Source organism: Bacillus sp. IS1, assembly GCF_032461585.1.
Classification (GTDB): Bacteria; Bacillota; Bacilli; order Bacillales; family Bacillaceae; genus Bacillus; species Bacillus velezensis.
This window is the reverse complement of sequence record NZ_JAWCWR010000002.1, coordinates 346027-461369: the sequence shown is the minus strand read 5'-3', so window position 1 is coordinate 461369 and position 115343 is coordinate 346027. Positions and strand designations below refer to the sequence as shown.

124 protein-coding genes and 1 pseudogene (1 of these 125 running past the window's edge) are annotated in these 115343 nt (G+C 47.0%); 32 read left to right on the top strand and 93 right to left on the bottom strand.

The annotated features are described in order from the left end of the window. A protein-coding gene (locus RUW00_RS10420) for an MFS transporter (protein WP_014419077.1) crosses the window boundary here: on the top strand, positions 1–948 show its 3' portion. Its footprint begins 249 nt before the window's first position; the window shows 948 of its 1197 coding nt (coding positions 250–1197); its start codon lies off the left edge, out of view; the stop codon is at positions 946–948. 35 nt (positions 949–983) lie between these two features. On the opposite strand, the gene RUW00_RS10415 is transcribed toward RUW00_RS10420, so the two are convergent. The 3 genes from RUW00_RS10415 to RUW00_RS10405 all read right to left on the bottom strand — a co-directional run bounded on the left by RUW00_RS10415 (position 984) and on the right by RUW00_RS10405 (position 4528). Next, a complete protein-coding gene (locus RUW00_RS10415) occupies positions 984–2438 on the bottom strand; it encodes an NCS1 family nucleobase:cation symporter-1 (RefSeq protein ID WP_280144682.1) in 1455 nt (484 codons plus the stop codon). 162 nt (positions 2439–2600) lie between these two features. After that, positions 2601–3965, bottom strand: coding sequence for an MFS transporter (locus RUW00_RS10410; protein WP_280144683.1), 1365 nt, complete (start codon positions 3963–3965; stop codon positions 2601–2603). Beyond that, the gene (locus tag RUW00_RS10405) at positions 3962–4528 is read right to left on the bottom strand and encodes an isochorismatase family protein (protein ID WP_012118644.1); all 567 of its coding nucleotides are present in this window, start codon (positions 4526–4528) and stop codon (positions 3962–3964) included. Before RUW00_RS10405 ends, RUW00_RS10410 begins: the two co-directional genes overlap by 4 nt. Positions 4529–4781: 253 nt before the next feature. Here RUW00_RS10405 and RUW00_RS10400 point away from each other — a divergent pair, with 253 nt between their 5' ends. Both RUW00_RS10400 and RUW00_RS10395 read left to right on the top strand, forming a co-directional pair. Further along, positions 4782–5993 carry an ammonium transporter gene (locus tag RUW00_RS10400; protein WP_003151223.1) on the top strand — a complete coding sequence of 404 codons (1212 nt, stop codon included), beginning with the start codon at positions 4782–4784 and terminating at the stop codon, positions 5991–5993. A gap of 17 nt (positions 5994–6010) precedes the next feature. Beyond that, positions 6011–6361, top strand: coding sequence for a P-II family nitrogen regulator (locus tag RUW00_RS10395; protein WP_014419080.1), 351 nt, complete (start codon positions 6011–6013; stop codon positions 6359–6361). 52 nt (positions 6362–6413) lie between these two features. On the opposite strand, the gene ftsW is transcribed toward RUW00_RS10395, so the two are convergent. Then, entirely contained in the window at positions 6414–7568 is a 1155-nt protein-coding gene (gene ftsW / locus RUW00_RS10390; RefSeq protein ID WP_022553910.1) for a putative lipid II flippase FtsW, read from the bottom strand. A gap of 164 nt (positions 7569–7732) precedes the next feature. Here ftsW and RUW00_RS10385 point away from each other — a divergent pair, with 164 nt between their 5' ends. Further along, positions 7733–8308, top strand: coding sequence for an undecaprenyl-diphosphatase (locus RUW00_RS10385; RefSeq protein WP_012118646.1), 576 nt, complete (start codon positions 7733–7735; stop codon positions 8306–8308). 17 nt (positions 8309–8325) lie between these two features. Here RUW00_RS10385 and RUW00_RS10380 read toward each other — a convergent pair whose 3' ends face one another. Then, a complete protein-coding gene (locus tag RUW00_RS10380; RefSeq protein WP_121984246.1) occupies positions 8326–8748 on the bottom strand; it encodes a VanZ family protein in 423 nt (140 codons plus the stop codon). A gap of 91 nt (positions 8749–8839) precedes the next feature. Then, positions 8840–9709, bottom strand: a complete 870-nt coding sequence (gene spoIIQ, locus RUW00_RS10375) for a stage II sporulation protein SpoIIQ (protein ID WP_014419084.1) — start codon at positions 9707–9709, stop codon at positions 8840–8842. 138 nt (positions 9710–9847) lie between these two features. Here spoIIQ and RUW00_RS10370 point away from each other — a divergent pair, with 138 nt between their 5' ends. Then, positions 9848–10339, top strand: coding sequence for a GNAT family N-acetyltransferase (locus RUW00_RS10370; RefSeq protein ID WP_087920810.1), 492 nt, complete (start codon positions 9848–9850; stop codon positions 10337–10339). After that, positions 10336–10785 (top strand): DUF5362 family protein, encoded by a 450-nt coding sequence (locus tag RUW00_RS10365; RefSeq protein WP_007407573.1) that lies wholly within the window; start codon positions 10336–10338, stop codon positions 10783–10785. Before RUW00_RS10370 ends, RUW00_RS10365 begins: the two co-directional genes overlap by 4 nt. 31 nt (positions 10786–10816) lie before the next feature. On the opposite strand, the gene RUW00_RS10360 is transcribed toward RUW00_RS10365, so the two are convergent. Beyond that, positions 10817–11254 carry a DUF5392 family protein gene (locus RUW00_RS10360; RefSeq protein WP_014419085.1) on the bottom strand — a complete coding sequence of 146 codons (438 nt, stop codon included), beginning with the start codon at positions 11252–11254 and terminating at the stop codon, positions 10817–10819. 220 nt (positions 11255–11474) lie between these two features. Between RUW00_RS10360 and cls (RUW00_RS10355) the strand changes: the two genes are divergently transcribed. The 3 genes from cls (RUW00_RS10355) (at position 11475) to xynA (ending at position 14529) form a co-directional block, all read left to right on the top strand. Further along, positions 11475–12923: a cardiolipin synthase gene (gene cls, locus RUW00_RS10355; protein ID WP_007407575.1), complete on the top strand. Its 1449-nt coding sequence runs from the start codon at positions 11475–11477 to the stop codon at positions 12921–12923. 135 nt (positions 12924–13058) lie between these two features. Next, entirely contained in the window at positions 13059–13445 is a 387-nt protein-coding gene (locus tag RUW00_RS10350; protein WP_022553912.1) for a DUF5362 family protein, read from the top strand. 442 nt (positions 13446–13887) lie between these two features. Then, complete coding sequence (gene xynA / locus RUW00_RS10345; RefSeq protein WP_007407578.1) at positions 13888–14529, top strand: endo-1,4-beta-xylanase XynA; 642 nt, start codon at positions 13888–13890, stop codon at positions 14527–14529. A gap of 330 nt (positions 14530–14859) precedes the next feature. Here the strand turns inward: xynA and RUW00_RS10340 are convergent, their stop codons facing one another. From RUW00_RS10340 to RUW00_RS10265, 16 genes are all read right to left on the bottom strand, one after another. After that, complete coding sequence (locus RUW00_RS10340; protein WP_014419089.1) at positions 14860–15264, bottom strand: Rrf2 family transcriptional regulator; 405 nt, start codon at positions 15262–15264, stop codon at positions 14860–14862. Between the two features lie 141 nt (positions 15265–15405). Further along, positions 15406–17115 (bottom strand): urease subunit alpha, encoded by a 1710-nt coding sequence (gene ureC / locus RUW00_RS10335; protein WP_249684994.1) that lies wholly within the window; start codon positions 17113–17115, stop codon positions 15406–15408. After that, on the bottom strand, positions 17112–17486 hold the full coding sequence (ureB, locus tag RUW00_RS10330; RefSeq protein ID WP_280144685.1) for an urease subunit beta: 375 nt from the start codon (positions 17484–17486) through the stop codon (positions 17112–17114). The genes ureC and ureB overlap by 4 nt, the downstream gene beginning before the upstream one ends. Then, positions 17483–17800: an urease subunit gamma gene (ureA, locus tag RUW00_RS10325; protein ID WP_003151198.1), complete on the bottom strand. Its 318-nt coding sequence runs from the start codon at positions 17798–17800 to the stop codon at positions 17483–17485. Before ureA ends, ureB begins: the two co-directional genes overlap by 4 nt. A gap of 353 nt (positions 17801–18153) precedes the next feature. Beyond that, entirely contained in the window at positions 18154–18342 is a 189-nt protein-coding gene (locus RUW00_RS10320; protein ID WP_015418407.1) for a CsbD family protein, read from the bottom strand. A gap of 74 nt (positions 18343–18416) precedes the next feature. Further along, on the bottom strand, positions 18417–18896 hold the full coding sequence (locus RUW00_RS10315) for a hypothetical protein (protein ID WP_007407583.1): 480 nt from the start codon (positions 18894–18896) through the stop codon (positions 18417–18419). 121 nt (positions 18897–19017) lie between these two features. After that, a complete protein-coding gene (locus RUW00_RS10310) occupies positions 19018–20148 on the bottom strand; it encodes a response regulator aspartate phosphatase (RefSeq protein WP_017418744.1) in 1131 nt (376 codons plus the stop codon). A gap of 190 nt (positions 20149–20338) precedes the next feature. Beyond that, the gene (moaA, locus tag RUW00_RS10305) at positions 20339–21364 is read right to left on the bottom strand and encodes a GTP 3',8-cyclase MoaA (protein ID WP_012118655.1); all 1026 of its coding nucleotides are present in this window, start codon (positions 21362–21364) and stop codon (positions 20339–20341) included. Positions 21365–21381: 17 nt separating this feature from the next. Next, positions 21382–22170 (bottom strand): formate dehydrogenase accessory sulfurtransferase FdhD, encoded by a 789-nt coding sequence (gene fdhD, locus RUW00_RS10300; protein ID WP_014419095.1) that lies wholly within the window; start codon positions 22168–22170, stop codon positions 21382–21384. A gap of 94 nt (positions 22171–22264) precedes the next feature. After that, positions 22265–22429 carry a hypothetical protein gene (locus RUW00_RS10295; protein WP_007407587.1) on the bottom strand — a complete coding sequence of 55 codons (165 nt, stop codon included), beginning with the start codon at positions 22427–22429 and terminating at the stop codon, positions 22265–22267. A gap of 85 nt (positions 22430–22514) precedes the next feature. Further along, the gene (locus tag RUW00_RS10290; protein ID WP_017418741.1) at positions 22515–23195 is read right to left on the bottom strand and encodes a VWA domain-containing protein; all 681 of its coding nucleotides are present in this window, start codon (positions 23193–23195) and stop codon (positions 22515–22517) included. 309 nt (positions 23196–23504) lie between these two features. After that, on the bottom strand, positions 23505–24191 hold the full coding sequence (locus RUW00_RS10285; protein ID WP_007407590.1) for a VWA domain-containing protein: 687 nt from the start codon (positions 24189–24191) through the stop codon (positions 23505–23507). A gap of 265 nt (positions 24192–24456) precedes the next feature. Next, positions 24457–25488, bottom strand: a complete 1032-nt coding sequence (spoIID, locus tag RUW00_RS10280; RefSeq protein WP_017418739.1) for a stage II sporulation protein D — start codon at positions 25486–25488, stop codon at positions 24457–24459. A gap of 199 nt (positions 25489–25687) precedes the next feature. Continuing rightward, positions 25688–26998, bottom strand: a complete 1311-nt coding sequence (murA, locus tag RUW00_RS10275; RefSeq protein ID WP_029972866.1) for a UDP-N-acetylglucosamine 1-carboxyvinyltransferase — start codon at positions 26996–26998, stop codon at positions 25688–25690. Positions 26999–27031: 33 nt separating this feature from the next. Beyond that, positions 27032–27772: a YwmB family TATA-box binding protein gene (locus RUW00_RS10270; RefSeq protein ID WP_061861620.1), complete on the bottom strand. Its 741-nt coding sequence runs from the start codon at positions 27770–27772 to the stop codon at positions 27032–27034. Between the two features lie 141 nt (positions 27773–27913). After that, entirely contained in the window at positions 27914–28144 is a 231-nt protein-coding gene (locus tag RUW00_RS10265) for a DUF1146 family protein (RefSeq protein WP_007614366.1), read from the bottom strand. Positions 28145–28316: 172 nt separating this feature from the next. Between RUW00_RS10265 and RUW00_RS10260 the strand changes: the two genes are divergently transcribed. Then, positions 28317–28787: a hypothetical protein gene (locus RUW00_RS10260; protein ID WP_014419098.1), complete on the top strand. Its 471-nt coding sequence runs from the start codon at positions 28317–28319 to the stop codon at positions 28785–28787. 44 nt (positions 28788–28831) lie between these two features. On the opposite strand, the gene RUW00_RS10255 is transcribed toward RUW00_RS10260, so the two are convergent. The 18 genes from RUW00_RS10255 to spoIIR form a co-directional block, all read right to left on the bottom strand. Then, positions 28832–29230, bottom strand: a complete 399-nt coding sequence (locus RUW00_RS10255) for a F0F1 ATP synthase subunit epsilon (RefSeq protein ID WP_003151176.1) — start codon at positions 29228–29230, stop codon at positions 28832–28834. Between the two features lie 23 nt (positions 29231–29253). Continuing rightward, positions 29254–30675 (bottom strand): F0F1 ATP synthase subunit beta, encoded by a 1422-nt coding sequence (atpD, locus tag RUW00_RS10250; RefSeq protein ID WP_280144686.1) that lies wholly within the window; start codon positions 30673–30675, stop codon positions 29254–29256. Between the two features lie 25 nt (positions 30676–30700). Beyond that, complete coding sequence (atpG, locus tag RUW00_RS10245; RefSeq protein WP_003151172.1) at positions 30701–31564, bottom strand: ATP synthase F1 subunit gamma; 864 nt, start codon at positions 31562–31564, stop codon at positions 30701–30703. Between the two features lie 75 nt (positions 31565–31639). After that, complete coding sequence (atpA, locus tag RUW00_RS10240) at positions 31640–33148, bottom strand: F0F1 ATP synthase subunit alpha (RefSeq protein ID WP_017418736.1); 1509 nt, start codon at positions 33146–33148, stop codon at positions 31640–31642. 16 nt (positions 33149–33164) lie between these two features. Then, positions 33165–33710, bottom strand: a complete 546-nt coding sequence (locus RUW00_RS10235; protein WP_003151169.1) for a F0F1 ATP synthase subunit delta — start codon at positions 33708–33710, stop codon at positions 33165–33167. Then, positions 33707–34219: a F0F1 ATP synthase subunit B gene (gene atpF, locus RUW00_RS10230; RefSeq protein ID WP_003151168.1), complete on the bottom strand. Its 513-nt coding sequence runs from the start codon at positions 34217–34219 to the stop codon at positions 33707–33709. The genes RUW00_RS10235 and atpF overlap by 4 nt, the downstream gene beginning before the upstream one ends. Positions 34220–34361: 142 nt before the next feature. Then, the gene (gene atpE / locus RUW00_RS10225; RefSeq protein ID WP_003151167.1) at positions 34362–34574 is read right to left on the bottom strand and encodes a F0F1 ATP synthase subunit C; all 213 of its coding nucleotides are present in this window, start codon (positions 34572–34574) and stop codon (positions 34362–34364) included. A gap of 45 nt (positions 34575–34619) precedes the next feature. Then, positions 34620–35354: a F0F1 ATP synthase subunit A gene (gene atpB, locus RUW00_RS10220; protein WP_014419099.1), complete on the bottom strand. Its 735-nt coding sequence runs from the start codon at positions 35352–35354 to the stop codon at positions 34620–34622. Positions 35355–35361: 7 nt separating this feature from the next. Next, on the bottom strand, positions 35362–35745 hold the full coding sequence (gene atpI / locus RUW00_RS10215) for an ATP synthase subunit I (RefSeq protein ID WP_003151155.1): 384 nt from the start codon (positions 35743–35745) through the stop codon (positions 35362–35364). A gap of 418 nt (positions 35746–36163) precedes the next feature. Continuing rightward, positions 36164–36793 carry a uracil phosphoribosyltransferase gene (upp, locus tag RUW00_RS10210; RefSeq protein WP_014419100.1) on the bottom strand — a complete coding sequence of 210 codons (630 nt, stop codon included), beginning with the start codon at positions 36791–36793 and terminating at the stop codon, positions 36164–36166. A 134-nt stretch (positions 36794–36927) separates the two neighbouring features. Further along, entirely contained in the window at positions 36928–38175 is a 1248-nt protein-coding gene (gene glyA / locus RUW00_RS10205) for a serine hydroxymethyltransferase (RefSeq protein WP_014419101.1), read from the bottom strand. A 147-nt stretch (positions 38176–38322) separates the two neighbouring features. Further along, positions 38323–38865: a TIGR01440 family protein gene (locus RUW00_RS10200; RefSeq protein WP_280144687.1), complete on the bottom strand. Its 543-nt coding sequence runs from the start codon at positions 38863–38865 to the stop codon at positions 38323–38325. A gap of 13 nt (positions 38866–38878) precedes the next feature. Continuing rightward, on the bottom strand, positions 38879–39328 hold the full coding sequence (rpiB, locus tag RUW00_RS10195) for a ribose 5-phosphate isomerase B (protein WP_021494811.1): 450 nt from the start codon (positions 39326–39328) through the stop codon (positions 38879–38881). 133 nt (positions 39329–39461) lie between these two features. Beyond that, on the bottom strand, positions 39462–39917 hold the full coding sequence (locus tag RUW00_RS10190) for a low molecular weight protein arginine phosphatase (protein ID WP_003151148.1): 456 nt from the start codon (positions 39915–39917) through the stop codon (positions 39462–39464). Between the two features lie 72 nt (positions 39918–39989). Beyond that, entirely contained in the window at positions 39990–40547 is a 558-nt protein-coding gene (locus tag RUW00_RS10185) for a manganese efflux pump MntP (protein ID WP_022553919.1), read from the bottom strand. Positions 40548–40615: 68 nt separating this feature from the next. Then, entirely contained in the window at positions 40616–41656 is a 1041-nt protein-coding gene (locus RUW00_RS10180; protein ID WP_280144688.1) for an L-threonylcarbamoyladenylate synthase, read from the bottom strand. Between the two features lie 156 nt (positions 41657–41812). Next, entirely contained in the window at positions 41813–42256 is a 444-nt protein-coding gene (locus RUW00_RS10175; protein ID WP_007614382.1) for a GNAT family N-acetyltransferase, read from the bottom strand. Positions 42257–42326: 70 nt separating this feature from the next. Further along, positions 42327–43007: a stage II sporulation protein R gene (gene spoIIR, locus RUW00_RS10170; protein WP_014419106.1), complete on the bottom strand. Its 681-nt coding sequence runs from the start codon at positions 43005–43007 to the stop codon at positions 42327–42329. Between the two features lie 160 nt (positions 43008–43167). Between spoIIR and RUW00_RS10165 the strand changes: the two genes are divergently transcribed. Continuing rightward, entirely contained in the window at positions 43168–43542 is a 375-nt protein-coding gene (locus RUW00_RS10165) for a UPF0715 family protein (protein ID WP_003151143.1), read from the top strand. On the opposite strand, the gene RUW00_RS10160 is transcribed toward RUW00_RS10165, so the two are convergent. The 3 genes from RUW00_RS10160 to prfA all read right to left on the bottom strand — a co-directional run bounded on the left by RUW00_RS10160 (position 43529) and on the right by prfA (position 45810). Next, positions 43529–43807, bottom strand: a complete 279-nt coding sequence (locus tag RUW00_RS10160; protein WP_029325732.1) for a DUF5316 family protein — start codon at positions 43805–43807, stop codon at positions 43529–43531. The two genes, RUW00_RS10165 and RUW00_RS10160, sit on opposite strands and share 14 nt — an antisense overlap. A gap of 70 nt (positions 43808–43877) precedes the next feature. Continuing rightward, positions 43878–44738 (bottom strand): peptide chain release factor N(5)-glutamine methyltransferase, encoded by an 861-nt coding sequence (prmC, locus tag RUW00_RS10155; protein WP_015240760.1) that lies wholly within the window; start codon positions 44736–44738, stop codon positions 43878–43880. 1 nt (position 44739) lies between these two features. Continuing rightward, positions 44740–45810: a peptide chain release factor 1 gene (prfA, locus tag RUW00_RS10150; RefSeq protein ID WP_003151139.1), complete on the bottom strand. Its 1071-nt coding sequence runs from the start codon at positions 45808–45810 to the stop codon at positions 44740–44742. 111 nt (positions 45811–45921) lie between these two features. Here prfA and gloA2 point away from each other — a divergent pair, with 111 nt between their 5' ends. Further along, positions 45922–46305, top strand: coding sequence for an SMU1112c/YaeR family gloxylase I-like metalloprotein (gloA2, locus tag RUW00_RS10145; protein ID WP_280144689.1), 384 nt, complete (start codon positions 45922–45924; stop codon positions 46303–46305). A gap of 110 nt (positions 46306–46415) precedes the next feature. Continuing rightward, on the top strand, positions 46416–46979 hold the full coding sequence (gene racA / locus RUW00_RS10140; RefSeq protein ID WP_021494805.1) for a chromosome-anchoring protein RacA: 564 nt from the start codon (positions 46416–46418) through the stop codon (positions 46977–46979). Between the two features lie 33 nt (positions 46980–47012). Here racA and RUW00_RS10135 read toward each other — a convergent pair whose 3' ends face one another. From RUW00_RS10135 to spo0F, 11 genes and pseudogenes are all read right to left on the bottom strand, one after another. Then, on the bottom strand, positions 47013–47969 hold the full coding sequence (locus RUW00_RS10135; RefSeq protein ID WP_007407608.1) for an AEC family transporter: 957 nt from the start codon (positions 47967–47969) through the stop codon (positions 47013–47015). Between the two features lie 86 nt (positions 47970–48055). Next, complete coding sequence (gene malS / locus RUW00_RS10130; protein WP_007407609.1) at positions 48056–49753, bottom strand: oxaloacetate-decarboxylating malate dehydrogenase; 1698 nt, start codon at positions 49751–49753, stop codon at positions 48056–48058. 276 nt (positions 49754–50029) lie between these two features. After that, a complete protein-coding gene (locus RUW00_RS10125; RefSeq protein WP_014419111.1) occupies positions 50030–50620 on the bottom strand; it encodes a thymidine kinase in 591 nt (196 codons plus the stop codon). Positions 50621–50704: 84 nt separating this feature from the next. Beyond that, positions 50705–50905 (bottom strand): 50S ribosomal protein L31, encoded by a 201-nt coding sequence (gene rpmE, locus RUW00_RS10120; protein WP_003151132.1) that lies wholly within the window; start codon positions 50903–50905, stop codon positions 50705–50707. Positions 50906–51026: 121 nt separating this feature from the next. Continuing rightward, a complete protein-coding gene (gene rho / locus RUW00_RS10115; RefSeq protein ID WP_003151107.1) occupies positions 51027–52313 on the bottom strand; it encodes a transcription termination factor Rho in 1287 nt (428 codons plus the stop codon). After that, positions 52310–52518: pseudogene (locus RUW00_RS22995) on the bottom strand (hypothetical protein). The gene rho and the pseudogene RUW00_RS22995 overlap by 4 nt, the downstream one beginning before the upstream one ends. A gap of 201 nt (positions 52519–52719) precedes the next feature. Further along, positions 52720–53685 (bottom strand): class II fructose-bisphosphatase, encoded by a 966-nt coding sequence (gene glpX, locus RUW00_RS10105; protein WP_003151105.1) that lies wholly within the window; start codon positions 53683–53685, stop codon positions 52720–52722. A gap of 33 nt (positions 53686–53718) precedes the next feature. Then, entirely contained in the window at positions 53719–55008 is a 1290-nt protein-coding gene (locus RUW00_RS10100; RefSeq protein WP_007407612.1) for a UDP-N-acetylglucosamine 1-carboxyvinyltransferase, read from the bottom strand. A 308-nt stretch (positions 55009–55316) separates the two neighbouring features. Then, the gene (gene fsa, locus RUW00_RS10095) at positions 55317–55955 is read right to left on the bottom strand and encodes a fructose-6-phosphate aldolase (RefSeq protein ID WP_003151103.1); all 639 of its coding nucleotides are present in this window, start codon (positions 55953–55955) and stop codon (positions 55317–55319) included. A 118-nt stretch (positions 55956–56073) separates the two neighbouring features. Next, entirely contained in the window at positions 56074–56931 is an 858-nt protein-coding gene (locus RUW00_RS10090) for a class II fructose-bisphosphate aldolase (protein WP_003151102.1), read from the bottom strand. A 175-nt stretch (positions 56932–57106) separates the two neighbouring features. Next, complete coding sequence (gene spo0F / locus RUW00_RS10085; protein WP_012118670.1) at positions 57107–57481, bottom strand: sporulation initiation phosphotransferase Spo0F; 375 nt, start codon at positions 57479–57481, stop codon at positions 57107–57109. A 164-nt stretch (positions 57482–57645) separates the two neighbouring features. Here spo0F and RUW00_RS10080 point away from each other — a divergent pair, with 164 nt between their 5' ends. Beyond that, positions 57646–58167: a DUF2529 domain-containing protein gene (locus tag RUW00_RS10080; RefSeq protein ID WP_007407614.1), complete on the top strand. Its 522-nt coding sequence runs from the start codon at positions 57646–57648 to the stop codon at positions 58165–58167. Between the two features lie 47 nt (positions 58168–58214). Here RUW00_RS10080 and pyrG read toward each other — a convergent pair whose 3' ends face one another. The 3 genes from pyrG to RUW00_RS10065 form a co-directional block, all read right to left on the bottom strand. Next, positions 58215–59822, bottom strand: coding sequence for a glutamine hydrolyzing CTP synthase (gene pyrG / locus RUW00_RS10075; protein WP_003151098.1), 1608 nt, complete (start codon positions 59820–59822; stop codon positions 58215–58217). 240 nt (positions 59823–60062) lie between these two features. Continuing rightward, positions 60063–60590 (bottom strand): DNA-directed RNA polymerase subunit delta, encoded by a 528-nt coding sequence (gene rpoE, locus RUW00_RS10070; protein WP_280144690.1) that lies wholly within the window; start codon positions 60588–60590, stop codon positions 60063–60065. Between the two features lie 227 nt (positions 60591–60817). Then, positions 60818–62926 (bottom strand): (Fe-S)-binding protein, encoded by a 2109-nt coding sequence (locus RUW00_RS10065; protein WP_315956605.1) that lies wholly within the window; start codon positions 62924–62926, stop codon positions 60818–60820. A gap of 138 nt (positions 62927–63064) precedes the next feature. Here RUW00_RS10065 and cls (RUW00_RS10060) point away from each other — a divergent pair, with 138 nt between their 5' ends. The 3 genes from cls (RUW00_RS10060) (at position 63065) to RUW00_RS10050 (ending at position 65580) form a co-directional block, all read left to right on the top strand. Next, entirely contained in the window at positions 63065–64264 is a 1200-nt protein-coding gene (gene cls / locus RUW00_RS10060; protein WP_315956604.1) for a cardiolipin synthase, read from the top strand. A 12-nt stretch (positions 64265–64276) separates the two neighbouring features. Further along, positions 64277–65239, top strand: a complete 963-nt coding sequence (uvsE, locus tag RUW00_RS10055) for a UV DNA damage repair endonuclease UvsE (RefSeq protein WP_315956603.1) — start codon at positions 64277–64279, stop codon at positions 65237–65239. A gap of 68 nt (positions 65240–65307) precedes the next feature. Next, positions 65308–65580, top strand: coding sequence for a hypothetical protein (locus tag RUW00_RS10050; RefSeq protein ID WP_003151087.1), 273 nt, complete (start codon positions 65308–65310; stop codon positions 65578–65580). Between the two features lie 66 nt (positions 65581–65646). Here RUW00_RS10050 and RUW00_RS10045 read toward each other — a convergent pair whose 3' ends face one another. From RUW00_RS10045 to RUW00_RS10010, 8 genes are all read right to left on the bottom strand, one after another. Then, entirely contained in the window at positions 65647–67374 is a 1728-nt protein-coding gene (locus tag RUW00_RS10045; protein ID WP_280144692.1) for an ABC transporter ATP-binding protein, read from the bottom strand. Between the two features lie 80 nt (positions 67375–67454). Then, entirely contained in the window at positions 67455–68957 is a 1503-nt protein-coding gene (gene cls / locus RUW00_RS10040) for a cardiolipin synthase (protein WP_280144693.1), read from the bottom strand. Positions 68958–69052: 95 nt separating this feature from the next. After that, complete coding sequence (locus RUW00_RS10035; RefSeq protein WP_160216622.1) at positions 69053–69682, bottom strand: YitT family protein; 630 nt, start codon at positions 69680–69682, stop codon at positions 69053–69055. A gap of 139 nt (positions 69683–69821) precedes the next feature. Further along, on the bottom strand, positions 69822–70493 hold the full coding sequence (narI, locus tag RUW00_RS10030; RefSeq protein ID WP_280144694.1) for a respiratory nitrate reductase subunit gamma: 672 nt from the start codon (positions 70491–70493) through the stop codon (positions 69822–69824). Then, complete coding sequence (gene narJ, locus RUW00_RS10025) at positions 70490–71044, bottom strand: nitrate reductase molybdenum cofactor assembly chaperone (protein WP_280144695.1); 555 nt, start codon at positions 71042–71044, stop codon at positions 70490–70492. The genes narI and narJ overlap by 4 nt, the downstream gene beginning before the upstream one ends. A 25-nt stretch (positions 71045–71069) precedes the next feature. Then, positions 71070–72533: a nitrate reductase subunit beta gene (narH, locus tag RUW00_RS10020; RefSeq protein ID WP_280144696.1), complete on the bottom strand. Its 1464-nt coding sequence runs from the start codon at positions 72531–72533 to the stop codon at positions 71070–71072. After that, positions 72523–76209 carry a nitrate reductase subunit alpha gene (locus RUW00_RS10015; protein ID WP_280144697.1) on the bottom strand — a complete coding sequence of 1229 codons (3687 nt, stop codon included), beginning with the start codon at positions 76207–76209 and terminating at the stop codon, positions 72523–72525. Before RUW00_RS10015 ends, narH begins: the two co-directional genes overlap by 11 nt. Before the next feature lie 176 nt (positions 76210–76385). Then, the gene (locus tag RUW00_RS10010) at positions 76386–76862 is read right to left on the bottom strand and encodes a cyclic nucleotide-binding domain-containing protein (RefSeq protein WP_280144698.1); all 477 of its coding nucleotides are present in this window, start codon (positions 76860–76862) and stop codon (positions 76386–76388) included. Between the two features lie 142 nt (positions 76863–77004). On the opposite strand from RUW00_RS10010, the gene RUW00_RS10005 reads away from it, so the two are divergent. Beyond that, the gene (locus RUW00_RS10005) at positions 77005–77724 is read left to right on the top strand and encodes a YwiC-like family protein (protein WP_182072085.1); all 720 of its coding nucleotides are present in this window, start codon (positions 77005–77007) and stop codon (positions 77722–77724) included. 30 nt (positions 77725–77754) lie between these two features. Here the strand turns inward: RUW00_RS10005 and RUW00_RS10000 are convergent, their stop codons facing one another. The 4 genes from RUW00_RS10000 to RUW00_RS09985 all read right to left on the bottom strand — a co-directional run bounded on the left by RUW00_RS10000 (position 77755) and on the right by RUW00_RS09985 (position 81988). Further along, positions 77755–78471 carry a fumarate/nitrate reduction transcriptional regulator Fnr gene (locus RUW00_RS10000; protein WP_007407631.1) on the bottom strand — a complete coding sequence of 239 codons (717 nt, stop codon included), beginning with the start codon at positions 78469–78471 and terminating at the stop codon, positions 77755–77757. A 97-nt stretch (positions 78472–78568) separates the two neighbouring features. Then, a complete protein-coding gene (narK, locus tag RUW00_RS09995) occupies positions 78569–79759 on the bottom strand; it encodes a nitrate transporter NarK (protein ID WP_280144699.1) in 1191 nt (396 codons plus the stop codon). Between the two features lie 133 nt (positions 79760–79892). Next, on the bottom strand, positions 79893–81563 hold the full coding sequence (gene argS / locus RUW00_RS09990; RefSeq protein ID WP_014419127.1) for an arginine--tRNA ligase: 1671 nt from the start codon (positions 81561–81563) through the stop codon (positions 79893–79895). Further along, on the bottom strand, positions 81560–81988 hold the full coding sequence (locus tag RUW00_RS09985; RefSeq protein ID WP_014419128.1) for a YwiB family protein: 429 nt from the start codon (positions 81986–81988) through the stop codon (positions 81560–81562). The genes argS and RUW00_RS09985 overlap by 4 nt, the downstream gene beginning before the upstream one ends. 291 nt (positions 81989–82279) lie before the next feature. Between RUW00_RS09985 and RUW00_RS09980 the strand changes: the two genes are divergently transcribed. Both RUW00_RS09980 and RUW00_RS09975 read left to right on the top strand, forming a co-directional pair. Continuing rightward, positions 82280–83425, top strand: a complete 1146-nt coding sequence (locus RUW00_RS09980; RefSeq protein WP_280144700.1) for a response regulator aspartate phosphatase — start codon at positions 82280–82282, stop codon at positions 83423–83425. Continuing rightward, positions 83409–83528, top strand: a complete 120-nt coding sequence (locus RUW00_RS09975; protein WP_129091332.1) for a PhrC/PhrF family phosphatase-inhibitory pheromone — start codon at positions 83409–83411, stop codon at positions 83526–83528. Before RUW00_RS09980 ends, RUW00_RS09975 begins: the two co-directional genes overlap by 17 nt. A 122-nt stretch (positions 83529–83650) precedes the next feature. On the opposite strand, the gene speB is transcribed toward RUW00_RS09975, so the two are convergent. Together speB and speE are read right to left on the bottom strand one after the other, a co-directional pair. Then, a complete protein-coding gene (speB, locus tag RUW00_RS09970) occupies positions 83651–84523 on the bottom strand; it encodes an agmatinase (RefSeq protein ID WP_280144701.1) in 873 nt (290 codons plus the stop codon). Between the two features lie 58 nt (positions 84524–84581). Beyond that, positions 84582–85412, bottom strand: coding sequence for a spermidine synthase (gene speE, locus RUW00_RS09965; RefSeq protein WP_003151052.1), 831 nt, complete (start codon positions 85410–85412; stop codon positions 84582–84584). Positions 85413–85611: 199 nt separating this feature from the next. On the opposite strand from speE, the gene RUW00_RS09960 reads away from it, so the two are divergent. Further along, positions 85612–87684, top strand: coding sequence for a transglycosylase domain-containing protein (locus tag RUW00_RS09960; RefSeq protein WP_280144702.1), 2073 nt, complete (start codon positions 85612–85614; stop codon positions 87682–87684). A 24-nt stretch (positions 87685–87708) separates the two neighbouring features. Here RUW00_RS09960 and RUW00_RS09955 read toward each other — a convergent pair whose 3' ends face one another. The 3 genes from RUW00_RS09955 to RUW00_RS09945 all read right to left on the bottom strand — a co-directional run bounded on the left by RUW00_RS09955 (position 87709) and on the right by RUW00_RS09945 (position 89474). After that, positions 87709–88140: a hypothetical protein gene (locus tag RUW00_RS09955; RefSeq protein WP_280144703.1), complete on the bottom strand. Its 432-nt coding sequence runs from the start codon at positions 88138–88140 to the stop codon at positions 87709–87711. Between the two features lie 143 nt (positions 88141–88283). After that, positions 88284–88802: a YwhD family protein gene (locus RUW00_RS09950; protein WP_007407649.1), complete on the bottom strand. Its 519-nt coding sequence runs from the start codon at positions 88800–88802 to the stop codon at positions 88284–88286. 12 nt (positions 88803–88814) lie between these two features. Beyond that, positions 88815–89474 carry a site-2 protease family protein gene (locus tag RUW00_RS09945; protein ID WP_003151043.1) on the bottom strand — a complete coding sequence of 220 codons (660 nt, stop codon included), beginning with the start codon at positions 89472–89474 and terminating at the stop codon, positions 88815–88817. A 105-nt stretch (positions 89475–89579) separates the two neighbouring features. On the opposite strand from RUW00_RS09945, the gene RUW00_RS09940 reads away from it, so the two are divergent. Next, positions 89580–89768, top strand: a complete 189-nt coding sequence (locus RUW00_RS09940; RefSeq protein WP_003151042.1) for a 2-hydroxymuconate tautomerase — start codon at positions 89580–89582, stop codon at positions 89766–89768. Between the two features lie 37 nt (positions 89769–89805). Here the strand turns inward: RUW00_RS09940 and RUW00_RS09935 are convergent, their stop codons facing one another. Continuing rightward, on the bottom strand, positions 89806–90225 hold the full coding sequence (locus tag RUW00_RS09935) for a MarR family winged helix-turn-helix transcriptional regulator (protein WP_007407650.1): 420 nt from the start codon (positions 90223–90225) through the stop codon (positions 89806–89808). A gap of 368 nt (positions 90226–90593) precedes the next feature. Here RUW00_RS09935 and RUW00_RS09930 point away from each other — a divergent pair, with 368 nt between their 5' ends. After that, a complete protein-coding gene (locus RUW00_RS09930) occupies positions 90594–91988 on the top strand; it encodes an amino acid permease (protein WP_050496158.1) in 1395 nt (464 codons plus the stop codon). 64 nt (positions 91989–92052) lie between these two features. Here the strand turns inward: RUW00_RS09930 and RUW00_RS09925 are convergent, their stop codons facing one another. The 3 genes from RUW00_RS09925 to RUW00_RS09915 form a co-directional block, all read right to left on the bottom strand. After that, positions 92053–92553: a YwgA family protein gene (locus RUW00_RS09925; RefSeq protein ID WP_007407653.1), complete on the bottom strand. Its 501-nt coding sequence runs from the start codon at positions 92551–92553 to the stop codon at positions 92053–92055. 39 nt (positions 92554–92592) lie between these two features. Next, entirely contained in the window at positions 92593–93894 is a 1302-nt protein-coding gene (locus tag RUW00_RS09920; RefSeq protein ID WP_129091326.1) for an HD domain-containing protein, read from the bottom strand. A 159-nt stretch (positions 93895–94053) separates the two neighbouring features. Further along, positions 94054–94278 carry a YuzB family protein gene (locus RUW00_RS09915; RefSeq protein WP_003151034.1) on the bottom strand — a complete coding sequence of 75 codons (225 nt, stop codon included), beginning with the start codon at positions 94276–94278 and terminating at the stop codon, positions 94054–94056. A gap of 202 nt (positions 94279–94480) precedes the next feature. Here RUW00_RS09915 and RUW00_RS09910 point away from each other — a divergent pair, with 202 nt between their 5' ends. The 5 genes from RUW00_RS09910 to RUW00_RS09890 all read left to right on the top strand — a co-directional run bounded on the left by RUW00_RS09910 (position 94481) and on the right by RUW00_RS09890 (position 98352). Further along, positions 94481–95254 carry an RsfA family transcriptional regulator gene (locus tag RUW00_RS09910; protein WP_012118695.1) on the top strand — a complete coding sequence of 258 codons (774 nt, stop codon included), beginning with the start codon at positions 94481–94483 and terminating at the stop codon, positions 95252–95254. A gap of 260 nt (positions 95255–95514) precedes the next feature. After that, positions 95515–95829: a PadR family transcriptional regulator gene (locus tag RUW00_RS09905; protein WP_026092292.1), complete on the top strand. Its 315-nt coding sequence runs from the start codon at positions 95515–95517 to the stop codon at positions 95827–95829. Continuing rightward, a complete protein-coding gene (locus tag RUW00_RS09900; protein ID WP_022553942.1) occupies positions 95830–96384 on the top strand; it encodes an HAAS signaling domain-containing protein in 555 nt (184 codons plus the stop codon). A gap of 97 nt (positions 96385–96481) precedes the next feature. Further along, complete coding sequence (locus RUW00_RS09895; RefSeq protein ID WP_280144704.1) at positions 96482–97402, top strand: ATP-binding cassette domain-containing protein; 921 nt, start codon at positions 96482–96484, stop codon at positions 97400–97402. Continuing rightward, a complete protein-coding gene (locus tag RUW00_RS09890) occupies positions 97399–98352 on the top strand; it encodes an ABC transporter permease (RefSeq protein ID WP_280144705.1) in 954 nt (317 codons plus the stop codon). Before RUW00_RS09895 ends, RUW00_RS09890 begins: the two co-directional genes overlap by 4 nt. Here the strand turns inward: RUW00_RS09890 and RUW00_RS09885 are convergent. From RUW00_RS09885 to cysL, 6 genes are all read right to left on the bottom strand, one after another. Beyond that, positions 98342–99178 (bottom strand): hypothetical protein, encoded by an 837-nt coding sequence (locus RUW00_RS09885; protein WP_280144706.1) that lies wholly within the window; start codon positions 99176–99178, stop codon positions 98342–98344. The two genes, RUW00_RS09890 and RUW00_RS09885, sit on opposite strands and share 11 nt — an antisense overlap. Next, entirely contained in the window at positions 99169–99966 is a 798-nt protein-coding gene (locus RUW00_RS09880; RefSeq protein WP_280144707.1) for a hypothetical protein, read from the bottom strand. The genes RUW00_RS09885 and RUW00_RS09880 overlap by 10 nt, the downstream gene beginning before the upstream one ends. Beyond that, positions 99935–100858 (bottom strand): DUF6895 family protein, encoded by a 924-nt coding sequence (locus tag RUW00_RS09875; RefSeq protein WP_095060299.1) that lies wholly within the window; start codon positions 100856–100858, stop codon positions 99935–99937. Before RUW00_RS09875 ends, RUW00_RS09880 begins: the two co-directional genes overlap by 32 nt. A 48-nt stretch (positions 100859–100906) precedes the next feature. Then, positions 100907–101086 carry a hypothetical protein gene (locus RUW00_RS09870; protein ID WP_003151018.1) on the bottom strand — a complete coding sequence of 60 codons (180 nt, stop codon included), beginning with the start codon at positions 101084–101086 and terminating at the stop codon, positions 100907–100909. A 152-nt stretch (positions 101087–101238) separates the two neighbouring features. Further along, positions 101239–102102 (bottom strand): octanoyl-[GcvH]:protein N-octanoyltransferase, encoded by an 864-nt coding sequence (gene lipL, locus RUW00_RS09865; RefSeq protein WP_280144708.1) that lies wholly within the window; start codon positions 102100–102102, stop codon positions 101239–101241. 46 nt (positions 102103–102148) lie between these two features. After that, on the bottom strand, positions 102149–103048 hold the full coding sequence (gene cysL / locus RUW00_RS09860; protein ID WP_095271023.1) for a cysJI operon transcriptional regulator CysL: 900 nt from the start codon (positions 103046–103048) through the stop codon (positions 102149–102151). Positions 103049–103163: 115 nt separating this feature from the next. Between cysL and RUW00_RS09855 the strand changes: the two genes are divergently transcribed. Next, positions 103164–104141, top strand: a complete 978-nt coding sequence (locus tag RUW00_RS09855) for a YeiH family protein (protein WP_280144709.1) — start codon at positions 103164–103166, stop codon at positions 104139–104141. A gap of 36 nt (positions 104142–104177) precedes the next feature. Here RUW00_RS09855 and pta read toward each other — a convergent pair whose 3' ends face one another. Beyond that, complete coding sequence (gene pta / locus RUW00_RS09850) at positions 104178–105149, bottom strand: phosphate acetyltransferase (RefSeq protein ID WP_003151012.1); 972 nt, start codon at positions 105147–105149, stop codon at positions 104178–104180. A gap of 256 nt (positions 105150–105405) precedes the next feature. Between pta and hemQ the strand changes: the two genes are divergently transcribed. The 3 genes from hemQ (at position 105406) to bacG (ending at position 107935) form a co-directional block, all read left to right on the top strand. Further along, complete coding sequence (gene hemQ / locus RUW00_RS09845) at positions 105406–106170, top strand: hydrogen peroxide-dependent heme synthase (RefSeq protein WP_003151011.1); 765 nt, start codon at positions 105406–105408, stop codon at positions 106168–106170. Positions 106171–106334: 164 nt separating this feature from the next. Beyond that, on the top strand, positions 106335–106532 hold the full coding sequence (locus RUW00_RS09840; RefSeq protein ID WP_101562525.1) for a helix-turn-helix transcriptional regulator: 198 nt from the start codon (positions 106335–106337) through the stop codon (positions 106530–106532). Positions 106533–107155: 623 nt separating this feature from the next. Next, positions 107156–107935, top strand: a complete 780-nt coding sequence (bacG, locus tag RUW00_RS09835; RefSeq protein WP_007407669.1) for an NADPH-dependent reductase BacG — start codon at positions 107156–107158, stop codon at positions 107933–107935. Between the two features lie 16 nt (positions 107936–107951). Here bacG and RUW00_RS09830 read toward each other — a convergent pair whose 3' ends face one another. The 7 genes from RUW00_RS09830 to RUW00_RS09800 all read right to left on the bottom strand — a co-directional run bounded on the left by RUW00_RS09830 (position 107952) and on the right by RUW00_RS09800 (position 115250). Continuing rightward, positions 107952–109151 (bottom strand): transaminase BacF, encoded by a 1200-nt coding sequence (locus RUW00_RS09830; RefSeq protein ID WP_280144710.1) that lies wholly within the window; start codon positions 109149–109151, stop codon positions 107952–107954. A 12-nt stretch (positions 109152–109163) separates the two neighbouring features. Next, positions 109164–110345 (bottom strand): bacilysin exporter BacE, encoded by a 1182-nt coding sequence (bacE, locus tag RUW00_RS09825; protein ID WP_007407671.1) that lies wholly within the window; start codon positions 110343–110345, stop codon positions 109164–109166. Continuing rightward, complete coding sequence (gene bacD, locus RUW00_RS09820) at positions 110342–111760, bottom strand: alanine--anticapsin ligase (RefSeq protein WP_014419149.1); 1419 nt, start codon at positions 111758–111760, stop codon at positions 110342–110344. Before bacD ends, bacE begins: the two co-directional genes overlap by 4 nt. Before the next feature lie 17 nt (positions 111761–111777). Next, entirely contained in the window at positions 111778–112539 is a 762-nt protein-coding gene (gene bacC, locus RUW00_RS09815) for a dihydroanticapsin 7-dehydrogenase (RefSeq protein WP_267543482.1), read from the bottom strand. Beyond that, positions 112536–113246 carry a 3-((4R)-4-hydroxycyclohexa-1,5-dien-1-yl)-2-oxopropanoate isomerase gene (bacB, locus tag RUW00_RS09810; RefSeq protein WP_003151000.1) on the bottom strand — a complete coding sequence of 237 codons (711 nt, stop codon included), beginning with the start codon at positions 113244–113246 and terminating at the stop codon, positions 112536–112538. Before bacB ends, bacC begins: the two co-directional genes overlap by 4 nt. Then, positions 113236–113850: a bacilysin biosynthesis protein BacA gene (locus tag RUW00_RS09805; RefSeq protein WP_014721966.1), complete on the bottom strand. Its 615-nt coding sequence runs from the start codon at positions 113848–113850 to the stop codon at positions 113236–113238. Before RUW00_RS09805 ends, bacB begins: the two co-directional genes overlap by 11 nt. A gap of 161 nt (positions 113851–114011) precedes the next feature. Then, on the bottom strand, positions 114012–115250 hold the full coding sequence (locus RUW00_RS09800; RefSeq protein ID WP_151140106.1) for an MFS transporter: 1239 nt from the start codon (positions 115248–115250) through the stop codon (positions 114012–114014). Positions 115251–115343 lie beyond the last annotated feature (93 nt).

The window sequence follows — 115343 nt, the reverse complement described above, 5'->3', positions numbered from 1 at the left end:
GCGCTGTTCGCCCTGTCTTCTTATCTGTATTTGCCGATACACAATTTCTATCTGCTGCTCGGACTGCGTTTTTTCCAAGGCATCTGGTTCAGCATTTTAACGACGGTCACGGGCGCAATTGCCGCTGACATTATTCCCGCCAAGCGGCGCGGCGAGGGGCTCGGTTATTTCGCGATGTCTATGAACCTTGCCATGGCGATCGGTCCTTTTCTCGGGCTGAGCCTTGTGAAAGTCATTTCGTTCCCGGTTTTCTTTACGATTTTTGCCGTATTTGTTTCTTTAGGCTTGTTAATTGCTTTTATGATTCGTGTGCCGGATCAAAACAACAGCGGAACGACAGTCTTCCGTTTTTCTTTCTCCGACATGTTTGAAAAAGGCGCGCTTAAAATCGCGATTGTCGGGTTGTCCATTTCTTTCTGTTATTCAAGTGTGACTTCATATTTATCCGTTTATGCAAAGACGATCCACCTGTTGGATGTCAGCGGCTATTTCTTCGTCTGTTTCGCAGTGACGATGATGGCCGCCCGTCCTTTCACAGGAAAGCTGTTTGACAGAGTGGGGCCGGGAATCGTCATCTATCCGTCGATTATCGTGTTCTCCGCGGGGCTTTGCATGCTGGCGATGACAAACAGCGCCCTCATGCTTCTCTTGTCCGGTGCCGTAATCGGTCTCGGATACGGCTCTATCGTACCGTGTATGCAGACGCTGGCGATTCAGAACTCGCCCGGACACCGTTCAGGCTTTGCGACGGCTACCTTCTTCACTTTCTTTGACAGCGGGATTGCCGGCGGGTCCTATGTATTCGGCCTCTTCGTCGCTTCCGCCGGATTCCATTCGATTTATCTGGCAGCGGGGCTGTTCGTCCTGATTGCATTGCTCCTGTATGGCTGGAGCCAGAAAAAAAGAACGCCGCTTGAAGCGGACGGAAACGTTTCAATCGCAGACTGATATGACAAAAAGCCGGGGGCAGCCCCCGGCTTTTTTTATTCGGCCGCTCTTTCCCGCACGACTCGTCCCGCCGCTTTTACATAAGGAGGATGAATATACATAAGCGCCGTATAACCGAGACATGACAAAATGACACCCGCAAACCAGGAAATATCATAGATGCCGGCGAACGCCGGGACGTACATCCCGATTAAAGAAATAAACGCGCCGAGAAAAGTCGCGGCAAAGGCCCGGTAATTATAGCCTTTGTAATAAGTATACTGTCCGGTTTCCGAATAAAGGTCTTCAACTGAGAGCTGCCTTTTTCTGATGATAAAATAATCAGCCATCATCACCCCGGCCACCGGTCCGAGCATCCCGCCGATGAGTCCGAGAAACGCATAAACATTCGTGGCGCTCTCCATCAGCTTCCACGGTATTGTGAACAGGGCCAAAACGGCGGTCAAATACCCTCCCCTCCTGAATGTAATATACTTCGGCAGGACATTCGCCAAGTCATAGGCCGGTGACACGATGTTTGCCGCCACGTTAACCGAGACGGCGGCGATGCAAAGTGTGATGACCGAAAGAGCGATAACAAAAGGATTATCAAACCGGGCCAAAATCTCCACCACATCCCAAATCGGTTCTCCGAATGCTACCTGTGATCCGGATGTCACTGTAATGCTCGCAAACGCGAACAGCGCAAACGTTCCCGGCAGGCCGTAAAACTGGCCGCGAATCTGTTCTTTTTGCGACGCGGCGAACCGGGTGAAGTCAGGGATATTCAGAATCAGCGTCGCCCATATTCCGATAATACCCGTCACTCCGGCGGCAAACGGCCAAAACGTTTCAGAAAATGTATGGAACTTTCCCGGCTGTGAGTAAATCGGTCCGAGCCCGCCGGCAATATCTATCGCCCACCAGACCATGCCGCCGAAGACGAGATAAACAAGCGGACCCGCCCACACTTCAAATTTTTTGATTGATTCCATGCCGTGCCGCAGCACAAGCAGATGAATGCCCCAAAAGAAAATGAACGACAGAAAACCCGGCAGATGAAGCCCGAATATATTCCAATCTCCGCCGAGACTCCCCCAGCCCGGCCATATATTCAAAAGCAGAATGTGCAAAGCCGTGCTTCCGGCAAATGTTTGAATTCCGAGCCACATGATGGCTGTAAACGCCCTGAGAAGCGCCGGAATGTTAGCCCCGTATATTCCGTAAGAAGCCCTGATAATGACCGGAAAAGGCAGGCCGTATTTCGTTCCGGCATGGCCGTTCAAGGCCAAAGCGGCGAACAAAATGAGTGACGCCGTCACGATAATGGCGAGCACCTGCCACGGAGAAAGACCGATCGCAATGAGCCCGCCCACAGTCGCGTAGGTCGGGATATTATGAATACAACCCATCCAGATGGATGCAAAATTCACCGCTTTCCATGTCCGTTCGCTGTCTTCTAAAGGCAGTAAATCTTTGTTGCTTAGCCGATCACTCGTTGTTTTTTTCATTTTCTCCCTCCCGCATGTACGTTTTCCTTACATCACATGTGAAAAAATATAACTGAAAATTCCGTAAATAACATTGGTCGCTGTCGACAATAATCGTTTTAATTTTTGAGCACATTACACAAAAAAAGAGACGGGGAGAGCCCGTCTCTTTTTTTGCGCCTGTTAAGAGGCTTTTTTGAGGAGAACCGAAAACCGGAATGCCATCAAAAGGCTTACAGCGCCGACAACGATAAGAATCGTGCCGAGCATATGAAAATGGCCGGCGGTAATTTCTTTTCCGAAAAGAATGCCCAAAATGACAGAAGACAAAATCGAACCGAGATACCGGCAGGTCTGAAACAGGCCGGACGTTGTTCCGACCATGTCGGCGGGGCTCGTTTTCAGCATGGCCGCCTGAAACGTGACATTTCCGAAGCCGTAGCCGACACCCAGCACGGACAGGATCAGCCCTTTTCCTATCATAGGCGCCTGAAGAAAGAAAAACGTTAACAGCACCGCTCCGATCGCGGTCAGGCAGGTTCCGGCAACAATCGGCTGAAGAAGCCCTTTCTTATCTATCCATTTTCCGGTCAGAGGCGACACCAGAATACTCATGCCCGACATAAACAGCATAATCAATCCGCTTGTCTGAACGGACAAATGCATTTCATCCTGAAAATAGCTCGGAAGCCCGAAAAAGATGCAGTAAAAGAATATATTCAGCAAAATAAATTGAATATACACCGACGATAGTTTCCGATGCGTTTTAAACAGCCTGACATCAATAAACGGCTTCTCTGTTTTCAGCTCGCGCCAGATAAACAGCCCGACAAACAAAAGCCCGAATACACCTTCTGTATAATGAGGCTTCGTACTGAAGGACAATAAAAACGACAGGAGAAGGATGATCGCCCCGGCAAACAGGAGTATCCCGATCGTATCAAGCTGGCGAATCACGCCTTTCAAGCCGCCGATCTCGCGTTTTTCATCTTTCGGAAACATATACATTCCGAGAAAAAAGCTGAGAATGATAAACGGCAGATTGACGAAAAAGATTGCCGGCCACCCTCCCCAAACGATCAGAAAACCGCCGAGAGTCGGACCGAGCGCCGTCATGGCAGATGCAAAGATTGACAGGACGGCCAGCGCCGAAGCCTGCTTCTCCCGTATATTTGAACGGATCAATCCGACGCCGGACGGATATATCGCACTGCTACCGATCGATTGAAAAAGCCGCATGATCAGCAAAGTCATGAAAGTCGGCGCAAACGGCGCGCCGACCGCCGAGACAGCAACAAGCAGAAGCCCGATCAAAAACAGCTTCTTCCTGCCGAGCATATCACCGAGCTTCCCGGTAACAGGCTGCGCCACCGCGCTGGCAAGATAAAAGGACGATATCAGCCAGGACACCGTTGTAAACGACAGGTGAAATTCATGCTGAATACTGTGAAGCGCAAGAGAAATCATCGACGAGTTCAATGGGTTCAGCATCGTCCCCGAAGCCACGGCCGTCAAAAACAGGACGCGGCTTTTTTTGGAGATTGTCATTTTGTCTGTGCGATAAATTCTTCCGTCGTCCGGCTTCTGCCGATTTTCGGGAAGATAAACTTGAGTGTCGCTTCGTGCTGTTCATCGCTGAATGTCGCCATCGCGTCAGTTACGAAAACTTGCTGATACCCGAGCTGAAAAGCTTCTCGCGCCGTGCTTTCCACACCGATGTTTGTCGCAATCCCGCATAACACAATTGTGTCGATTCCCCGTCTTCTGAGCTGAAGGTCCAGGTCCGTGCCGAAAAACGCGCCCCACTGCCGTTTTGTTACCGTATAATCGTTTTCTTTCACTCCGATGTCAGGCACAAATTCAGCCCAATCCGCCGGCGGAGCCGAATGGCCCGCCGCCTCTTCATCCGTCAGCGGCTTCAGCGCATCCGCTCCGTCATGAAAATCCACGTTCACAAAGCTGATAAATCCGCCTTTTTCCCGGAACACATCAATTAATTTTTTCGCGTTCGGCACAACGGTACCGCTTTTATCAATCGGCACAATGCCTTTTTGTAAATCAATAAGGACCAAAGCCGTTTTTTCAAATTGCAGATTTAATGATGTTGTCATAATGATTCCTCCTGATGCAGTTAGTGTTTCTCACCCCGTTTATTTTACTCTTTCCCGGACAGGATTTCTTCCGCCATGCTCCGGCGCTATTTTTATGGATATAAAGTCGCACGACACCCATTTGAAAAAGCAACATTATGAACGCAAAAAAACCATGTTAGATAACCTTACATGAAAATGTTTTATCGTTCTTTTTTCTCTATAATAATGAATTAATCACAATTACATTCTGAATGAGACGGAGGAATACAACATGCAGATGGGCGATACAGTATTTATGTTCTTTTGCGCTTTACTCGTGTGGCTGATGACCCCCGGGCTGGCTTTGTTTTACGGCGGAATGGTAAAAAGCAAAAACGTGCTCAGCACGGCGATGCATAGTTTTTCTTCTCTCGCCATCGTATCCGTCGTTTGGGTTTTGTACGGATATTCACTTGCTTTTGCCCCCGGCAATACATGGCTTGGCGGGATTGAATGGGCGGGGCTGAAAGGGGTCGGCTTTGAACCCGGAAGTTACAGTGATACGATCCCGCATTCCTTGTTCATGATGTTCCAAATGACGTTTGCCGTACTGACAACGGCCATTATTTCAGGAGCATTTGCTGAACGCATGAGATTCAGTGCTTTTCTTGTATTTTCCTTTTTGTGGGCTTCCCTTGTATATACGCCCGTTGCGCACTGGGTATGGGGCGGCGGCTGGATCGGCCAAATGGGCGCTCTTGACTTCGCAGGCGGAAACGTCGTCCACATTTCTTCCGGAGTCGCCGGGCTTGTGCTGGCGATTGTGCTCGGGAAACGCAAAGACGGCACGGCGGCTTCCCCTCACAATTTAATTTATACGTTCTTGGGCGGAGCGCTCATCTGGTTCGGATGGTTCGGCTTCAATGTCGGCAGCGCCCTCACGCTTGACAGTATCGCGATGTTCGCCTTCATTAACACAAACACCGCGGCTGCAGCCGGAATTATCGGCTGGATTTTAATCGAATGGATGCTGAACAAAAAACCGACCATGCTGGGTGCTGTATCAGGCGCTATCGCCGGGCTTGTCGCCATTACGCCGGCTGCCGGGTTCGTTACGCCGTTCTCTTCCATCGTAATCGGTTTCATCGGCGGACTTGTCTGCTTTTGGGGCGTTTATTGGCTCAAAAAGACTTTCGGTTATGATGATGCGCTTGACGCTTTCGGGCTGCATGGAATCGGGGGGACATGGGGCGGCATCGCGACCGGTTTATTCGCCACCACTTCCGTCAATGACGGCGGGGCAAACGGGCTGTTTTACGGCGATCCGGGACTGCTCTGGAAGCAGATTGCGGCCATTGCGGCGACCTATGTATTTGTATTTATTGTCACTTTCGTTATCATTAAAATTGTAGGTCTGTTCATTCCCCTGCGCGCCAGTGAAGAAGAAGAGTCACTCGGGCTTGATTTAACGATGCACGGGGAAAAAGCATATCAGGACTTATAAAGTGAGGAGTGGCTTAGATGAGCGGTCAAATGTTCAAGGTAGAAATCGTTACGCGTCCGGCTAAGTTTGAAACATTGAAACAGGAACTCGGTAAAATCGGAGTCACATCGCTGACCTTCTCCAACGTACACGGCTGCGGCCTTCAAAAAGCCCACACCGAACTGTACCGCGGAGTCAAAATTGAAAGCAATGTGTATGAACGGCTGAAAGTGGAAATCGTTGTCAGCAAGGTTCCCGTTGATCAAGTGGTGGAAACGGCGAAAAAAGTGCTGAAAACGGGAGAGCCCGGCGACGGCAAAATATTCGTCTATGAAATCGGAAACACGATTAATATCCGCACCGGAGAAGAAGGACCAGAAGCTTTATAAACAGATAGAACGCCCGGAAACAGAAATGTCCCGGGCGTTTTTTCTGGCTTCATTAAAAAGAAGAAACCTTTTTTTCATGCGGGACAGGCCGCTTATGCCGTACGGGTTGTTTTTTCGCATAAGTACTGATATTGACCAGTATGCCGCACAAAAACAGCGTCATAATCAATGAAGAACCGCCGTAGCTGATAAACGGAAGCGGCACACCGGTAACCGGGAGGAGTCCGCTCATCGCTCCCAAATTCAATACAACCTGAAACATTAATTGAAACGTAATTCCGATGGCAAGAAGCTTCCCGAACGGGTCATCAGCCCGCACGGCCGTTTTTACGCCGAGAAGCATTAACGCAAAATATAATCCCAAAACGATCAGAACACCGAATATCCCCAGCTCTTCGCTGATCACGGCCATAATGAAATCAGTATGCGCCTCAGGCAGATAGTTCATTTTTTCAACACTGTTTCCAAGCCCTCTTCCGAAAAACCCGCCTCCGGAAATAGCAAAATAGGATTGAATCAGCTGATAGCCGTCCCCGTTCGTGTCACCAAACGGATTGGTAAAGGAAACGAGGCGCTTCACACGATAGGAAGCGGAAAATGCGAGATAAACAACCCCGGACACCGCCGTCGCGCCGAGCACGAACAGATGGCGCTTTTTCAAGCCGGCACATAATAAAATCGACCCGCACGCCGCCAGGATTAAGGAAGCCGTCCCTAAATCAGGCTCCGCCAATGTCAGCAGAAAAGCGGTCCCCAAAATCACTAAAGGCGGCAGAACCCCTTTCACAAATTGATGAATGTACGGCTGCTTTTTCGTATAAATCGAAGCGAAATACAAAATCATGGCGATCTTCGCCAATTCAGACGGCTGTACAACAAGCGGGCCCGCTCCCAGCCACCTGCGGGAAAAATTCCGCTCCAGCCCGATTCCCGGTATCAATACGAGCAGCAGCAATACCAGCGAACCGACCACAAACAGCGGTACAAGCCGCGCATACCGCTTATACGGCAGACAGGCGGCAAATAGAAATAAGCATAATCCGATCAGTAAAGAGGTACTTTGTTTATGGAAGAAATAGGATGGATCTCCGTACCGCTGAGACCCCATCACATCACTGGCGCTGTACACCATTAACAAGCCGAATCCGCAAAGCAGCATAATGACAAACACAAGCGGCAGATCGGCGTTTTTCAAACGTTTCAGCAACGGACAAAACTCCTTCGGCTATTCTTTTCCCGCATACTTGACGCACAGTAATACAGTCACGTTTCATTCTGTTTACTTTTTTATGATTATTTTTAATACCAATTGTGTCTCATAGAAAAAAGCATTACACTGTTCATATAAAATAAAGATAAAAGGTGATATTTGTGAATTACGAACTATTTAAAGCGATCAATGGTTTGTCGCACCATAGTGCCATTCTCGACTCTATCATGGTATTTATTACGGAATACGCCATTTACGCCTACGCCCTTTTCCTGCTTGCCATGTGGCTGTTTGGAAGCACAAAAGGCAGACAAAACGCCCTGTACGCGGGCTTCACGGGTGTTGCGGCGCTTATCGTCAACTACCTCATCACGAAGGTCTATATCGAGCCGCGCCCCTTTGTCGAGCATACGGTTCATACGCTGATCCCTCATGCCGCGGATGCTTCATTTCCGAGTGACCATACGACAGGCGCTTTGGCGATTTCAATTGCGATTCTGTTCCGCAACAAAAAACTCGGCTGGCCGCTTGTGATTTTCGGCCTTTTGACCGGCTTCTCAAGAATTTGGGTCGGCCACCATTATCCGATCGATGTGCTCGGAAGCATTATCGTTTCCCTCATTGTCGGATTCCTGCTGTTCAGATTTTCAAATGTGCTTCGTCCGATTGTCGATCTGATCGTGCGAATCTATGAAAGTATCGTTCATAAAAGCAAATCGACAAACCATAATATATAAAAAAAAGCCGGCGTCTGTCACAGACTGCCGGTTTTTGTATGTTTGGCTGTATGCTTTTTCCTTTGTAAAGCACAGAATGCGGCAATGCCGAGACTGTCAATCAGCACATCGCAGAGGCATCCGTTTCTGCCGAAAAAGAGCTGGACGATTTCTGTCAGGAAAGCGGCGGCCAATGCATACAGCACCGCCCTCTTCATGCGCCTGCTCTCTCTGAAAAACAAATAGGCGAGCACAAAAAATGAAAACGCGTGCCCGAGCTTTTGAATCGCCGCTTCCGGTATTGCGAGCTCCGCCATATCGAACACAAAGAAACCGGACACATCCGGATGGGGCGTGAAACGGAAGGACACCGTCTGCGACACAACCATATCGTGAAAGCTTTCAGTCAAAGCAGAAACGAAAACAAAGACGAGCCACCCGGCCGCCAGACATTTATTCATTCAGCATCTCCTTCGTTTTCTACTAGTATAAAGGCACATGCGGCAATATGAAAAGCGCCTATCAGAGCTGATAGGCGCTTTGGGATCAAGATTACTTGCCCGAATCTTTCATTGAGCCGTCATCTTTACCATCTGTCTTGTCTTTTGTACCGTCCTCTTTGTCACCCGGTTTTTCTTCGGTTTCTTTTTTAGGCGTCACATCTTTTTTCTCGGAAGACTGCTGAATTGACCCTTCCGTTTCTTCTGTCAAAGCGTTTTTCTCTTCAGCCGCCGCTTTTTCAATAGATGTTACCGGCTTGTCCATAAAATTGAGCGGGTTCATCGCTACGCCGTCCTTGCGGATTTCAAAGTGCACGTGATTTCCGCTTTCTTCACTGTAAAGGTTTTTTCCGGATTTACCGATGACCTGGTTCTGCTTTACTTTGTCGCCCTGATCCACGCTGACTTCAGATAAAGACTGATAGACAGTAGACAGGCCGTCTGAGTGTTCAATTTCAACCACATACCCCAGTACCGGGTCTTTAGCAGCTTTAACAACCGTACCGCTCAGAGAAGCAGAAACATCAAATGATTTTCCGTCTTTCTCAGCTAAGTCAATTCCTTTACTGAGGCTGTACGTGTTATTATAGTTAACAAGTGCTGCTTCTTTCTCTTTTTTTGCGGCATCAGTTTCATAAAACTTTTTCACAACAGAAACATTTTCAGAATGAGCAGCCGGCATTGCGACGTTTTCCATTGACTTGCCTACTTCGACGGCATCGTCTTTGCCGCTGTCATACGCGGAGTTTCCGCCGTTGTTCGTCAGATTGTCCTTCACATCATTCGAAACGGATTGATACCAAAGGACAGCTGTTAAAATGACGGCCGCACTGACTAAGTAGATTGCAGGGAATATCCAGCGTTTGCGAAAAAACCGCTGAAGTTTTTTGACTTGAGAAGTTTTCTTTTCTTCCTCTCTCATTTGTTCATCACCTCAGCAACATTCTGAACACTTTTCTGAAAATATATACACATCCATAAAAAACTTTTTTGGAAATAGTATGTGCAGATTGCACTTATTTATGTAATGAAATGTGAAGGGAGATCCCGGAATATGAATTTGACCCTGCGCAAAGCCGTATTGGAGGATTTAGATGCGGTGGTGGCCATTTACAACTCGACGATTGCCTCACGAATGGTAACGGCTGATACGGAAGAAGTGACGCCCGCAGACCGGATGGATTGGTTTCTGCGGCACACGGACCGGCGCCCGCTGATGGTCGCGGAAGATGAAACCGGCAAAGTGGCGGCCTGGATCAGCTTTGAAACGTTTTACGGCCGTCCGGCCTATGACAAAACGGCGGAGATCAGCATCTATCTGCATCAGGATTGCCGCGGCAAAGGAGCAGGAAGCTTTCTGCTGAAAGAAGCCCTGGCACTCGCTCCGGCAATCGGCATCCGCAGCCTGATGGCTTTTATCTTCGGACATAATGTGCCGAGCATTAAGCTGTTTGAAAAATTCGGTTTTACCGAATGGGGCGTATTCCCGGGTATCGCCGAAATGGACGGAAAACGATATGACTTGAACATTTTAGGGAGAGAACTGTCATGATCACCATAGATAAAGACAAAGACGAAAACCAGCCGCTCAATAAAAAAGCCCGTTCCCTTGCCGACATCGCCAAATGGGGAAAGATCACCGCCGTGTTTCTGATCATCACGGGCTCTCTTTCCGCTCTGTCAGCCATTGTGACGCTGCTCGGAGCCATTCCGGGGGTTCTGCTCATCATTTCCGGCGTCATGCTGATGCGCTCGGCAAAAGCGGCGGCCGCCCTTCAGGAAGGACTAGAAGAAAACGCGGAAGAAAATATGCTTGCACATTACGCGTCATTTATCAAAATGCAGTTTTTTTACGCGGCTTCCAGTGTGGTATTGGGCATTCTCGCTTTTATTTTAGTCGTCATCTTCGCTGTCATCGGAATTATCGCTTATCACAGCACTGATACGTATGACACGCCTGATTCATATTACTATGAGAACGACCCGGTGTTTGAATGACAAAAAGAGCTGATCGCGCGTCAGCTCTTTTTTAATAAAGCATTTCTTTTTTCCGGTCTTCTTCCGTTAAAAATTCAATAAAGCTCTTCATCGCAGACGGCTCCTCGGCAATCAGCCGGGTATAGGCGCTTTTCCGTTCTTCGGACAGAATATCGCTTTTTCTGATTCTGTTCAGCATATAAAGGCGGATCGTTTTTTGCACCTGTTTCCGCTGATAGCCGGCTTCCTTAAACAATGCAAGACCCAAGGCCGCCAGGAGGGCAAAAATGCCGGCCGACACGAGAGCTCCTCTCCCGGAAGGGGCCTGAATCAAAAGCGATGCCAGATGAAACAGACTAAAAGCGGCGAGCGGGAAAGCAAGAAAACGGTAAATGATGCTTTTTTTCATCAGCGGCGCAATGGCGATTTGTATTTTCTGAATTTCTTTTTTTATGAATCCCGGCAATTGTTCCGCATGCTCCAGCTTCATGCCCTCTCCCCTTTGCTGTCATTTTTGTCTTCTTTTTCATATATGCATATTTTACCGCACCCGGAACTTTCTTTGAAAGAAAACTGCATTCATCTTTGATTCCGGCTCTTTATTCTTTCAAAATGTCAATGTTATAATTTGAAATGGGAATCAGATTGCTGCACTTGTCGGAATACTAATGGGCACAGTCTTGATAAATATGATATAGCGGGGTTGCAAAGTGAGCATTTCATTTATTTTATTCGGATTTTTTTTCGTTTTAAATATACTTTTGGCCGTCATCATGATTTTCAAAGAAAGACGCGATGCCAGCGCTTCATGGGCTTGGCTTTTGGTTCTTTTTTTTATTCCCATTTTAGGGTTTATTTTATACCTGTTATTCGGCCATAACCTGAGACGCAAGCATCTGTTCCAATGGGAGGACCGTAAAAAAATCGGGATTGAAAAGCTGCTGAAGTCTCAGCTGAAAGATCTGAAGTCGAGGCAATTCCAATTTAACAACAGAGCGACTGTGGATAATAAAGACCTCATCTATATGCTTGTCATGAACAACCACGCAGTCTTTACAGAGGATAATTCGGTGGAGATTTTGACGGACGGGCGCGATAAGTTCAAACGCTTAATGAAGGACATTTCCAACGCAAAAGATCACATTCACCTTCAATACTATATTTATAAAGGTGATGAACTGGGAAAAAAATTGCGCGATGCCTTAGTGAAAAAAGCACGGGAAGGCGTAAAAGTCAGAGTGTTATATGATGAACTCGGTTCAAGATCACTCAGAAAAAAATTCTTCAAACCGCTGCGGGACGCCGGCGGCCATGTGGAAGTCTTTTTTCCTTCCAGGCTTCGTCCGATTAATTTGCGGCTCAATTATCGGAATCACCGCAAGCTCGTCATCATTGACGGCGAAACCGGCTATGTCGGCGGCTTTAACGTCGGAGATGAATATCTCGGCCTGAATCCGAAATTCGGCTACTGGCGCGATACGCACCTCAGGCTTCAAGGCACGGCGGTACACGCCATTCAGACACGGTTTATCCTCGATTGGAACCAAGCCTCCCATCATCATACGCTCACATACGTTCCGAATCATTTTCCGGAATGCGAGCCGAAGGGCAATGTCGGGATGCAAATTGTCACGAGCGGACCGGACTCAGAATGGGAACAAATTAAAAACGGCTATATCAAGATGATCTCAACGGCCAAACGGTCGATCCTGATTCAGACGCCTTACTTTATTCCTGACTCAAGTCTTTTAGATGCCCTCAGGATCGCCTGTCTGTCAGGCATCGACGTCAAAATCATGATTCCGAACAAGCCGGATCACGCTTTCGTTTACTGGGCGACTTTATCTTACATCGGCGATCTTTTAAAAGCCGGAGCCTCAGTCTACATTTACGATAACGGCTTTATTCATGCAAAAACGATTGTCGTCGATGATGAGACGGCTTCCGTCGGTACGGCGAATATCGACGTCAGAAGCTTCAGACTTAATTTTGAAGTCAACGCCTTTATTTATGACGTCACCATCGCGAAAAAACTCATTTCTTCATTTAAAGAAGATCTGCTCGTCTCCAGAAAATATACGTATGAAGAATATCAGGAGCGTTCGCTGCGGATCCGCATTAAAGAATCGATTTCAAGACTTCTGTCGCCGATTTTGTAATTCCCGGGGTGTTTCTCGGGAATTTTCTGATATAAAAACGGACACGGCACGAAAAAACACATTTTATATTCAAAAGAATGACCGAATAGTGTATAAATGAAAAGTGAGTATTTTTTTGTAAAGGAGTGCCATAGTTTGAAACCTGAATCAGTGAATCGTTCGCTTATTTCTATTTCGAAGTGGGGAAAAGCGACAGGTATTTTATTTATTATTATAGGCGCGTTTGCGGCGCTTTCGGGCGCGTTTTTCTTTTTAATCGGAGCCATTCCCGGCGTTTTGCAGATCATTGCCGGCATTTTTCTGATGCGCTCGGCAAATGAAGCGGGACAGATGGCGGAGCAGTTCAATGAACTGACAGAGGAACATATGCTGGAGAATTATGCAAAGTTCGTGAAAATGCAGGGGATCTACCTGATTGTGACGGTCGGCTTGTCCGTTCTCGGCATCGTTCTTTTCGTTATCCTCATGACGCTCGGCATCGTGGACGACGCGTTTAATAATATTGATGCCAATACATATTAAAAAGAAAATCCCGGCGCATCCGCCCGGGATTTTTTCTTATTCCGCTTCTTCGGTAACGGTAAAGTTTTTCTGCTTTGGATTTTCCAATAACGCTGTCTGCAGATATTTTTTCGGACATTCCGGCTTCAGCTCAAAAAAGTTTTTTCAAATAAAACTTTTCCTCAGAGTTTCAACTGAAATCACTCAATTGTTCGACTGTTCCTGATCAGGTTTAGAAGCAAGAATTGTGATTCTGCAAAATAAGGATAAAAGCCATGGCGGAACAAGACCGCTTATAATACATTTTTTGGGTCTTTGTAATTAAATTACAATTGTTCTTAATATTCACTCATGTATTCATGCTATTATATTGAAAGGAACGATCAAAAGCGTTGGCGTTCGTTAAATATTTACGAGTGCTGCCTCATGTCAAAGTCAGAAAAAATAGTATAGGAGGTAACATATGTTTAAGTTTAAAAAGAAATTCTTAGTTGGATTAACGGCAGCTTTCATGAGTATCAGCATGTTTTCGGCAACCGCCTCTGCAGCCGGCACAGATTACTGGCAAAATTGGACTGATGGGGGCGGAACAGTCAACGCAGTCAATGGATCTGGCGGGAATTACAGTGTTAATTGGTCTAATACCGGAAATTTCGTTGTTGGTAAAGGCTGGACTACAGGCTCGCCATTTAGAACAATAAACTATAATGCCGGAGTCTGGGCGCCGAATGGCAATGGATATTTGACTTTATATGGCTGGACGAGAGCACCTCTCATCGAATATTATGTAGTGGATTCATGGGGTACTTACAGACCTACCGGAACGTATAAAGGTACTGTAAAGAGTGATGGAGGTACATATGACATATATACAACGACACGTTATAACGCACCTTCCATTGATGGCGATAACACTACTTTTACGCAGTACTGGAGTGTTCGCCAGTCGAAGAGACCAACCGGAAGCAACGCTGCAATCACTTTCAGCAATCATGTTAACGCATGGAAGAGCCATGGAATGAATCTGGGCAGTAATTGGGCTTATCAAGTCTTAGCGACAGAAGGATATAAAAGCAGCGGAAGTTCTAATGTAACAGTGTGGTAACAGCTCATCTTTAATTAGGGGCAGCTAACGGGCTGCTGATCGTTCCTAGAGGCATTTTATAATGATTGTTAAGAGGCGAACGGTTTTGGCATTGCTGGAGGCAGGATATCATTTTTTGTTTAACTTGCTCACAGCTGACACCTTCACATAAGCCTTAAGCAAAATAAAAATATCCCGGTAACCGCCTCCTTTAGTTTCGGAGGATTTTTTCATTAAACAGATCGCAATCCCGCATCCAGGCTTGTCTGAATATGGAGCCAATACCGTGATTTCCTCATTACCTCTTGTAACCATTTTTGTTACACCGATAGCGGGATGAACCATCTCTTTTTAACAAAAGAGATGATTCATTACATCATAAAGGGACTTGCTCGCAAGTTCATTCTCCATTGCCCGCTGTACGCTTCCGAACGTCTCATCGAGCGCGCGCTGCATATTTTTGCCGACCGGACAGTCGGGGTTCGGATTGTCGTGAACCGCAAAAAGCTCTTCCTTATTCTGCACAGCCCTGTAAACCTCTAAGAGGGTGATCTCCGACGGATCTTTTTTCAGGCTGGCTCCCGGAACACCCGCCCGGGATGTCAGAATACCCGCTTTTTTCAGCTGGCTGATCGTTCTCCGCACGACGACGGGATTGGTGTTTACGCTGCCCGCAATCATGTCCGATGACGCCCGTTCATCCGTTGAGATCAGCGATAGAATGTGAATGGCCACAGCAAGACGGCTGTTAATCATGTTTTTCACCACCATTGTAACCGTAATAGTTACATTTCATTTGTTTGTCAACTACTAATATACACTAAAACGGGCGGCAGGATGAAATCAAGTTGGCAATAGAGGTGTAAACAGGCCGGCGGGAAACCGGCCGGAGAGGGATTAAAATAAGAAATAACGCTGTCCGAGCGGAACATAGCTGACAGGCTGGCATGCCAGCTCTTCTCCGTCGGCGAACACCTGATAGGTTTTTGGATCGACTTGTATATTCGGCATCGCGTCATTCAGCTTCATGTCGAGCTTACTCAGCTTACGGATATTCCGTACGGGAGAAATCATTTTTTCAAGGCCGAGCTTTTCCGGCACACTGTTTGCGATACCGGCCTGGGACATAAATGTAATAGAGGTATTTCGGTTTGCTTTACCGTATGATGCGTACATCTGCCGCATAAACACGGGCTCAGGCGTCGGAATGGAAGCATTCGGATCTCCCATTTGAGCGCGGGCGATCATGCCGCCTTTGAGCACAAGTTCAGGTTTGACACCGAAGAAAACCGGGTCCCATAGTACAAGGTCGGCGAGCTTTCCTTTTTCAACGGAACCGACTTCATGGCTCAGGCCGTGAGTGACGGCCGGGTTGATCGTGTATTTGGCGATATAGCGTTTGGCGCGCACATTGTCATTGCCGTTTTCTCCTGATAGAGCGCCGCGCTGCTTTTTCATTTTATCGGCCACCTGCCATGTCCGGATAATCACTTCTCCCACCCTGCCCATCGCCTGCGAGTCAGATGACGTCATGCTGATCGCGCCGATATCGTGCAGAATATCCTCCGCCGCAATGGTGGCCGCTCTGATGCGTGAATGACTGAACGCCACGTCTTCAGGCACTTTTGAATCTAAATGATGGCAGACCATCATCATATCAAGATGCTCGTCCATCGTGTTGACGGTATACGGAATCGTCGGCGTCGTAGAGGACGGCAGGATATTGGCGTAAGATGCGAGTTTCATAATATCCGGTGCGTGGCCTCCGCCGGCTCCCTCTATGTGATATGTATGGATAACCCGGTCGCCGATCGCATCAAGCGTATTTTCTAAAAAGCCCGCTTCATTTATCGTGTCTGTATGGATCGCCACCTGAATGTCCGCCTCATCCGCCGCTTCCATGCAAGCTTTAATTGCGCTTGGCGTTGATCCCCAATCTTCATGCAGCTTCAGTCCGATCGCGCCTGCTTCCACCTGCTCGATCAGCGGCGCTTTATCGGATGCATTCCCTTTTCCTAAGAAACCGACGTTGATCGGAAACTCCTCGGCCGCTTCCAGCATTCTCGACATGTACCATGCACCGGATGTACAAGTCGTCGCTTTACTTCCCGTCGCAGGACCCGTTCCGCCGCCGAGAAGCGTGGTCACGCCTGAAGAAAGCGCGACTTCCATCTGCTGCGGGCAGATAAAGTGGATATGCGTATCCACCCCGCCGGCCGTTATGATTTTCCCTTCGCCGGAAATGACTTCTGTTCCGGCACCGATAATCATGTGCGGGTCCACCCCATCCATAATATCAGGGTTGCCGCTTTTCCCGACGCCGACAATCCGGCCGTCCTTCACCCCGATATCCGCCTTGACGATTCCGGTATAATCCAGGATGACGGCGTTTGTAATAACCAGATCAAGCGCTCCGTCTTTCCCGGTGATACGCCCGTTCTGCCCCATGCCGTCCCGGATTGTTTTCCCTCCGCCGAAAATCATTTCTTCACCGTAATTCGTGAAATCTTTTTCGACTTCAATCCATAAATCCGTATCTCCGAGTCTGACTTTGTCTCCCGTTGTCGGTCCGAACAGTTCTGCGTATTGCTCACGTGACATTTTCATCGGATCGCCTCCTCCATCCATCCGGCTTTTTTAAGATTTGACAGAGTCTTCTCTTTTCCCCGCTCATCCATATACGTATCGGCCATGCCGTTGAGACCTCTGACCGTTTTTCGCCCTCCGATTTCCACGAGCGTGACGGTTTTCTCTTCTCCCGGTTCAAAACGGACAGATGTGCCTGACGGGATATCAAGGCGCATGCCGATTGCTTTGTCCCGATTGAAGGAAAGGGCGCCGTTGGCTTCGGCAAAATGAAAATGCGATCCTACCTGCACTGACCGCGTTCCGTTATTGGTGACTGATACCTCCAGCGTCTCCCGGCCTTCGTTAATGGTGATGGTCCCCTTTGCGACTTGAATCGCTCCCGGCTTCATGACTTCACCTCCGCTTTGATCGGCTGATGAACGGTGACAAGCTTAACCCCGTCCGGGAACGTCGCTTCCACCTGAATGCTGTCCAGCATTTCCGCAACGCCTTCCATAACGTCTTTTTCCGTCAATACATTGCGGCCGGATTCCATCAGCTCAGCAACGCTCTTTCCGTCTCTCGCGCCTTCCATCAGATAACAGGTCAAATATGCAGCGGCTTCGGGATAATTCAGCAGAACGCCGCGCGCCTTCCGCTGCTTAGCGAGCTCTCCCGCCGTAAAAATAAGCAATTTTTCTTGTTCAACCGGTGTCAGTTTCATCTGTATTCCCCCTCAGTGATAGTCAAACACAATCCGCATGGTCATACCGAAACGATGCAGGCGGCCGTCACCCCCTTCACCTCATGAAATGTTAAGTGATAAAAGTTATTCGACGGTGAACGGCCCGATTCCTTTTGCAGAAATTACCGATTTCTCATTTTTTTCTTCAACAAACGTTTAATTAAATGTGAAGAAAGGTTACATTCTATGTGAATATTATAAAGAAATCACCGGTGAATTTATAGAATATTTAAAAATTTAGTGAATATTAACCAAATGAACTGGAATTTTTGTCATTTCTCATAACAAAAAGCCCAAAATATTTTGGGCTTTTGCTGTGTTTCACTATCAAATTAATCATCACTGAGTTTATCTTTCGTTTTACCGACACCCTTTTGCAGGCTGCCTTTCGCTTTGTCTTTTTTACCTTCCGCTTTTAAGTCGGACTTGTCTGCCATGTCTCCTGCTTTGTCCTTTGCTTCCCCTTTCATTTTGTTCATGCCGCCTTTTACTTTGTCTTTTAAACCGTTATCTTGACTCATGATCTCTTCAGCTCCTTTTTTGTTCTGTGTACTTGTTTTCTTCCCTTTCAGCCTGAACACAAACATTTCAACTCTCAATTATTGATTTCACAGCGTTCCCCGTAGCGGAGCACTTTGTAAACAGCCAATCCGTCTGACAGCTTATTATCCCCGTATTGCACCGGCAGAAGGGCAAAGAAAACATAATAAGTTGAAAAATAGACAAATTGGTAAAAAAATAAGTTTGGCTCAAGGACATCTTTTATGATCAGCAGATTTATTAAAAAGATAGAAGCGAGATTAAACAGACAGCCTCCGGAATAGACGAGCGCGCTCGTCAGACGGTTATCTATCCGCAATTCGCCGAACTTGCAGAAAGAATCTATGAAGTAGATACGCCGAACCTGAATCGGCCCTACTTTTAAAAGACGTTTCCCCATTCCGATATCCAATGATGCCTTGCCTCCGAACAGCATGGCCATAAAGCTGTGTCCCGACACATGGATGACAGACACCATCGGCAGAATGATGAGAAATGATACGAAAAACTTTATCATATCATTGAATCCGAACAACAAATCCCTCCTTCCCATCGTACTTTTTTCTCTCTTTTGCGATTTTTCCGTTTTTTTCTATGGTCAAACGTTATGATGTGCATAAAAAAATAACCATCTGCTGATCAGATGGTTAAGAAAATTATATATCGTATAAACACTGTTCTTTTTGAATGTTTTCTCTCATGCGAATCGCTTTTTCATAAAAATACGCCGCTTCTTTATATTGCCCATGTCCGCTTGTGTAAATGGCGGCCTCCAAGGCGAAATCTTCAATATACACATACAGCGATTTTTCATTCATATAGTCAAACACTTCATGGATTAAATCCATATTGAGTGACTCCAAATAAAGCGCTTGTAAAAACTTATACTTCTCTAAACTGAATCGGTCGCCCCGTTCTTTCGCGATCATGACCCCTCTTTCATAATAGGTAAGGGCCGCTTGGTCATCATGCAGCCTGAAAAGGGTGTGCGTTAAGCTGAACAGCGCCTTCGGAAGCTGTTCAAGCTGATGCTCTTCAAAAACGGGAACCGCTTTTCTAAAGTACCGGGCCGCTTCATCCAGATCGCGCTTTTCAGAATAACAATTCCCCAGATTGTAAAGCGAAGACCCGATCAGGCGGGGCTGTCCTTCAAGCAAAGAAAGGCGGAGGGCTTCGTCTAAATGCTCAAGCGCTTTGTCGTAGTTTTTGCAGTCGATGTAGTTTCCTGAGATGACGAAATGGCATTGAATTCTCCGCACTCTGTAGAAATCGTGTTTCATATACGTATCCAGCGCCTGAATCCCGTGATTCATGGAAAAATGAGTCTGCTTCATGACATAAAACACTTCAGACATCTTGAAATGGAATTCCGCCCTCTCTATATCATCCTCGACAAATGAAAGGAGTTTTTCCGCTTTCCGGTAAAAAGAAATAGCCGCAACATAGTTATTGTGATCGAATTCATACATCCCTCTGAACAAATGGAAATAATACTCAGACAGTCCCGATATGCTGTCCGTGCTTTCGATCGTCTTTTGCAGCTCGCTGTACTGAATCTGTGATTGTTCGGTGCATTCCGGCTTGACGTAATCAAGCATAATATGATGGCGGTAGCTGATCAGCTGATAATATAACAGCAGCAGCTGGTCTTCCTCCATACGTTGTATATCCTCATCAATTTCCTCTTTCAGCTTTATGGCATCAGCCGCTTGAAACGCTAAAATGTGCTTGTACCATTTGTTGATCTTAACTCCAACTTGAGATGACGGAATCTCGTATGCGGTCATGCCCCTTTCACAACCTTTTCTAATTTCTATTGGTTATATTTTAACATATTGTATGGCTTTGGAATTGCATAACTTGATTGTCCTGCATCAAAATTCCTATCATATATTTCGGCTGTTACCGGTATTTTTTGAACAGACCGCTCTCATAATGTGAATAAAAAAGCCTGCCCTGGTCCGGGCAAGCTTTTCTTCATCCGCCTATATAAGACATTTCCACTTTCTTTTTCCCATCCGTTTTAGAAAGCGCGCGGTCAATTGAATACTGATCCGTGCGATTTCTCCAGACAGAAGCGATGGATTCCGTCAATTCGTCATCGGTCAGACCGCCGCGCACGAGTTTCCGAACATCATAGCCGCTTGACGCAAACAGGCACGTAAACAGCTCGCCTCTCGCCGACAGGCGCGCTCTGTTGCAAGAGGCGCAGAATGCATCCGATACGGAGGAAATTACGCCGATTTCGCCGGAACCGTCAAGATAGCGGAACCTGGAAGCGACCTCTCCTTTATAATTCGCTTCTATCGGCTCCGTCGGCATGTGCTGGTTGATCAGATCAATAATCTCGGCCTTCGTGATCACGTCTTTTTTATTCCATTGATTCGTATTGCCGACATCCATAAATTCAATAAACCGGAGAATATGACCCTTTTCTTTAAAATAGCGGGCCATCGGCAGGATATCTTTTTCATTGACGCCCTTTTGAACAACCATGTTGATTTTCACACCGAGTCCGGCCGCTTTTGCCGCCTCAATGCCCTCAAGCACCTTGTTCACCGAAACCCCGCGGCCGTTAATGGCCTTAAACCGCTCATCCTCTAAAGAATCGAGGCTGACTGTCACGCGATGCAGCCCCGCCTGCTTCAGTTTTTCCGCATACACGGGAAGCAGAGAGCCGTTTGTCGTCATCGCGATATCTTTAAGTCCGGGGATACGCGCAAGTTTTTTGATCAATTCAGGCATATCTTTTCTCATGAGCGGCTCTCCGCCCGTCAGCCTGATTTTTTCAACCCCGAAGCGGCCGACAAACAGCTTCGCAAGCCGCTCAAGCTCCTCGAAGGAGAGCAATTCCGTCTTTTGTAAAAATGGATAATCCGGTCCGAATAATTCGGCTGGCATACAGTACGTGCATCTGAAGTTGCAGCGGTCGGTTACAGAGATACGAAGATCCCTGAGCGGCCTTTCCCTTTTGTCTGTCACCCGGCGCGTTTCTGTATTCATAAGCCCAAGACCCCTTTCTATTGTTCAACCCGTTCAGGATGTGTGTATACGTTAAATGATCCGTTTCTGACAAAACCTATCGCGGTTATGTTCAGCTCTTCCGCCATTTGCAGCGCGAGCTCCGTCGGGGCCGATTTTGAAATGACAATCGACACCCCGATTTTTGCGGCTTTTAATAAAACCTCTGAGGAAATCCGGCCGCTGAAGACGATCAGCTTGTCACGGACCGGCATTCCGTTTTTCAAACAGCAGCCGTACAGCTTATCCAGCGCGTTGTGGCGCCCGATGTCCGTCCTCATGAAGAGCAGCTTATCCGTATCGCACAGCGCCGCATTATGGACACCGCCCGTTTCCCGGAAGGTGCCGCTCCCGCTTTGCATCTCCTTCATCAGGCGAAGGCACGTCTCAGGAGTTATGGTGATACGGCTGACGGCGGTTTTGGCCGTTTTCACATCCTGCTGAAAGTAAAAATGGCGGCCTTTCCCGCAGCATGAACCGATGACCCTCTTCGTATAGTCTTTTTGCTCAAGCACTCCGGGATTCGTCAATTCCACATATGCAAACCCGAGACTTTCATCTATAGTAAAGCTTTTGATTTCTTTTTCAAAACGAATGACGCCTTCTGATGCGAGAAATCCGATGACGAGTTCCTCTAAATGGTCAGGCGTGCAGACGAGCGTAACAAATTCCTGCCCGTTCACCATGACGGTCAGCGGATACTCTGAAACCATCCGATCTGCCGTCTTTGTTAATACCCCTTTTTCATAGCGGTATATGTCTCTTACCGCTGTTGTTTTTTCATCCACTGTTTTCCCCTCCGCAGTATCCTTCTCTTTTATTCTTCCACAATCCCTGTATTTTGTCGAATTTGCGGTTTAAAAAAAGAGCCCTCTTAGGACTCTATGTTTCATTGCGATGATGTCTGCTCAGAATGGTGAATAAAATAACTGCGGCGATAATGGCCAATATACTGACGAATATGAAGGCGGCAAGCTTCAGAAAAATTCCCATCAGAACAAAAACGACTGCCGCCAGCACTAATATAATGCCTGCTCCTTTTAACAACAGCGTTCATCTCCTTTTATCCGTATCATTCCCGCGGTTCCGTTTTCTAAACAAAAAAGACGCCGCGCGGGCGTCCTTTTTTAACCTATTCTTTTGCTAAATCCTTTGCAGCGTCTTCCCAAGCCTGTTTGAACTCGTCCGCGCTGTCAGCTGAGACATATGTGCCGCCTCCCGCTTCCGCCGCTTTTTCAAGGCTTTCGCTTCCTTTCATGCCGAAGTTGAAGCCGATGATATTGACGACCGTGTTGACATTCGCTTTACGGAGCTTTTGAATTTCGGCCTGAGGATTCCCGCCGCATGTTTCTTCACCGTCTGTGATCAGATATACGACGTTTTTCCCCGCGGCGCCGGCCCGCTCAAATTCTTCACGCGTATCAGAAAGCGCTTTCGCAATCGGTGTCCAGCCGGTCGGTTTAATCTTGCTGAGTGATTGCTCAAATGGAGTCACGGCGTACGGCTGAAGGCCGTATAACGTTTCTGTCGCATTACATGATACGGCTTTGCCTGAGTTTTTATTATTGCCCTTATGCCCGAATACCCGAAGCATCAGATTCGTGTCTTCAGGAAGAACTTCCGCAAAAGAAGTGACAGACTCTTTCGCAACATCTATTTTACGCTCTCCCCCTGTTTTTTGTATCATGCTTCCGCTTGCATCAAACAGCACGGCAACGTTTGTTTCTTCGTGCTTTTTCTCAGCTGCAAAAACAGGTGATCCGAGTGAAAGCGTCAAAAGTCCGACAATCCCCGCAGTGAACATTTTTTTCATTTCCTTCATTCCTCTCCGTTTGTTTTTGGCCGATGGGCCCCCGGCTCTTCTCTATGCTAGATGACGAGTATGCAAAAAGATATAGGGCGGGATTCCTTTTGTATAAGCGGCGGTACGCCGTTAAAAATGAACAGAATTATGCGCATCATCCTAAAAAGATTGGATAAATGATGACAGATTTAATGCCTTTTTCGCCCTTTTTGTAATATAAGTCCGGAATCTGATTCTTTTTACAGTTTTCTCTTCACCTTTTCTTGAAATTTTTGTTAAATAAAAATAAAAAAAAGGGCCGATAAACGGCACCTTTTCTTATTCCGCTAATGAACTCGCTGCCATTGTAAAGATGCGGTTCATATCCTTTTGGCTGTGAGCTTCGTAATATTTTCCTCCGCCCGCTTTGGCAATCTCGTGAAGCTGGCCGTTGAAGCCTTCCTTAAAGTCAAAGCCGATCACGTTGACTTTAATATGCTGTTTGCGAAGTTCTTTCGCTGTCTTAACAGGATCTCCTCCGCATGTCTCCTCGCCGTCCGTCAACAGGAAAACGGATTTACTGCCAAGTTTGTGCAAACCGGTAAAGGAAGCCTTCGCATCCTCTAATGCTTTTGCAATCGGTGTCCAGCCCGTAGGTCCGATTCCGTTAAGAGAGTTAAGGAAGCTCTGTCTGTCAAACCTTTGGAATCCGTACACACCGCGAATGGATTCACAAGATTGAACCTTTCCGGAGTTTTTATTATTGCCTTCCGAACCGAAAACCGTCATTCTGACCTGTGATTTAGATTTAATTTGATCCGCAAAACGGACAATTTCTTCTTTTGCCATGTTGTATTTAGAAACACCGTCAATCCGTTTTGCCATACTGCCGCTCGCATCAAGTAAAATGGCGGTATTGTTTTTAAATGAAAGAGTCTTCTCGTTTGCATTCTCGGCAGCAAAAGCAGGAGATGCAGCAGTCAGCATCAATCCGAGCATGAGTATGAGTGAAAATGTTTTTTTCATTGCTTTTTCCCCTTTTCAATAGATTTACGTTCAACGCCGAACAATATTTATCGTAAATGAGATGAAAAGGGAAATAAATAGGACGGCGTTCCTCATTATTTTTGCGTATATTCACATAGAAGCGGCATTTTTATCAGTGATTTACACCCGGCGCTCAGCCTTCAATCGACATTTGTCAGCCTTTAGGCTTTCGTTATATGAGTCTGTTGGTTGCTTTACCGTTTATGGAATAGTTTTCAAAAAAAACAGACGCTCATGAAAGCGTCTATTTTTTCGCCATATATTTGTTTAAAAATGAATCTGCTTCGGAAATGTCCACTCCCTGATAATAATGCTTGACGATGTCCGCCACGGATTTCCCCTGCTGCGCCATGTAATTGGCACCGTACTGGCTCATGCCGACGCCGTGGCCGAATCCTTTTGTCGTAATGGTGATGCTGCCGCCGTTTCGTTTCCATTCAAAGTCGGCAGAACGGAGTCCGAGTTTTTCCCGGATGTCTCTTCCCTTCAGCTTTTTGCCGTTTATGACGGCCGTCGCCACTTGATGGCCCGGCGTTCTGGCTGTAATCTGTCCCACTGTGTTTTGTCCCGAGAGCTGTACGCCGAGCTTTTGCTGAAACTCCGGCACACTGAAGGTCTGGGTGGCGAGATATTTCGGCGATTGTTTATCCCACGGACTTTTCACGCTCTTTAAATAAGGAATGGCGCTTGTCCAATAGGCTTCCGCATTTTCCGTATACCCGTTGCTCGTAGAGAAGAAAGATGCCTCAATCGGCTTGTTATCGTACGTTAAAATCTTTCCTTGCGTGCCGGCGACCGCGTTTGTGATTTTCTTGAGGTTGTGTGCGTACTTAGAACCCCATTCTTTTTTCAGCTGGCTTTTGCTTTGATAGACTTGGAACATTTGCGTATCATCCACCAGTGATCCTTTCGGCGCCTGAACGGCTGAGTCAGCGACCATCAGTCTGACGATGAATGTCCGGGCGGCGAGCGCCTGGGCTTTTAAGGCCTCCGGTTTAAAGTTTGCGGGCATTTCGGAAGCCACGACACCGACCACGTACTCTTCAAGCGGAATGTTTTCTACAGAATGATTGGATGTCCGATAAACCGGAATGGATACAGGTGATTCTTTCAATGTTTCTGCTCCTTTTGTTTCTCGTGTGGTGTGTGCTGTTTTGTGTCCGGGCTCTCTGTTTACGGCTGCGCCTTTTTCTGCCTGAAACGGAAGGACGAGAATGGTGGGGACTAGAAGAATAAGTATACACAGCCCGGATAGTAGAAATACAATCGGTTTCATATATCAGCTGCCTCCTGCTTGGGATTCGACTCTACTTCATCTTATGGGCAGGGACAAGCTAATATGACTTCCTTTTGGACAGAATCTTTATTCCATTTTTCACGCGAAAAACGTATTCTTTTTTGGAAATCAGAGCATAATAATGATGATAAACCATAAAAAAACAGTATGCCAGATTGACATACTGTTTTTACAGCCATTATGCGTTTAGGTCAGTTACGACTTCTTTGCTTTCTTGTTCAGCGGCCGTTTCATCAACGACACGCTCGATGTCAGCGCCGAGAGCCGCAAGTTTTTGATGGAAATTCACATAACCGCGATCCAAGTGCTTCAGTTCCGTGACGCGTGTATGACCTTCAGCCACTAATCCCGCAAGAATCAGCGCCGCGCCCGCACGCAGGTCCGTAGCGGCAACTTCTGCGCCTTGCAGCTGTACAGGACCGTTAATGATCACAGAACGACCTTCAATTTTAATGTCGCCATTCATCCGGCGGAATTCTTCAGCATGCATAAAACGGTTTTCAAACACAGTTTCAGTAATCATGCTTGTTCCGCTCGCACGGAGAAGCAGCGCCATCATTTGCGACTGCATATCAGTCGGGAATCCTGGGTGAGGCATCGTTTTAATGTCGATCGGCTTCAGCTGGGCAGGACCGATGACACGAAGGCCTTCTCCTTCATCCGTAATTTTGACTCCCATTTCTTCCATCTTCGCAATTAAAGACGTAAGATGCTCAGGAACCGCACCTTTGACTAATACATTTCCTTCCGTGATAGCCGCAGCCACCATGAAAGTACCCGCTTCAATACGGTCAGGAATGATGTTGTGTCTTACGCCGCGAAGCTTCTCGACACCTTCAATTTTAATGGTGCCTGTGCCGGCTCCGCGGATTTTTCCGCCCATCGCATTGATATAGTTCGCTAAGTCAACGATTTCAGGCTCTTTTGCCACGTTTTCAAGCGTTGTTGTTCCTTCAGCTAAAGCAGCTGCCATAATCAAGTTTTCTGTCGCACCCACACTTGGGAAATCTAAATAGATTTTTGCGCCCTGCAGACGGCCTTCCACTTCTGCTTCAATAAAGCCGTTGCCTACTTTGATTTTTGCACCCATTGCTTCAAAGCCTTTTAAATGCTGATCAATCGGTCTTGAGCCGATTGCGCAGCCGCCTGGAAGCGCTACTCTTGAATGACCCGTACGGGCTAACAGAGGGCCCATAACAAGCACTGACGCGCGCATTTTACGCACATATTCAAAAGGTGCTTCTGTTTCTAAAGCGTAAGAAGCGTTTACGGTAACTTCATTATTCTCAAAATGCACATCTGCTCCTAAATGACGCAACACTTCGTTGATTGTATATACATCGGAGAGCGTAGGTACATCACATATTACGCTTTTTTCTTCACTTGCTAATAAAGATGCAGCGATAACTGGTAAAACGGCATTTTTTGCTCCTTCAACTTTCACTGTGCCGTTTAACTTCTGACCGCCGCGGACGATGATTTTTTCCAAGGTATTCCCCTCCGCGTCCCTATATTCTCTATATTAATATTCAGTCGTCACGATTGGTGTGCCAACCGTAACGGTATGTTTTTCGCCCATTCCCGCACTTCTAAGCGCAACTTGCACATTCATCTTATGTTTCGATGTCATGATGTAATCTGTCCACTTATATGTAAATGCAGAAACAGAAACGAAATGAGGCTCAACTACATGTTCAACTGGACTTGCTTCAAATTCTTTCATGAGCTGTTCTGCTTTTTTTTGCAAAACAATACTCATATTATCATTTAAATGACCCTTTAGACAAGTAAAAATAAATACTTTATTTTGAAATATGTCATGTGCCTGCCGTTCAAACTGTTCATATGTATCATTCCAGTTTTCCGGTTGCTCCGGGCTCATTTGCTCATATAATAAATACGAAGTTGGGTTCTGGTTTTTGAGGGTAGTGACGAGCTGCAGTTTAAAAGTTGTGTGATTTTTTTTGTCAGAATACGTGCCGACGGCCTTTACGATTTTATCTTCCCGCGCGGTTTTCCAGTGATATTGCGGATACTGCGTCTTCAGTTCTTTTACCTTGTCATCAAATTCACTCAGTGACAGGTTCAGATTTTCTTTCGCATGAAGCGTCCATTCATCTACAGTGACCTGCTGCCGCTCCATTCCTTCGGCAATCTGGGCAAGCGGAGACAGCTCACTTGCATGAATGGAATGAAATACCGCTATTAAGGCGCTTAAAAAAACAAAAAATAAGATGATGCGGCCTGCTCTTTTTTTCTTCATACCGATCTCTCCCCCTTACTCCCATTTTTGCCGGAGCCGGGGAAAGCGATACATGGAAAACTTCGTCAAAACTCGCCAAGCGGGTGAAGAAAAATTGGTTGCTCACCCAGCGATTCCCTTCATTTCAACAGACGAAACATCTTAAAATAAGTATGGAAGCTGTTTCGAATAGGTAAGATAATCTAAAAAGAAGTCAGCGACTGCCGTACCGATCGCAATGGTAAGAAGAATGATCAGCAGCCTCGCCTGCACTATTTTTCCTTTTCGGATCAGCGGATCAAAGTTGACGGCCTGAAGCGCCCACCATGTCACCGCAATGCATACCAGGTGAACCAGGATGCTGATTGCGGCCTGCTGCCCCAATACATTCACAAATCCCATCTCCTTTCATTTTTTCCGCCCCTCATATCCTCTCTTATTATATAAGAAGAAGAGAGAAAGATGATCATTTTTACATCAGAATTTTTATCCAAAATTAGGGGCAATCCCCGCTTAAATGTCCGTTCTCCGGCATGATATACTTTTTTGGAAAGGAGATGGGAATATGAATCATTCCTTTTTTCATCCGGAAAAGCAGTATGGAGAAACACTTCCCGTATTTGACCACGAGTGGGAAGCGATAGCATTCTACTATGATTATAGACAGTCTCAAACAGAGGAACTGAAAGAATTATGTCAGTTTTTCAACATTTCTCTTGATTATTCACGCGGCAGCCTGCTGGAAGTGGAAGCTCTTTACTTCCGCAGCATAAAAGAGCTGCTTTTGGCGGATTGGAACCTGCCGATTGACGAATTTGAGAAAATGCTCAGTGTGTATGTCATCGATTGCGCCATCCGACACCATGACGATGCCGAATGGGTCGTCAAACCTTATCCGTATACGGACGGCGCCTATACGACGGGTGTGCGGAGAGGAAACAAAACGTGGCACACCGACAACTGCTGCGAACATTTATATCTGCAAAAAGAAGAGGATCATCCGCTTATCGGCGTCTATGAATCTCTTATGCGTTAATATAGAAAAAGAATCCTTCTCAGACAGCCGAGAAGGATTCTTTTTTAGTTTCCTGCAACATCCAATCTGTTTACAGCCCGCTGTAGCGCAAGCTCAGCCCGACGAATGTCAGTATCATCTGATCGTTTGTTCAAACGGTCTTCCGCCCGCTTTTTCGCAGCAAGGGCGCGCTCTTTATCAATGCTTTCCGCTGTTTCAGCGGCTTGTGCAAGGATAGTGACCTGATCAGGACGGACTTCTAAAAATCCGCCGCTGACAGCCGCCAATTCGGTCTGCCCGTCTTTTTTAAGGCGGACAGCGCCGATTTTAAGCGGAGCCACGGTCGGAATATGGCCAGGCAAGATACCGAGATCACCGCTCTCGGCTCTTACACTTACCATTTCAATATCAGCATCATATACTGGGCCGTCGGGAGTAACGATATTGACTTTAACGGTCTTCATGCTTTTACCCTCCTAGGACCAGATTAAACTTCTACACCCATCTCTTTTGCATTCTCAATGACTTCTTCAATGCGTCCCACAAGACGGAATGCATCTTCCGGAAGATGGTCATATTTACCGGAAAGGATTTCTTTAAAGCCTCGTACCGTTTCTTTAACAGGCACGTAAGAACCCTTTTGTCCCGTAAACTGCTCAGCTACGTGGAAGTTTTGAGAAAGGAAGAACTGGATACGGCGGGCGCGGTGAACGACAAGCTTGTCTTCTTCACCTAATTCGTCCATACCGAGAATCGCGATAATATCCTGAAGTTCTTTGTAACGCTGAAGCGTTGACTGGACTTCACGCGCCACCGCATAATGCTCTTCTCCGACAATTTCCGGAGCAAGCGCGCGGGAAGTGGAAGCCAGCGGATCAACCGCAGGGTAGATACCCATTTCAGTTAATTTACGCTCAAGGTTAGTCGTTGCATCCAAGTGAGCGAACGTTGTCGCCGGAGCCGGGTCAGTGTAGTCATCGGCAGGCACGTAGATCGCCTGGATAGATGTAACTGAACCAACGTTTGTAGACGTAATACGCTCTTGAAGCTGACCCATTTCTGTCGCAAGCGTCGGCTGATAACCAACCGCAGAAGGCATACGGCCGAGAAGCGCGGAAACCTCTGAACCCGCTTGTGTGAAACGGAAAATGTTATCGATAAAGAACAGTACGTCCTGTCCTTGTTTATCACGGAAATGCTCAGCCATTGTAAGACCTGTCAGTGCTACACGCATACGTGCGCCCGGCGGCTCGTTCATTTGTCCGAAGACCATGGCTGTTTTCTTGATAACGCCTGAATCGCTCATTTCGTAGAAAAGGTCGTTCCCTTCACGAGTACGCTCTCCTACACCGGCGAATACGGAAATACCGCCGTGCTCTTGCGCGATGTTGTTGATTAATTCCTGGATTAATACGGTTTTACCTACGCCGGCGCCGCCGAACAAACCGATTTTACCGCCCTTAATGTAAGGAGCAAGCAAATCAACAACTTTAATACCTGTTTCAAGAATTTCAACTTCTGTTGAAAGCTGATCGAATGAAGGAGCTGATCTGTGGATCGGGTCCTTTTGAGCATCCGCAGGCAGCGGTTCATTTAAATCAATTTTATCTCCCAGTACGTTAAATACGCGTCCGAGAGTCACATCACCGACAGGAACAGAAATCGGCGCACCTGTATCAACAGCTTCCATTCCGCGCTGAATTCCGTCCGTAGATGCCATGGCAATTGTACGGACTGTATCATCGCCTAAATGAAGAGCAACCTCTAGCGTTAGGTCGATGCCTACTTCATTTTCGCCTGTAGCTGGCTGTGAAACTTTAATCGCATTATAAATCGCAGGTAAGTGGCCGTCCTCGAAACGTACGTCGACAACCGGTCCAAGCACCTGACTTACGCGTCCTTTCTTCATCGCTATCCCTCCTGACAAAATCTTTCTATTCTAAAGCGGCTGCACCGCCGACAATTTCGGTAATTTCTTGTGTAATCGCCGCTTGACGCGCGCGGTTATATGATAGCGAAAGTGAATCAATGAGTTCTTTCGCATTATCAGTCGCATTTTTCATTGCTGTCATTCTCGCAGCGTGTTCACTTGCTTTACTGTCAAGAAGCGCGCCGTAAATTAAGCTTTCCGCATATTGAGGAAGCAGCACTTCGAGCACCTCTTCTTCATCCGGTTCGAACTCGTAAGAAGCCGTGCGCTTCCCGCCGCTCGTTCCGAAATCCGTTAAAGGCAGCACTTTTTTCTCCGTCACTTCCTGTGAAATCGCACTGACGAAATGGTTATACACCAAATGCAGTTCATCAAAAGCGCCGTCGATAAACATTTGAACCGTCTGACGGGTCAAATCTTTAATCTGAGCAAAAGTGACCTCGTCGCCAAGCCCCACTAACTCAGACAAAATCGGCATTTCCCGTTTTTTGAAGAAATCGCGGCCGACTCTGCCGATTGCAATCACCGTGTATTCATCTTTAGACTGATGGCGTTCTTGAATGGTGCGGTAAGCGTTTCGCAAAACCGAACTGTTAAACGCACCCGCAAGCCCGCGGTCAGACGTAATGACGAGATACGCCGTCTTTTTCACTTCTCTTGAGACAAGCATCGGGTGTTTCGCGTTTTTCGCGCCTTTTCCGACGTTAAACACAACCTCCTGGATCTTATCCATATACGGAGCAAATGACTTCGCGTTGGTTTCCGCACGGTTCAGCTTCGCAGCGGATACCATCTGCATGGCTTTTGTAATCTGGCTTGTTTTTTTCGTTGACGTGATCCTTGACTTAATATCGCGTAATGAGGCCAAAGATTTCACCACCTTTATTCTTCATTTGCGTAAAAAGAGAGAAAAAGAGAACCTTTTTCTCTCATCTTCTAAGGGTTAGTTGCTTGGTGCAAATGTGCGTTTGAAGCCTTCGATTGCAGCTTTGAAGTCTTCATCAGCAGGAAGGTTTCCTGTTTTCGCAATGCCGTCAAGCAGATCTTTATGGTTTTGATCAAGGTACATGTAGTACTCTTCTTCAAAACGTCTGATATCCGCAACCGGAATATCATCAAGATATCCTTTTGTCAGCGCATAAAGAATGGCTACCTGTTTTTCAACCGGAAGCGGTTTATTCAAGTCTTGCTTCAGCACTTCAACTGTACGCGCACCGCGGTTCAGTTTCGCCTGAGTCGCCTGGTCAAGATCAGATCCGAATTGGGCGAACGCTTCAAGTTCACGGTATGAAGCCAGGTCAAGACGCAATGTTCCCGCTACCTTTTTCATCGCTTTGATTTGGGCTGATCCGCCGACACGGGATACGGATAATCCGGCATTGATCGCAGGACGCACGCCTGAGAAGAATAGGTCGGATTGAAGGAAAATCTGTCCGTCAGTAATGGAAATGACGTTTGTCGGGATATAAGCGGAGATATCTCCTGCTTGTGTTTCGACGAACGGCAGCGCCGTAATTGATCCTGCGCCTTTTGCGTCACTCAGTTTGGCTGCGCGCTCAAGCAGACGGGAGTGAAGATAGAATACATCCCCAGGGAATGCTTCACGGCCCGGCGGACGGCGAAGAAGCAATGACAGCTCACGGTAAGCGGCCGCTTGTTTGGATAAATCATCATATACGACGAGAACGTGCTTGCCGTTGTACATGAATTCTTCACCCATTGTCACCCCTGCATACGGTGCAAGGTACAGAAGCGGAGCCGGCTGTGAAGCGGACGCTGTCACGACAATCGTGTAATCAAGCGCGCCATGCTTACGAAGTGTTTCCACTACGCCGCGCACTGTAGATTCTTTTTGACCGATCGCTACGTACACACAGATCATGTCTTGATCTTTTTGGTTTAAGATTGTATCAATCGCAACAGATGTTTTACCTGTCTGACGGTCCCCGATAATCAGCTCACGCTGTCCGCGGCCGATCGGAATTAACGCGTCGATCGCTTTGATACCCGTTTGCAGCGGCTCATGTACTGATTTACGGTCCATTACGCCTGGAGCCGGGCTTTCGATCGGACGTGTTTTGCTTGTCAGAATCGGACCCAGTCCGTCTACCGGCTGTCCGAGCGGGTTGACGATACGTCCGATTAATTCTTCACCTACAGGAACTTCCATGATGCGGCCCGTTCTTTTGACCTCATCACCTTCACGGATATCTCTGTAAGGTCCTAAGATAACGATACCTACGTTGGATTCTTCAAGGTTTTGAGCCATACCCAAAACGCCGTTTGAAAACTCAACAAGTTCACCGGCCATACAATTGTCAAGGCCGTGCACACGCGCAATACCGTCTCCGACTTGGATGACTGTACCTACGTCATGAACTTCAATTTCAGATTGGTAATTTTGAATTTGCTGCTTTATCAGCGTGCTAATCTCTTCAGCTTTGATGCTCACTTAGGTTTCACCCCTTCTATCGATTTCCTCCGGCAAGTTGACGTTCCATGCGCTCAAGCTTTCCGCTCACGCTTCCGTCATAAATCCGGTTTCCAATGCGGACTTTAATGCCGCCTATTAAATCCGTCTGCACTTCATTTCTGATTCTGAGCGAAGCGATTCCGGCTTTCTTTGCAAACACTTGAGACAATGATAACATTTCCGCTTCTGACAGCGGTTTTACTGAATAAACAACCGCGTCCTCTGTCTGACGGGCCTGATTGGCAAGTTTGATAAACTCGTCTGTGAGATCAGGCACAATCGAAGACCGGCGGCGGTCAATCAGAAGAAAAATCGTATGCAGCACAGACTCAGACAGTGCGCCGAACGATTGCTGAATCAGCTCTTTTTTCTTAGCGGCCGATACCTTCGGATGGCTTAACACTTCCTGTAATCCGGCTTCGTTCCGGAACACTTCTTTTAGTACGGTAAGCTCTTCTTCGATTTCATTGATTTGAGAAGTCTCAACGGCAATGTCGAAAAGCGCTGACGCGTATCGTTTAGAGACAGCAGATCCACTCATCGGCTTTCTCCTACCTCTTTAAGATAGTCCTGAATCAGTTGTTCCTGGGCTTGTTCATCAAGCTCTTTTTCAATCACTTTCGATGCGATTAAGACAGAAAGTGATGCGACTTGCTCGCGAAGTGCGGAAACCGCTTGTTCTTTTTCTTTGACAATTTCGGTTCTCGCCGCTTCTTTCAATCTTTCAGACTCGGCACGTGCAGCCTGAATAATGTCTTCCTTCTGCTTTTCACCCAGTTTTTTCGCATTTTCAATGAGTGATTGTGATTCCTGTTTCGCTTCTTTTAAAAGAACGCGCTGCTCTTCAATCAGCTTCTGCGCTTCTTTATTTCTTTCTTCAGCGGACGTAATTTCGCCGGCGATATGATCTTCACGCTGTTTCATTATATTTAATAGCGGTCCAAGAGCGAATTTCTTGAGAAGCGCTAATAAAACTAACATAGCTAACAATTGGAATAGGATATCTCCGCCGTTAAACGACAGTCCTAATTCAAGAGGTAATTGAGACATCTACTACGGCAACTCCCTTCTGCAGGTTTTCTCTGCTGATAAAAAGCCGTTTCGGTACGGCCTGCTTATCAGACATAAAGCAATGGCGAAGGTTCTCTTAGAGTGATCTTCGCCATTTTTAGTTCATATAAGGCTTTTTTGCTTAGCCAAAGAACGCTAAGAACGCGATAACGACAGCGATAATCGGAAGGGCCTCAACCAATGCGATACCCATGAACATAAGAGTTCTAAGTTCTTTTCCTGCTTCCGGCTGACGGGCGATTCCCTCTACCGTACGTGAAACGATCAGACCGTTACCAATACCTGCACCAAGTGCACCTAAACCGATTGCAATTGCAGCTGCTATTAAATTCATGAAAAAGTTCCTCCTTTAAAATGTTATCCGAATGGATATATGATTTTAATGATCATGACTGATTTTGTGTGACATGTACACCATCGTCAGCATCGTAAAGATAAATGCCTGGATGGTACCGATGAACAAGCTGAACGCCTGCCATGCAAGCATCGGAAGAATGGCTCCGACTGTGCCGACCAAACCGAGAAAGAAGCTGTTTGAGTAGAAATTCGTCGCCAGATTCGCAAGCAGGCCAAGAAGAATTTCCCCGGCGAAAATGTTACCGTAAAGACGAAGTCCGAGTGTCAGCGTATTCGCAAACTCCTCAATGATCTTCATCGGGAACATAAGCGGAACCGGTCTGAGGTAATCCTTAGAGTATTCCTTCAAACCTTTCATCTTCACGCCGTAATAGTGCGTTAACGACACAACCATAACGGCTAGAGTCAGAGTAATAGCCGGATCGGCCGTCGGTGATTTCCACCAAAGCTCGTGTCCGACCGTTACAGAAAACGGCAGCCCCAGCATATTTGATACAAATATGTACATCAGCAAGGTTACACCAAGCGCCAAGAAGTTAGCCCCTGTTTTTAAATCCATTGTACTGCCTATAATATTGCGGACAAAATCAACAATCCATTCCATGAAGTTCTGGGCTTTTCCCGGACGGATAGACAGCGTTCTCGTAGTGAGAATCGCAATCAGCAGCACAATCACACTTGCCACAGTAATCATCAGAATGTTTGTCAGATTAAAAGTAAGACCAAACAAATCAATAGTTCTGTAATCGTGATTCAATGGGTTTTCACCTCTCTTCCATTGATGAACGTTTGAGCTGAATAATGGAATCTATCATAATGACGGGATAAATTGTCATTAATCCAATAATCACACTTGCCACACTGACTTTATCGGGATATTTAAAGGCGACAGCCATCGCAAGTATCGCATTGCACCAACGCGCTGCGCTCCCGAGTGATCGTATGGACTTTCCTTTCGCCACGGCCTTGTCAAAAGCATTCATTCTTCTGGTCAAGAGCCACAAATTAAACAAACTGAAAACAGTTCCCAAAAAGAGGCCTAAAAAAACAGTTTTATACGCCGTAAGACCATATCCCAGCAAATAGATTGCTAAGATCACAAATACATATCTTCGTTGTCTGCTGAATGTAAGATTGGGATCGTCCATCAACTATCTGTCTCCTGATGAAAATGTAATATAATTCCTGGATACGGCAAAACATGCGGTTAACCCTTGCAGAAGGCCTTTTTTGTCCGCAAAACGGCCTGTTCGAAAAAACCACTCATCCTCCTGATGCCACGGGATGCTGTTTCATTCGCTTAGATAAATCCTCATATAACGGGTTTTTTTGGAGGATTTAAAATGAGGATGGATACTAGAAATGAAAGGAATGAAAACCTTCTCATAATACCCTCGTTTAGCATACAATAGCCCCTAACATGTGTCAATCTGTTTAAAGTTAAAAAACTTTTTATACCGGAAGCATACACAGAATGTTCACAAATTCACCTATAAATGTATGAACTCTGCCCATTCAGCAAATATCTGGATAAAAAAAGAAAACCCCTGAATGAGGTTTTCCGATTTATTTGGTTCCGTACAGTCTGTCACCCGCGTCACCGAGGCCCGGAACGATATAGCCTTTTTCATTCAGTTTTTCATCAAGGGCGGCGATATAAATATCAACGTCAGAATGATGTTTCATCAGCTCTTCCACGCCTTCCGGAGCCGCTACAAGACACATAAAACGAATGTTTCTCGCGCCGCGCTTTTTCAGGCTGTTTATCGCTTCCACCGCAGAGCCTCCCGTAGCAAGCATCGGATCCACGACAATAAATTCGCGTTCTTCTACATCAGAAGGAAGCTTGACATAGTATTCCACCGGTTTTAAGGTTTCCGGATCACGGTATAATCCGACATGTCCCACTTTAGCGGCCGGGATTAATTTCAGCATGCCGTCAACCATTCCGAGACCCGCTCTCAGGATCGGCACGATACCGAGTTTCTTCCCTGAAATCACTTTGGATGTCGCTGTTTGAACAGGTGTTTTCACTTCCACTTCTTTAAGAGGAAGATCACGTGTAATTTCAAACGCCATCAGTGATGCAACTTCGTCCACCAGGTCTCTGAAATCCTTTGTGCCTGTATTTTCATTCCGAATATATGTCAGCTTATGCTGGATTAAAGGATGATCAAATACGTAAACCTTTCCCATACTGTGTTCAGCTCCTTTTTTGTTGTCCGAGTGACTTTTTCACACTTCTATTGATTCTACAGAAAAAGACAAACAGTTTCAAGAAAATCATAAAAAAACCCGCCGGATTAAGGTTCCGGCGGGTTTCTTCCTTATTAATAGTCCAGTTCTTTATATAAAGGAAACTTTTCAGTCAAGGCAGATACGCGCTGTCTCGCTTCTTCAAGTTTTGCTTCGTCTTCATGATTTTTCAGCGCGAGGCCGATGATGGCGCCGACTTCTTCAAGCGCGTCACCGTCAAATCCGCGGCTTGTCACAGCTGCCGTACCGAGACGGATTCCGCTTGTGACGAACGGTTTTTCCGGGTCGTAAGGGATCGCGTTTTTATTAGATGTAATGCCGATTTCATCAAGAACGTGTTCAGCGACTTTTCCGGTCAGACCGAGAGAACGGAGGTCGACAAGCACAAGGTGGTTATCCGTTCCGCCTGATACGAGCTGAATGCCCTCTTTGTTCAGAGACTCAGCCAGGCGCTTCGCGTTCGAGATGACGTTTTGCGCATATGTTTTGAACTCATCTTCAAGCACTTCTCCGAAAGAAACGGCTTTGGCCGCGATGACATGCATAAGCGGTCCGCCTTGGATTCCCGGGAAAATGGATTTATCAATCTTTTTGCCGAACTCTTCACGGCAAAGGATCATTCCTCCGCGGGGTCCGCGAAGTGTTTTGTGAGTCGTTGTCGTTACAAAGTCAGCGTAAGGAACCGGATTCGGATGAAGACCGGCTGCGACAAGACCCGCGATATGCGCCATGTCGACCATGAAGTAAGCGCCGACTTCATCAGCGATTTCACGGAATTTTTTAAAGTCGATCGTGCGGGGGTACGCGCTCGCTCCGGCAACGATGAGTTTCGGCTTATGCGCCAGCGCTTTTTCACGCACATCTTCATAATCTATATATTGCGTGTCTTTATCGACACCGTATTCTACAAAGTTGTATTGAACGCCGCTGAAATTAACCGGGCTTCCGTGTGTTAAGTGGCCGCCGTGGGAGAGGTTCATCCCGAGCACCGTGTCGCCGTGCTCTAAAATCGTGAAGTAAACAGCCATGTTCGCCTGAGCGCCTGAGTGCGGCTGAACGTTTACATGCTCAGCTCCGAAAATCTCTTTCGCGCGGTCGCGGGCGATGTCCTCGACGACATCAACATGCTCACAGCCGCCGTAGTAGCGTTTGCCGGGGTAGCCTTCAGCATATTTGTTTGTTAAAACGGAGCCTTGTGCTTCCATTACCGCTTCCGTCACGAAGTTTTCAGAAGCAATTAATTCGATCTTAGTCTGTTGACGCTTACGCTCATCTTTGATGGCGTTAAACACTTGTTTGTCTTGTACAGGTAAATGTTTCATCAGCGAGATCCTCTCCTATCAGTTTCCTGTTCTTTATTTTTACCACCCTTATTGTACATGGTTTTTCAGGTGAATGTAACAGCTTATTTAAAAAAATCACAAAATTTAATTAGAAAACACGAACATTATATAGGAAAAGTATTTTCATCATTCGCATTCATAAACGGCGCGAATTCCGCCTATCAGCTTCGGTCTTGTCCGGGCCATCGTCACATGTGCTTCTCCAAGCTCACGGCTTGAAATCCGGACAGGGACGGCAACGGGTTTCAGATGCATGCCGATGAACGTATCGCCGATGTCAATCCCGGCGTCAGCCTGAATCGATTCGGCGAGCACGGGAGAACGCATCTGCCGGTATGCATAAGAGGCCATCGCTCCGCCCGCTTTCGGGACGGGGACGGCTGAAACAATGGGGAGCCTGAACCGCTCGGCCGTTTCCGCTTCAATGACAAGCGCCCTGTTTAAATGCTCGCAGCATTGAAAAGCAAGATGCACACCCGTTTTTTCCTTAAACCGGTTAAGTCCGCCGTATATCAATTCAGCCCAATCCCCGCTTCCGGCGGTGCCGATCCGGCTTCCGGCGGCTTCACTTGTACTGCACCCGATCACCAGCAGACTGCCGTCCGTCAGTCCTGCCTGCTCTTGAAACTCAATCAGCATGTCCGTCCATTTTTGCTTCATCTCTTCCATTGTCCAGCACCTCTTACAGATTTTTTTCTTCGTAATCTGCGATTTTGCCGATCCGCCGTTCGTGGCGGCCGCCCGTAAATTCAGTCGTCAGCCAGACTTTTGCGATTTCGCGCGCCAGCCCCGGGCCGATGACGCGTTCGCCCATCGCAAGAACATTCGTGTCATTGTGTTCACGTGTCGCTTTTGCGCTGAAGGTGTCATGGGCAAGCGCACAGCGTATGCCCTTTACCTTATTTGCGGAGATGCTCATGCCGATGCCTGTGCCGCAAATTAAAATTCCCCTGTCAGCTTCGCCGTTCACCACTTTTTCCGCTACCGGAAAAGCGTAGTCTGAATAATCGACAGAGCCGTCGCCGCATTCACAGCCCATATCAATGTATTCAATCTGCAATTCATCCAAAAGACTTTTTATTTCTTCGCGGATATGGACGCCGCCGTGATCTGACGCAATAGCTACTTTCATTCATTTACCTCCTAGGTGTGGCTGGGCGAAGACAGCCCAGTGTGCTTGTCCTTTTTATTACGAAATCCGTTGATTTCATTCTACTCTTTCACATTCGTTTTGCAAATGACCTGTTTGCAGATTTTCTGACAGATTACTTGCTTTTTCCGTCAAGCAATTGATCAGCCAAAAGGGTCAGCAGCTCCTCCAGTTCGTCCCGCGTCTGTTTATAAACATCAAGCGGACCGCCGAACGGATCAGAGATATCGCCGTTTTCCCCCGTTACGTATTCTTTAATGGTAAAGACTTTGCCCTGACTGTTTTGATATCGGCCTTCAATCAGCTGTTTGTGCTGTTCAGTCATCGCCAGCACCAGATCAGCCGTCTCGATATGTTCTTCCGATAAGGGAGATGAACTGTGATTGAGAGCGATCCGTTTTTCAAACAGCGCTTCTACGGCATGGGCCGACGCTTTTCCGTGCGGAGACGCGAATACGCCGGCCGAGCTTACGCTGACATCCAGCCCTTTCGTTTCTGCAATGGATTTAAAAAGAGCCTCAGCCATAGGACTGCGGCACGTATTGCCTGTACATACAAAGATTATTTTCATGTCCGTCACCTCTTACTGCCTATTATAAATGAAGAAAAAAGAAACGGCATCTTCGTTTCTTTTTTACGTATCTTATATCGGTAAAAGCAGTTTCAGCCCGAATCCGATCAAAATGGCTCCGCCAAGCGCTTCGCTGTAGGAGCCGAGCCACGACTGCACCTTTCTTCCCGCCAAAAGGCCCGCCCATGTTAAAACGGTGCTGAAAACCCCGAACAGCGTAACGGCCAGAAACGGATTGGAGCCGTTCATCCCGAGACTGAGCCCGACAGAAAAGCTGTCCAGACTGACACCGATCGCAAACAGCAACAGTCCCGAGCCTGCCGGAGATATGAGCGGCCCGTCTGATTGTTTAAACGCGGCAATGATCATCTGCACCCCTAAAATGAAGAGAAGAGATCCGCCGATGTAAACGGCGAGCATCCCCAGAAAACCGGACAGCAGATGCCCGGCCGCCATTCCCGTAAGCGGCATCATGACATGAAACAGCCCGATGACAACCCCTATATGAAAAATCTGTTTTTTCTTCAGCTGAATCATTCCCATCCCGAGCCCGACGGAAAAGGCATCCGTCCCCAAAGCAAATGCCATGATGCTTAAGGAGACAAGTTCCCCGATGAATAGATTCGACATGAAATAAAAACCCCCTTGGACGTGCCCGCTTGTTTAGCTTATGCATGTCCGATAAGGGGTAGAACAAGTTAATGGATAACGGTGCCGCCTGCGGCTTTCATCAGCCTGTTCATAATGGCGAGCCCCACTCCGGTATCCGGAAAGGACTCAGAAATAATCATGTCCACTTCCGCTTCATCAAAGCTGCGGAGCGCATCGTATAAGGCGGACGCCACTGTTTCAAGGTCGGCGCGTCTGCCGCAGACCTTGATATAATCAGCCTGGTAACTATCGGCGTTCTCTTCTGTTGTCAGAATGCCGATTCGTTTCCCCCGGCTTTTATATGTGTCTGCCAGTTCTTGAATTCTCCGGGCGCCGCCGTCGGCAATAGCCATCGGCGCAGAAGGCGCGTAATGTGTATATTTCATACCGGGAGAAATAGGAACCTCATCTTCTTCGGTCAGCCCTTTATCCACAAGAACCGGACCGGCGGCGGATTCAATCTGCTCTTTTGTCACGCCGCCCGGACGAAGCAGCACGGGCTGTTTCCCCGTACAGGACAGAACGGTTGATTCCACTCCGATTCCCGTCGCGCCGCCGTCCACAATACCGGCAATGCGTCCGTTTAAATCATGAGCTACATGCTCGGCCTTCGTCGGGCTCGGTTTTCCTGATAAATTGGCGCTCGGCGCGGCGATCGGCAGTCCGGCCGAGCTGATGAGGGCTAATGCTACCGGATGATCAGGCATTCTGACCGCTACCGTTTCAAGTCCCGCGGTGACACGGGGTGACAGCACACCGGGCTTACACGGCAGGACAAGGGTCAGTGCTCCCGGCCAGAATAGCTTCATAAGCTTTTTCGCCGTCTCAGGAATATGGCTGATAAAACGATCAAGCTGGCTGATATGGGATATATGCACAATCAGCGGATTATCGCTCGGCCTTCCTTTCGCCTCATATATTTTCGTTACGGCTTCCGTATTTTCAGCGTTAGCGCCCAGTCCGTAAACGGTTTCTGTCGGAAAAGCCACAACCTCATTCTGCCGGAGCAATTCCGCGGCTTGTGTAATCTGGGGATCGGTTGTGGATAATTCTGCGGAACAATCCACAAACCATCTTCTTGTTTTCATGTATAACCAAACTCCTTATTTTAAAGCGGTAAAACTTTATTTTCTCTCGTGTATTCCTTTTGAAAGTATAAAAGATGTCCTTTAATAAAACAAGTGTTATCCACAAACTGTGGACAACACTTTTTAATAAGTGGATAACCTTGTGTATAAGTTAGATCAGGCAGAGGTTTTCACCATTAAAAACGAACCTTCTGTGCATAACGAATTGCGGAAATGTTCGGACGTATACAGTTCATCAGGCGCATCGGCGCACGCTTCAAATCCCATCACATTCAGAAACTCAGCAGATGAGGGCTGATTGGCGACTAAGTAGACATCTTGAATCTCATGTTTTTTGCACAGCACATCCATACTTTGAAACAGTGTAACGATATGGCTTTGATTCAGCCTGTCCGACATGACGAGTGAACGGAGAAGCCCTTTTCCGCCGCTGAATTTTTCGATCCCGAGACAGGCGGCAATCTTTTTTTCACTGTCTTCCAGCACGATAAAACGGCTGATCTGCTGATCGATTTCCGCATGTGCCGTATCAGCCTTTTTCAAAAAGGCCTCCAGCGCCTCCGTATCTTGATCTCTTGCCACTCTTAGCTGATAAAACATATATTTCCCTCCGTTTCGATCAACTCTTTCTTCCAATCTATGAATCGAATCCGGATTTATGCCTTTTGCTTCAGGAAAATAGATCTGAAATCCAATCGACGAGGAAAAACTTCACTTCCGTATCATCGTCATCTTTCTTTTCTTTCTTCGCTTTATCAGCCTTTGCTTTTACGTCATCCAGCACTTTTTTAGTCTGTTTCTGCGTTTCTTCCTGCTTCTGTCCGCCGTCTTCCTGATCTTTCACCGCTTCGCCGTTTGAGAAATCAAGGAAGCACAGCGGCGGAAACAAGACGCACCACCAGTTGGCGCCCTCGCCATTGCCGAGTGTAATTAAAATCGCTTCATATTTTCCGGCCGGATAGACCATATTGCCGTACAGCTTTGTCGGAAACGAGATTTTATTGAATTGAACTGAAACGGATTGATGCGCACCCTTTTCTTTCATCGTTTGTTTGGCGATTTCTTTAATTTCAGGAAGCTTCGAACGAATGAGCCGCCGCGCTTCTTCAATGGAAGTGATATCTTTCACCCAGTCCGTGATTTGCTTGTTTACAGCATCTCTGATCTGGCGCTTGAGCTTTTGATCCTCATCGTTATCACTGTTGGCCAAAATCCTGAGCCGGATCGCTTCATCCGGTATGACGACGGGCTCATCGGCTGATGCCCGCGCTGTTTCTTCTTTTGTCAAACCCGCAAGCGCTCCTGATAATAAAAGAAAAATATATATGCAGATCATCATTGTCTGTTTCATCGGTCCTCACCGTTCCTCTCCGTGCTTTTTTTATCTAGTCCCATTATGGACATGACGGAAAAGGTTTAAACCGGCGGGAAGAAAAAAATCTAGCAAGCTGATAATCTGCATTGACAGATTCAAAATATGGTACGATATTATTTTGATAGGAGGTTTTCAGATGAAATATAATTACACCGTGCTGCTGTCGGCGGCATGTATGTCTGTCATTTATTCTATTTTGTATGTTCATCAATTCATTATCGCGGCTTTCATTTCGATGGCGTTTTATTTTTTGTTTCCTTATTTGATTTTTGCGCTGCCGCTTCAATACTTTCTGAATAAAAAGCCGAAGAGATTTCATCCGCTGTATTTTCTTTATTATTTAGGGGTGTCATTCATTGCGAACGGGATCATCTTCGGTCTTTTGCAGCCGTCAGGCCAATCTCTGTTTTCTAATTCAGCCTTTTATATCTTTGCGGTTTTAACAGCCGTCGTCTATTGGGTGTGGGATTCCGTATTGCTGCAAAGACAAAATCCGGCTACAGAAGCGTAATCAGCAGACAGCCGGCTGAAGGGAGAGCGGCGCAAAAGAAAACGGCGGCCATCTTTAAACGGGCGTGCCGTCCTTCTTCTGTTTCAGAATGATAATTGGCCCGCTGCTCCGCTCCGCTTACGGCCAACCCGGAAACGATGATCGCTGTGACGATAAGTACAGCCGTAACGGCGCCGAAAATGATGTCAAAACCAAACGGCAGAACAAACCCCGCCGCATAAGCTGCGGCGGCGAGTATACATCCGAAGGCGAACGCTTTTTTCAAGGCTGATGCCCCTTTCATTTTCTTTCCATTGTAACAAAAGCCCGCCGTGTGCGTCACCGGCGGGCTTTTGTTATGATGTGATGACCGCGGATACGGTTCTGTCTTTTCCGTTGATGTCCTGTACGACTTCCACTTCCGCATTCGGAAAGGAATGACGGAACAGGTCTTTCACCGCTTTCCCCTGATTATATCCGATTTCAAAGACGACAAGCGCTTTATCTTTCATGACAAGAGGCAGCTCCTCCATAAACCGCTTGTAGAATTTCAAACCGTCACCGCCGTCCGTAAGAGCATGAAGCGGCTCATGGAAACGGACGATATCCGACAAATCCGCCATTTCTTCTTCAGAAATATACGGCGGATTGGAAACAATAATATCCGCTTTTTTTCCTGATGAAATAAAAGGAGTTAACAGATCTCCCTGCAAAAAACACACGTCCGCTCCGAGGTTTTGCGCATTTCTTTCCGCCACCTGCAGCGCTTCTTTTGAAATATCCGAAGCCGATACTGAAAAATGTCCGCATTCAAGCGCGAGCGTCACCGCAATGGCTCCGCTCCCCGTACCGATATCAATGACGTTCAGGCGTTCTGCCTCGGAAAATGCCCGCTTCTGTCTGTCCAGCAGATGAAAGACGACTTCTTCCGTTTCCGGACGCGGAATGAGAACATCGTCATTCACAAAAAATTCCCTGCCGTAAAACTGTTCTTTCCCGATAATATATTGAATCGGAATACCTTCCTTATGCATCTCCACGTGCCGTCTGAATCGATAAAGCTCGTCCTCGCCGACGGGCTCCTGCAGACTTGCGAGAAGTTTGCTCCGATCCATTCCGGTATCATTTAACAGCAGCAGCTCGGCCGCGTTTTTTTCTCTTCCCGCTTCGGTTAAATAAGAAGAAGCCCAGCTTAGGGCTTCAAAAACGGTCTTCATCTTAATTTTCCGCCTGCTGGAGCTTGCTTGACTGGTCTTCTACGATTAACGCTTCAACCACTTCATCAAGCTTGCCTTCCAGGATTTGATCCAGCTTTTGAATCGTCAGGCCGATGCGGTGATCCGTCACACGGTTTTGCGGGAAATTGTATGTGCGGATACGCTCGGAACGGTCGCCTGAACCGACGGCTGATTTGCGGGTCTGATCATATTCAGCCTGAGCTTCCTGCTGGAATTTGTCATAGATTCTGGCGCGGAGCACCTTCATCGCTTTTTCTTTGTTTTTAATCTGAGATTTTTCATCCTGACAGGATACGACGACACCGGTCGGTAAATGCGTCAGGCGTACGGCTGACATCGTCGTGTTTACGCTTTGTCCGCCCGGTCCGCTTGATGCGAATGTATCGACGCGGATGTCTTTTTCGTGGATGTCCACTTCTACTTCTTCCGCTTCAGGAAGACACGCCACCGTCGCCGTGGATGTATGAATACGGCCGCCTGATTCCGTTTCCGGAACACGCTGTACGCGGTGCGCGCCATTTTCATACTTCAGCTTGGAGTATGCGCCTTTTCCCGTAATCATAAAGATGATTTCTTTGTAACCGCCCGTTCCGGTCACGTTTGCTTCCATGACTTCAGTCTTCCAGCCTTGGATTTCGGCGTAACGGGAGTACATTCTGTAGAGATTTCCCGCAAACAGCGCGGCTTCTTCTCCTCCCGCTGCTCCGCGGATCTCCATGATTACGTTTTTGTCATCGTTCGGGTCTTTCGGGATGAGGAGCACTTTCAAACGCTCTGATAAGGTTTCCGTCTCTCCCTGCAGTTCGGAGATTTCTTCCTTCACCATTTCTCTCATATCGGCATCAAGCTTTTCCTCAAGCATCGCTTTCGCATCGGCAAGCTGTTCTGATGCGTCTCTGTATTGTCTATAGACTTCAACGGTTTCTTGTATATCAGATTGCTCTTTCGAATATTCTCTAAGCTTTTTCGGATCGTTGACCACTTCCGGATCACTTAAAAGCTCATTTAATTTTTCGTATCGTTGTTCAATTGACTGTAAACGGTCTAACACGGTCTTCACCTCTGTTTTCCTGTGCGTAACATTCTCATTATAGTATAGGGCTTATCGCCAGTCAAAAGCAATTCGCCTCTGTTATACTGAAGCAAAAAAGGAGGGGCGGATATGCTGAAATCCATCCACCATATAGCAATCATATGCTCTGATTATGAAAAGTCGAAAGCTTTTTACACCGAGATTCTCGGTTTCGGCATTATAAAAGAAACATACCGAAAGGATCGCGGATCTTATAAACTTGATCTTGCGCTGGACGGCGCGTACGCGATTGAATTGTTTTCCTTTCCCGATCCGCCCGAACGGCCGACCAGACCGGAAGCCGTGGGTCTCCGGCATCTCGCTTTCACCGTAAACGATCTTGAAGCAGCCGTCAGGGAGTTAAAGGAAAAGGGCGTCGGCACAGAACCGATCAGAACCGATCCGCTGACGGGGAAACGGTTTACCTTCTTCTTCGATCCCGACAAGCTTCCGCTTGAATTGTATGAAGCGTAACGTTTTTTGAAGAAATGCCGCTTTCTTTGGCGAATTCCTTCTTGTTTTGTCTAACATGAAGGGAACGCCGCCTCATGGTCGAATACCTAGCAAAAAGGAGGTATGTGATCATGAATACAAACATGGCCGCGAAAGAGCTCGGTGTCTCCGCAAAAACGGTGCAAAGGTGGGTCAAGCAGCTGAATCTTCCGGCTGAACGGAATGAGCTCGGACATTATTCCTTTACACCTGAGGATCTTGATGTGCTGAAATCGGTCAAACGGCAAATTTCTGAAGGCACTGCCCTTCTGGATGTTCAAGTGCCCCGGCAGCCGAAAAAACGGACGGGCTTCATTTTGCAGCGTCCGAAAATCAATGGCGGCGCTGAACAAAGATTGGCAGAGCTGGAGCGCAAACTGGACATTCTCACGAAAGAGAAACAAGGAGAGAACCATCTGCTTTCAAGGATAGAGGAGCTTGAACGCCAGCTGAAACAAAAGGCGGATGAAGGGGTGTCTTATCAGCTTCTTCAGCACAGACGGGAAATTGACGACCTCAATTCCGAATTGCAGACATTGGCCTCCCGCATCCAGGAACTTGCCCAGACAGCTCCCCTCTCAGAAACAGCCGCTTCTTCAGAACATAAGAAACCCAGAAAAAAAACGAGATTTTCGCCTTTTAAATTTCAATTCTAACTAAAAAAGCTCCCTGAAACAGGGAGCTTTTCATTATGCAGTCAGCGCAATGATGATCGGCAGTGAGATTAGAGATAAAATCGCACTGATTACAAACGCGGACGCAGTTTCTTCCTCTTGTTTTTCGAAACGTGTGGCAATCATCGCCGCTACCGCAGATCCAGGGAATGCAACGAGCAATACCGCTTTAGTGATCTGGTCAGCCGGAAGTCCGACTGCAAGAGCGATCAAGTACATCAGCGCAGGCTGAACGGCAACTTTTAACAAAGCGATACCGAAAGCCGGCAGACTGAGCTTAATGTTGCGGATACCGACAGTTACACCGACGGCGAAGAGCGCAACACCTGATGTTGTGCTTCCGAGCTGATCAAGCATTTTTTCTCCCAAGCCAGGGAGTGTTACACCGCAGAGTACCAGAATGATACTGATAAGCGGTGCAGCCGCAAGCGGTTCGGAAAGACCGTGAAGAATAGACTTACCAGTCATTTTCCAGAAGTTCTCATTTTCAGTGTCTTTTTTCTTAGATGACTCACCGACAGTAGCGATAATGATCGCAAGCGGGTCAAGGATGGCGTTAACCACGATACCCGTAACGGCGATAGGAATCGCTACTTCGCTTGCTCCGAATAAGCTTCCTAGTACGGGAATACCCATAAAAGCAAATGTCGGCTGTGCAGAGTTTAAAGAAAATACAGATGAATTCGTTAAATCATACTTGAAGATAAATTTGCAAACCAACAGAATGACGATAAAGAATCCGACAATCCCAATGATCAAAGCGACCATCAAAGGAACCTGTGATAAAAACGCACTTCTTGAAGTGGTTAAAATACTTGCGATAAAATGCGCCGGAAGCGCGTACTTCGTAACTAAGGTGCTTACCCCTTTTGCTGACTTCGCGTCATAACTTCCGAAGCGACCTGCGAACCATCCCAGCACGATCACGAAAAAGATCGGCGCCAGGAGGATTAAAATATCTAAGAAGCTCAAAATGTTCTCCTCCAAATCCTTAATGTCCGTATACTTTAGCCTTTACATAAAAGCTTTCCCTCGGACTGTAAAATTAATCGTAAAAATTATTTAGCGACAACTTGCTTATATTGCGGTTTCCACATTGCATCAAGAACGGCTTGTTCTACATTTTCAGGAATGCGGTTTGCCACGCCTTCTTTAATGGCAGTTTCCGCTACGGCGATCGCAACTTTAATTGAAACTTCTTGTAAGTCGCTCATGCTCGGCAGAAGGCCTGCACCCGGTGTTTCAAAATCAACGCTTTCTGCGATTGCGTCAGCAGTTGCCGCAAACATTGCAGGAGTAATCACTTTCGCTTCTACAACGATTGAACCGAGACCAAGTCCAGGGAACGCGAATGCGTTGTTAGATTGTCCGATTTCATGAGAAACGCCATTGTACTCTACATTGTCAAACGGGCTTCCTGTCGCCACAAGCACTTTGCCGTCAGTCCATTTGAAAAGATCGCTAGGAACGGCTTCAGCAAGCGGTGTCGGGTTAGACATCGGCATGATGACCGGACGCTCAACGTGTTTTGCCATTTCTTTGACGATTTCTTCACTGAACGCGCCGCTTTGGCCTGATGTACCGATTAAGATTGTCGGTTTCGCTTGACGGATCACTTCAATGAAAGGAATTTGTCCATTTTCATCGCGTTTCCAATCTTTAATTTCTTCAGCTGTGCGCAGGTACGGCTCTTGGAAATCAAGGATGTTTTCCATACCTTCTATTAACAAGCCTCTGTAGTCCATTGTGTAGAACGCTTTGTTGGCTTCTTCTTCAGAAAGACCGGCAAGCACCATAGTGTCGCGGATTTGGTCAGCGATTCCGATTCCGGCAGATCCCGCACCGAAGACAACCACACGCTGGTCTTTAATAGACGCGCCTGTTTTCTTCATAGCCGCAAGCACACCTGCAAGCGTAATCGCACCTGTTCCTTGAATGTCATCGTTGAATGTAAGAATTTCATGGTTGTATTTCTTCATGATATTGCGCGCGTTTTTGTTTCCAAGGTCTTCCCAGTGAAGAAGAGCTTTAGGGAAATATTTAAGCGCAGCTTTTACATAAGCGTCAACGAAAGCTTCGTAACGTTCGCCTTGGATACGTTCATGGCGGTTACCGATGTATAAAGGATCGTTCAGAAGTTTTTCATTGTTCGTACCGACGTCAAGAACGACAGGAATGACGCGGCTTGGGTCAATACCGGCAGCAGCTGTGTATACCGCTAATTTACCGATGGCGATGTTGATACCGCCTACACCCCAGTCACCGATTCCGAGGATGCTTTCTGAGTCTGTCGCAACGATCAGATCAATATCTCCGGCAGTGGCATGAAGGTTTTCAAATGCCTCTTCGATTCCTTCCACGTTGTCGATAGAAAGGTAAATTCCTTGAGGTCTTCTGTACTCATGACTGTATTCTTGAATCGCTTCACCGACAGTCGGTGTGTAAACAACCGGCAGCATTTCACGAAGATGGTTTTGAAGCAATTTAAAGAAAAGAACTTCGTTACGGTTTTGCAAATCATTCAAATATACGTTTTGGCGAAGGCGGTCCGGCTGAGCTTGAAACTGCTCGTATGCGCGTTTTGCCTGCTCATCAAGAGACAGAATTGTCGGAGGAAGCAGCCCGTCTAATCCAAGGCTTTTTCTTTCTTCTGCTGAAAACGCAACACCTTTATTTAAAGTAGGGATAGATAGAACTTCTTTTCCTCTTAAAGTAGTTTCTAAGTTGCCTTCCTTCGTTACTTTAATATTATTCAAGAAAATCTCCTTCTTTCTTCAAATAGTTAACAAAGTTAAGTAATTACCCGTTTTGGCTAGTGTGATCGCGATCTGCTATATCTTTTTTTGACAATTATTCGAACAATGTCTCATAACTATTTACATTACTTAGTCATTTTATGCCTGTAAAAATGAAAATTCAAGAGATGAAAATTACTTAATTTTTTCATACTCTTTTTTAAGTTATTTAACTACAATTTTTGAAAAAACGTCAAAAAAACACCGGATTTTTTACCGATGTTTTCATGAAAAGGGTTATTTATCAGACTGTTTTTTCGGCACTTCGTGATGATGTCTGCATCTCGCTTCGTATGACTCCGACGCGCCGACTAAAATGACCGGATCATCATAGGAAGCGGGCTTCCCGTCAATCAAACGCTGCGTACGGCTTGCCGGCGACCCGCACACGGAGCAGACCGCCTGCAGCTTCGTCACCGATTCGGCAACCGCCATCAGATTCGGCACCACGCCGAACGGCTCTCCCCGGAAATCCATATCAAGTCCGGCCGCGATGACACGATAGCCTTTATCCGCAAGCGAGGATAAGTCGCCGATGATCGATTCGCCGAAAAACTGCACCTCATCTACCGCGATGACGTCCGTGCTTTCACTGATATGATCCCATATTTCAGCCGAAGACGAGATGACGTGGCTTGTCATGGATGTGCCGTTGTGAGAAACGACGGCCTCCTCACTGTAGCGATTATCAATAGCAGGTTTGAACACCTTGACCTCCTGCTTCGCATATGTCGCTCTTTTCACTCTGCGGATCAGCTCTTCTGATTTCCCAGAGAACATGCTGCCGCATATCAGCTCAAGCCATCCGCTTTGCTTCATTATGTACATAGGCTATCCGCTCCCCTTTTTTTCCTGTTTATGGACATAAAAAACAGGCAAGAAGCAATTCTTGCCTGCCTGTAAAATCTATTATTACTTAAGACCGTATTTTTTGTTAAAGCGATCAACACGACCATCAGCAGAAGCGAATTTTTGACGTCCAGTGTAGAATGGGTGGCATTCAGAGCAAATCTCAACGCGTACCTCTTCTTTTACTGAGCCTGTTTCAAATTCATTTCCGCAAGCGCATTTAACTGTTGCTTTTTTGAAATTAGGATGAATTCCTGCTTTCATTGTATCCATCTCCTTCCGCCCTGAATCCCGTGTGGAAACAGAGTTATTATTCCGGAGTAATCCGGAACGCATATGAGAGAATTATATCAGTCATTTACTGCATTTGCAAATACATTTTTTATCAGCGGCGGGCTGATGATGAAAGGTTTGCCTGCTTCCATTCTTGGTTGATCAGATCGAAGAATTCTTGATTCGTTTTTGTTTTTTTCATTTTTCTCATAAACTTCTCTGCGAAGTCCGGAGAATCAGACATCGATTTGCGGATCGCCCATAGACGGTCAAGATGCTCTTTCGGCACGAGCAGCTCTTCCTTCCGTGTGCCGGAGCGGCGGATATCGATCGCCGGGAAAATCCGTCTTTCCGCAAGAGAACGGTCAAGGTGAAGCTCCATGTTGCCCGTTCCTTTAAACTCTTCATAGATGACGTCATCCATCCGGGAGCCCGTGTCTACGAGCGCAGTCGCCAAAATGGTCAGGCTGCCGCCCTCTTCAATGTTTCGCGCGGCACCGAAAAAGCGCTTCGGACGATGGAACGCAGCCGGGTCAATCCCGCCGGAAAGCGTACGTCCGCTTGGCGGGATAACGAGGTTGTAGGCCCGTGCCAGGCGGGTAATGCTGTCCATCAGAATGATAACGTCTTTTTTGTGTTCAACGAGACGCATCGCCCGTTCAAGCACAAGCTCCGCTACCTTAATGTGATTTTCCGGCACTTCATCGAACGTCGAGCTGACGACATCGCCCGCTACGGAACGTTCAATATCCGTTACTTCTTCCGGTCTTTCATCAATTAAGAGAACGATCAATTCAGCGTCAGGCTGATTTGTCGTAATGCTGTTAGCGATTTCTTTCAACAGCATGGTTTTACCGGCTTTCGGCGGCGCCACGATCAGACCGCGCTGGCCGAAACCGACGGGAGCCATCATATCGAGAATTCTTGTTGAGAGATAATTCGGTTTCGTCTCAAGCACCATTTGGCGGTCCGGATAAAGCGGAGTCAGCGCGGGAAAATGAACGCGCTCTTTCGCAGATTCCGGATCATCTCCATTTACCGCTTCAACGTGCAAAAGTCCGTAATAGCGTTCGTTTTCTTTCGGCGGCCGCACCTTGCCGGATACTTTGTCACCGTTTCTTAAATCAAAGCGGCGGATCTGGGAAGCAGAAATGTAGATGTCTTCTGAGCTTGGCGAGTAATTAATCGGTCTGAGGAAGCCGAATCCTTCCGATTGGATGATTTCGAGCACGCCTTCCATAAACAGAAGATCCTCCTGCTCGGCGTTGGCTTTCAGAATGGCAAAGATTAATTCTTTTTTAGTCAGTTTGCTGTAGTAGGAGATTTTATAATGTCTGGCCAGTTCATATAGTTCTTTTAATTTCATATTTTCCAAAGAGGAAATAGATACGTCTTTCATAAAAACACCACGCTTTTCATAGTCAATGTATTGCTGTTTTCATTCAAATCGGCTGCTTCGCATGATTCCGCCAAAGCACATTCTTTTATAAAACGTTCAGGAACTTCTATCGGTAACACTTCCACCCATGATCGGCGCTTTTTTAAAAAAGGAATGTCTTAATGAGTTTTGAAGGAAGCGAGGACAAAAACTTGAGAAGATCAATATTTATATCGTCTGTATGCGGTAGAATTTGAAAATTTCCCAGTACTCAAAAGAAGGAATGACACAGAAAAATCGCAGCACTCTTTATTTTTACCTCATTTCAAAAAATTATTCAACTTAAATAATGCTTTGACATATAAATGATAGGGTTGACTCTTTATTGCAAAAGAAAAGCGGGACTTTCCGTCCCGCTTTTCTCTATTTATGGCCGGATCACAAGATTTGGTTTTTTCTTCAGGCTGTGTCTTCCGTCAACGAATCGGACCGTTCCTGATTTCGCCCGGATGACCAGACTTTCAGTCGTGCCGACGGAGCCTTTGAACTGAACGCCTTTCAGCAGCTCTCCGTCCGTGACGCCCGTTGCGGCAAAAATGGCGTCATCCCCTCTCACAAGGTCCTCCATCCGGAGCACTTTGGATACATCAAGGCCCATTCGCTCACAGCGGGCCTGCTCTTCCGCACTTTGCGGCAGAAGCCTGCCGATGATTTCACCGCCGAGCGCTTTTAACGCAACGGCAGACAGCACGCCTTCAGGAGCCCCGCCTGAACCGAAGAGAATGTCTACTCCCGTATGGTCAAAGGCCGTATTGATGGCGCCCGCGACATCACCGTCGTTGATCAGTTTGATTCTGGCGCCCGCCTCACGCAATTCAGAGATGATTTTTTCATGTCTGTCACGATTTAAAATGGTTGCCACGACATCTTCAATGTCTTTGTTTTTCGCTTTCGCAACGGCTTTTAAGTTATCAATGACAGGCGCTTCGATATCGATGCAGCCTACCGCTTCGGGACCGACCGCGATTTTTTCCATATACATATCCGGGGCGTTCAGCAGTGTTCCATGGTCGGCGACCGCGATCACTGTCAGCGCATTCCAGCCGCCGCTCGCTACGATGTTTGTGCCTTCAAGAGGATCGACGGCGACATCGACGCGCGGGCCGTATCCGTTTCCGAGCTTTTCGCCGATGTAAAGCATCGGCGCTTCATCCATCTCGCCTTCCCCGATCACGACCGTGCCTTTCATCGGCACCGTGTCAAACACGTCACGCATTGCGCTTGTCGCCGCATCATCAGCTTCATCTTTTTTCCCGCGGCCCATCCATCTGGCAGATGCTAAAGCCGCCGCTTCAGTGACTCGAACCAATTCCATCGATAAGCTTCTTTCCATTTCAACACGATCTCCTCTCAAAAGTCCGCATTTCTATGAATTTTGGAGCTGTTCTATCTCTTCGTCCGTCAGCCTTTGCCGCCAGATTGTGGCGCCCAGACCTTCGAGTTTTTTCTCAAGATTGCTGTAGCCGCGGTCTAAATGCTCGAGACCGGTAATTTCGGTTACGCCGTCAGCCATGAGCCCGGCGACGACCAGACAAGCGCCTGCACGCAGATCGCTCGCCTTTACTTTTGCGCCCTGAAGCTCGGCCGGACCGGTGATAATGGCCGACCTGCCTTCCACTTTCATGTTGGCCCCCATCCGTCTCAGCTCATCTATATGTTTAAATCGGGCCGAGTAGATGGTGTCGGTTACGACGCTCGTGCCGCTGGCTCTCGTCAACAGAGATGTCATCGGCTGCTGAAGATCAGTCGGAAATCCCGGGTAAACAAGCGTTTTTACGTCGACCGGTTTTATCTGCTTCTGCCCGCCGAGCATAAGAAGCTGATCGTCACTCGTCTCAATGTGAAAACCCATTTCCCTGAGCTTCGCCGTTAAAGACTCCAGGTGAGTCGGTATGACATTATCAATAATGACTTCTTTCCCCATCGCGGCGCCGGCGATCATAAAGGTGCCCGCCTCAATTCTGTCCGGAATGATCGTATGCCTGCATCCATGCAGCTCTTTTACGCCGTCGATTCTGATTACATTGGTTCCCGCGCCTTTGATCTTTGCGCCCATGCTGGTGAGCAATGTGGCAACATCAATAATCTCAGGTTCCTTGGCGGCGTTTTCTATCACGGTTTTACCTTCAGCCAGTACAGCGGCAAGCATGATATTGATCGTCGCTCCGACGCTGACGACATCTAAATAAATCCGTGCGCCTCTCAGCCTTTCGGCGCGCAGATAAATCGCGCCTTGTTCATTGGTGACTTCCGCCCCAAGCGCTTCAAACCCTTTGATGTGCTGGTCAATCGGCCGCGGCCCGAGATGGCACCCGCCCGGCAGTCCGATGACCGCCTGTTTGAAGCGGCCCAGCATCGCGCCCATTAAGTAATAGGAAGCGCGGAGTTTTTTCACTTTGCCGTTGGGAAGCGGCATGCTGATCATCGGGGAAGGGTCGACGACCATTTCTCCTTTTTCAAAATGGACGTTTCCGCCGATTTCTTTCAGCAGGTCACGCAGCGTTTCAATATCTGAGATCTCCGGAAGCCCTTCGATCGTTACTTCGGAATTTGCCAGAATGGTTGCGGGTATCAATGCGACGGCGCTGTTTTTCGCACCGCTGATATGTACGGTTCCGTTTAACGGATCGCCGCCGGCAATATTCAACTTTTCCATGATAGTCTCCTTCCATAAGAAGATAGCTGCGGAGCGTAAATAAAATGGCATTTTATTCTGTCTCTGCAAATAAAGCTCTTGTCCAAAATGTAGCCAATTCGAAGAGAAAGAATACAAGGACATTATAAAATAACAGGAAGAAAATAGCGAAGCTTTGCGGGGCATTTTTAACACAGGATGCACAGAGGCCCGCCGGGTTCACATTCCGGGGAAACACACTCTTCACTTTGATACTGAAGGCCCGCTGCCAAAAGGAAAACATAAGGGTGCGGCAAACGGATGCAACCGGTTTGCCGCCCTATTTATCTTTATTTATTCCAGTCTGCCAAGAATTGCTCGATGCCTTTATCCGTTAACGGATGTTTCGTCAGCTGGTGAATGACTTTCAGCGGCATCGTACCGATATGCGCACCGCGTAAAGCGGCTTCAGTCACGTGCTGCGCATGACGGATGGAAGCTGCGATGATTTGTGTATCAATGTCATGAATGTCAAAAATCTGTCTGATTTCTGAAATCAGTTCAAGACCGTTATGGCCGATGTCATCCAGACGGCCTAAGAACGGAGATACATAAGTCGCCCCGGCTCTTGCCGCCAAAAGCGCTTGGTTGGCGCTGAAAATGAGCGTTACGTTTGTTTTAATGTTCAGGTCGCTCAGCGCTTTTACGGCTTTTAACCCTTCAGACGTCATCGGGATTTTCACCGTGATATTCGGTGCGATTTTCGCAAGTTCTTTACCTTCTTCAATCATTTCTTCAGCATTCAGGGAAATGACTTCCGCGCTTACTGATCCGCTCACGACTTCCGTAATCTCACGAAGTCTGTCATGGAAAGACACGTCAGCTTCTTTCGCCACTAAACTAGGGTTTGTCGTAACTCCGGCAAGAACGCCAAGTTCATAAGCTTCTTTAATCTCGTCAATGTTTGCTGTATCAATGAAAAATAACATAAGGAAAGCCTCCCCAGTAATAAATTTTCAGAACTGTAAAACATGATTGCGCTTTCTAAAGGTAAGACATAAAACCGCCTGTCAATGCTGTCAGGCGGTTTATGGATGTTACATTGGATTAAGCTTGGTTTGAAGAACCGAACTCACGCATTTTGCCGATAACCGTTTCTTTGATCGCTTCACGAGCAGGTCCAAGATATTTACGAGGATCGTATTCGTTCGGCTTAGCTGCCAATGTTTCGCGGACAGCTTTTGCAGAAGAAATTTGGTTTTCAGTGTTTACGTTGATTTTAGCCGTACCAAGTGAGATTGATTTTTTAATGTCGGCAGTCGGAATTCCTGTACCGCCGTGAAGTACTAACGGAAGGCCGGTTGATTTGCCGATATCTTCCATTTCTTTGAAACCGAGGTTCGGTTCGCCTTTGTAAGGGCCGTGAACAGAACCCAGTGCAGGTGCAAGGCAGTCGATGCCAGTGCGCTCTACAAGTTCTTGACACTCTTTAGGGTCAGCATAGATTACGCCTTCAGCGATCACGTCATCTTCCTGTCCGCCTACAGTTCCAAGCTCAGCTTCAACTGAAACGCCGTGGAAATGAGCAAGCTCAACCACTTTAGCTGTAGTTGCTACGTTTTCCTCAAACGGGTGGTGAGATGCGTCGATCATTACAGAAGTGAAACCTGCATGAATCGCTTTCGCACAAGATTCAAAGCTTGAACCGTGGTCTAAGTGAATGGCGACAGGAACTGTCACTTTGTATTCTTCCATAAGAGCTTTAACCATGGCAACCACTGTTTTGAAGCCGCCCATGTAGCGTCCCGCGCCTTCTGAAACACCAAGAATAACCGGGGATTTTTCCTCTTCTGCTGCTTGTAAAATAGCTTGAGTGAACTCAAGGTTATTTAAGTTAAATTGTCCAACAGCATATCCTTTTTCTTTAGCTGTATTCAACATTTCCGTCATTGAAACTAAAGGCATGTCGAAAGTCCTCCTTATGTAGCCTGATTTGCTTCTTCTCGAAAAAAGCTTTCCACCTATAGCATGACCATAAAAACCTGTCATATGTAAAACAACAGATCGCTTTTTCTCCATCTCTAGGATACCAACTTTTCGACAAATCGGCAACACAATGACATAATTGTTTCTAATTTTATTAATTCGATTTTAGAGGTAAATATTTTTTCACCGCGTCTCTGATCTCATCAATGTCAAAAGGTTTCGCAAAATGGGTCAGCGCTCCGAGCTCTTTTGATTCCTTAATCATATCGAGTTCTCCGTAAGCGGTCATGATAATGACGCGGATGGATTCGTCAATCATCTTCATGCGCTTGAGAATTTCGATTCCGTCCATGCCGGGGATTTTCATATCTAAAAGCACGAGATCGGGCCGTTCTTTCGTTACGATGTCCAGCGCCTGTATGCCGTTGGCGGCCTGAAACGTCTGGTACCCTTCTTTATGAAACACTTCATTGAGCAATATGCGTATACCGTATTGGTCATCTACGATTAAAATCTTTTCATTCATCATTTTACACCCCAATATTATCATTTTCGTCAAAAGGAAGCAGTTGTTTATGTATTCTGTTTGATTTTCACATTTCCTTTAATTATAATAGTCTACTTTCCGACATTTTCTGAGCATTTTCTCTTTTGTTGTATACTGTTCTTGTATGTGTAAAGGAGGTTTCACTCATGTTAAAGATATTTACGACACAGCTTGCAGGCATTTTTTCCCGCATTCAGGATAAGGAATCCGAAGCAATAGAAGACGGCGCGCGCCTGCTGGCGCAGGCAGCCGTCAGCGGTCATACCATTTATTTATACGGCGCAAATGAGATGCAGGGCATTTTGTGCGAGGCGGAACTCGGCTCAGAACCGATGCCTTCCGTCAAAGCGTTTCCGGATACAGCTGATTCGATTACAGAAAGCGACAGGGTGCTGATGTTTTGTTCAGGTCCGGGCACGGCTGAAGAACAGGCGCTGGCTCAAAAGCTTTATGAAAAAGGGATCGGCCTCGTTGGCGTATCTCCTGTCATCAAAGATCAAACCGGGATTGAGGAATTTTGTGATGTTCATATTGACAGCAAATTAAAAATGCCGCTTCTGCCTGATGAAGACGGGACAAGATACGGCTTTCCATCATTAATGACAGGCCTGTATGTCTATCACGCACTGTCCTTTACGTTAAAGGAAATGATGCAGGAATATGCCTGATGCAGAAAAAAGACTTGCCGCTTTTAAAGGAGGCAAGTCTTTTTTTATTACTTCTGTTCTGCAGCTTGTACGGAAGCGCCGATAAAGTCTTTGAATAAAGGCTGAGGTCTTGTCGGTCTTGATTTGAACTCAGGGTGGAACTGGCAAGCGACATACCAAGGATGGTCTTTCAGCTCGATGATTTCCACAAGACGGCCGTCAGGGCTTGTGCCTGAGAACACAAAACCGTTCTCTTCCATTTGCTGTCTGTATTCGTTGTTGAATTCATAACGGTGGCGGTGGCGTTCGTATACCACTTCATCCGCATACGCTTCGAAGGCTTTCGTGTCTTCCTGAAGCTTACAAGGGTACAGTCCGAGACGAAGCGTTCCTCCAAGATCCTCGACATCTTTTTGTTCCGGCAGAAGGTCGATGATCGGATAAGGAGTGGACGGATCGATCTCCGCAGAGTGAGCCCCTTCCAGACCTAATACGTTTCGCGCATATTCAATGGATGCAATCTGCATACCGAGGCAGATGCCGAAGAACGGAATTTTATTCTCACGCGCATACTTGGCGGCGATGATTTTCCCTTCTACGCCGCGGTCTCCGAAACCGCCGGGCACGATGATTCCGTCTGTGCCGCCAGTCAGCTCTTGAATATTGCTTTCTGTCACTTCTTCGGCGTTAATCCATTTGATCTTCACATCAGCGTCAAACGCATAGCCGGCGTGGCGCAGTGATTCAACGACTGAAATGTAAGCGTCCTGAAGCTCGACGTATTTACCGACGAGGCTGATTGTAATGGTTTTAGACAAGTTTTTCACTTTCGTGACAAGGTCTTTCCATTCCGTCATATCCGGGTCTTTGCATTCTAATTTCATATGATCGCAGACAAGCTTATCGAGTCCCTGCTCCTGAAGGTTAAGCGGGATGGAGTAAAGGTTGTCCGCATCTTCGCACTCGATGACCGCTTTCGTGTCAATATCGCAGAAGAGCGCGATTTTATCTTTCATATCTTGAGAAATCGGCATTTCCGTGCGCACGACGATGATATTAGGCTGAATACCGAGGCTTCTCAGCTCTTTTACGCTGTGCTGCGTCGGTTTTGTTTTCAGCTCGCCCGCCGCTTTGATGTACGGAACAAGCGTACAGTGAATGTACATCACGTTTTCATGGCCGATGTCGCTTTTCATTTGACGGATGGCTTCAAGGAACGGAAGGGATTCGATGTCTCCCACTGTTCCGCCGATCTCAGTAATGACTACATCTGCGTTTGTTTCTTTGCCTGCACGGTACACGCGGTCTTTCAGTTCATTTGTGATGTGCGGAATGACCTGAACCGTTCCGCCGAGGTAGTCCCCGCGGCGCTCTTTTTTCAATACGGCAGAATAGATTTTACCGGTCGTCACATTGCTGAATCTGTTCAGATTAATGTCAATGAAACGCTCATAATGCCCTAAGTCAAGGTCAGTCTCAGCGCCGTCATCGGTAACGAATACCTCACCGTGCTGGTACGGGCTCATCGTTCCCGGGTCAACGTTGATATAAGGGTCAAATTTTTGGATAGTGACGCTCATGCCTCTGTTTTTCAAAAGGCGGCCAAGTGATGCAGCCACAATTCCTTTTCCGAGTGATGATACTACTCCCCCGGTTACAAAAATATATTTCGTCATTTCGTTTGCTCCTCTCTTCGGTCTGCGCTACATTCCTTAAAATGTGCCGTTTTATAGAAAATCATTTCACTAAAAACAAATGATGTGTAAAAGAATTTGGGAGATGAAAATAAGAAAGCTCCCTTTCAATTTCTTGAAAGGGAGCGTAGCACTCTTATGAATTCTCTTCTTTTTGAAGAGCCCAAAATACATACTACATAGTTCGACAATGAAAGTCAAGATCGTTTTGCTGATATGAAATCAGCGTTTTTGATCCTCGTCTTCATCCTCATCATCTTCCTCATCTTCTTCAATCATATCCTCTTCAATCTCAAGCTCGTCGTCATCTTCTTCATCGATATCTTCGTCGTCAAAGCTGTCTGCGTCAAGGTCAATATCTTCTTCCATTTCATCGAGATCGATGTCATCTTCATCAACTTCCTCGAATTCATCAAGGTCGAGATCTTCCTCAACGACTTTTTTCGCTTTTTTCTTTTTCGCTTTTACAGTCGGCTGTGTTTCTTCGTCCAGCTGATCGTACGGATACCAGCTGCGAAGCCCCCACGTCTGGTCTGACAGAGCAATAAAGCGGCCGTCAATGTTCAGGTCTGTATAAAATTGGGCGATACGGTCGCCCAGTTCCTCTTTCGTAACACCGAGCAAGGAGATCATTTCATTCAGCAGCTCCTGGAACGGAACCGGTTTTTTATGTTCTGAGAAAATTTCGTGAGCGATTTCAACTAAAGCCATCTGCTTCAGCTGTTCCTGAGAATATTGTTTGATACTCAAGGTCGGACACTCCCTTTCTATTACTTATATGTATCTGTTTCTATCCTATAATAAGAACGAATTTGTATTGTTTTGTTCATAAACCATACCTCTCATTATAAACAAATTAAAACAGAATATGCTACCCTTAACAGCGTAATTTAAGAAATTTTAGAGCCGTCCCTTCATAAATCGGCTGATGTGCGAAAACAAAGCCGCCGGCATATGCGCCGGCGGCCCGCTTCTTTCTATAAAGACTCTTGTTTTTCAGCGCCGAATACAGACATGGCGAGCAATTCACTGACATCATAAGTGCCGATCGCGTCTTCGGCTTCTTTCGCTTTCGTACCGTCACCGAGCATGGTCAGACAGTAAGGACATCCGGAGCTGATGACCGTCGGACTGACAGAAAGCGCCTGCTCAGTCCGGGCCGTGTTGATTCTCGCTCCCGTTTCTTCTTCCATCCACATGAGCCCTCCCCCGGCGCCGCAGCACATCCCGTTTTCGCGGCTGCGCTCCATTTCCTTCAATTGAACGCCCGGAATGGCTTTTAAGATCGCTCTCGGCGGCTCATACACTTCATTGTACCTTCCTAAATAGCACGAGTCATGGAAGGTAATCGTTTCATTCACCGGGTGAAGCGGTTTTAGTTTTCCCTGTGACACAAGCTCGGCTAATAATTCAGTATGATGATAGACTTCGGCCCGGAATCCGAAATCAGGATATTCATTTTTGAACATATTATAGGCGTGCGGATCAATCGTGACGATTTTTTTGATTCCGTGTTTTTCAAATTCGCCGATGTTGTGTTCCGCCAGCTCTTGGAACAGAAACTCGTTGCCCAAACGGCGCGGCGTATCGCCTGAGTTTTTTTCCTTATTGCCGAGAATCGCAAAGGATACGCCCGCTTCATTAAGCAGCTTTGCAAATGAGACGGCAATCTTTTGGCTCCTGTTGTCGTAGGAACCCATTGAGCCGACCCAAAACAAATAGTCGAACTCTTTGTCTTGTTTTTTCATTTCTTTCACTGTCGGAATCTCTGTATCGGCCTGCTCCCGCCAGTTCTCCCGCTCTTTCCGGTTTAAGCCCCACGGGTTTCCCTGTCTTTCAATGCTTGTCATGGCCCGCTGCGCGTCGCTGTCCATCTTCCCTTCCGTAAGCACAAGATAGCGGCGCAGATCGATAATTTTATCAACGTGTTCATTCATGACCGGACATTGATCTTCACAGTTGCGGCAAGTGGTGCACGCCCAAATCTCCTCTTCCGTGATGACCTCGCCGATTAAGCTCGGGTTGTAATCAATGGCTGCGGCCGCTTCACGCGATCCTCCCCCTGAGGAAGCCGCGGCGAGCTGATTCGCTTTCGTGTGCTGAAAAACGGGCGCGGGCACCCACGGAGATTTTGACGTCACGGCAGCGCCTTTTTCCGTCAAATGGTCTCTGAGCTTTAAAATGAGGTCCATCGGCGAGAGCATCTTGCCCGTACCGGAGGCCGGACACATATTTGTACAGCGGCCGCATTCGACGCAGGCGTAAAGGTCGACAAGCTGAGAGCGGCGGAAGTCTTCAATCTTTCCGACGCCGTAGCTTTCTTTCGTCTCATCGGTGAAATCGATTTTTTCCAGCTTTCCTTTTGAATCCATCCTGCTGAGGAACACATTCGCCGGACCCGCAATTAAGTGCGCATGCTTTGATTGCGGCACGTACACTAAAAAGCTGAGCAAAAACAACAGATGAAGCCACCATGAAACATAAAACACGGCGGCGGCCGCCGGCGCTGAAAGACCGCCGAGCACAAACGCAATGGAGGAAGCGATCGGTTCCGTCCAAGACAGAGAATGATCGTGCCATAAAAGGTTCATGGCGTTCCCGAGAAGCACCGTCACCATCAGTCCGCCGATAAACAGCAGGACAAGCCCCGCTTTAAACCCGCGTTTCAGTCTGACGAGTTTTTCAATGTAGCGCCGGTAAAACGCCCAGACTACGGCGATTAAAATCAGAAACGTGACGATTTCCTGAAAAAAGGTAAACGCCGGATAAAGCGGACCGAACGGCAGATGCCGGTCAGGAAGCAGCCCTTTCAGAATAAAATCAATTGCGCCGAACTGAACGAGTATAAAACCGTAAAAAAACAGAACGTGGATGATTCCGCTCTTTTTATCTTTCAGCAGTTTTTTCTGTCCGAACACATTCACCCATATCTTCTGAAGACGTTCTTTCAGGCGTTTATCAAATTCTTCCCTTTGGCCGAGCTTAATATAAGCGATCCTCGTTCTGATCAGGTAAACGAATAAATAAACGGCGTAAGCGGTTACAGCTGAAAACAGCAGCGTGTTTACCATGAGAAATGCGTTCATCTTGTCTCCCCCTTTGTTCTGATTCCCCTCTTCATTGTCATATCTTTACTTTATCATAAATAATGAATGAGTGTTCAGTCAATAATTAAATTCACATTCTCAGGGCACACTACGGATACTTCGGAAAGGAGCGTCGGTATGAAGGTCATTTTTGTGTTGCTTGTCATTTTTATCATATTGATCGCACTTATGCTGCTTGATATGCTGCTTGGCCGTGCGGCGTACAAAAAACAGGCGTATGAGCCCGTTTTTGACCCGAAAAAGAGTGATATCACACTCATTCACTGCGGCAGCGAGCTTGTGCGGCAGATGACGGCTGATATCCGCCAAGCCGTCTCTTCTATTCATATGATGTTTTTTATTATGAAGAACGACCAAGTCAGCCATGAGATGTTTCATTTATTGAAAGAAAAGGCCCAGGCCGGCGTCTCCGTATATCTGCTGCTGGATTGGGCGGGCAGCCGCCCAGTGAAAAAGCCTTCTATTCAAACGATGAAAAAAGCCGGCGTTCACGTTCATTTTCTAAATAAACCGGCATTTCCGTTTCTATTTTTCAGGCTGCAAAAACGGAATCACCGGAAAGTGACCGTCATTGACGGCAAAATCGGCTATGTCGGCGGTTTTAATATCGCTGAAGAGTACCTCGGCAAAAAAGCGAAGTTCGGAAACTGGGAGGATTATCACCTGCGGATGACCGGCGAAGGCACGGCGGATCTTCAGACTCTTTTTATAAGCGACCTGAAACGAAACACCGGAAAAGCACCCGGATCACCCGGGGTTTATCCGGCATTATCCGAAGGGAATATCTTTCATAGGACATATGCATCTGACGGTTTTTCGCTTGAATCGCATTATGAAAACTGCATCCGTAAGGCGGAGAAAAAAATCATTATCGGCACGCCTTATTATGTACCGAGCAAAAAGCTTCAGGAAGCGCTTATTTCAGCCTGCCGAAAAGGCGTCAAAGTCATCTTGATCGTGCCGATGAAGTCAGACCACCCGCTCGTTCGGGAAACAGCTTTTACTTATTATCCCGAGCTTCTGAAGGCCGGCTGCCTCATCTATCGGTATTATCAAGGCTTTTATCATGTCAAAGCCTTCATTATAGATGACCGCATCAGCATTATCGGCACGCCGAATTTTGATAAACGGAGCCTGTTCTGGAATGAAGAGGTGAATGTCATCATTCATGATGAAGCCTTTACAAAGGAAGTGCTTTCAACCATAAAGCAGGACATCGAAAAATCCGAGCTTCTCACATTAGAAAAAGTGAAACAGCGCTCCGTCAGACAGCTTCCTGCAGAATGGCTGGGAAAGGCCATATCTTACTTTTTATAAAGGAGAAACCATATGCTGTTCAGATTCGGATTCGTCGCAAACGCCATGTGCCTTTGGAACGCGTCCCCCGCCAAAACGTTAACATATGCGCGCTATACCAAGCTTTCCCGCAGTGAGCGGAAAGACGCCCTGCTTTCTGTGACGAAAGCAAATCTCACCAATACGCTGCGCACCATCCACTATGTGATCAGCCACGGCATTCCGCTGTACAGATTCTCAAGCTCGATTGTGCCGCTCGCCACCCATCCGGATGTACTGTGGGATTTTGTCACGCCGTTTCGTCAGGAGTTCAGTGAGATCGGCGGGCTGGTCAGAAAATATGATCTCAGAACGAGCTTTCATCCGAACCAATTCACGCTTTTTACAAGCCCGAAACAGGAGATTACCGCAAATGCGGTCAAGGATATGGCCTATCATTATGACATGCTGGATGCAATGGGCATCGCTGACCGTTCCGTCATCAACATCCATGTCGGAGGCGCTTACGGCGACAAACAAAGCGCGCTTGGCCGTTTCCGCGTGAATCTGAAAGAACTTCCCGATGTCATCAAACAGCGGATGACTTTGGAAAACGATGATAAAACGTATACGTCCGAGGAAACACTCAGTGTTTGTGAGCAAGAAGGCATTCCGTTTGTGTTTGATTATCACCATTTTTACGCCAATCCGACCGATGACGCTGATTTAGATGACATTCTTCCGCGGATGATCAAAACATGGCAGCGGATCGGCTTAAAGCCGAAGGTCCATCTCTCCTCGCCAAAATCAGAATCAGCCTTACGCAGTCATGCGGACTATGTGGATGCGAATTTTATTCTGCCGGTGCTGGAGCGGTTCAGACAATGGGATACGGACATCGACTTTATGATTGAGGCGAAAGAGAAAGACCGGGCGCTGCTCCGGCTCGTCGAAGAATTAAGCGCCATCCGCGGAGTCAAACGCCTGGCGGGCGGAGTGCTGAAGTGGAAGGCATAACCAGGTTTATCACCCGTTTATATGGGGAATTTCCGAAATAACAGACCATCAGACGGAGGAGAAAACATATGAAAAACATTACATCTTTGAAAATAGCCGCTAAGAAGTTCACTTTACGAAACATGCTTCAGCTTTATCAGCTTTGCCACACGGGAGGCCACGAGCTGTATATCTACTCTAAAAAAACGATGTGCAAAATCAAAGATATCATTGAGCTGGAAACGTTCAGAATGGCCCATAAAGAACAAGAATACTTAATTGTAGTGGAAGGAAAGAAAGCGGTGCAGCTTGTTGACCGTTTCAAACATATCATCGAACCTGCGCAAAAAGAAGCCCATTAAATACAGACTACATAAAAAAAGGATAGACAGGAGGCTGCCCGGCCCCTTTTGTCTATCCTTTTTCTTTTATTGATGTATCAGCTCGCCGAATTGCGCCTGATGAAGTCTCTGGTACATGCCGCCGGATGCCAGCAGTTCCTTATGATGACCTTGTTCAGCAATGCCTTCTTTCGTGACGACGACGATCCGGTCCGCATCCTTAATCGTAGCCAGCCGATGGGCGATCACAAGCGTTGTGCGTCCTTCAGACAGCTCTTGCAGCGATTTTTGAATGGCGGCTTCCGTTTCTGTATCGAGGGCTGATGTAGCCTCGTCTAAAATTAAGATCGACGGGTTTTTCAAAAACATTCTGGCGATGGAAAGCCGCTGCTTCTGCCCGCCTGACAGTTTCACGCCGCGCTCGCCGATTACCGTGTTTAAACCGTCGGGATACCCGTTTACCAAATCCTCTAAATGCGCCTGGCGGACGGCCTGCCAGATTTCTTCCTCAGACGCGTCCAGCCGCCCGTAAGCAATGTTTTCCCGCAATGTGCCGGAAAACAGAAAGACATCCTGCTGGACGACGCCGATTTGTCCGCGCAATGATGACAGCGTCATGTCCTTAATATCGATGCCGTCGATGGAAATCACGCCTTCAGATGGCTCATAAAAGCGCGGCAGCAGACTTGTCAGCGTTGATTTCCCCGCTCCCGAAGGCCCAACGAATGCGACTGTCTCCCCGGCATGAATGGACAAATTGATTCCCGACAGAACCGGACTGTTTTCTTCGTAACCGAACGACACCTGTTCATAGCGGATATTCCCTTTTAAACCTGACACATGTCTCGCGTTCGGGGCGTCCTTGATATCAGGCTCCGTTTCCAGTATCTCCATAAAGCTTTTAAAACCGGCAATGCCTCTCGGATACATCTCAATAATCGCATTGATTTTATCAATCGGACGGAACAGAACGTTCGTCAGCAGCACAAAAGCGACAAATTCCCCGTAAGATAGCGATCCGCGGATCACGAACCATGTCCCGCACAACAGGACGAACAGCGTGACGAATCTTGTCAGCATGTAACTGATCGAGCCGTTTTTCGCCATGATTTTATAAGACGTCAGCTTTGTTTTGCGGAAACGCTGATTGTTCACATCAAACCGCTGCGTTTCAAACGCTTCATTGCTGAAAGCCTGAACAAGACGGATGCCGCCGATATTGTTTTCAACCCTCGCGCTGAAGTCTCCGACGTCTTTGTTCAGTTTTGTAAACGCAGAGGTCATTTTTTTATTAAAATACAAAGCAAGCCAAATGACGACCGGCATAATGATAAAGGTCAACAGAGCGAGCTGCCAGTTAATGAACAGCATCACACCGAACGCGCCCAAAATCGTCATGATCGCGATAAACAGGTCTTCAGGCCCGTGGTGGGCGGTTTCTCCGATATACATCAAATCATTGGTGAGCTTGGACATTAAACTGCCCGTTTTGTTGTTATCGTAAAATTTGAACGAAAGCTTTTGCAGATGGTCAAAAAGCTTTTTCCGCATATCGGTTTCAATGTTAATGCCGAGCATATGGCCCCAATACGTCACAACATACTGAAGCGCCGAGCTGAGGGCGTAGACCCCGAATAAAGCAGCGGAAGTCAAAATAATCAGACTCCAATCCCGCCCCGGGAGCAATGTATCGATAAAGTAATTGACAATCAGAGGAAAACTCAGCTCCATCAATCCGCCGGCGATGGCAGAAAAGAAGTCGAGAAAAAACAGCTTCTTGTACGGTTTATAATAAGAAAAAAATTGTCGCAGCACGATTCCGTCCTCCTTGTGCCTCTTTCTTAATGATAATATTTCTCAATTATACTATACACAAGGAGTTTTAAAAGCGTTTTTTATAAAACGCCGGAAAATAACCGTGCGAAGGATTCCTTCGTTCTTTCCCATAATGTGCGCTTATAGAAACGGACGGGGCTGATTTTTTCAGACTCCTTCATATCCTCCAGATAATGCGCTTCAAGATCTTTGATCGCCTCTTGATCTGTAAAAAAGACATTGACTTCAAAGTTCAGCTGAAAGCTTCTCATGTCCATGTTCGCCGTCCCGACAGAGGCGAGGTTTCCGTCAGTGATGAGCACCTTTTGATGCATAAAGCCTTTTTGATAGGAATAGACTTCGATTCCTTCGCGAAGAAGCTCGGGGAAATACGATCTCGTCGCGTACTGGGTTAAAAATCCGTCATTGGTTTCCGGCACCATGACACGCACCCGGACGCCCCTGGCAGCAGCCTCCTTTAGCGCTGTGCGGATCGGCTCATTCGGCACGAAATAAGGCGTCGCGATCCATACAGACGATTCGGCCGCCGCTATCATGGCATAATACAGATCGCTCATCCGCTCCTTCATATCGGGGCCTGTCGGAACGACTTGATAGACGCCGCCGCTTTCTGCCGCAACCGGGCGGGTATATGCTTTCTGATCAATCAGCACCTCATCCGAAACGTATTCCCAATCAAGCATAAAAATGCTGTGGAGCGTCTGAACGATTTCTCCTTCGACTTTCATATGGGTGTCCCGCCAAAAGCCGACATCTTGGTCTTTGCCGATATACTCCTTGCCGACATTCAGCCCGCCGACAAAACCGACTTTCCCGTCAACGATGACGATCTTGCGGTGATTTCTGAAATTGAATTTTTGGTTGAAAAAACCGTATTTCAGCGGCAGAAACGGGACGATGTTCACGCCCGCGCGTTTCAGTTTTTTAATATCTTTTCCGGCCAGCTTCAGGCTGCCGGCCGCGTCGAACAAAAACCGCACTTCCACGCCTTGACGCGCTTTTTCCATCATAATGTCCATCATCTTGTGCCCGAGCATGTCTGATTTGAACATGTAATACTCAATATGTATAAATGACGTGGCCTCCCGGAGCGCCTCAAACAGCTCCGGAAATGTTTCATCCCCGTTTTTAAGCACCTTCAGCCTGCTTTTTGTATTGATATTCATATGGGACGCTTTGATTGAATATTGAAAGAAACGCTTCTGATTTCCTTTCAGCCCGGTCAGATCGGGAGTTTGTTCCATATCAAATATCGTTCTCAGCTTTTCCCGGTTGTATGTCCGTTTCGACCTGAACAGCTTGCCTTTTTCATAAAGCTGGCCGGAAAAAAGGTAAAATAAGTACCCGGCGATCGGAAAAAACACAAGAATATGAATCCATAACAGCGTGTGCTGCGAGGTGCGGTTTTCAAGAATTAACGAATAAATGCTGAACAAAATAATGCTTGCATAGCAAAGCACTCCTCCGTAAAACTCAAGCCTGGAAACCGGAAAAAACCATATGACATATGCTCCGATAAGCATCATATATAAAAAGCAAAATTCCAGTCTCCTTTTCAGCATCCCGACTCTCTCCCATCTGATCCGATATCTCTGTATACCCTCTGTTTTCCGGCTTGTAAACATATGAAAAAGCCTCTCCGCACGAGCGGAAAGGCTTATGATGACGCTTCCTGTGATTGGCCGGGTGTGATGTTCTGAAGCAATGCCGGATTAAGCGAGCAGCTGCCTTTGATTTTATTTTTGAAGATGCCGATGATCAGACCGGTGACCGCTATCGACACTAAGGAGAAGAGCCCTTTCAGCAATCCGACGGAGAAAATGCCGGCCAGCACGACGCCAAAATCGAAGAGGAAATTAACGGCACCCGGATTCCATCCGCAGCGCTTTTGCAGAAATAAAGCGAGGATATTGGCGCCGCCGAGCGATGCCTGATGATAAAACATGAGCGACAGGCCGAACCCGATCAGCGCCCCGCCGCAAATCGCCCCGGCAAGCGGTGAAACAGAAACCGGCGGCAGCCAGTGATCCGCACCGGTAAACAGAGTCAGCGCTGTGACCGCAAAAACGGTGGATAGAGTGAAATTGATTCCCATTCTGATGAGAGAAAATATATAAAACGGGATATTGATCAGAAAGAAGATCATCGCAAACGAGGAATGAAACACGTATGACAGGCTTAGTGACAGTCCCGCTGTACCGCCGGTTAATACATGAGAATGTCTGAGTGTCAGGACGCCGGCGCTTGTCATCAGACAGGCGGCTAAAATGAGGAAAATCCGCTTCATTCTTCACTCTCCTTTTGTTGATGTTATTTCCAAATAAAACATAACAGGAATTCCCGCCGCCCAGCCATTACCTTGGCAGAAAATATCTTATGTTTTTATTTTTTCACCATAAAAAATCCCCCTCTTGCAGGGGGGATTTTCACGAGCGTTTCCGATATACAACGTAGCTGCGGGTCAGATACTTGAGCGGCAGACTGAACACATGAACCAATCTCGTAAACGGCCACAGGATAAAAACGACGTAGCCTATCACAATATGAAACTTAAACCATAGCGGGACACTCTCCATCAACGAGGGGTCAGGCCGGAACAAAGCGATTTCCCTGAACCACGGTCCGACTGTTGTCCGGTAATCGAAGCCTTTCGAATCAATGTTGAGAAACGTGGCCGTAACGCCTGACAGCATCATGAACAGCAGCAGGAGGAGCGTAAGGATATCTGATGGCGAGCTCGTTTTGCGGATCCTTTTGTCAAACAGCCTTCTGTACGTCAGGATGACAAGTCCGGTACATGCCGCAATGCCCGCCGGCAAGCCAGCGCCAATCGCCATTTTGTGATACATATGCTCTGAAATACCAAGGGAAGCATACACGCCTTCCGGGATCAGAATCCCCATGACATGCCCGCCGACAACGCACAGCAGTCCCCAGTGAAAAAGTGTGCTGCCCGCGGCGAGTTTTTTCTTTTCTAACATCTCGCTTGATTTCGCCGTCCAGCCAAGTTGGTCATGCTGGTAGCGGTAAATATGGCCGCCGATAAAGATTGTCAATACAATGTATGGCATAATACCCCAGAGGATCTGCCCGCTCATGCCTGAACAGCCCCTTCAACGCTTTCACGTACGCCAATGTTTTCAAGCGCGGCCAGCAGCACGTGCAGCAGTGCAGCGTATATACTGTCATTTTTTTCGAGACGGGATGCCAGCTCCCTCACATTGGACAGATATTTCTCAAACACGCTTCTCGCTGCTTCAATTTCTGCAGCCGCAGCAAATTCCAGCATCAGCGGCAGATAATCAGGCAGCTCTTTCTCTGTCGGCAGGAAACCGGATTGCTCGTATGTGTTTTTTAAATGCAGCAATTCAACGCCGCGTTCCCTTTGCTCGCCCGAGTTAAAGTAGGTGACATACATATTTGTTTTTTTCCCAAAGTCGAATGTATAGACATAGTGTTCAATCAGCGCTTCCGGTGAAAAGCTGGCTGACGCTTCGAAAAAGTGCAGCAGCTTCTCCCGGATTTGCCGGTTGCTGATTTCATGGATAAGAGCCTTCCAATCGGGAATCTCGGCTCTCCACTCTTCATCCGGATAAGAGAGAAGAGTGGAAAGAGCGGAGAACGTCATTTGCCGGTCTGTGGTGTTCATCTTGTTACACCTCATTTATCAAAAGTTAGAAACAGGAGCCGGGGCCGCCTGAAAATGATAAGCCGCAGCTCCCTTGTTCAGCATATAAATCTGAAACTTCTTCTCGATGACTGCTCGGTATCACAAAGCGGTCATCATATTTGGCAATCGCAAGCAGCCGATACATATCTTCAATTTGCTGTTCTGTTAAGCCGACACTGGAGATCAGTTCCGGGTCGATTGATTTATTCGTCTGGATCGCTCTCATATACTGGCGCATGACAGACATTTTCTTCAACGTTGACCGAATATGATCCGTATCACCGGCTGTTAACAGCTGCGCCAAATAATCTATCGGGATTCTCATTTGGTCGATAGCCGGAAAAATATCTTCCGCGGATTGCCGGCTGCCTTTTCCTTCAAAGAGATTCATAATCGGGCTGAGCGGCGGAATGTACCACACCATTGGCAGGGTGCGGTACTCAGGATGAAGCGGCAGCGCAATCTTCCAGTCAATGATCATTTTATAAATCGGCGATTGCTGCGCAGCCTCTATCCATTCAGCCGGAATGCCTTGTTCTTTTGCCAGTTTGGCAACCTCAGGATCATTCGGATCAAGAAAAACGTCCAGTTGGGAATGATAGAGATCCTTTTCGTTTTCAACCGATGCCGCTTCCTCCACTTTGTCCGCGTCATACAGCATGACGCCGAGATAGCGGATTCTGCCGACACACGTTTCAGAGCAAATAGTCGGCAGCCCCGCCTCCAATCGCGGGAAGCAGAGTGTGCATTTTTCCGCTTTGTTCGTCTGCCAGTTAAAATAGACTTTTTTATAAGGACAGGATGAGACGCAATATCTCCATGAACGGCATGCGTTTTGATCCACAAGCACAATGCCGTCCTCCTCACGTTTGTACATAGCGCCGGACGGGCAGGATGACACGCACGCCGGATTGATGCAGTGCTCGCAAATACGCGGCAGATACATCATAAAGACCTCATCGAATTCTGTTTTGATCGATTCCTCCATCTTTTGCACGTTTGGATCTTCAAGACCCGTAATATGCCCGCCCGCGAGATCATCCTCCCAGTTCGGGCCCCATTCGATATTCATGAAATCCCCCGTTAAGGACGATTTCGGGCGCGCCACCGGCTGGTGTTTTTTCTGCGGGCTGTTTGTTAATGTTTCATAATCATAGTTCCAAGGTTCATAGTAGTCATCAATCGTCGACTGGTTCGGGTTATAGAAAAGGCCTGCAAGCCGGTTTGTTTTCGGGCCGGATTTCAGCTCGAGCTTTCCTTTTTTCAACGTCCAGCCGCCTTTATATTTGTCCTGGTCCTCCCATTGCTTCGGGTAGCCGATGCCAGGCTTTGTTTCTACATTATTGAAGTACATATATTCCGCACCGGAACGGTTTGTCCATGTGTTTTTACAGGTGACGCTGCACGTGTGGCAGCCGATGCATTTATCCAAGTTCATGACCATCCCGATTTGCGCTTTAATCTTCAAGCCAATCGACCTCCTTCAGCTTGCGGATGACGACGTTCAGGTCGCGCTGATTCCCCGTTGGACCGTAATAATTAAAGCCGTAGCTGAGCTGGGCATAGCCCCCGATCATCTGTGTCGGCTTGACGTGAATCCTTGTCGGGCTGTTATGGGTGCCTCCGCGGTTATTCGTCAGCTTTGTGCCGGGCACGTTGATGTGGCGGTCCTGGGCATGGTGCATAAACGCCATTCCTTTAGGAATCCGATGAGACAAAACCGCTCTCGCGACGACAACGCCGTTTCGGTTGAAGCATTCAATCCAATCGTTGTCTTTGATATCCGTGTCCTCTGCGTCATCTTTATTCATCCACACGGTCGGCCCGCCGCGGAACAGCGTCAGCATCGGCAGAGAATCAAAATACATGCTGTGGACGGACCATTTATTATGCGGCGTCAAATAATTAAGGACGATTTCTTTGCCCTCTTGATCAGGCCGTTTGCTTAGGAACGGACGATGCTGAAGGATCGGTTTAAATGTCGCCATCGTTTCACCGAATTCCATCATCAGTTCGTGATCGACATAATAGGATTGTCTGCCTGTCAGTGTCCGCCACGGAATTAATTTTTCCACATTCGTCGTAAACGGCGAATACCTGCGCCCTCCTTTTTCTGAACCGGTAAAGGCCGGAGAGGTGATGACCGTTTTCGGCTGGGCTGTAATTTGCTCGAACGTAAAGCATTCTTCCTCGCGCTCTTCCGCCAGGTCTTTCAGCTTCAGGTTTGTGATGTGTTCAAGCGATTCCCATGCTTTCACGGCGACTTTTCCATTTGAGGTGGACGACAGGGTTAAAATCGCTTCCGCCGCCTGCTTCGCTTCACTTATATTCGGGCATCCTTTGGCAACGCTGTTTGAATCGGTTTCTCCCAGTCTCTGTTTGAGTGATTCATATTCATCCGCAATCGACCAGCTCATCCCTTTTGTTCCGCTCGGTTTTAAAGCCGTATGAGGGCCGAGCGCGGTCATTTTATGAAAAATGTGTTTGTAATCCCGTTCAACGACTTGGATGTTCGGCATCGTTTTTCCCGGAATGGCTTCACATTCGCCCTTGCTCCAGTCATTGATTTTGCCGAACGGCTGGGCCAATTCCTGCATGGTGTCATGGAGGAGCGGCGTCGCAACCACTTCTTTCACCGGCTCCATCTCGACTTCTTCCGCCAGATCGGAAACGGCTTTTGACAGTGCTTTAAAAATATCCCAGTCTGATCTCGATTCCCACGGCGCCGAGATGGCCGGAGCAAATGGATGAATAAACGGATGCATATCCGTGCTGCTGAGATCGTGTTTTTCATACCATGTCGCCGCCGGCAGCACGATATCGGAATACAGCGCCGTACCCGCCATTCGAAAATCGAGGTTGATTAACAAGTCGAGCTTTCCCTCCGGTGCCTGCTCCCTCCATTTGATTTCTTCAGGGCGAATGCTGTCGCTGTCGTCATTCATCAAACCGTTCGTCGTCCCCAGCAGATGCTTAAGAAAGTATTCATGCCCTTTTCCTGAGCTGGAGATCAGATTTGCCCGCCATACGAAGAGATTCCTTGGGAAATTCACTTCATTGTCTGGGTCTTCAATCGCGAATTTCAGTTTTTTCTCTTGAAGCCGTGAGGCCACGTACGCACCTACGTCTTCAGGTGTCGCCGCCCCCGCCTTCTCAGCTTCTTTGTACAGATCAATGCCGTTTTGATTGAATGTCGGGTAGGACGGAAGCCACCCTAATCGCGCCGCCAGCACATTGTAATCGGCGTGATGCTTGTAGCGGGATGAAGAAGCGATCGGTGAAGCCAAATCACTGATCGGCTGGTCTTCATAACGCCACTGGTCTGTCGCAAAGTAGAAAAACGAGGTGCCGTTTTGCAGTTTAGGCACGCCTTCCCAGTCCTTTGCGGTTGCAATCGTCTGCCACCCTTCAGCGGGACGGAGCTTTTCCTGCCCCACGTAATGGGCCCAGCCTCCGCCGTTTACGCCTTGGGCGCCTACGAGTAAAACAAGATTTAACACCGCCCGGTAAATCGTGTCGGAATTGAACCAGTGGTTGATGCCGGCCCCTACGATAATCATGGACCGGCCGTCTGTATCGATCGCATTTTGGGCAAACTCCCTGGCAATCTGTATAACGGCTTCTCTTTTAATTCCCGTGATCTGTTCCTGCCAGGCAGGTGTGAACGGACGGGGATCATCATAGGATGAGGCTGATTGTCCGCCGATGCCCCGGTTCACGCCGTAGTTGGCCAATATCAAGTCAAACACGGTCGTGACGTACCTTTCTTCACCATTCAGATCCAATTTTTTAATAGGAAGATTCCGCTCAAGCACTTTGTTTCCGTCATTTGAAAAATACGGAATGCGCACTGAGCCGATTTCGTCCTCTATTCCGAGCACGGAGAGACGCGGCTCAATCTGTTCCCCGGTGTCTTCGTCGATCATGTGCAGATTCCATTTCTGCTGCCCGTCCCAGCGGGAGCCCATTGTGCCTTGCGGTATGGCAAACGCACCTGTCTGTTCATTCCAGACCGCCGGCTTCCACTGATCATTTTTTGTCTGCCGCCCGATGTCTTTCGCATGCAGAAACCGCCCGGCTGTGTATACGCCATTTTCTTTTGACAGGGTGACGAGAAATGGAAAATCAGTGTATTGCTTCGCGTACTCAATAAAACGTTCAGTTTCTTGGTTCACGTAAAATTCCTGCAAAATGACGTGACCCATCGCCATCGCAAGCGCCCCGTCAGTCCCTTGGCGAATACTCAGCCAGTCATCCGCGAACTTTGAGGATTCCGCAAAATCCGGACTGATCGAAATGACCTTAGCGCCTTTATAGCGGGCCTCCGCCAAAAAATGCGCGTCAGGCGTTCTCGTTAACGGAACGTTGGAGCCCCATGTGATGATATAGCCGGAATTGTACCAATCACTGCTTTCCGGAACGTCCGTCTGGTCACCCCAAATTTGCGGGGATGCCGGAGGAAGATCCGCATACCAGTCATAAAAACTGAGCATAGGGCCTCCGATTAACGACATAAACCGGGAGCCTGATGCATGGCTGATCATGGACATGGCCGGAATCGGAGAAAAACCGACGTTTCGGTCAGGCCCGTATTTCATCACTGTATACAGCAGAGAGGCTGAAATCAGCTTCAGCACCTCCGGCCATTCAGCGCGCACAAAACCGCCTTTCCCTCTTGCCTGTTTATAGGACTTCGCTTTTTCAGGGTTTTCAACGATCGATTTCCAGGCATCCAGCGGATTTTGATGCGCCTGCAATGCTTCCCGCCACAAATTGATCAGCACACCGCGCACATATGGATATTTCACACGGAGCGGGCTGTAGATGTACCAAGAAAAACTGGCCCCCCGCGGACAGCCTCTCGGTTCGAAATCAGGCATATCAGGGCCTGTTGATGGATAATTCAAGTTTTGTCCTTCCCACGTGACAATTCCGTTTTTCACATAAATATTCCAGCTGCAAGAACCCGTACAGTTGACGCCGTGGGTGGAGCGAACGACTTTGTCGTACTGCCATCTGTTTCTATATACATTCTCCCAATCACGATCTTCGCTTGTCGTTTGGCTATGGTTATTTGAATGATGTTCGATAGGAGAAAAATAGTTTAATCTCCTGAGCAACGGACTCATTTTCTTTTTCTTCATGATCGTTCACTCCTTCCGAGTCAGGTGATGCTAAGTTCACTATAAACAGAGACAGCGTGTTTCCTTGTGAACTATGTCACACACTCTGCTTTTTTCACAAAATGTTCACACAGAGCAGCAGGAAGGATTTTCAAACGATATGGGGACGCCCGCGTCATCAAAAAAACCGGTTCTGTTTAAGAACCGGGTTCGGCGTTTTCATCCTGTGATGTATGCAGATACCGTAAAAACAACTGATAGGAACAGAAGACATTTTGCTGAAGCATCGCCAAAAAGTTCATTTGCAGCCGCGGATGGTAAGACATCATTTGCTTAAATACGGAATATGGAATATGGAGTACCAGAATATCCGGTGAGGCATTGACTGAGATAAAAGGCGATAAATAGAGCCCGCCTTTTTCATCAATCGGAAACACATCGCCTTTCTCCCACAGCGCAACGGTTTGCGACCCTTCAGGGAGCCTGCTGTCCGTAAAACGGATATTGCCTTTTAATACAATATAAACGGATTGTGAATGAAGAAAGGATGGAGACCGGTCAGATGAGCCGCGGATAAACGTCCCGTTTTTCAGCAAGGTTTCGACAATGGACAGAGGCACTTCATTAAACATAGGAAGTTGTTTCAGAAACAATAAATAGTCACACTGATTCATAGGGAAGCCTCCTGTGCTAAGGATAGCTTTAGTGTAGCCCGATTGAGCCCGCGCGGCAGTGATGTATTTCACAGCTTGTATGATAAAAGTCACTTATCAGGAGAGTGTCTGCATTTATAATGAAATAAAAAGGAGGGTTTCGATGAAGGCGATGATTCCGAAGCAGCACGGCGCATGGGCGATGCTGCTGATTCCATTTTTACTCGGCATGGTCAAGGGAGGCCCGGTTTTCTGGCATATTCCGCTCTTTTTGGGCTGGCTGTTCCTTTACTTGACGGTTTATCCCGTTTCGCTCGCTTTGAAAAAGAAACAGCTTCAGCCCTATCAAAAGTGGATATGGTATTACGGTTTTCCCGCCTGCTGCTTTTTGATCATTTCTGTCTTTCATAAGCCGCAGCTCGTCTGGATCGGCGTTTTTTTATTGCCGCTGTTTCTCATACATACGCATTATGCCCGCCGAAAAAACGAGCGGGCGCTCACGAATGATATTGCGGGTGTTCTGTTCTTTTGTTCAGGCGGGCTTGCGAGCTGCTGGCTGGGAACGGGAACCCTTGACGGCTGGGCTTGGTTTCTATTCTTACAATCCGCTTTATTTTTTATCGGGAGTTCTTTTTATGTGAAGTCGGTCATACGGGAGAGAAAGAACAGAACCTTTGCATACTGGTCATGGGGATATCACCTCTTGCTCCCCTTTTTATCGGCTCTTCTCGGGGCAGGCTGGGCGTTTCTCGCTTTTATCCCAAGCAGTCTGCGGGCCTGGTTTTTTCACGGAAGAGACTGGCCGGTGAAAACGATCGGCATTCTGGAAATCGTAAATGCCGGCTTCTTTTTCGCCGTCATGTGTATATGTATCACAAGCTGAAAAACAAGGACACCGGCTGCCCTTGTTTTTTCAGTCAATATTGCAGATCTCCAGCGGACAATTTTCACACTCGATCTCGCATCGTAAATAGTCCCGCTTGTGCAAAATAATTTTTCCGGTTTCGTCTATCGAAATAACCCCTTGTTTGCGGAGGTCTCCCAGCATGCGGTTGACGCTCTCCCTTGCCGCCGCGCAAAACTTAGCCAAATCCTGATTTGTCAGCACAATGTTAATCAGAATCCCGTCGCTTCGTTCCACCCCGTAGCTGTTTGATAAGCGGATAAGGGTGGAATAGAGCGCCCCCTTTTTGCCGTGAAGAAGCAGGTCCCTGATTTTGGACTGGATTTTTCGAAGATGGGTGCTCATCCATTTCATAAATTCAAACGTCAAAACACCGTTTTGGATCAATTCCTTTTCCAGCTTGTTTTTATTAATGACGAGCACCTCGCCATCCTCTAACACTTTCGCACTGAGCATATATCTCGGCTCATCTGTGAATAGCGTCAATTCCCCGACAATATCGTTTTTTTGGCAGATTCTAAGCGTCAGGTCTTTTCCGTCAGACGTCAGCTTGCCGATTTCAATGAGTCCTGATTGAATCAGATAAAGCTCTTTTGCATCCATTCCTTCTTGAAACAAATAAGTGTGTTTTTTCATTTTCCTTTTCGTACTGATCGATTCCAGCAATTCATGCAGTTCGCGGGAAAGAAGTTCTTTATCAGATTTTCGGACAGAGAGAATATTCATGAGCTCACCTCGAAGAAAGTCACGTTGCGTATGTATATTGTAACGTGACTTGATTTGCACTCACCCAGAAAAAACTAACAATCTTGTGAATGGATCATTATGAATTGAGGCTCTGACTGTTTCTCTCCATATGTGTTTTCATTCTTTCCTGCCAATACATCCAGATCACAAGAACAAAGCTGGCTAACGCGACCTCTGAAAGCGCCATAAACCCGATCGCGTATTGGCCTGTTGCCTGAAATACACTTGCCAGAATCAGCGGAGGGAAAAAACCGCCCAGTCCGCCCATAGCTGACACAATACCGTTGGCAATCCCCGCTTGCTTCGAAAAATAGAAAGGCACCAGTTTAAATACCGTCCCGTTTCCAATCCCTGAGCAGACTGCCACCGTCAGCGATCCAAACGCATAAAGGCCGATCGTCGGGGAGAATGACAGCATGACGCCTGACAGCGTAAGCCCTGCGAAAACGAACATCAGAATGCGGAGCGGGCTCAGTTTATCTGCAAGAAACCCTCCCACAGGCCTGAGCAGTGTAGAGACCGCAATAAAGCCGGCCGTCCGCAAACCGGCGTCCGCAGGGCTCAGCCCAAAATGCTCAACCAAAAAATTCGGAAGATAGATGGTAAAGGCGACAAAGGCGCCGAACGTAATAAAATAAAACAGGCTCAACATCCACAGCACATGATTTCGGTAAACGGCTTTCATTTGTGTCTTTATGGAAACTTTGACTTTCTTCTCATGCCGGTCGCCGAACAAAACGTGCAGTAATGCGAAAACAGCCAGCAAAACAAGATACATCTGCACGGTTGCTTTCCATCCCGCGGCTTGAGCGATAACCGGCGCCGCAAAGGTAGTAACGGCGGTCCCGATGTTTCCGGCACCGTAAATCCCATTGACGACACCGTGCTTTTCTTTCGGATAATATTTCGGGAGGGACGTCACTCCGATGGAGAATACCGCTCCTCCGATCCCTAAGAAAAAGCCGCCCGCGATTAAATCAAATAAAGAATCCGCGATACTGATCCAAAATACAGGAAACAAAAGCAGGATGAAGCTGATCATAAACATCAGCCGCGCGCCATACCTGTTCGTTAAATATCCTAAAGGAATACGGAGAAGCGATCCGAGAATAACGGGAATCGCCGTCACCAATGAAATCTCGCCTTTGCTTAAATGAATATCTGATGTCATTTGAGAAATGAGCGATGAAATCAGCACCCACACCATAAACCCTGCCACTAAGCTTAATGACTGCAACGATAATTGAATATGTTGACGATTGATCATTCGGCTTGCCCCTTTCACTGATTCAATATCAGTCTTATCATACAAAAACTCAGTGTGCGGGATTGTGAATTACATCACACGCTTTATATACAAAAAAAGAACAAAGCCCGAAGACTTTGTCCTTTGATCATCATTACATTTTTTCCGGAGCGGATACGCCGATCAGCTGAAGCGCATTGTTCAGCGTAATTTGCGTCGCCTTCATTAAAGCGAGACGCGCGCGGCTCTTCTCTTTATTTTCCGGATCGATGACTTTCTCCGCATTGTAGAAGCTGTGCAGAGCGGAAGCCAGATCATAAATATAGTTTGTGACACGGTGAGGAATGCGTTTTTCCGCCGCTTCTGCCACTGCCTCAGGGAAGCCGCCGATCGTTTTCAGCAGGTCATATTCTTTTTCTGATTGAATATGGCTGAAATCAAGATCTGCCGCCGGTTTAAGTCCCTGCTCCTCCCCTTGGCGAAGCATGCTGCAAATACGTGCATGTGCGTATTGCGCATAATACACAGGGTTTTCGTTAGACGTGGATACGGCAAGATCCAAGTCAAAATCCATGTGCGTATCAGCACTGCGCATCGCGAAGAAATAACGCACGGCATCCAAGCCGACTTCTTCAATCAGGTCGCGCATCGTTACGGCTTTCCCCGTACGTTTGCTCATCTTCATTTTTTCGCCGTTTTTGTATAAATGAACGAGCTGAATGATCTCAACTTCCAATGTGCCTTTCTTGTAACCGAGCGCTTCAATTGCCGCTTTCATACGCGGAATATACCCGTGGTGATCCGCGCCCCATACATTGATGAGCTTGTCGAATCCGCGGTCAAGTTTGTCTTTATGGTATGCGATATCCGGCAGCAAATAAGTGTATGAACCGTCTTTTTTGATCAGCACACGGTCTTTATCGTCGCCGAACGTTGTGGAACGGAACCATGTCGCGCCGTCCTCTTCGTATACATGGCCCTTTTCGCGAAGCGCCTCGAGCGCCTGATCAATTTTTCCGTTTTCGTACAGTGACGTTTCAGAATACCATACGTCAAACGGCACGCGGAAATTTTCCAGGTCGGAGCGAAGTTTATCAAGCTCGTACTTTAAGCCGTATTCACGGAAAAACGCCTGACGTTCGCTCTCCTCTTCATGTACGAAACGGTCGCCGAAATCTTCGGCAAGCTTTTTCCCGATGGCGATAATATCCTCGCCGCGGTAGCCGTCTTCCGGCATCGGTTTCTCGAGACCGAGCGCTTCAAAATAACGGACTTCAACGGAAAGCGCCAGGTTGTTAATCTGATTGCCCGCATCATTAATATAGTATTCGCGGCTCACATCATAGCCCGCTTTAGAAAGCACGCTGCACAGCGCGTCACCTACCGCCGCGCCGCGCGCATGGCCTAAGTGAAGATCTCCCGTCGGGTTGGCTGATACGAATTCGACCTGAATCTTTTCGCCTTGCCCGATGTTTGTCTCTCCGTAATGTTCACCCGCTTCAAGCACGGACGGAATCAGTTTTGTTAAGTAGCTGTTGTTCATGTAAAAGTTGATAAAGCCGGGCCCCGCAATATCCATCTTTTCAATGGAAGCCTTGCCTTTATCAAATGACGCCACGATCTCCTCAGCGATTTGGCGCGGCGCTTTTTTTGCGATTCTCGCCAGCTGCATCGCCATGTTTGTGGAATAATCACCGTGTGTTTTTTCTTTCGGCGTTTCTAACAGTACGCTTGGAATCTGGCTTTCTTCCGCCAGGCCCGCTTTCAGAACGGCCGCTTTGATCTCTTCCTTCAGCACGTCCTTCATCTGTTCCGCAATATTCATGCCTTTGTTTCCTCCTTATATTGGATCGTCATGTTATGTACATGTTCTTGGTTTTCGCCTACAGTCATGTTATATGTCATTTTGACGGAGCCTTCCGAACCGCCGACATCAGCTTGTATGTTTTTCGTTTCCGTACGGAGCTCCATTTGTCCGAACGGCAGTTTATATTGAGTGAGTGTCGATGCCCCCGGAATGAACCGCTGTTTCATTTGGATGGCGCCCGATCTCATCACGAGAATCTCTTTTTCTGTAATCTTGACGACCGTTTTAATCTTGCCCAAATCATGCTCTTCGTGATAGGAAAGATACGTTTTGCCGTTTCTCACGTAATAGAATCCACTCGATGTAAATTCAACCGACTCTTCTTCTGAGCCGTTGTGTATGAATGATTGCACATGAATGGCTACTGGTGTCTCCTGTCTCATGCTGACACTTCCTTTTCATCATCCCGCTTAACCTGAATAGTATAAGTTTTCAAGGGAAAAAGTTCAACCGCTTCCTCCTATCTTACCATCTTTGCTGATTGGTTTTGAAGATAAACATGATTTTTAAGGAAAATGAAAAAACCGGAAATCCCCAGCTGCGGGAAAAATGCGGTTCCTTCGGCGGACGGCTTTGTCAAAGGGGAAAAGTTTGCGGTATTTTTGCGCTATCCTTCCGAATGAAAATGATAAAATATGTCATATACATAACGTGGAAGGGAGGGATTCGGAATAGTGGCGAGTGTTTTATCGTCTTCAGCGGTTGGAGAAAAAATCAACGAATGGTATATGTACATTCGAAGGTTCAGCATCCCGGACGCCGAGTACTTACGGAGAGAAATCAAAGAAGAACTTGCAGGTCTGGAAGATGATCAGGATCTTCATCTATACTATTCTCTCATGGAATTCCGCCACAATCTGATGCTCGAATACCTCGAACCGCTGGAATCGCAGCGGATAGAAGAACAGCCGAGACTATCGGAGCTGCTCGCGGATATTGATAAAAAGCAGGCCCGGCTGACCGGACGTCTTGATTATTATTTTAATTTTTTCCGGGGGATGTATGAGCTGGAATGCCGTGAATATCTTTCAGCGATTCAGTTTTTTAAGAAAGCTGAAAGCAAACTGACGTACGCTAAAGATCATATAGAAAAAGCTGAATTTTACTTTAAAATGTCAGAAGTCTATTATTATATGAAACAAACTTATGTATCGATGGATTATGCGCGGCAGGCTTATTTCATTTATAAAGATGAAAAAAAATACAATATTAGATTAACCCAGTGCCATTCTTTATTTGGGGCTAATTATCTTGATGTAAAGCAATACGATCACGCGATTTCCCACTTTCAAAAGGCATATACGATGGCTGAATTAGAGCAGCAGCCGCAATTAATGGGGAGAACACTTTTTAACATCGCTTTATGCCATAATAATCAAAACAATAAAGTCGAGGCTATTCCCCATTTAAAAGAAGCCATAGCCGTTTTTGCAAAAGCTCAAATGAGTCATTCACTTCCGCAGCCCTACTTCTTACTTACTCAGATTTATTTTAAGTTAGAAAATATAGATAACGCGTACGATTATCATAAAAAAGGTATCTCAATATGTAAGGAAATAGATGATATAATTTACGAGGAAAAATTTAAATTTTTGGAATATTTGTATATGCCGGATCCAAGAGATACATTAATAAACGATTGTCTGCATTTTCTTGAAAGTAAATTGATGTATGCTGATATTGAGGAATTAGCCCTTGATGTAGCTAAATATTATTACACAAAAGAAGAGTATAAAAAAGCTTCTGTCTACTTTTTAAAAGTTGAAGAAGCCAGACAGCAGATCGAAGGAGGAGTGAATTTATATGAAATTGAAGTATAAATTGCTTATAGTCTGTTTTGCTGTGAGTACGATATTAGTATCAGCAGGGATAATGAATAGCTTAACTCCTCATTATCATGTTTCTGAACGCGCCATGATCTGAATTTATAATGAAAGATTTCATTTTAGGTTTGCGGGGACAATCCCCTCGAGTGTTTTAATTTTTATTACAAAAAACCCGGAACAAAGGCTGCTTCTGCCCTGTTATTCCGGGTTTTCTTCTTTCTATTTCACAAACCCAAGCAGCATTTCACGAATCATCTTGCTTGCCGTGTTTGCGGTTTGTTCTGAGTGGTCATAGACAGGCGCGACTTCTACGAGGTCGGCGCCTTTTACGTTGACTTCTGAGCGCGCGATTTCATGGATGGACGCGAGCAATTCTTTAGACGTGATGCCTCCTGCGTCAACCGTGCCCGTTCCCGGCGCATGAGCGGGGTCAAGCACGTCGATATCGATCGTGACATAAACAGGGCGTCCCGCAAGCTGGGGCAGCACTTTTTTCAGCGGCTCAAGCACTTCAAATTTAGAAATGTGCATGCCGTTTTCTTTCGCCCATTCAAATTCTTCCTTCATTCCGGAACGGATGCCGAATGAAAATACGTTTTGCGGCCCGATGAGCTCGGCCGCTTTGCGGATCGGAGTAGAGTGGGAAAGCGGTTCGCCTTCATAATCCGTGCGCAGGTCGGTGTGCGCGTCAAAATGAATGATGGCAAGGTCCGGAAATTTCTTATACATGGCTTTTATGACAGGCCATGATACAAGGTGCTCCCCTCCCATGCCGAGCGGGAACTTTCCTTTTTGTAAAATGCTGTCCACGTATTCTTCAATCATATCAAGGCTTCTTTGCGGATTGCCGAACGGAAGCGGAATGTCGCCGGCATCAAAGAAATTCAAATCAGCCAAGTCACGGTCGAGATACGGGCTGTATTCTTCAAGACCGATTGACACCTCGCGGATTCTCCCCGGGCCGAAACGCGAACCCGGACGGTAGCTGACCGTCCAATCCATCGGCATGCCGTAAAGGATGGCGTCCGCCTCTTTCCAGTCGGGGCGGCTTGCGATAAATACTTTTCCTGAATATGCTTCATCAAACCTCATGATAAAACCCTCGCTTTCCTGTAAAAAAGCGCAAGATTCGCTCCTGCGCCGTACGTTTTTATTTGATTAAGTCGCTCACAAATTTCGGAAGAACAAATGCCGCTTTGTGAAGCTCTTTCGTGTAATATTTCGTGTCGATGTCAAAGAAACGGCTGTCCTCCACTTCAAGCGGATCGTACTTTTTAGAACCGATTGTAAATGTCCACAGGCCGCTCGGGTACGTCGGGATATTAGCCGTATACAGACGGGTGATCGGGAAGATTTCTTTCACGTCACGCTGTACGTTTGTAATCAGCTCCGGTGTAAACCACGGGTTGTCCGTCTGCGCGACGAAGATGCCGTCTTCTTTTAACGCCTTGGAAATTCCGGCATAGAAGCCTTTTGAGAACAGATTGACGGCCGGTCCGACCGGTTCTGTTGAATCAACCATGATGACGTCATACTCATTCTCTGATTTCGCGATGTGCATGAAACCGTCATCGACTCTCACGTCGACGCGCGGATCATCAAGCTTGCCCGCAATGGACGGAAGGAATTTTTTAGAGTATTCAATAACCTTGCCGTCAATGTCGACAAGCGTCGCTTTTTTTACGCTTGGGTGCTTCAGAATCTCTCTGATGACACCGCCGTCTCCGCCGCCGACAACGAGGACGTTTTCCGGATTCGGGTGCGTAAATAACGGGACGTGCGCAACCATTTCATGATAGACGAATTCGTCTTTTTCAGAAGTCATGACCATTCCGTCTAAGAACAGCATGTTGCCGAATTCTTCTGTCTCCACCATTTCCAGATGCTGAAATTCCGTCTGTTCCGTATGTAATGTTTGTTTCACCTTTAATGTAATGCCGAAATTCTTCGTCTGCTTCTCCGTATACCAAAGCTCGCTCAATTGTCATCTCCCTTTCAAGGCTTATTTCATTTATTGTAAGCGTCTGTATCGCTTTTATTCCGGTTAAAATCTCATTTTCACCTAAGGAAAAAGTATAGAGGATGGAGGGGAAAAAGTAAAGAAGTGTCCGGTTTGATATGTTTAAAAAACCCCCTTTTTTCACATAATAATAGAATCATGAAAAAGGGGGTTCCCAAAAGTGGATAAAGTATCTGGAAAACAGCTCAGAATCACGTTCAAAATCATCCGCGCCTGCATCTTTCTGACACTGATCGGCGGAATGCTGGCCGGCGTCTGCTTCACATCCATTCTTCTTGCAGCGAAATGGCAGGGCGCCCCCTCCGTCCGGGTTCCTCAGTCTACGATTCTTTATGCAAATGACGGCTCAAAGCTAGGTGAGACCGATTTCGGGGAAAAGCGCTACTGGGTCCGGTTAAAAGATATCAATCCGATAGCGGTGCAGGCCGCCATTGCGGTGGAGGATCAAAACTTTTACAATCACCACGGTTTTGATTACCGGCGGATGGCTGCCGCCGCGCTGGCTGACATAAAGGCAATGGCCAAGGTTCAGGGCGCAAGCACCATCACCCAGCAATACGCGAGAAATCTCTACCTTGAGCATGATAAGACATGGAAACGAAAATGGAACGAAGCATTTTACACGATCCGCCTTGAACAGAACTATTCTAAAAACGAGATTTTAGAAGGTTATGTAAATACGATATATTACGGCCACGGTGCATACGGAATTGAAGCCGCCTCCCGCCTGTATTTCGGCAAACACGCCAAAGATCTGAACGATGCGGAAGCCGTGCTTTTGGCGGGCATACCGAAAGGCCCGTCCGGCTATTCGCCATATGTCAGCGAAAAGAAGGCCAAACAGCGCCAGGAAACCATTCTCCGACTGATGATCGGCCAAAAAATGATCTCAAAAGAAAAGGCGGAAAGGCTTAAGAAAACGCCGCTTGCCTATCAGCCGCTGAAAAACAGAACCGTGGCGAAAACGGCGCCTTATTTTTACGATGATGCGATGAAAGAACTCGAGAAAAAGCTCGGCATGACGCGCGAACAGCTGGCAACGAGCGGATTGCGTGTTTATACGACGCTTGATAAGCGCATGCAGCGGATTGCGGAAAACACTGTGGCACATACGATCCGTACCGGCTCTGACATTCAGGTCGGCTTTTCCGCGATTGATCCGGCAACAGGACGCGTGCTTGCGCTTCTCGGCGGACGTGACTACGAAAAAAGCCCGTTTGACCGGGCGACACAGGCGAAACGGCAGCCTGCTTCCACGATCAAGCCGCTTTTGTACTACAAAGCGATTCAAAGCGGCTTTACACCGGTCACGCTGATGAAAAGCGAAGCCACAGAGTTCCAGATTGACGACAACGGAGATACTTATTCTCCAAGCAATTACAACGGCTACTACGCCAATAAACCGATTACGCTGCTTCAGGCGCTTGCGTTATCAGACAACATTTATGCCGTGAAGACCCATCTCTTTCTCGGCATGAATAAGCTCGTGTCGGCGGCAAAGGAATTCGGCATCAGCGAACATTTAAAGCCCCTTCCGTCTCTGGCGCTCGGAACTGAACCCGTGCGCCCGATTGAGATGGTTAATGCCTACGCGATGCTCGCAAACGGGGGAAAACAAATCACCCCTTCCTTTATCACAAAAGTGACGGATACCGCCGGCAATGTCTTGTATGAACAGCCGCGCGGACATCAGCAGACGCTTGATAAAAAAGCCGCTTTTGTGACGGCGAGCATGATGACGGGCATGTTTGATCAGGATTTAAACGGCTATACTTCCGTCACGGGACGCACCATTTCTGACCGGCTGACCCGAACCTATGGCGGTAAATCAGGCACGACGAGCGCAGACAGCTGGATGATTGGCTTTAACCCGGCTCTTGCCGCCGGTGTATGGACAGGCTATGACAAAAGCAGCACGATTGATTCAGTAGAAGAAAAAAGCTATGCGAAGACGATTTGGGCGGACTTTATGGAGAAGGCGCTCGAAGGAGAACCGGAAATAGCGCTTAAACCGCCGAAGGGCGTCACGGGCGTCTATATCGATCCCGCTTCCGGCTACACTTCGGGACCCGGCTGCGCCGCAAAGCATTATACGTATTTCATCGCAGGCACTGAGCCCGCGGATGTATGCTACGGACCGGAACCGTCTAAAAAAGAAAAGGAACACGCCCCCGCCCGCAAAGAAGCTCCGCGCAAAAAATGGTGGGATAAGTGGCTCGGCAAAAAAGACTGAGCCCGGTGCATTGCGCGCCGGGCTTTAATCCGCGTCTTCCTCAAGCACCCACGGGAGCAAGAGTGAAAAGTCGAGATGGATAATAGGGTCAGGAAAACCCTTCGGTATAAAAAATGTTGTACTCGCCAATGAAAACGAAAAGCGGATATCTCCCGTCCTCTCGATATGAAACTTCGGCCAGCCTTCCCTAAGCCTGCCGACAATCGGATAGCTGCCCGCATAATGATGCAGGCCGTTTTCCTTTCCATGCTCCCCCAAATCGTGACAGACAGCCGGACGAATCCCAAACTGCGTAAACAATCTTGTTTTCTCGGCGGGAAGGAGATTCACCGCCTCGGAAAAGTTCCGGCAGTGCCCGCAATCGCAAGGATCAGGCCATGATTTTTCGTATTGTTTTCTCGTTGCCGCCGCATCTGCTTCAATGACCCAAGGCCCGATTTCAAAGACGGTGAACATGATGAAACCTCCGCGTAAACATGAAAAACCCCGAGTCTTGGTTCGGCTCGGGACTTTCCATGTCCTGATTCTGTATCAACAGTTTACTCAGTACAATTGCAAAATAGTGCAAATATTTATAAAGTTCACAAAAAGTTCACAAATTATTTTTCTTCCGGAAGCAGACCTGTTTTCAATTCATCGGATGAACGTTCCCAGAGCCCTTGGTCATGCTTCTGCAGAAATTCAGCAAGCACCTGCTTTGAGCTGGCGTCCATTTTATCCACGATAATGCAGCGCTTCATTGATTTATCCATTAAATTCACATGCTCCGGCAATGACTTATAGCCTCTGCGGATACTTCTGTCCACGGTCATTTCACAAGCCGTCACACCCGCGTAATAAGGGCCTTCTTCTTTTCTGTCGATGGTGACCCACACGAGCCAGTACGGTTTTCCGTTCGGCACTTCATCTTTGTTCGGCAGGAATTTGATGCCTTTTTCAACGACACTGCGGGCATGCATTGCGCCGATGTCAACGAAGGCTTCCTTCTCTTCCACATCGACAAATACCGGAGAAATATTGTCAAGGCTCAGCGCCCCGGCGCCAAAACCGCCATGTCCGTCGGTCGGATCACTTTTAATAATATTAAATCCGATTGTTTTCTTCTTTTTTTCTTCCATGAAAATACCCTCCTACAAAAGCGGTTGAAATATAATGGCAAATACCTTGAGAATCCAGTCTCTCCCCTCGCTTAACAGCGGCCACACGACATAGGAGCCGACCGGTGTCACAAACAGCACGAGAAACACGATAATCCCGTAGCTCTCAAACTGAGTCATTTTGGCGCGCACCCGCGGCGGCACGAGATCCTCAATAATCCGGTAGCCGTCAAGCGGAGGAAGCGGCAGCAGGTTGAATAAACACAGCGCGAGATTCAGCTGAATCCAAATAGAGAAAAAGCGGTCAAGCCCCATGCTGAATGCAGAAAGCAGCTCCATTCCGTAAGCATGCATCAACACTAGCAAAAAGAAACCGATAAAGGCAAGAAGCAGGTTGCTTACAGGTCCGGCGACGGAAACCAGCACTCCCGCCAGCCGCGGTCTTTTAAAGGCGCGGCGGTTCACCGGCACCGGACGGGCCCAGCCGAAACCCGCGACCAAAATTAGAATCGTTCCGAAAACATCAAGATGTTTAATCGGATTGAGCGTTAATCTGCCCTGTCTCGCCGCGGTATCGTCTCCGAACCGATACGCGACATACGCGTGCGCCAGTTCATGCATCGTAAATGCCACGATCAGCGTAATCACGACATAGGGCATAAGCTCCAGCGGATAATATAAAAATCTGTCCAAATGTAAAAATCCCCTTTTTTAAAAAATGCAAGATTGTCCTTCATTCAGTATACTATAAGTGACCTCTCTTCCAAAGAGAGGAAACGATAAAGGAGGATCAGCACCATGCCGCTCGTAACCGTAAAAATGCTTGAAGGCCGCACAGATGAACAAAAACGGAATCTGGTTGAAAAAGTGACAGAAGCCGTAAAAGAAACGACAGGCGCAGCCGAAGAAAAGATCATTGTCATGATTGAAGAAATGAGAAAGGATCATTACGCCGTCGCCGGCAAACGGATCAGCGATACGGAGTAATCCTTGATAACGGCCGGCGCTGCTATGTCAGGCCGGCTTATTTCATTACTTTTTCAACGAGGCTGAAAAAGGTATTCTTTTCTTCTTCTGTCAATGCTTCGAACAGCTCGTCAATGAGCATCTGCCGGTTTTCAATCATTTGCATGGCCGCCATTTTTCCCGATTCGGAAAGCGTCATCCATACCGTGCGCCGGTCTTCGTTATTTCTCGACCTTTCCACGAAACCCTCTTTTTCTAAATGATTCAGAGCGGTTGTCGTGGCTGAAGGCGATAATGTGACTTCCTGCAATATATCTTTAATCGTGCACGTGCCGTGCCGGTAAATAATCCTGAGAATAAATCCTCTGATATTGTTTATACTCTTCGGAATTGTCGCCTCATCAAGCTTTTTCGTGCTCTTTAAATATTTCGTGAGCGCGTAATCCAGTACATTTGCTTGCAATATATCGTGCTCCATGCAGAAACTCCCCATTTCAAGATGCATCCATCATCATTTGATTGTTTTTTATTACATTTTACTGATACCTCGCGGGGAAAGTCAAAATTTCGGCCGGAAAGCCCGCAACTTTTATCCTGCCCTATACAGACTATTATCTCCTACTTTTTCACCCATCCCTTTTATGCAATGCTGGTTTTATAGACATGATTCAGGTAAAATCATTAAGGGTGACTGCGTTTGACGGAAAGGATAATCTGATCGGATGCGGCAGACAATATGACTGGAAAAGAAACGGAACAGACGGGGAAACAGAACACAGGATTGTCGATTACACAGAATGTGACACGGGTAAAAGCCAAAGAGTCCCTCTTGGCTTTTGCTTTTGGATGGAGGGATGCGTGTTGCGGAATATCCTACAAAAAAAAGACATCACCCAGCTGCTTGAACAAAGCAGAAACAGGCAGACTGCCAAAACGATGGGTGGATTTGATTTAACATTACTGGGCATCGGCGCCGTCATCGGGACGGGCGTCATGGTTCTTACAGGCATTACGGCCGCGAAAAACGCCGGACCTTCCGTAATCTTTTCTTTTATCATTGCAGCCGTTGTCTGCAGCCTTGCAGCATTATGTTACGCCGAAATCGCTTCTGTTCTCCCGGTTTACGGAAGCGCCTATATTTACTCTTATACCACCATGGGAGAAATTGTCGGCCATTTAATGGGCTGGACGCTCTTATCCGTTTATATGGTGACGGCGTCGGCGGTGGCAAGCGGCTGGTCAAGTTATTTTAATAATCTGTTAGCCGAAATCGGCATGCCTTTGCCGGACAGTCTGCTGCACGTGCCGAGCCAGGGGGGCATCGTCAACCTTCCTGCCATCATCATTACTCTATTAATTGCCGTCGTTCTGTCACGCGGCTCCAAGGAGAGCAAAACCTTTAATAATGTAATGGTTCTCGTAAAAATCGGAATTGTTTTGCTGTTTATCATCACAGGAAGCTTTTTTGTGAAGCCGGGCAATTGGCATCCTTTTATGCCTTTTGGAATCAAAGGCGTGATTACAGGGGCTTCTGCCGTCTTTTTTGCGTTTCTCGGGTTTGACGCGATTTCCGCTTCGGCTGAAGAAGTCAAAAAACCGCAGCGCAACCTGCCGATCGGTATTATCGGTTCACTGGTGATCTGTACATTGGTATACGTCATCGTCTGTCTCGTCATGACGGGTATGGTTCCGTATTCACAGCTTAATGTGCCGGAAGCCATGTCTTATGTGTTACAGACTGTCGGACAAAACGCTGTGGCGGGCGTTATCGCTGCCGGTGCGGTGATCGGACTGATGGCCGTCGTTCTCGCCCATACATATGCGGCGACCCGTATATCTTTTGCGATGGCAAGAGACGGAATGCTGCCGAAAGTCTTTACCATTGTCGGAAAGAAATCGGGAGCGCCGATCTTTAATACGTGGCTGATCGGACTGATCAGCGCATGCATCGCGGGTTTTGTTGATCTGAAAGAGCTGTCGGATCTCTCAAACATCGGCGCGCTATTGACATTTGCCATGGTCAGTCTGTCCGTGCTGATTCTGCGCCGCACCCATAAGGATCTGCCGCGGGGATTTAAAGTGCCTTTTGTACCCGTACTGCCGATTTTGGCCATTATCTGCTGTTTGTTTTTAATGGTCAATCTGCCGCTGAAAACGTGGCTTTATTTTGCCGTCTGGCTGATCATCGGCGTCATCGTTTACTTTTTATATTCGTACAAGCACAGCAAATTGAGACAATAAACAAAACCAGGCCCGCTTTATCGCGGCCTGGTTTTTTCATCAAAAAAGACGAAAGCCATCGCCTTTAACAAATGTGTTTCAGCTCTTCTATGTAGTGAAGCGCCTCATCATATTCTTCATCCGTATATTTCTGTTTGCTTTTTATCGTAAACACTTTCTCTTTCTTTTCCTCAGCTTCAAGGCCGTCAAAATACAAAATCGTAGACACCAGCTCCAGAAACCGGGATGAGCGGCTGTTGACGCTGTCGATGTACTTCTTCATATCCGGCATCGTAAGCTCCGCATGATGTAAAAACTCGGCTCCCGTCTCCGTCAGCGAGTACCGGTATTGAAAGTAGCCGCCCTTTTTTTCCTTCACCTCATCCAGAAACCCAAGATTGCACAGCTCTTCAATTCGAAGCGTCAGTTCTTCGGAATACGGGCCGTAAAAATGAAAATCATATTTTTCGTAGAAAGGATACTGCATTTTCTTCGCGATATAAATGATTTTCTGCAGCTTTTTCCGCCCGATGATTTCTCCAGAATCCGAGAACACCTTCATCAGTTTTGCATGTTCTTTCAACAAATTCCCGACATCTCCTTTTCCTTCTTTACCAAAATCCTTCTATGTCAGTCCCAGCAGCTGCCGGATTTTTAATTTTGCTTCAGGGTTTTCTGAATCGTCACAAATGAGGTCCTTCGGATAGTAGAGCTTATGGTCCGTCCGGCGTTTGCCCGAAATGGATTCGACAATGGCGGACTGCCTGGACAGCTCTTTGATCTGGCCGTTCTGCGTTAACAAGTGAATCGGCAGACGCTCCTCCTCTTCACCCGGCCGGTAAAAATCATACGGCAGATCCGATGAAGAATCGACCACTAAATAATAATTGGGATCAATTCCCGCCTCTTTAAACAGAGCGGTCAGTTCAAAATAAGCCGACATTTCCTCATTGGGGTTAAATTCGGCATATTGAAACAGCTGGCGGTTAATGAAGCGGCGGCACAAGTCGGACAGAATCGGGTCCTCTTCTTCCTCCCAAGCCTGGAAATAATATAAAATGATGGCTTCATCAAGCTTCAGATAATCCGCAAGCGTCAGCTTCCCTTCAAAAATGGAATAAAAATGAACGGGAGCATGCGTGAATATATACCCTTCTTCATGGAGCTGCTTCGCACGGTGGAGAATTTTCGTCAAAATGACTTCAGCGCTTCTCGTCACGGGATGAAAATACACCTGCCAGTACATTTGATAGCGGCTCATAATATAGTCTTCGACGGCGTGCATGCCGCTTTGCTTAATGACGATCTGGTCCTCTCGCGGACGCATCACCCTTAAAATCCGTTCCATATCAAAATGTCCGTAGCTGACGCCCGTATAGTATGCGTCCCGCTGAAGGTAATCCATCCTGTCGGCGTCAATCTGGCTCGAAATCAGGCTGACCACCTGCTTGTTTTTGTATGTTTTGGCAATGACTTCAGCAACATCCTGCGGAAATCCCGGCCCCGCCTTTCTGAGAACCTGATTCACCTCGGTGTCGCCGAGAATGATTTCCCTCGTATAGTCTTCATGATCCAGATGAAAAACCTTTTCAAAGGAATGCGAAAACGGCCCATGTCCCAAATCGTGCAAAAGCGCGGCGCTGAGACAGAGTTCGCGTTCATTGTCATCCCATTCAGGACGCCCTTTAAAAACATCATCAACCATTCGTCTGACAATCTCATAGACGCCGAGAGAATGGTTAAAACGGCTGTGTTCCGCGCCGTGAAACGTCAAATACGTCGTACCGAGCTGTTTGATCCGGCGCAGCCGCTGAAATTCACGGGTGCCGATCAAATCCCAGATCAGCTTGTCCCGCACATGAACATAGCGGTGAACGGGATCTTTAAACACTTTTTCTTCTGATAATTTTCCGTTTGGATACGCCATCGTCATTCCCTCTTTTTTTTAGCCGTGATTCTATTATATCGGCTCTGTAATTTGAAAACATCCTTGAATTTGTCCGGCGTTTTGTTCCAGTTTTCCGTCATTGATTTTTTGAAGCAAAAAAGCCTGACCCATCGGGCGAGGCTGTCGTAAAACACACATTTACTTTTTGATCTTCTTTTTCACTTTCTCAATCAGCTCGTCCTCAGTCGGCGCCGACAGCGGGCGGTTGTTTACGAAAGCAAACGATTTTTTGCGTCCGGGCCCGCAATATGACTGACATCCGACCTCCACTTTTGCATCCGGGTCAGCTTCTTTCAAACGCGGCAGCAAAGTCTTAATATTGGTGGCCTGGCAATCATCACACACTCGGAATTCATTAGCCATGATGTACGCTTCCCTTCATTCAATGTTCCTCTATGTTAAAACTTAATTTTAAAAACGAAAAAAATCACATCACATCTCATTGTACAAGGATTCATCTTATCCTGCAAGGCTCTGCGTATCTCTCATTCTTTCAGCCAATTTGTATAAATATTTTCCAATCTGGACATTCTAATACCATCAAAGATATTGGGGGTTGAGAACATTGACAAAACAAAGACAGGACGCCTGGTCGGAGGAAAACGACCTGCTGCTTGCGGAAACCGTGCTCCGTCACGTTCGGGAAGGAAGCACGCAGCTGAACGCCTTTGAAGAGGTAGGCGATAAATTAAACAGAACGTCGGCAGCGTGCGGATTCAGGTGGAATGCCGTCGTCCGCCATCAATATGAAAAAGCACTTCAGCTTGCCAAAAAACAGCGGAAACAGCGGATGCGCGCGCTCGGAAACGGCCAGCCGGCCAAGAAGAAACTATTATACCAGCCGCCTGCACCGGATGCGGACATCATGCAGGAAACCGCAGCCGAAGAGACGGTTCAAACGGAAGCGCCAAAAGAGGATCGGCAAGCCGTCATGTCCGGCGAACATATGCCTTATGTCGATGAAAGCTTCAAGGAAGAGTTAGCTAGTTTATCACATTTGCTGGCGCCTCAGCAGCCGAGCCAAAAGGCGGAGCTCACAATGGCAGACGTCATTCAATTTCTGCAGAGCTATGAAGGCAGCGGAAAGCAAACTTCCGCCCTGCAAATGGAAAATGACCGTTTAAAACGGGAAAACCAAGAACTTCAGTCTAAAACCGAGCAGCTGGAAGCGGCCGTCGAAAAGCTTGAAAAAGATCAAAAAACCATTCAGGAAGACTACGAAACCTTGGTGAAAATTATGAACAGAGCCAGAAAACTAGTTTTATTTGAAGACGACGAACATGCCTCTCCGTCCTTTAAAATGGACCGGAACGGCAATTTAGAAAAAATGGCCGAATAACGAAAAAACCCCTTTCCTTGTCATGGAAAAAGGGGTTTTTGCCATTTGTCAATGACGCGAATCCTGATCTATATTAATGTAAACATTGTTCAGGAGGCCTTCTTCCCGCAAGGGCTGCGCATCTCGGTCCCCGCCCGCACATAAGCATAAAGATTCAATTCCTCATCCCAAATGGTTCTTGGGAATTATTGATCGATTAGCTACTGTGCAATACACTGTATAGAGAATACAATTATTAGATATGATGGGAATGATAGTAAATGAGTAGCCAATTACGAAAAGGAGCGTTGGAACTTTGTGTGTTGTCCCTGCTTCTTTATGAAGATTTATATGGTTATGAATTAATCAAGATCATAAGTGAAACGTTCCCTGTATCGGAGGGCACCATCTACCCCATATTACGAAGACTCACAAAAAATAACTGCCTAAAAACGTATACAGCAGCTTCCGATCAAGGCCCATCACGCAAATATTACAAAGTAACAGAAGAAGGCGCCTTTTATCATCAAACATTAAAATCGGAATGGCTTGACCTGTCCGAAAAAGTGAACAGCATCATTAAGGAGGGAAAATGAATGTGTAAAGACCAATATTTAAAACATCTCCGGCGGGAAATAAAAGATCTGCCGGAATTTGAGCAAAAAGAGATACTCGCCGATATCGGCGAAATATTCCAAATGGGCGGCGCTGAAGGAAAAAGCGATGAACAAATCGCCGGCAATTTAGGAAACCCCAAAACACTTGCGCGCGCCTTAAAAGCGGATATTTTCATCAGTGATGCCGAGGAGCAGAAAACATGGCGCTCCTTTTTCAAAGCATTCGGCCTGATGCTGGGTATGGGCATGTTCAACTTCATGTTTATGCTGACACCGTTTCTTTTTGCCTCTGTTGCGGTGTTAAGTTTGATGGCGATCGGCCTGATGCTGATGACCGGATCATTCTTTCTCCTTGTAAAAGTGCCGATTGTAACAGCCATTTTTAACGGATGTATGGTTCTTGGAGCGGGTATGGCGGTGTTTATGGCCGGATTTGATCTTTCGAAACTGATATTCCGCATCTTTTTGCGCTATTTCAAATGGAATGTCAGCGTTGTAAGGAGGGAAACCATTGAATCGAAAAATGTGGTATAGCATTGCTCTCATTTTAATCGCTGCCGGCCTGATCGGAAGCATGTTCTTCGGTTTTGACGGCTTTTACCCTAAATCATAAGGAAGGTGTGCAAATATCATGACTGAACCAGCCCTGATATTAAAAGATGTCTCTAAAACAATCAATCATACCCCTATTGTACAGTCAATTTCTTTCGATGTAAGAAAAGGCGAGATATTCGGCCTTTTAGGGCCGAACGGCTCAGGAAAAACCACTATTTTCAGAATGATCGTACAGCTTATTAAAAAAACAGAAGGAGCCATTTCATTCAGAGGCAGACCGGACAGCGACTTTGAATATTTTATGAGACATATCGGGGTTATCATTGAAGGCCCGGATATGTATCCGAATATGACCGCTTTGCAAAACCTGAAATATTTCACCAGACTGCGGAGCACCTCGCTGAAAACGGATGACCTTATGAATACCCTTGCAAAAGTCGGACTAGATCAGGCTGCCCGCAAAAAAGTGAAACATTTCTCATTAGGCATGAAACAGCGCTTGGGGCTCGCTTATTCTCTTCTTCACAATCCCGGGTTATTAATTCTGGATGAACCGATGAACGGCCTCGATCCTAAAGGTATGAAAGAATTGCGCACCATTCTTTCTGATTTAGCGAAGCAAGGGGTTTCTATTTTATTATCAAGCCATTTATTGTCGGAAATGGAGGAGATTTGCGATAGGGTTGCCTACATTAAAAAGGGACGGATTTTAGGAATTGAAGACATGAAGAACAGACATAACCTTGGTCAGAAAAAGCTGTTTACCGTCACGGTCGATCATCCGGCAAGGGCGAAAGAAATATTAGAACAGGAAGGTATTCTTCAAGTACAGCAAAAAGACAGCCGCGTCATTGAATTGGAAGCGGAAGAAGATACCATCCCGTATGTCATTAAATCTTTGGCAGAGAAAGAGATTCTGATTTCCCGCGTTTCTGCAAGAACTTTGTCATTGGAAGAGAAATACATGATGATTACAGATCAGGAGGACGCGGTATGAGCATATTTCATCTGGCGCAGAACGAATTCATAAAAATAACCCGAAAAAAAGGCACACTTTTATCTCTTTTCTTCCTGTTTCTCATCGTTTTGCTGGCCGGCCTTATTATGAGTCATGAGTTAGATGCTTCCTCGGATAACAATTGGAAAGAACGGCTTCTCGCCGAAAAAAAACAGGAAGAAATTGATAAACCGGCTGAAACGACAGGCGTTTATTATTCTGCTGATGTTAAGAATAAAGACTATTATTTGGAGCATAACATCAACCCTTATGAATGGAACGGCTGGAGGTTTTTCGGCACGGTTACTTCAAACGGGCTTGAGATTTTCGTAAGCTTAACCGCGATTTTAACCGTCAGCGGGGTTGTTTCTAAAGAGTTTGCCCTTGGGACGATTAAGTTTATCGCTACAAGCCCGAACCGAAGATGGCGGATTTTAACATCGAAATTTCTGGCCTCCCTTCTGTTTACCGGTATGATTTACTTATTTTACTGTGTGAGCTGTTTGCTGATCGGCGGCGTGTTATTCGGTTTTTCCAATGCTTCATATCCGCTCGTCTATACTCATTTAAATGACAGTCTGTATACCATCAGTTCAATCAAAGCATCCGGAATCATTCTGCTTTTGCGTTTCATATCAATTATAAGCATTGTCACCATTGCGTTCACTTTGTCAGTATTGTGCAAAAGCCAGGCGCTCTCCCTTTGCTTATCGATTTTACTGCTGTTTGCCGGCAGTATATTGGGCGGAACTGATTTGCTTGCCCAATTTACGTGGTATAAATTTACGCTCTTTCCGCATCTAAATCTCGTTGCTTATGTAAATAAAAGCGCGGGTGATGCGATTTCAACGTTAAACATCCCCTATTCCATGACGGTTATAGCGATCTACTTTTTTATTTGTTTATTGATTTCTTTTTCCGTCTTTCAAAAGAGAGACATTACAGCATAGACAGAGAGGCGGCGGCATAATGAGCGGACGGCAGGAAATACTGCCGGTCCAGCAATTTGCCGCTGACCGCCCCTTGGTCCATCGCTAATGGATTCAAATAACCGAAGCTCCCGCTGCTTCGCTGCTGAAAACGTAGAAATTCCCGCCCTTCCCGTATAAAAAGCGCCTCATCGAATTGGAGAAATTTCATAATGGCTGTGTATTTTGCAACGGCGTCAATGTGATACTTTCTGCACTCGGCTAACATTAAACCTGAAAAAGCAAAGTCTGATGTTTTGTACCATTCCGTGAGAAAAGGCTGCAATTCTTTCATTTGCAAATAAGTGACGGCATAAAGGGCATCCGCCTGTTCTTCCTGGATGCCGCCCGGTGCCATGAGCAAATCGGCCTCACGTTTCATTGCGGTTTCTAAGACCACGATCAGTTCTTCCGGGGTCACCGCCCCAAAATAAGCCCCTAACACCATGAGGATCATAGAGGAAGGCTCTGATTTCAGTTCCTCTTGTAAACCGCGGATCATTTGTTCAAGTCCGTTATGAAAAAAGATGCTTTTTGCGGCATTCATCCTGCGGTATATATGATACACATACGCGAACAGGACCGGATGGCATTCGTGCGTTTTTTCTCCAAAATAACGGTCTAAGAATAGAATGACTTCTTCTGTATCCTTTCTTTTTTCAAAGTGATGACATGCCGCTAAACCGCAAAACAGGTGCATGAGATCATCTGCTTCCATTTCTTCCGGCTGCAGCTGAATGTTCTTCCAAAAACCCAGCAGCCATTCTTCTGTTTTTTTTATATTAAAATGTTCCTTGACTATCCGCATGTTCCACACTCCAGATTCAGAATCTCAATCGCCGGCAGAAGAGCCGGAGCACAATGAATGGATGGATTCCCGTTATTTATATGATGAAGAGCCGCTTGACAGCCATAAAAAAATGGATCGATACACGATTGGATAAATAACATATTGCACAGCTGTTTCATTTTTCGGCTGCCGAGACAAAACACAAGCCATTTTTGAATGGAGGCCTTCAAGCCGGGATGAAGCAGATGCTCTCCCTGATCTAAATGAAGAAGACAGTACTCGACAAACCCCAGCTCGTTTTCAGCTGTTCTTTTCCATGCGTCATGGAGCAAAGGCTGAAACATCGAATTCTTGTAAAAGCGCACTTTTTCATGGTCAGTTGACATTCCCAGCTCGCTCAGCAAACCGGCGAATTCGGCGTATTTAAAATAAGGCCATTCTTTTTTTATAAGATAGCCGTTTTGCAATCCGTGACGTATGACTTGATCATCCGAATCCATTGCCTGCTTCTTTTTATAAGCTTTTGCCGTTAAATAGATATGAATCAACTCATTGACAATGGCCGTATTACAGTGAAACAGATCTTCCCAGCATGACTTATCAACGAAAGCGGAGGCAATCCTTTCAGTATGTTCTTTTACAGCGGAAGAATGGCTCGTCTTCCTGTAGTATTTGCAGAAGCCGGCAAACAGCTCAATGCTCTTTTGATCCGGAAGCGATTGTTCAGCAAAAGATAATAAAAATTGATCCGCCTCTTCAGCTAATCTGTTCAAGTTAATCGTTCCTTTCTGCTCTAAGACAGGCATGCGCGGCACCCGCGGCGACAAGTGTTGTATGATAGCAATGTTTAAACACATCTTCTCTTCGCTGTTCACCTTTCAAACCGGGTTTATGTTGATAGGTGATGCTCGGGATATTCCCCTCTTTCATTCGGCCCTGATAGATTTTATTCCAAGCTGCTTCATAGAGCGGTTTATGGTTGTCCTTATCCATGTCGATATGTAAAAAAGAGCTGCACATCAATAATTCACTGGTAATATCTAAATTCTCAAGACAGATATAGATCCCGAGAAATTTCAGGACCTTTTCTTTTAAGGACGGCAGATGATACTCTTTATCCGTAAGCGAAGAACATCCCATGTCTGTTATATAAAAAATCGTATGAGTGATGCTGTACGCATCATGATCCGTCATATATGTATTTGGGATATCCTGACCAGCTGCTGTGTAGTGATATAAGTCAGAAAAATCCGTTATTTTCGAGGTTACGCCTGCTCTTTGCAGACTGTACTTCAGATCCATTTTCCGAAAGGGAATTTTAGCAAGGCTGCGATCAAAACGCGCTGCCGTGAATTTTTCCAGCTCCCATATCACCGAAGCCCGTGACGGATGATCAGTCAAGGTAAGAAATTCACCCGCAATAGCCAATCCGGCGAGACCGTCCGGATCAAAATGAATAAATTCTTCAAGCTGATCATTACGGAGCCTTTCTGTAATAAACTCCGTTAAAACAGCAACTTCCTTATCATCTGCCTGATTTCTGATCAGGTAATTGGTAAGAAAAATGAGTTCTATAAATGTTTTAAGGCGCCACCTGAAATCATTCGCTACTTTATGATTCATATCAAAGTAATGGATATTTTTAACAATCCATGACAGTGCTCCCCGCTTAATTTCTCTTATATACTCTTGTGTCACACTCTCACCGCCTCGTCTCAGATGTGTAGGCTCCAAACAGTGATTATCCTACTTTTGAGCGGCTAAATCAGAGAAATTCAAATTCGGGTTTTGATTGTCTTCTTGGCTCGGCACTACAAGCACCCAGCCGCTCCAAGCGAAAGAATTGCCTGATTGTTCCGCATCTCCGGCTAACAAATGCGTCGGGATCGTGATTCTTTTTTCTTCTTTTATTTTTTTAAAGTTCATATCTCCATCTCCTTCAGTTTATAGAATTATTTGGAACCTACATAAATATATTAATCAAATAAGGTATATAATGTAAACTAGTTTTCATATAACACTTCTTTTTCACTATAACTAAATAGTATATAATTACCAAAAACAAAAAAAGCCCGGACTTAGTCCAAGCTTTCCTGCGTGCCGAACACCTTCTCATTCCGTTCCAGCATTCGGGTCAGATTTTTTTCAAATACCATTTCCTCTTCCGGCGATAATTCGGCTGCATACAGGCGTCCGCTGAGTTCCTTCAGTTCGGTCAAAAGCGCCAGCATTAAGTCTTGCACGGTAATGTCCGTTTGCAGCAATTCGCTTAATGAAGCCATCGTTTCGGGCCGGATATCGGGATATACGCCTTTTGTATCGTTGCTTTTGTCTTTTAAAGCGGCTTGATAGAAACGTCTGATCAGATCGGCGCGTTCGCTTCCGCTTTTATCGGCGCAGAGGTAAATCTGAACCGCGGTTCCGCCCCGCAGGCGCCTTTGTGAGATTCCCGCGAATTTTCGGCCGCCGATGCTGAGATCGTAGCTGCCCGGACAGTACGATCCTTTAATTTCATATGCTTTAAGTTCGGCATTATGCGGACGCAGCATCCGCCGCACCAGCTCTGTCATCGCCTCGTAGCCTCTGTCGATGTCGATGCCTTTTTTCTCATCTTCAAAAATAAGCGAGATATTCAATACGCCTTCGTCCAGTACGACGGCGAGGCCTCCGGAATTGCGGACAATGACACGGTAGCCTTCGTCCTCCAGCAATTTCACGCCGTCCTCTAAAAACGGCAGGCGCGTGTCCTGAATGCCGAGCACGATCGTCCGGTGGTGCACCCAGGAGCGTGCCGTCGCAGGCGATTCCCCTTTGCCTACGGAGGCGCACAGCGTATCATCCATTGCGAATGACTGCTTCGCATCAAAATAAGGGCCGAGGCTGGATTGGTCAATGATTCTCCAGCTCGGCTGCATCAGTAAATCAATCGGTTGCTTTCCCATCTATATTAAATCCCTTTCGTCATAGGCTTTCCATGCATTTATTATATCACTCCGCTTGAGATGATTGAAATTGGCTTTTCAAAAGTGCGATGAAGATTTCTTTGTTTTTTGTGTTCTCCATAATGGAAGATTGGATGATAGACAGCTTCCGTTTTAAGGAGAATCCTTTTATCTCAAGCACGGAAATGCTGCCGTGAAGCAGATCCTTTTGCAGCACGCTTTTTGACAGAACGGAAAGACCCATTCCGCTGATCACGGCTTCTTTGACGCCCTGGTTGCTGCTGATCGTCATCATGGATTTCGGCCGCAGTCCGTTTGATTGAAGAACGTGGTCTAAATATTCCCTCGTTCCCGAACCCTTCTCCCTCGTCACCCACGCTTGATTTTGCAAGTCGGCAGCCGGGATGTTTTTTCTGCCGGCGAGCGGGTGTCCGTTCGGTGCGGCAATGCACAATTCATCCTCCATAAACGGCTGAATGTCGAGCTCGTTTTTCCCCGTATGCCCTTCAATTAATCCGATATCGGCTTGAAGCATCCGAACCGCTTCGCTGACCTCCTCCGTGTTTCCGATCATGACGTCCAGGTTCAGCTCGGGATACTCGTCATGAAGCTTTGCGAGAAGCGGCGGCAGAATATATTCGCCGATGGTAAAGCTCGCGGCGATTTTGAGCTTCCCTTTGACATAATGATGATGGGCGTAAATTTCGGATTTGGCCTGTTCGTACAAAAAGACCATCTGCTTGGCTCGCTGATAGAGTATGTCCCCCGTCGGCGTAGTCGTAAAGTGCTTCGGAGAGCGGTTCAGCAAGGCGGTTTGAAATTCTTTCTCCAGGTTTTTAATGTGAAGGCTGACGCTCGGCTGAGAAATCATCAGCTTCTGCGCCGCCTTTGTAAAGTTTTTTTCTTCCACGACGGCAATGAATGTTTTTAGTTCCCCATAATACAAAAAGCATCGCCCCTAATCATTATTTTTCCTAATCGTTTAGATCATATAAATATATTTTACTAATGATTAAGACCGCAGTAAAGTGGAGTTATCAAGATAATGGGAAGTGACTGAGATGAAGGTGGTAAAAGGTGTTTCAGTTACCGCAGGAATTGCGTTTGCGGCTTTCTATGTCAGCCGCCTGCCGTTTTTGCATATGTTCGGAATGCTTGTCCTTGCAATGCTGATCGGCATGCTTTGGCGCGCCGTATTCGGACAGCGGGCGGCATTAGAGCCGGGGATCGCGTTCTCAAGCAAATACTTGCTGAAAGCAGGCATCATCCTGCTTGGTATGAGACTGAATCTGGCGGATATCTATCATGCGGGCTGGCACGTATTTGCAATTGCCGTCTGCTGTATGATGTTTGCGGGTGCCGTTGTATACGGACTGTCCCGGCTGTTCCGTATAGATCAGACACTCAGCACGCTGACAGCCTGCGGCACAGCGATCTGCGGGGCGGCTGCCATTGCCGCGATCGCGCCGCAGATCAGATCAAATGAAAATGCAGCCGCCATCAGCGCGGCCGCCGTTTCGTTATTAGGAACCGTTTTTACTGTTGTATATTCTCTTTCTTATCATGGATTGGGCTTTTCTCCTGCGGCTTACGGAGCCTTTTGCGGGGCAACGCTTCACGAGGTGGCGCATGCGGCGGCGGCCGGCAGCGCCGGAGGAAAAGCAGCCGTCGAGATGGCGGTGATCGTCAAACTGACCCGGGTCGCGCTGCTCGTCCCGGCCGCATTCATGCTCGGAATGCGGGCTCGCCGCAGCGGAAAGTCAAAGACGGCTTCTGCCGCTTCACTCCCCATCCCTTGGTTTATCTTCGGATTTCTCGGAATGAGCGCCATCCATACATCAGGCGTCATTTCAGCCGCGCATTCCGAATTTCTTGTTCAAGTGTCTTATGTTTTAATCGGCATGGCGATGGCGGGTCTCGGTTTGAAAGTCCATATATCGGCGTTTCGTCATAACGGCTGGCGGGCGCTCGCAGCAGGCTTGATTGGCTCTCTCTGTTTGTCCCTGTTCGGCTGGGCCGCAGTGACGTTTTTTCTATAAAAAATGCCGGCCCTCGTAAAGGCCGGCTTTTGCGGATTACAGCGCTTGAGCAGCCGTAATTAACGCAAGATTGTAGACGTCTTCCGCATTACATCCTCTGGAAAGATCGTTTACAGGCATATTCAATCCTTGCAGAATCGGTCCGACCGCTTCAAAGCCGCCTAAGCGCTGAGCGATTTTGTAGCCGATGTTTCCTGCTTCAAGGCTTGGGAATACAAATACATTCGCGTCTCCTTTAATGTCGGAGTCCGGAGCTTTTTTCTCCGCGACAGACGGCACAAATGCAGCGTCGAATTGGAATTCGCCGTCCAGCGTAAGCTCAGGCGCTTTTTCCTTCGCAATTTTCACGGCTTCAGCCACTTTGTCCGTCTCGTCTGATTTCGCCGATCCTTTTGTAGAGAAGCTGAGCATGGCAACGCGCGGGTCAATGTCAAACATTTGAGCCGTATTGGCGCTTTCAATGGCGATTTCGGCAAGGTCCTGGCTGTCAGGGGCAATGTTGATCGCGCAATCAGCGAATACATATTGCTCGTCACCGCGGGCCATGATGAAGACTCCTGATGTTTTTTTCACGCCTTCTTTTGTTTTAATGATTTGAAGTGCAGGGCGCACCGTATCGGCTGTAGAATGTGCAGCTCCGCTGACAAGTCCGTCTGCGAGACCTTTGTACACAAGCATCGTGCCGAAATAGTTTTCGTCCAGCAAAGCTTTGCGGGCCTGTTCTTCCGTCGCTTTGCCTTTGCGGCGTTCTACGAAAGCCTGAACGAGTTCTTCCATGCCTTCATATGTATGCGGGTCAAAAATGTCCACGCCGTCAAGCGTAAGGTTTAATTCTTTCGCTTTTGCTTGAATGTCTTCTTTATTGCCGACTACGATCGGCTTTAATACCTTGTTGCCCGCCAAGTTGTTGACCGCAACCAGGATACGTTCGTCCAACCCTTCAGGAAATACGATTTTCACATCTTTTCCTGCGACTTTTTCTTGTACTTTTGTAAATAAATCTGCCACGATATACCCTCCTCTATGTTGACAAAAAACGCTTACTTTTACAGCATACTCTTCTTCCAGCTAAATTCAAATAACCAACTTCCATTATAGCGCTTTCAAAAAGAAATCTTATTTTTCTAACTAATTTAATTGACCGTTTGTTCACGGCATAGTTTCTGACACAAGGCTTCGGATTATTCAAGGTTTCTCCACAGCCGAAACGGTTAAACTGTGATATAGTGAAGGCATCAATGAATAGATATAGGAGTGAAGATACATGAGTGAGCAGCAAAAAACGAACGAAGCCGCCCAAACGCTTGACGGCTGGTACGCGCTTCACGATTTCCGCACAATGGACTGGACGTCATGGAAGATGTTATCCAGCGATGAGCGCCTGTCGATTATTCACGAATTTACGGGACTGCTTGAAAAATGGGGCGTCGCCCAAAAAGAAGGCAAAGGCTCGCAAACCATCTACAGCATCGTCGGACAGAAAGCTGATTTCATGCTGATGATTCTTCGCCCGACAATGGAAGAGCTGAACGAAATCGAGCTTGAATTTAACAAATCAAAGCTTGCTGAATTTACAATCCCGGCTTATTCTTACGTGTCCGTGGTTGAGCTGAGCAACTACCTGGCAAGCGGAGAAGGCGATCCGTATGAAAATCCGCATGTCCGCGCCCGCCTGTATCCTGAGCTGCCTGAAGCGAAATACGTCTGCTTCTATCCGATGGATAAAAGAAGAAGCGGCAATGACAACTGGTACATGCTTTCTATGGATGAACGCAGAAATCTGATGAGAAGCCACGGCTTGATCGGACGGAGCTATGCCGGCAAAGTCAAACAGATTATCACGGGATCTGTCGGTTTTGATGATTACGAATGGGGCGTCACGCTCTTCAGCGATGATGTGCTTCAGTTCAAAAAACTTGTTTACGAAATGCGCTTTGATGAAGTCAGCGCGCGCTACGGCGAATTCGGTTCATTTTTTGTCGGAAACCGCTTGTCTCTCGACACGCTTCCGAAGTTTTTGCACGTGTAATATGTTGTTAAAGCCTGATTTTAAAAATCAGGCTTTTTTCAATACTATTCAGAAACAAATCGAAAAAACATTGATAAACATTTGGGAGTGATGTAAAGTGCGCTTTACATAGAGTTGGCTTTACATCTTTAGAAATCGTTGTATCGAAATGAGGTGAAATATGAGTGAAAAATCGGTTAAAAGAAATTAGACAGAGACATTCTTATTCACAGGAAACGTTAGCCTTGAAATTAAAAGTGTCCAGACAAACCATCATTTCAATTGAGAATGGGAAATATAATCCCTCCCTGCCCTTAGCTTTGAAAATAGCAAAGATTTTCAGGGAAAGTGTAGAGAATATATTTTTGTTAGAGGAGGAATAAAAATGAAGAAGAACTTTTTTTTAATATCTTTTGTTTTTTTCATTATCGTCTCGGGAGCTTTTATAGCACTATCAATATTTACGCAAACAAAATTACCTTCAATAACTTTTCCCATCTTAACTCTTTCAATAATAAGCTTTGTTCTATGGACTACCTTCCCATCGTTACCATTTAAAAGAGATGAACGAGGAAAGTTTATAATACAGAAGAGCTTAGCCTATACTTTTATGCTGACCTTAATTTATCTTTTCATTTTCTTGACAATATTTTATTTTAATTTAATCAACCTAGACAAAGAGCAGATTTTACTCTTAATTTCCTCGTTAGTTATCAGTACAGCATTTATATCGATCCTCATTCTAAATAAGAAATACTGACAATCAGCTTTTATTAATTAGAAACCCTTCATTATCATTCCACCTAGAGACCAAGCATTAAAATCTTTCCTATTAAATTGATATTCAATTGCTCATTATGAAACAAAAAAGTATTGATCGTATGTAACACCCACCCGCCTGTCCGGCGGGTTTTTCCTTTGTCAGAATTTAAATAAAATTTGCTATTTTTATCATTTTTTTTTACGATGTAAAGGAGATTCCATTTTGGTAAAGGGGTGCAGACAGTTGTCAAAACGAACCGCATTTATTATGGGAGCCAGTCAGGGGATCGGCAAAGCGATCGCTCTGAAACTGGCGGACAATGGCTTTCATACCGTCATTAATTCACGAGTTCCCGAAAATATCGAATCGGTAAAAGAAGAGATCCTCGCCAAACATCCGGATGCGGGCGTCACCGTTCTGGCCGGGGATATGTCGGACCAGAAGACGAGAGCCGGCATTTTTGAAGAGATCAGATCACAATGCGGACGGCTTGATGTATTGATCAACAACATTCCGGGCGGCTCGCCGGATACTTTTGAAAACTGCGATATAGAGGATATGACAAATACCTTTACGAATAAAACAATCGCTTATATCGACTCTATGAAAACGGCCGCAGCAATCATGAAACAGCACGAATTCGGCAGAATCATTAATATCGTCGGAAACCTATGGAAAGAACCCGGCGCCAATATGTTTACCAACAGCATGATGAACGCCGCTTTAATTAATGCCAGCAAAAACATCGCCATTCAGCTTGCGCCTTTTCACATTACTGTCAACTGTCTGAATCCCGGATTTATCGCCACAGACCGTTATCACCAATTCGTGAAGAATGTCATGAAGCAAAACGGCATTTCTAAAGCGGAAGCGGAAGAACGGATTGCCTCAGGCGTCCCGATGAAGCGTGTCGGAACTGCGGAAGAAACCGCGGCGCTGGCTGCCTTTCTTGCCTCTGAAGAAGCCTCCTATATTACCGGGCAGCAAGTGTCAGCCGACGGCGGCAGCATGAAAAGCATATAATAAAAACATCCCGCTCTCAGCGGGATGTTTCTTGTAATGAAGGAAAGGACAAACCGAGCTTTTGAATCCGCAGCACGAATTCCCTCAAATCGCCCTGCTTGGCCACCATTGATATTCTGACATAACGCTTTCCGCCGCTGCCGAAAATCTCGCCGGGCGTCACGACAACATGGGCATGCTCCAGCAGATAGTCCGAAAACTGGTGTGAAGACTCGAATTCATTCGGAATTTCAGCCCATACATAAAAAGTCCCTTTCGGTTTTTCAATGCTCCAGCCTAATTCCTTTTCACATAACGCCGTGAAAAAGTCAATCCGTTCTTTATATGTGCGCTTCAGACGCTCCGTATGCTCAGGACTTCCTGACAGCGCCGCCGCTGCCGCCTGCTGAAGACCGCCGAACATGCCGACGAAGACGTGATCCTGAAACTCATTGACCGCCTGAATGATTTTCTCATTCCCCACGGCAAATGCCATTCTCCAGCCTGCCATATTGAAGGTTTTCGAAAATGAATAAAGCTCCGCGCCGACCGTTTTCGCTTCTTTCGCCTGAAGAAAGCTGGCCGGGTTCTGATCAAATTCGAACGCGCCGTATGCAAAATCGTGAATAAGGTGGATGTCATGTTTTTTTGCAAACGCTGCCGCTTTTTCATAAAACGCCTGATCCGCAGTTGCGCCCGTCGGGTTATTCGGGTAATTCAAAAACATCAGCTTGGCTTTTTTCAGGACGGCGGGATCAATCCGCTCAAAATCCGGCAGATAGCCGTTTTCCGAATGAAGCGGCATCTCATGCAGCTCCGCTCTGGCCATTGTAATGCCCGATAAATACTCAGGGTAGCCGGGGTTCGGAACTAAGGCGATATCGCCGGGGTTCAGCAGGCATTGCGTCAAAACGTACAAACCAGCTTTCCCTCCGCCGAACAGCGCGACTTCTGTCTCCGGATTGACCGATACCCCGTACTCTCTCTCATAAAATTCCGCGATGGCTTCTTTCAGAAACGGATAGCCTCTGAACGGGCCGTATCCGTGATACGAAGGATTCAGCGCAGCCTCCCGCAATGTTTCAACGATATGCGGCGGAGTGGGGAGATCGGGATTCCCCTGGCCGAGATTAATGATCTGGGCTCCCGTTTTCTCCATCTCTTTTACCTTTTGAAAAACGAGCGAAAATTCCTGTTTCGGAAGTGTCTTGATGACGTCGGACGGTATGATTTCCATCTGAAAGGCTCCTTATAAATGAATTTGCTCTGATTCGTTATTCCGTTCTGAAAAGGATTTATTGACCAGTTTTGTATGCAGAAACAGCCCGCTGACCAAAAGGACGATAAACGCCATGATGACTGCCGCGTCTACAATGTTGATCAGCATGGAACCGACGGCGATGCACAATCCGATGGACGCCTCCGCCACCGAAAAAATCCGGCCCTGAATCTGGTTCGCCGCGTTCTCCTGAACTTTGACCTTCGCCAACACCTCACCGTATTCCATTGCGATAAAGAAAAGAATGGCGGCAATGACTGACACGGCGAAAATCGGGGTAAACAAAAACAGCGCAAGCGAGACGATCGATAACACTGTAAAATACATCAGCCCTTTATTGTTGTTAAAGCCCCATTTGCTGACAAGAGCGGCGCCGATAAAGCCGCCGAAGCCGATACAGAACGTCAGGATGAAATTGCCGATTTCCCCGTCGCCTAAAAAGCGGCTGACAATCGGGAAATAGCTGTAGACGACACCCCACAAAAGCGCCATCGTAATCATCGTGAACATGGCGTTTAACACAAAAGCATTTGTTTTGATTTCCTTCAGGCCTTCTTTAAACGACTGAAAAGCTTCTCTCACGTTTTCTGACTGAATCGGCACGTATTGAAGCTTAATGCGGCTGATGAAAAACGCGGAGACAAGATAGGTCACCCCGTTAAACGCGACGGCAAGCTCCACAGAACCGCCTAACAGAAAAAGTCCGCCGGCTGCAGCGCCGACAATAATCGAAATCGTCGTGGCTTTTGCAAACAAAGTGTTGATATTTTTAATATCAGCTTCTAAAGACGACATGACCGCGAGACGTGCCGGGTTAAAAAACACGCCGCTTCCGTAAGAAACAAACAGCAGCGCCAGAAAAAGCAGCGGATATTCGCCTTTCGGGAGAAATGTCAGCCCCAAAAAGATGACACCTCTGATCACATCCGTCCACAGCATGATTTTCACCCTGTCGAGCCGGTCCACGAGCACGCCTAAAAACGGCTGAAACACCATCGGAATACTGCGGACCGCGATGACGCCGGACGTCACCCAGTAGTCATGATAGTATGTAGATAAAATGAGCAGGGCCGGGAGAACGCAATAGTCTCCCATAAACGAAAGCGCCTGCCCGAAAAGCAAATACTTAGAGTTCGGTTTCAGCTGTTTCATACCGGTAACGCATACTTTGCAGTCAGCTTCGCCTGCTGCTGAATTTGTTTGATTGATTCGGCCACGTCACCCGAATTGCTTCCTTTCAGCTCGAACGCCGCAATGCTGTTGAACGCTTCGAACAGCCGCAGATCCACGGACGTACCCGCCTCGGCCGCCGAGAAAGAAACGATTTCGGTGTCTCCCTTTAAGACGCCGTCGGGAATGTCAATGCTTTCAATGACGAAATCGACAGCCGTCTCAGGCAGCTGGCCGTTCTCTTTGAAATGCTGAGGATACAAGTGGCAGTCGGCGACATAGCATGGCTCCTGCTCCAATAATCCTTTCGGCAGATCGGCTTCTTTTCCGAAACAGAGAACATCCAATAACAGCTGCGCCATATCGACGCCGAAGACCTTTTTAATATTCGGAATCATGTTCCAGCCCGCAAATCGTGCCGCTGATTCAATCAGTCCGGCTTCCCGGTTTTTCATTAATTTAATCTCTGTATGTGTTGCGCAGTTTTCGAGGCCGAGTCCTTCATTCGCCTTTTTGGCTGCTTCGACGATTTTTCGCTTCGCGTCATCATCCAGGATGGACGGCGTAATATGCGATGTCTCCGTGAATCCGATTTGCGGTGTTTTATCATGAATCGCGACAGGGAAGTATTCCCCGTCGGCCATGATGCCTTCTATGCTGATATAGTCGGAATAACCGCTTGTTTCGTACCAGTCGTCATACTCGCCCTGCAAAAATTCTTCCGCGATAAACGGCGCTTCAAACGTGACCGCTTTCGGTACGTTGATCGACTTCAGGTATTCATTGACTCTGTTAAATTCGGCTTCGGCCGTTTCCATCTCTTTGATAAGCGTCACGCCGATGGAGCTCGCCAGATATGTAGGCTTCAGAATGAGCGGCGTTCCGATTTCCTGAAGCGCGGCGCGGAAATCTTCCAGCGTCGTCACCCGTTTGTTTTTGATGGATTTGACGCCGGCCCGGTTGAAGGCGGCTCTCATTTTGTTTTTATCTCTGGCATTTTCAGCGGCCTGTACGCCCGCTCCCCGCAGGCCGAGACGTTCACACGCTTTTGCCATCGGAGCGATAAACAGTTCATTGTTGGTCGTAATGGCATCAACCGCGAACATGCCGGCCACCTTGACGATTTCTTCGACTACTTCTTCCTCAGGTTTGTCATGATCTTCATGAGCCCAGTAAATCGAATCGGGATGCTCAAAATCAGCCAGACTCTTAAAATAGTCTTTATCTTTAATGACCGCGACCGAGTATTTTTCAATCAAAGCTGCATGAGAGGCTGTAATTGCAAAAGGCCTTGGAATAAAGCTGACCAGGTTATATTTTTCAGCAGCGCTTTTATAAAACATGTGCGGCGGGCAGCCTCCAAGATCAGCAATGACCAATACTGTTTTTCTCTCCATATGTAAACACTCCTTCTCTATTGTGCGGTGTATCCACCGTCTGCGGTGATCGCGCTTCCGGTCATATAGCTTGATAAATCCGACGCGAGAAACAGCATGACGTTCGCTATTTCTTCAGGCTTGCCGAGTCTCAGCAGCGGATTGACTTTCGCTTTTTCTTTTTTGATTTCTTCAAGCGTGCCTTCGTTGTTTTCAAGGAACGACTTTTCATTCAAAGGTGTGTCAATGATTCCCGGGCACACGCAATTGACGCGGATGTTGTGTTTGGCGTAATCGACGGCCATCGAACGCGTCAGCTGCAATACGCCGCCTTTAGAGGCGTTATATGAGGGAATGTCGGGCCATGCAACGACTCCTCCGACGGAGCACGTGTTAATGATATTGCCCTTGCCGCTTTTGAGCATATACTTGAGCGCGTGCTTGCTCATAAGAAACATGCCCGTCAGATTGACGTTGAGCACCTTGTTCCAATCGCTCAGCTCCATCTCATGAATCGGCGCGACAATTTCGATGCCGGCGTTATTGATTAACACATCCAATCCGCCGAACTTGTCTACCGCTGACCGGATGGCGTTTTGACATGCCGGCTCATCTGTAATATCCGTCTGCACAAAATGCAGCCTGTCATTGTTTTCTTTCCTGATCATCGCTTCTCCCTGCGCCTCATCAATATCCGCGACGACCACATTCGCCTGCTGATTCAGAAACGCCTGAACCGCGGCATAACCGATGCCTGATGCGCCCCCTGTGATGAGGACGGTTTTATCCGTCAGGTTCATGACTCTTTCGCCTCTAATTTTTTCGCTTTTGCTCTGTTATAGCGCGGAGGGAAAAAGATATTGACTGATTTTGAATCTTTTTCAAATCTGTTGATGGCGCCGTGATCTTCTCTCGGATCGCAGAAATAAGCTGTGCCGAATGTCATATCCACTTTGCAGCCTTCAATGGTCATATCATAGCCGCCGCCGATGCAGATGCCGATCTGTTCATTGCGGTGTTTATGAAACGGCATTTCTCCTCCATTGCCCGGAATGTTGGCAAGCATGATTTCCACCCAGTCTTCCACGAAGAACGTGACTTCCATCCCAGGCAATAAGTCTCTCGTTTTAAAAATATTCAAAAAATAGTCCTCGGGGCTTGTGTAGGTTTCACCGGCTTTCAGGCGTTTAATATCAATGGCGATCACTTCTTGATCCGTCTCATTTCTTGCGCCGTGAGGCACGTTAGGAGGCGCGATATAGGCTGATTCCAGCGCGGTCATCTTTCTTGTGACATCTCCGACAGTCATGGACAGCTCGCCGGAAACGACAAGGCCGATTTGGACTTCCTTATGCTGATGCGGTTCCACGTTTGTATGCGGCGGAACGTAAGAAAGCAGAACTTCCGTATCGCCTCTGACGGACGAATATTGTCTTACTCCGTTATCCCATTCTATTAATTTAGGCGTCGGGAAATAAAGTTCCTGCAAATCTTGTTCAGTTTTCATCATGAATCTCTCCTTTTCCGAATAATGACCAGCTCATGGGAATGCTTTTAAATGTTTTGACAAAGTGAAGGCCGTACTTTTGTCTGGCCAGCTCATTTGTCAGCGCGATGTCGGACAAACCTTCCTTCACTCTTTTCGCGGCTGCGCTCGTTGAGTTCACCAGATCAAACGTGACATCTTTACGGGTAAAATACTTAATCAAATTGATAGGAGACGGGTGGGATACGATGACAGCCTTATCAAGCATGTCATCCGTATATTCAAAACCGGGCCGGACAGCCAGGCCGTACATCGGGGTGTCGCACCTGAAAATTTGCAGAAGCTGCAGATCCGGTCTCATGTAGAAGTGCTTAATGCCGTCATACGCGTGAGGCACAATTGTGTATTCCAACGGACTTTGAAGCGTTTTTTCAATGCACGATTCAAATGTATCATGCAGTGATAATTTACTGTTCACCCCTTGGAGAAGGGTAAAATTGGTGATGAAGTTTTTTGCTGCGTACTCACTGCTTGTCCCTTCAGGACCGAGCGTGTTGATCGTAATCAGTTTAGATATTGAATAAGCCTTGCTTTTTGTTTGAATGCTATTATCCAATATAATCATGAGCACCAACCAATCTGTTAAATTTTAAGTAAATATTATCCATAGACGTTCAAGCTGTCAATATTATTTGAAAATATTGATAATTATTCCTATATATTAAAAAACACCTTAAGATATAAGGTGTTAAAAATTAACATTTACAAAATTATAGAAACTTTATTTTACCGATACAATGATTGGTCGGCCTGATGCTCATATTTCCCATACCTTCTGTATGCGAAAACGCTGAGGACAAAGCCGATGAGGGTGACGGCCGCACAGATAAATCCGACAGCTGCATATCCGTATCCGACATAGACCGGACCCATGACAGCAGAACCCAAGGTGACGGCCAAATTGGACGCCAGGCTGTAAAATGCCATGATTTTGCCCCGGCGGCTCTGTGAGCAATCACTTAAAATGGTGCTGAGCAAGGTCACCGTCAGGCTTTGCATCAATCCCCAGACGAATAACCCGATGACCAAAAACGGCATTGATGACGGCGCATAGGCGAGACAGGAAAGCCATATGCTGATCACGGCCAATGCCGCGATCAAAGAGCGCATTTTCCCCGCCTTATCTGCGATTTTTCCGGTGAACACGCTCATGGAAAAACCGATTCCGTACACCATGATCAGCAGCCCTGAAGCTGTATTTCCCCCCGGGAGCATGCGGTGAAGATAGGTGCCGAGAAATGAATACATGCCGTAAAAACCGATCATGTTGCAAAAAGTGATTGTGAGGTATACAGGGACACGGGGCACCTTCAGCGCATCCCGGAAAGTGCCTGCCTGCCGTCCGTTTTCCTCTTCTGTTTTATCCCCATCCGCCGTACTGCGGCGCGCCTCAATGAAAATGAGCGAAGCAACGAGGACAGACATGAGGGCGAAAATCCAAAACGTCCACCGCCAATTCAAAACACCGCCGATAAAAGAGCCGATCGGAACGCCGAAAATCAAAGCGAGCGACCAGCTTGACACGATCAGACCCATCACCTTGCCGCGGTACGCATAAGGCACACGGTCGCCGACCACCGCATATGCTGTCGGCACAAACGCACCCGCCGCAAGCCCGGAAAGCGCCCTGCCCAGAAAGAAGAAAAAGAGATTGTGCGCCAGCGCGCAGATCACCGTGCCGGCCGTAAATATAAGCAGCCCCGCCAGCAGACTGAGTTCCCGGGAATATTTATCTCCCAGCGGAACGAGAAGCGGCGCGCCGATAAAAATCATCACTCCGTAAATACTGATGGAAAGCGCCAGCACACTGACATCCGAGCTGAAAGCCCGCGCTAAATCCGGAAGCAGCGGAGAAATCACCAGCTCTTCAGAACCGGCGGCAAATACGCCTAATGTCAAAGCAAGCGCGAGACAGATCGGAAATCGGCGTTTCGTTTCGATGTGATCGGTTTGTTTGCTGTTCATGCTCTTTGAACACCTCTTCCGTAAAACTTTTCTACCTTTTGTTGTTTTATAGTTTAGCATCCTTATGTTTCATTTTACATTTCACATGAAAAC

Bases quoted from the DNA above. Each gene is read 5' to 3' on its own strand.
- RUW00_RS10320 (WP_015418407.1), bottom strand. From the start codon at position 18,342: ATGAGTCAAGATAACGGTTTAAAAGACAAAGTAAAAGGCGGCATGAAC.
- lipL (WP_280144708.1), bottom strand. From the start codon at position 102,102: ATGGGAAAGCAACCGATTGATTTACTGATGCAGCCGAGCTGGAGAATC.
- glpX (WP_003151105.1), bottom strand. From the start codon at position 53,685: ATGGAAAGAAGCTTATCGATGGAATTGGTTCGAGTCACTGAAGCGGCG.
- RUW00_RS10360 (WP_014419085.1), bottom strand. From the start codon at position 11,254: ATGAAGCTGGAGCATGCGGAACAATTGCCGGGATTCATAAAAAAAGAA.
- RUW00_RS09905 (WP_026092292.1), top strand. From the start codon at position 95,515: ATGAGTAGCCAATTACGAAAAGGAGCGTTGGAACTTTGTGTGTTGTCC.
- atpI (WP_003151155.1), bottom strand. From the start codon at position 35,745: ATGGACGATCCCAATCTTACATTCAGCAGACAACGAAGATATGTATTT.
- RUW00_RS10405 (WP_012118644.1), bottom strand. From the start codon at position 4,528: ATGACAACATCATTAAATCTGCAATTTGAAAAAACGGCTTTGGTCCTT.
- rpmE (WP_003151132.1), bottom strand. From the start codon at position 50,905: ATGAAAGCAGGAATTCATCCTAATTTCAAAAAAGCAACAGTTAAATGC.
- cls (WP_315956604.1), top strand. From the start codon at position 63,065: ATGAAGGTCATTTTTGTGTTGCTTGTCATTTTTATCATATTGATCGCA.
- RUW00_RS10015 (WP_280144697.1), bottom strand. From the start codon at position 76,209: ATGAAGAAAAAGAAAATGAGTCCGTTGCTCAGGAGATTAAACTATTTT.
- RUW00_RS10410 (WP_280144683.1), bottom strand. From the start codon at position 3,965: ATGACAATCTCCAAAAAAAGCCGCGTCCTGTTTTTGACGGCCGTGGCT.
- RUW00_RS09985 (WP_014419128.1), bottom strand. From the start codon at position 81,988: ATGAGACAGGAGACACCAGTAGCCATTCATGTGCAATCATTCATACAC.
- RUW00_RS10100 (WP_007407612.1), bottom strand. From the start codon at position 55,008: ATGGAAAAGTTGAATATTGCCGGCGGCGATCCGTTAAACGGAACCGTA.
- spoIIQ (WP_014419084.1), bottom strand. From the start codon at position 9,709: ATGAGAGAGGAAGAAAAGAAAACTTCTCAAGTCAAAAAACTTCAGCGG.
- narJ (WP_280144695.1), bottom strand. From the start codon at position 71,044: ATGAACACCACAGACCGGCAAATGACGTTCTCCGCTCTTTCCACTCTT.
- spoIIR (WP_014419106.1), bottom strand. From the start codon at position 43,007: ATGAAACAGACAATGATGATCTGCATATATATTTTTCTTTTATTATCA.
- narK (WP_280144699.1), bottom strand. From the start codon at position 79,759: ATGATCAATCGTCAACATATTCAATTATCGTTGCAGTCATTAAGCTTA.
- RUW00_RS10365 (WP_007407573.1), top strand. From the start codon at position 10,336: ATGATCACCATAGATAAAGACAAAGACGAAAACCAGCCGCTCAATAAA.
- RUW00_RS10050 (WP_003151087.1), top strand. From the start codon at position 65,308: ATGAAAAACATTACATCTTTGAAAATAGCCGCTAAGAAGTTCACTTTA.
- RUW00_RS10090 (WP_003151102.1), bottom strand. From the start codon at position 56,931: ATGCCTTTAGTTTCAATGACGGAAATGTTGAATACAGCTAAAGAAAAA.
- RUW00_RS10125 (WP_014419111.1), bottom strand. From the start codon at position 50,620: ATGTACATAATGAAGCAAAGCGGATGGCTTGAGCTGATATGCGGCAGC.
- bacE (WP_007407671.1), bottom strand. From the start codon at position 110,345: ATGAAACAGCTGAAACCGAACTCTAAGTATTTGCTTTTCGGGCAGGCG.
- RUW00_RS09915 (WP_003151034.1), bottom strand. From the start codon at position 94,278: ATGGCTAATGAATTCCGAGTGTGTGATGATTGCCAGGCCACCAATATT.
- speB (WP_280144701.1), bottom strand. From the start codon at position 84,523: ATGAGGTTTGATGAAGCATATTCAGGAAAAGTATTTATCGCAAGCCGC.
- atpF (WP_003151168.1), bottom strand. From the start codon at position 34,219: ATGTCTCAATTACCTCTTGAATTAGGACTGTCGTTTAACGGCGGAGAT.
- RUW00_RS10005 (WP_182072085.1), top strand. From the start codon at position 77,005: ATGAAGGCGATGATTCCGAAGCAGCACGGCGCATGGGCGATGCTGCTG.
- narI (WP_280144694.1), bottom strand. From the start codon at position 70,493: ATGAGCGGGCAGATCCTCTGGGGTATTATGCCATACATTGTATTGACA.
- bacB (WP_003151000.1), bottom strand. From the start codon at position 113,246: ATGAAAACTGAACAAGATTTGCAGGAACTTTATTTCCCGACGCCTAAA.
- fsa (WP_003151103.1), bottom strand. From the start codon at position 55,955: ATGTTATTTTTCATTGATACAGCAAACATTGACGAGATTAAAGAAGCT.
- RUW00_RS10010 (WP_280144698.1), bottom strand. From the start codon at position 76,862: ATGAATCAGTGTGACTATTTATTGTTTCTGAAACAACTTCCTATGTTT.
- RUW00_RS10175 (WP_007614382.1), bottom strand. From the start codon at position 42,256: ATGTTTTATCAGCTAAGAGTGGCAAGAGATCAAGATACGGAGGCGCTG.
- RUW00_RS09895 (WP_280144704.1), top strand. From the start codon at position 96,482: ATGACTGAACCAGCCCTGATATTAAAAGATGTCTCTAAAACAATCAAT.
- RUW00_RS10415 (WP_280144682.1), bottom strand. From the start codon at position 2,438: ATGAAAAAAACAACGAGTGATCGGCTAAGCAACAAAGATTTACTGCCT.
- cls (WP_280144693.1), bottom strand. From the start codon at position 68,957: ATGCTGAAAAGGAGACTGGAATTTTGCTTTTTATATATGATGCTTATC.
- bacD (WP_014419149.1), bottom strand. From the start codon at position 111,760: ATGGAGAGAAAAACAGTATTGGTCATTGCTGATCTTGGAGGCTGCCCG.
- RUW00_RS09800 (WP_151140106.1), bottom strand. From the start codon at position 115,250: ATGAACAGCAAACAAACCGATCACATCGAAACGAAACGCCGATTTCCG.
- ureB (WP_280144685.1), bottom strand. From the start codon at position 17,486: ATGAAGCCGGGAGCGATTCAAGTCGCAAAGGGGACCATCACCATTAAC.
- RUW00_RS09830 (WP_280144710.1), bottom strand. From the start codon at position 109,151: ATGGAAATCATACCGTCCGACGTCATCAAGACACTTCCGAAACAGGAA.
- RUW00_RS09900 (WP_022553942.1), top strand. From the start codon at position 95,830: ATGTGTAAAGACCAATATTTAAAACATCTCCGGCGGGAAATAAAAGAT.
- glyA (WP_014419101.1), bottom strand. From the start codon at position 38,175: ATGAAACATTTACCTGTACAAGACAAACAAGTGTTTAACGCCATCAAA.
- RUW00_RS09920 (WP_129091326.1), bottom strand. From the start codon at position 93,894: ATGGCGTATCCAAACGGAAAATTATCAGAAGAAAAAGTGTTTAAAGAT.
- rpiB (WP_021494811.1), bottom strand. From the start codon at position 39,328: ATGAAAGTAGCTATTGCGTCAGATCACGGCGGCGTCCATATCCGCGAA.
- RUW00_RS10190 (WP_003151148.1), bottom strand. From the start codon at position 39,917: ATGAAAATAATCTTTGTATGTACAGGCAATACGTGCCGCAGTCCTATG.
- RUW00_RS10035 (WP_160216622.1), bottom strand. From the start codon at position 69,682: ATGAAGCGGATTTTCCTCATTTTAGCCGCCTGTCTGATGACAAGCGCC.
- atpD (WP_280144686.1), bottom strand. From the start codon at position 30,675: ATGAAGAAAGGACGCGTAAGTCAGGTGCTTGGACCGGTTGTCGACGTA.
- RUW00_RS10200 (WP_280144687.1), bottom strand. From the start codon at position 38,865: ATGGAAGAGATGAAGCAAAAATGGACGGACATGCTGATTGAGTTTCAA.
- RUW00_RS10000 (WP_007407631.1), bottom strand. From the start codon at position 78,471: ATGAATATTCTCTCTGTCCGAAAATCTGATAAAGAACTTCTTTCCCGC.
- xynA (WP_007407578.1), top strand. From the start codon at position 13,888: ATGTTTAAGTTTAAAAAGAAATTCTTAGTTGGATTAACGGCAGCTTTC.
- RUW00_RS09930 (WP_050496158.1), top strand. From the start codon at position 90,594: ATGGAGGGATGCGTGTTGCGGAATATCCTACAAAAAAAAGACATCACC.
- RUW00_RS10185 (WP_022553919.1), bottom strand. From the start codon at position 40,547: ATGTCGAATCTATTCATCGGGGAACTTGTCTCCTTAAGCATCATGGCA.
- moaA (WP_012118655.1), bottom strand. From the start codon at position 21,364: ATGAATACAGAAACGCGCCGGGTGACAGACAAAAGGGAAAGGCCGCTC.
- RUW00_RS10260 (WP_014419098.1), top strand. From the start codon at position 28,317: ATGAATCATTCCTTTTTTCATCCGGAAAAGCAGTATGGAGAAACACTT.
- racA (WP_021494805.1), top strand. From the start codon at position 46,416: ATGAATACAAACATGGCCGCGAAAGAGCTCGGTGTCTCCGCAAAAACG.
- RUW00_RS09935 (WP_007407650.1), bottom strand. From the start codon at position 90,225: ATGGAGCACGATATATTGCAAGCAAATGTACTGGATTACGCGCTCACG.
- RUW00_RS09870 (WP_003151018.1), bottom strand. From the start codon at position 101,086: ATGAACTTTAAAAAAATAAAAGAAGAAAAAAGAATCACGATCCCGACG.
- uvsE (WP_315956603.1), top strand. From the start codon at position 64,277: ATGCTGTTCAGATTCGGATTCGTCGCAAACGCCATGTGCCTTTGGAAC.
- RUW00_RS09885 (WP_280144706.1), bottom strand. From the start codon at position 99,178: ATGCGGATAGTCAAGGAACATTTTAATATAAAAAAAACAGAAGAATGG.
- ureC (WP_249684994.1), bottom strand. From the start codon at position 17,115: ATGAAAATGTCACGTGAGCAATACGCAGAACTGTTCGGACCGACAACG.
- RUW00_RS10285 (WP_007407590.1), bottom strand. From the start codon at position 24,191: ATGAAAAAAACATTTTCACTCATACTCATGCTCGGATTGATGCTGACT.
- argS (WP_014419127.1), bottom strand. From the start codon at position 81,563: ATGAATATTGCGGAACAGATGAAGGACGTGCTGAAGGAAGAGATCAAA.
- hemQ (WP_003151011.1), top strand. From the start codon at position 105,406: ATGAGTGAGCAGCAAAAAACGAACGAAGCCGCCCAAACGCTTGACGGC.
- RUW00_RS10165 (WP_003151143.1), top strand. From the start codon at position 43,168: ATGAAATATAATTACACCGTGCTGCTGTCGGCGGCATGTATGTCTGTC.
- RUW00_RS10180 (WP_280144688.1), bottom strand. From the start codon at position 41,656: ATGAAAACAAGAAGATGGTTTGTGGATTGTTCCGCAGAATTATCCACA.
- upp (WP_014419100.1), bottom strand. From the start codon at position 36,793: ATGGGAAAGGTTTACGTATTTGATCATCCTTTAATCCAGCATAAGCTG.
- atpE (WP_003151167.1), bottom strand. From the start codon at position 34,574: ATGAATTTAATAGCAGCTGCAATTGCAATCGGTTTAGGTGCACTTGGT.
- RUW00_RS09855 (WP_280144709.1), top strand. From the start codon at position 103,164: ATGAAGGTGGTAAAAGGTGTTTCAGTTACCGCAGGAATTGCGTTTGCG.
- RUW00_RS09950 (WP_007407649.1), bottom strand. From the start codon at position 88,802: ATGGAAGAAAAAAAGAAGAAAACAATCGGATTTAATATTATTAAAAGT.
- RUW00_RS10255 (WP_003151176.1), bottom strand. From the start codon at position 29,230: ATGAAGACCGTTAAAGTCAATATCGTTACTCCCGACGGCCCAGTATAT.
- RUW00_RS10080 (WP_007407614.1), top strand. From the start codon at position 57,646: ATGTTAAAGATATTTACGACACAGCTTGCAGGCATTTTTTCCCGCATT.
- RUW00_RS09940 (WP_003151042.1), top strand. From the start codon at position 89,580: ATGCCGCTCGTAACCGTAAAAATGCTTGAAGGCCGCACAGATGAACAA.
- RUW00_RS09890 (WP_280144705.1), top strand. From the start codon at position 97,399: ATGAGCATATTTCATCTGGCGCAGAACGAATTCATAAAAATAACCCGA.
- ureA (WP_003151198.1), bottom strand. From the start codon at position 17,800: ATGAAACTGACACCGGTTGAACAAGAAAAATTGCTTATTTTTACGGCG.
- RUW00_RS10065 (WP_315956605.1), bottom strand. From the start codon at position 62,926: ATGAACGCATTTCTCATGGTAAACACGCTGCTGTTTTCAGCTGTAACC.
- prmC (WP_015240760.1), bottom strand. From the start codon at position 44,738: ATGAAGACCGTTTTTGAAGCCCTAAGCTGGGCTTCTTCTTATTTAACC.
- RUW00_RS10270 (WP_061861620.1), bottom strand. From the start codon at position 27,772: ATGAAGAAAAAAAGAGCAGGCCGCATCATCTTATTTTTTGTTTTTTTA.
- RUW00_RS10395 (WP_014419080.1), top strand. From the start codon at position 6,011: ATGAGCGGTCAAATGTTCAAGGTAGAAATCGTTACGCGTCCGGCTAAG.
- pyrG (WP_003151098.1), bottom strand. From the start codon at position 59,822: ATGACGAAATATATTTTTGTAACCGGGGGAGTAGTATCATCACTCGGA.
- RUW00_RS10235 (WP_003151169.1), bottom strand. From the start codon at position 33,710: ATGAGTGGATCTGCTGTCTCTAAACGATACGCGTCAGCGCTTTTCGAC.
- RUW00_RS09975 (WP_129091332.1), top strand. From the start codon at position 83,409: ATGAAATTGAAGTATAAATTGCTTATAGTCTGTTTTGCTGTGAGTACG.
- bacC (WP_267543482.1), bottom strand. From the start codon at position 112,539: ATGAACCTGACGGATAAAACCGTCCTCATCACAGGGGGCGCATCAGGC.
- spo0F (WP_012118670.1), bottom strand. From the start codon at position 57,481: ATGATGAATGAAAAGATTTTAATCGTAGATGACCAATACGGTATACGC.
- RUW00_RS10310 (WP_017418744.1), bottom strand. From the start codon at position 20,148: ATGACCGCATACGAGATTCCGTCATCTCAAGTTGGAGTTAAGATCAAC.
- RUW00_RS10380 (WP_121984246.1), bottom strand. From the start codon at position 8,748: ATGAATAAATGTCTGGCGGCCGGGTGGCTCGTCTTTGTTTTCGTTTCT.
- RUW00_RS10290 (WP_017418741.1), bottom strand. From the start codon at position 23,195: ATGAAAAAAATGTTCACTGCGGGGATTGTCGGACTTTTGACGCTTTCA.
- RUW00_RS10400 (WP_003151223.1), top strand. From the start codon at position 4,782: ATGCAGATGGGCGATACAGTATTTATGTTCTTTTGCGCTTTACTCGTG.
- RUW00_RS10340 (WP_014419089.1), bottom strand. From the start codon at position 15,264: ATGATTAACAGCCGTCTTGCTGTGGCCATTCACATTCTATCGCTGATC.
- RUW00_RS09880 (WP_280144707.1), bottom strand. From the start codon at position 99,966: ATGCCTGTCTTAGAGCAGAAAGGAACGATTAACTTGAACAGATTAGCT.
- RUW00_RS09955 (WP_280144703.1), bottom strand. From the start codon at position 88,140: ATGTTCACCGTCTTTGAAATCGGGCCTTGGGTCATTGAAGCAGATGCG.
- spoIID (WP_017418739.1), bottom strand. From the start codon at position 25,488: ATGAAACCGATTGTATTTCTACTATCCGGGCTGTGTATACTTATTCTT.
- RUW00_RS09805 (WP_014721966.1), bottom strand. From the start codon at position 113,850: ATGATTATATTGGATAATAGCATTCAAACAAAAAGCAAGGCTTATTCA.
- gloA2 (WP_280144689.1), top strand. From the start codon at position 45,922: ATGCTGAAATCCATCCACCATATAGCAATCATATGCTCTGATTATGAA.
- rho (WP_003151107.1), bottom strand. From the start codon at position 52,313: ATGAAAGACGTATCTATTTCCTCTTTGGAAAATATGAAATTAAAAGAA.